The sequence below is a fragment of the Herbiconiux liukaitaii genome (assembly GCF_041927495.1).
Taxonomy (GTDB): Bacteria; Actinomycetota; Actinomycetes; order Actinomycetales; family Microbacteriaceae; genus Herbiconiux; species Herbiconiux liukaitaii.
The window spans coordinates 1-115,343 of the sequence record NZ_JBHFHG010000004.1; the positions used below are offsets into that span (position 1 = coordinate 1).

The 115,343-nt window shown below is 71.2% G+C and carries 93 protein-coding genes (1 of these 93 running past the window's edge); 53 read left to right on the plus strand and 40 right to left on the minus strand.

Annotated elements, in window-relative coordinates; translation table 11 throughout:
* The 16 genes from ACEXQC_RS07700 to ACEXQC_RS07775 form a co-directional block, all read left to right on the plus strand.
* On the plus strand, window positions 1-1,652 hold a 1,652-nt coding region (locus ACEXQC_RS07700; protein WP_374820150.1), incomplete at its 5' end, for a fibronectin type III domain-containing protein.
* A gap of 220 nt (window positions 1,653-1,872) precedes the next feature.
* Window positions 1,873-7,953 carry an Ig-like domain-containing protein gene (locus ACEXQC_RS07705; RefSeq protein WP_374820152.1) on the plus strand — a complete coding sequence of 2,027 codons (6,081 nt, stop codon included), beginning with the start codon at window positions 1,873-1,875 and terminating at the stop codon, window positions 7,951-7,953.
* A gap of 34 nt (window positions 7,954-7,987) precedes the next feature.
* Entirely contained in the window at window positions 7,988-8,962 is a 975-nt protein-coding gene (locus ACEXQC_RS07710; RefSeq protein ID WP_374820154.1) for an AAA family ATPase, read from the plus strand.
* Window positions 8,959-10,365, plus strand: coding sequence for a DUF58 domain-containing protein (locus tag ACEXQC_RS07715; RefSeq protein ID WP_374820156.1), 1,407 nt, complete (start codon window positions 8,959-8,961; stop codon window positions 10,363-10,365). Before ACEXQC_RS07710 ends, ACEXQC_RS07715 begins: the two co-directional genes overlap by 4 nt.
* On the plus strand, window positions 10,365-12,824 hold the full coding sequence (locus ACEXQC_RS07720) for a transglutaminase TgpA family protein (protein ID WP_374820158.1): 2,460 nt from the start codon (window positions 10,365-10,367) through the stop codon (window positions 12,822-12,824). The genes ACEXQC_RS07715 and ACEXQC_RS07720 overlap by 1 nt, the downstream gene beginning before the upstream one ends.
* Window positions 12,821-14,122, plus strand: coding sequence for an RDD family protein (locus ACEXQC_RS07725; RefSeq protein ID WP_374820159.1), 1,302 nt, complete (start codon window positions 12,821-12,823; stop codon window positions 14,120-14,122). Before ACEXQC_RS07720 ends, ACEXQC_RS07725 begins: the two co-directional genes overlap by 4 nt.
* On the plus strand, window positions 14,119-14,982 hold the full coding sequence (locus ACEXQC_RS07730) for a PP2C family protein-serine/threonine phosphatase (RefSeq protein WP_374820161.1): 864 nt from the start codon (window positions 14,119-14,121) through the stop codon (window positions 14,980-14,982). Before ACEXQC_RS07725 ends, ACEXQC_RS07730 begins: the two co-directional genes overlap by 4 nt.
* Window position 14,983: 1 nt before the next feature.
* Window positions 14,984-16,744 carry an FHA domain-containing protein gene (locus tag ACEXQC_RS07735; protein ID WP_374820163.1) on the plus strand — a complete coding sequence of 587 codons (1,761 nt, stop codon included), beginning with the start codon at window positions 14,984-14,986 and terminating at the stop codon, window positions 16,742-16,744.
* Window positions 16,741-18,393 (plus strand): protein kinase domain-containing protein, encoded by a 1,653-nt coding sequence (locus tag ACEXQC_RS07740; protein ID WP_374820165.1) that lies wholly within the window; start codon window positions 16,741-16,743, stop codon window positions 18,391-18,393. Before ACEXQC_RS07735 ends, ACEXQC_RS07740 begins: the two co-directional genes overlap by 4 nt.
* Window positions 18,390-19,139, plus strand: coding sequence for an FHA domain-containing protein (locus tag ACEXQC_RS07745; RefSeq protein ID WP_374821991.1), 750 nt, complete (start codon window positions 18,390-18,392; stop codon window positions 19,137-19,139). The genes ACEXQC_RS07740 and ACEXQC_RS07745 overlap by 4 nt, the downstream gene beginning before the upstream one ends.
* A gap of 9 nt (window positions 19,140-19,148) precedes the next feature.
* On the plus strand, window positions 19,149-23,630 hold the full coding sequence (locus ACEXQC_RS07750; RefSeq protein WP_374820167.1) for a type VII secretion EssC family protein: 4,482 nt from the start codon (window positions 19,149-19,151) through the stop codon (window positions 23,628-23,630).
* A gap of 142 nt (window positions 23,631-23,772) precedes the next feature.
* Window positions 23,773-24,039: a WXG100 family type VII secretion target gene (locus ACEXQC_RS07755; protein ID WP_374820169.1), complete on the plus strand. Its 267-nt coding sequence runs from the start codon at window positions 23,773-23,775 to the stop codon at window positions 24,037-24,039.
* 85 nt (window positions 24,040-24,124) lie between these two features.
* A complete protein-coding gene (locus ACEXQC_RS07760) occupies window positions 24,125-25,231 on the plus strand; it encodes a hypothetical protein (RefSeq protein ID WP_374820171.1) in 1,107 nt (368 codons plus the stop codon).
* A gap of 44 nt (window positions 25,232-25,275) precedes the next feature.
* Window positions 25,276-25,752 carry a hypothetical protein gene (locus ACEXQC_RS07765; protein WP_374820173.1) on the plus strand — a complete coding sequence of 159 codons (477 nt, stop codon included), beginning with the start codon at window positions 25,276-25,278 and terminating at the stop codon, window positions 25,750-25,752.
* A gap of 4 nt (window positions 25,753-25,756) precedes the next feature.
* On the plus strand, window positions 25,757-26,254 hold the full coding sequence (locus ACEXQC_RS07770) for a hypothetical protein (RefSeq protein WP_374820175.1): 498 nt from the start codon (window positions 25,757-25,759) through the stop codon (window positions 26,252-26,254).
* A 196-nt stretch (window positions 26,255-26,450) separates the two neighbouring features.
* Window positions 26,451-28,181 (plus strand): MDR family MFS transporter, encoded by a 1,731-nt coding sequence (locus tag ACEXQC_RS07775; RefSeq protein WP_374821994.1) that lies wholly within the window; start codon window positions 26,451-26,453, stop codon window positions 28,179-28,181.
* Window positions 28,182-28,209: 28 nt separating this feature from the next.
* Here the strand turns inward: ACEXQC_RS07775 and ACEXQC_RS07780 are convergent, their stop codons facing one another.
* Window positions 28,210-29,583: an LLM class flavin-dependent oxidoreductase gene (locus tag ACEXQC_RS07780; RefSeq protein WP_374821996.1), complete on the minus strand. Its 1,374-nt coding sequence runs from the start codon at window positions 29,581-29,583 to the stop codon at window positions 28,210-28,212.
* A 2-nt stretch (window positions 29,584-29,585) separates the two neighbouring features.
* Window positions 29,586-30,944 (minus strand): O-acetylhomoserine aminocarboxypropyltransferase/cysteine synthase family protein, encoded by a 1,359-nt coding sequence (locus ACEXQC_RS07785; protein WP_374820177.1) that lies wholly within the window; start codon window positions 30,942-30,944, stop codon window positions 29,586-29,588.
* A gap of 148 nt (window positions 30,945-31,092) precedes the next feature.
* Here ACEXQC_RS07785 and ACEXQC_RS07790 point away from each other — a divergent pair, with 148 nt between their 5' ends.
* Complete coding sequence (locus ACEXQC_RS07790) at window positions 31,093-32,538, plus strand: glycoside hydrolase family 1 protein (RefSeq protein WP_374820179.1); 1,446 nt, start codon at window positions 31,093-31,095, stop codon at window positions 32,536-32,538.
* 26 nt (window positions 32,539-32,564) lie between these two features.
* On the plus strand, window positions 32,565-33,575 hold the full coding sequence (locus ACEXQC_RS07795) for a LacI family DNA-binding transcriptional regulator (RefSeq protein WP_374821999.1): 1,011 nt from the start codon (window positions 32,565-32,567) through the stop codon (window positions 33,573-33,575).
* A 20-nt stretch (window positions 33,576-33,595) separates the two neighbouring features.
* Here the strand turns inward: ACEXQC_RS07795 and ACEXQC_RS07800 are convergent, their stop codons facing one another.
* The 7 genes from ACEXQC_RS07800 to ACEXQC_RS07830 all read right to left on the minus strand — a co-directional run bounded on the left by ACEXQC_RS07800 (window position 33,596) and on the right by ACEXQC_RS07830 (window position 40,157).
* Window positions 33,596-34,186, minus strand: a complete 591-nt coding sequence (locus ACEXQC_RS07800; protein ID WP_374820181.1) for a YdeI/OmpD-associated family protein — start codon at window positions 34,184-34,186, stop codon at window positions 33,596-33,598.
* Between the two features lie 17 nt (window positions 34,187-34,203).
* Window positions 34,204-35,238 (minus strand): iron-siderophore ABC transporter substrate-binding protein, encoded by a 1,035-nt coding sequence (locus tag ACEXQC_RS07805; protein ID WP_374820182.1) that lies wholly within the window; start codon window positions 35,236-35,238, stop codon window positions 34,204-34,206.
* Between the two features lie 64 nt (window positions 35,239-35,302).
* Window positions 35,303-36,106 (minus strand): ABC transporter ATP-binding protein, encoded by an 804-nt coding sequence (locus ACEXQC_RS07810; RefSeq protein WP_374820184.1) that lies wholly within the window; start codon window positions 36,104-36,106, stop codon window positions 35,303-35,305.
* Window positions 36,103-37,224 carry a FecCD family ABC transporter permease gene (locus tag ACEXQC_RS07815; RefSeq protein WP_374820186.1) on the minus strand — a complete coding sequence of 374 codons (1,122 nt, stop codon included), beginning with the start codon at window positions 37,222-37,224 and terminating at the stop codon, window positions 36,103-36,105. The genes ACEXQC_RS07810 and ACEXQC_RS07815 overlap by 4 nt, the downstream gene beginning before the upstream one ends.
* Complete coding sequence (locus ACEXQC_RS07820; protein ID WP_374820188.1) at window positions 37,221-38,255, minus strand: FecCD family ABC transporter permease; 1,035 nt, start codon at window positions 38,253-38,255, stop codon at window positions 37,221-37,223. The genes ACEXQC_RS07815 and ACEXQC_RS07820 overlap by 4 nt, the downstream gene beginning before the upstream one ends.
* A complete protein-coding gene (locus ACEXQC_RS07825; RefSeq protein ID WP_374820190.1) occupies window positions 38,252-39,223 on the minus strand; it encodes a siderophore-interacting protein in 972 nt (323 codons plus the stop codon). The genes ACEXQC_RS07820 and ACEXQC_RS07825 overlap by 4 nt, the downstream gene beginning before the upstream one ends.
* A gap of 7 nt (window positions 39,224-39,230) precedes the next feature.
* Window positions 39,231-40,157 (minus strand): DNA-methyltransferase, encoded by a 927-nt coding sequence (locus ACEXQC_RS07830; protein WP_374820192.1) that lies wholly within the window; start codon window positions 40,155-40,157, stop codon window positions 39,231-39,233.
* Window positions 40,158-40,205: 48 nt separating this feature from the next.
* Between ACEXQC_RS07830 and ACEXQC_RS07835 the strand changes: the two genes are divergently transcribed.
* Complete coding sequence (locus ACEXQC_RS07835; protein ID WP_374820193.1) at window positions 40,206-40,493, plus strand: GNAT family N-acetyltransferase; 288 nt, start codon at window positions 40,206-40,208, stop codon at window positions 40,491-40,493.
* 35 nt (window positions 40,494-40,528) lie between these two features.
* Window positions 40,529-41,569: a TIGR03617 family F420-dependent LLM class oxidoreductase gene (locus ACEXQC_RS07840; RefSeq protein ID WP_374820195.1), complete on the plus strand. Its 1,041-nt coding sequence runs from the start codon at window positions 40,529-40,531 to the stop codon at window positions 41,567-41,569.
* A gap of 38 nt (window positions 41,570-41,607) precedes the next feature.
* Here ACEXQC_RS07840 and ACEXQC_RS07845 read toward each other — a convergent pair whose 3' ends face one another.
* From ACEXQC_RS07845 to ACEXQC_RS07860, 4 genes are read right to left on the minus strand one after another with little or no spacing between them, the layout of a single operon-like run.
* On the minus strand, window positions 41,608-42,126 hold the full coding sequence (locus tag ACEXQC_RS07845; RefSeq protein ID WP_374820197.1) for a heme-binding protein: 519 nt from the start codon (window positions 42,124-42,126) through the stop codon (window positions 41,608-41,610).
* Window positions 42,123-43,172, minus strand: a complete 1,050-nt coding sequence (gene lplAB / locus ACEXQC_RS07850; RefSeq protein ID WP_374820199.1) for a lipoate-protein ligase LplAB — start codon at window positions 43,170-43,172, stop codon at window positions 42,123-42,125. The genes ACEXQC_RS07845 and lplAB overlap by 4 nt, the downstream gene beginning before the upstream one ends.
* Before the next feature lie 26 nt (window positions 43,173-43,198).
* Window positions 43,199-43,882, minus strand: a complete 684-nt coding sequence (locus tag ACEXQC_RS07855; RefSeq protein ID WP_374820200.1) for a response regulator — start codon at window positions 43,880-43,882, stop codon at window positions 43,199-43,201.
* A complete protein-coding gene (locus tag ACEXQC_RS07860) occupies window positions 43,879-45,690 on the minus strand; it encodes a sensor histidine kinase (protein WP_374820202.1) in 1,812 nt (603 codons plus the stop codon). Before ACEXQC_RS07860 ends, ACEXQC_RS07855 begins: the two co-directional genes overlap by 4 nt.
* Window positions 45,691-45,897: 207 nt before the next feature.
* On the opposite strand from ACEXQC_RS07860, the gene ACEXQC_RS07865 reads away from it, so the two are divergent.
* The 3 genes from ACEXQC_RS07865 to ACEXQC_RS07875 all read left to right on the plus strand — a co-directional run bounded on the left by ACEXQC_RS07865 (window position 45,898) and on the right by ACEXQC_RS07875 (window position 50,836).
* Window positions 45,898-47,337, plus strand: a complete 1,440-nt coding sequence (locus tag ACEXQC_RS07865) for a CitMHS family transporter (protein ID WP_374822002.1) — start codon at window positions 45,898-45,900, stop codon at window positions 47,335-47,337.
* Window positions 47,338-47,396: 59 nt separating this feature from the next.
* Window positions 47,397-48,143, plus strand: coding sequence for an HAD family hydrolase (locus tag ACEXQC_RS07870; RefSeq protein WP_374820203.1), 747 nt, complete (start codon window positions 47,397-47,399; stop codon window positions 48,141-48,143).
* A 101-nt stretch (window positions 48,144-48,244) separates the two neighbouring features.
* On the plus strand, window positions 48,245-50,836 hold the full coding sequence (locus ACEXQC_RS07875) for a glycoside hydrolase family 65 protein (protein ID WP_374820205.1): 2,592 nt from the start codon (window positions 48,245-48,247) through the stop codon (window positions 50,834-50,836).
* On the opposite strand, the gene ACEXQC_RS07880 is transcribed toward ACEXQC_RS07875, so the two are convergent.
* Window positions 50,833-52,149 (minus strand): alpha/beta hydrolase-fold protein, encoded by a 1,317-nt coding sequence (locus tag ACEXQC_RS07880; protein ID WP_374820206.1) that lies wholly within the window; start codon window positions 52,147-52,149, stop codon window positions 50,833-50,835. The two genes, ACEXQC_RS07875 and ACEXQC_RS07880, sit on opposite strands and share 4 nt — an antisense overlap.
* Window positions 52,149-53,120: an alpha/beta fold hydrolase gene (locus ACEXQC_RS07885; protein ID WP_374820208.1), complete on the minus strand. Its 972-nt coding sequence runs from the start codon at window positions 53,118-53,120 to the stop codon at window positions 52,149-52,151. The genes ACEXQC_RS07880 and ACEXQC_RS07885 overlap by 1 nt, the downstream gene beginning before the upstream one ends.
* Before the next feature lie 99 nt (window positions 53,121-53,219).
* Here ACEXQC_RS07885 and ACEXQC_RS07890 point away from each other — a divergent pair, with 99 nt between their 5' ends.
* Entirely contained in the window at window positions 53,220-55,193 is a 1,974-nt protein-coding gene (locus ACEXQC_RS07890; RefSeq protein WP_374820210.1) for a cell wall-binding repeat-containing protein, read from the plus strand.
* A gap of 81 nt (window positions 55,194-55,274) precedes the next feature.
* On the opposite strand, the gene ACEXQC_RS07895 is transcribed toward ACEXQC_RS07890, so the two are convergent.
* Genes ACEXQC_RS07895 through ACEXQC_RS07905 form a run of 3 tightly spaced genes read right to left on the minus strand, consistent with a single transcriptional unit; the run spans window position 55,275 to window position 58,743 of the window.
* A complete protein-coding gene (locus ACEXQC_RS07895; RefSeq protein WP_374820212.1) occupies window positions 55,275-56,120 on the minus strand; it encodes a transglutaminase family protein in 846 nt (281 codons plus the stop codon).
* Entirely contained in the window at window positions 56,117-57,049 is a 933-nt protein-coding gene (locus ACEXQC_RS07900; protein ID WP_374822004.1) for an alpha-E domain-containing protein, read from the minus strand. The genes ACEXQC_RS07895 and ACEXQC_RS07900 overlap by 4 nt, the downstream gene beginning before the upstream one ends.
* Before the next feature lie 5 nt (window positions 57,050-57,054).
* Window positions 57,055-58,743: a circularly permuted type 2 ATP-grasp protein gene (locus ACEXQC_RS07905; RefSeq protein ID WP_374820214.1), complete on the minus strand. Its 1,689-nt coding sequence runs from the start codon at window positions 58,741-58,743 to the stop codon at window positions 57,055-57,057.
* 136 nt (window positions 58,744-58,879) lie between these two features.
* On the opposite strand from ACEXQC_RS07905, the gene ACEXQC_RS07910 reads away from it, so the two are divergent.
* From ACEXQC_RS07910 to ACEXQC_RS07925, 4 genes are all read left to right on the plus strand, one after another.
* Window positions 58,880-60,076 (plus strand): sensor histidine kinase, encoded by a 1,197-nt coding sequence (locus tag ACEXQC_RS07910; RefSeq protein WP_374820216.1) that lies wholly within the window; start codon window positions 58,880-58,882, stop codon window positions 60,074-60,076.
* Window positions 60,064-60,720 carry a response regulator transcription factor gene (locus tag ACEXQC_RS07915; protein WP_374820218.1) on the plus strand — a complete coding sequence of 219 codons (657 nt, stop codon included), beginning with the start codon at window positions 60,064-60,066 and terminating at the stop codon, window positions 60,718-60,720. The genes ACEXQC_RS07910 and ACEXQC_RS07915 overlap by 13 nt, the downstream gene beginning before the upstream one ends.
* Window positions 60,721-60,804: 84 nt before the next feature.
* Entirely contained in the window at window positions 60,805-61,638 is an 834-nt protein-coding gene (locus tag ACEXQC_RS07920) for a DUF4097 family beta strand repeat-containing protein (protein WP_374820219.1), read from the plus strand.
* 28 nt (window positions 61,639-61,666) lie between these two features.
* A complete protein-coding gene (locus ACEXQC_RS07925; protein ID WP_374820221.1) occupies window positions 61,667-62,560 on the plus strand; it encodes an EamA family transporter in 894 nt (297 codons plus the stop codon).
* Here ACEXQC_RS07925 and xylA read toward each other — a convergent pair whose 3' ends face one another.
* The gene (xylA, locus tag ACEXQC_RS07930) at window positions 62,561-63,751 is read right to left on the minus strand and encodes a xylose isomerase (protein ID WP_374820223.1); all 1,191 of its coding nucleotides are present in this window, start codon (window positions 63,749-63,751) and stop codon (window positions 62,561-62,563) included.
* A 275-nt stretch (window positions 63,752-64,026) separates the two neighbouring features.
* Here xylA and chvE point away from each other — a divergent pair, with 275 nt between their 5' ends.
* From chvE to ACEXQC_RS07955, 5 genes are all read left to right on the plus strand, one after another.
* Window positions 64,027-65,154, plus strand: coding sequence for a multiple monosaccharide ABC transporter substrate-binding protein (gene chvE, locus ACEXQC_RS07935; protein ID WP_374820225.1), 1,128 nt, complete (start codon window positions 64,027-64,029; stop codon window positions 65,152-65,154).
* Between the two features lie 103 nt (window positions 65,155-65,257).
* Window positions 65,258-66,787, plus strand: a complete 1,530-nt coding sequence (gene mmsA, locus ACEXQC_RS07940; RefSeq protein ID WP_374820227.1) for a multiple monosaccharide ABC transporter ATP-binding protein — start codon at window positions 65,258-65,260, stop codon at window positions 66,785-66,787.
* A gap of 5 nt (window positions 66,788-66,792) precedes the next feature.
* Window positions 66,793-68,013: a multiple monosaccharide ABC transporter permease gene (gene mmsB / locus ACEXQC_RS07945; protein ID WP_374820229.1), complete on the plus strand. Its 1,221-nt coding sequence runs from the start codon at window positions 66,793-66,795 to the stop codon at window positions 68,011-68,013.
* 85 nt (window positions 68,014-68,098) lie between these two features.
* The gene (locus ACEXQC_RS07950; RefSeq protein ID WP_374820231.1) at window positions 68,099-69,313 is read left to right on the plus strand and encodes an ROK family protein; all 1,215 of its coding nucleotides are present in this window, start codon (window positions 68,099-68,101) and stop codon (window positions 69,311-69,313) included.
* Between the two features lie 65 nt (window positions 69,314-69,378).
* Entirely contained in the window at window positions 69,379-70,062 is a 684-nt protein-coding gene (locus tag ACEXQC_RS07955; RefSeq protein ID WP_374820233.1) for an endonuclease/exonuclease/phosphatase family protein, read from the plus strand.
* 9 nt (window positions 70,063-70,071) lie between these two features.
* On the opposite strand, the gene ACEXQC_RS07960 is transcribed toward ACEXQC_RS07955, so the two are convergent.
* The gene (locus ACEXQC_RS07960) at window positions 70,072-70,662 is read right to left on the minus strand and encodes a DUF1707 domain-containing protein (RefSeq protein WP_374820235.1); all 591 of its coding nucleotides are present in this window, start codon (window positions 70,660-70,662) and stop codon (window positions 70,072-70,074) included.
* Window positions 70,663-70,772: 110 nt separating this feature from the next.
* Between ACEXQC_RS07960 and ACEXQC_RS07965 the strand changes: the two genes are divergently transcribed.
* The 3 genes from ACEXQC_RS07965 (at window position 70,773) to ACEXQC_RS07975 (ending at window position 73,772) form a co-directional block, all read left to right on the plus strand.
* Window positions 70,773-71,540: a FadR/GntR family transcriptional regulator gene (locus tag ACEXQC_RS07965; protein ID WP_374820236.1), complete on the plus strand. Its 768-nt coding sequence runs from the start codon at window positions 70,773-70,775 to the stop codon at window positions 71,538-71,540.
* Between the two features lie 87 nt (window positions 71,541-71,627).
* Window positions 71,628-72,899 (plus strand): alpha-hydroxy acid oxidase, encoded by a 1,272-nt coding sequence (locus tag ACEXQC_RS07970; protein WP_374820238.1) that lies wholly within the window; start codon window positions 71,628-71,630, stop codon window positions 72,897-72,899.
* 93 nt (window positions 72,900-72,992) lie between these two features.
* On the plus strand, window positions 72,993-73,772 hold the full coding sequence (locus ACEXQC_RS07975) for a hypothetical protein (protein WP_374820240.1): 780 nt from the start codon (window positions 72,993-72,995) through the stop codon (window positions 73,770-73,772).
* 152 nt (window positions 73,773-73,924) lie between these two features.
* On the opposite strand, the gene rpe is transcribed toward ACEXQC_RS07975, so the two are convergent.
* Both rpe and ACEXQC_RS07985 read right to left on the minus strand, forming a co-directional pair.
* Window positions 73,925-74,599, minus strand: a complete 675-nt coding sequence (rpe, locus tag ACEXQC_RS07980; protein ID WP_374820242.1) for a ribulose-phosphate 3-epimerase — start codon at window positions 74,597-74,599, stop codon at window positions 73,925-73,927.
* 267 nt (window positions 74,600-74,866) lie between these two features.
* Complete coding sequence (locus ACEXQC_RS07985; protein WP_374820244.1) at window positions 74,867-75,931, minus strand: carbohydrate kinase family protein; 1,065 nt, start codon at window positions 75,929-75,931, stop codon at window positions 74,867-74,869.
* A 207-nt stretch (window positions 75,932-76,138) separates the two neighbouring features.
* Between ACEXQC_RS07985 and ACEXQC_RS07990 the strand changes: the two genes are divergently transcribed.
* Together ACEXQC_RS07990 and ACEXQC_RS07995 are read left to right on the plus strand one after the other, a co-directional pair.
* Window positions 76,139-76,405 (plus strand): DivIVA domain-containing protein, encoded by a 267-nt coding sequence (locus ACEXQC_RS07990; RefSeq protein WP_374820246.1) that lies wholly within the window; start codon window positions 76,139-76,141, stop codon window positions 76,403-76,405.
* A 255-nt stretch (window positions 76,406-76,660) separates the two neighbouring features.
* Window positions 76,661-77,506 (plus strand): DUF3097 domain-containing protein, encoded by an 846-nt coding sequence (locus ACEXQC_RS07995; protein WP_374820248.1) that lies wholly within the window; start codon window positions 76,661-76,663, stop codon window positions 77,504-77,506.
* A gap of 24 nt (window positions 77,507-77,530) precedes the next feature.
* Here the strand turns inward: ACEXQC_RS07995 and ACEXQC_RS08000 are convergent, their stop codons facing one another.
* Complete coding sequence (locus ACEXQC_RS08000; RefSeq protein WP_374820250.1) at window positions 77,531-78,907, minus strand: MFS transporter; 1,377 nt, start codon at window positions 78,905-78,907, stop codon at window positions 77,531-77,533.
* A 27-nt stretch (window positions 78,908-78,934) separates the two neighbouring features.
* On the opposite strand from ACEXQC_RS08000, the gene ACEXQC_RS08005 reads away from it, so the two are divergent.
* Both ACEXQC_RS08005 and ACEXQC_RS08010 read left to right on the plus strand, forming a co-directional pair.
* The gene (locus tag ACEXQC_RS08005) at window positions 78,935-79,957 is read left to right on the plus strand and encodes a FadR/GntR family transcriptional regulator (RefSeq protein ID WP_374820252.1); all 1,023 of its coding nucleotides are present in this window, start codon (window positions 78,935-78,937) and stop codon (window positions 79,955-79,957) included.
* 9 nt (window positions 79,958-79,966) lie between these two features.
* Complete coding sequence (locus ACEXQC_RS08010; protein ID WP_374820254.1) at window positions 79,967-80,890, plus strand: DMT family transporter; 924 nt, start codon at window positions 79,967-79,969, stop codon at window positions 80,888-80,890.
* A 16-nt stretch (window positions 80,891-80,906) separates the two neighbouring features.
* Here the strand turns inward: ACEXQC_RS08010 and ACEXQC_RS08015 are convergent, their stop codons facing one another.
* A complete protein-coding gene (locus ACEXQC_RS08015) occupies window positions 80,907-81,584 on the minus strand; it encodes a GntR family transcriptional regulator (RefSeq protein WP_374820256.1) in 678 nt (225 codons plus the stop codon).
* Window positions 81,585-81,757: 173 nt separating this feature from the next.
* Between ACEXQC_RS08015 and ACEXQC_RS08020 the strand changes: the two genes are divergently transcribed.
* Window positions 81,758-82,186: an Lrp/AsnC family transcriptional regulator gene (locus tag ACEXQC_RS08020; RefSeq protein WP_374820258.1), complete on the plus strand. Its 429-nt coding sequence runs from the start codon at window positions 81,758-81,760 to the stop codon at window positions 82,184-82,186.
* Window positions 82,183-82,578 (plus strand): GntR family transcriptional regulator, encoded by a 396-nt coding sequence (locus ACEXQC_RS08025; protein WP_374820260.1) that lies wholly within the window; start codon window positions 82,183-82,185, stop codon window positions 82,576-82,578. Before ACEXQC_RS08020 ends, ACEXQC_RS08025 begins: the two co-directional genes overlap by 4 nt.
* A gap of 181 nt (window positions 82,579-82,759) precedes the next feature.
* Here ACEXQC_RS08025 and ACEXQC_RS08030 read toward each other — a convergent pair whose 3' ends face one another.
* The gene (locus ACEXQC_RS08030) at window positions 82,760-86,593 is read right to left on the minus strand and encodes a proline dehydrogenase family protein (protein ID WP_374820261.1); all 3,834 of its coding nucleotides are present in this window, start codon (window positions 86,591-86,593) and stop codon (window positions 82,760-82,762) included.
* Between the two features lie 42 nt (window positions 86,594-86,635).
* Here ACEXQC_RS08030 and ACEXQC_RS08035 point away from each other — a divergent pair, with 42 nt between their 5' ends.
* Window positions 86,636-88,348, plus strand: coding sequence for a phytoene desaturase family protein (locus ACEXQC_RS08035; protein ID WP_374820263.1), 1,713 nt, complete (start codon window positions 86,636-86,638; stop codon window positions 88,346-88,348).
* A gap of 73 nt (window positions 88,349-88,421) precedes the next feature.
* On the opposite strand, the gene ACEXQC_RS08040 is transcribed toward ACEXQC_RS08035, so the two are convergent.
* Window positions 88,422-88,970 carry an acyl-CoA thioesterase gene (locus ACEXQC_RS08040; protein ID WP_374820265.1) on the minus strand — a complete coding sequence of 183 codons (549 nt, stop codon included), beginning with the start codon at window positions 88,968-88,970 and terminating at the stop codon, window positions 88,422-88,424.
* Window positions 88,971-89,054: 84 nt separating this feature from the next.
* Here ACEXQC_RS08040 and trhO point away from each other — a divergent pair, with 84 nt between their 5' ends.
* Window positions 89,055-90,005, plus strand: a complete 951-nt coding sequence (trhO, locus tag ACEXQC_RS08045; RefSeq protein ID WP_374820267.1) for an oxygen-dependent tRNA uridine(34) hydroxylase TrhO — start codon at window positions 89,055-89,057, stop codon at window positions 90,003-90,005.
* Window positions 90,006-90,027: 22 nt separating this feature from the next.
* On the plus strand, window positions 90,028-90,888 hold the full coding sequence (locus tag ACEXQC_RS08050) for an isocitrate lyase/PEP mutase family protein (protein ID WP_374820269.1): 861 nt from the start codon (window positions 90,028-90,030) through the stop codon (window positions 90,886-90,888).
* A 14-nt stretch (window positions 90,889-90,902) separates the two neighbouring features.
* On the opposite strand, the gene ACEXQC_RS08055 is transcribed toward ACEXQC_RS08050, so the two are convergent.
* Window positions 90,903-92,348 (minus strand): LssY C-terminal domain-containing protein, encoded by a 1,446-nt coding sequence (locus tag ACEXQC_RS08055; RefSeq protein ID WP_374820271.1) that lies wholly within the window; start codon window positions 92,346-92,348, stop codon window positions 90,903-90,905.
* Window positions 92,349-92,515: 167 nt separating this feature from the next.
* On the opposite strand from ACEXQC_RS08055, the gene ACEXQC_RS08060 reads away from it, so the two are divergent.
* The 3 genes from ACEXQC_RS08060 (at window position 92,516) to ACEXQC_RS08070 (ending at window position 95,261) form a co-directional block, all read left to right on the plus strand.
* Window positions 92,516-93,385 carry an ATP-binding cassette domain-containing protein gene (locus tag ACEXQC_RS08060; RefSeq protein ID WP_374820273.1) on the plus strand — a complete coding sequence of 290 codons (870 nt, stop codon included), beginning with the start codon at window positions 92,516-92,518 and terminating at the stop codon, window positions 93,383-93,385.
* Window positions 93,382-94,191, plus strand: a complete 810-nt coding sequence (locus tag ACEXQC_RS08065; protein WP_374820275.1) for an ABC transporter permease — start codon at window positions 93,382-93,384, stop codon at window positions 94,189-94,191. Before ACEXQC_RS08060 ends, ACEXQC_RS08065 begins: the two co-directional genes overlap by 4 nt.
* A gap of 62 nt (window positions 94,192-94,253) precedes the next feature.
* Window positions 94,254-95,261: an MDR family oxidoreductase gene (locus tag ACEXQC_RS08070; RefSeq protein WP_374820277.1), complete on the plus strand. Its 1,008-nt coding sequence runs from the start codon at window positions 94,254-94,256 to the stop codon at window positions 95,259-95,261.
* A 57-nt stretch (window positions 95,262-95,318) separates the two neighbouring features.
* On the opposite strand, the gene ACEXQC_RS08075 is transcribed toward ACEXQC_RS08070, so the two are convergent.
* The 12 genes from ACEXQC_RS08075 to ACEXQC_RS08130 form a co-directional block, all read right to left on the minus strand.
* Complete coding sequence (locus tag ACEXQC_RS08075; protein WP_374820279.1) at window positions 95,319-95,693, minus strand: hypothetical protein; 375 nt, start codon at window positions 95,691-95,693, stop codon at window positions 95,319-95,321.
* A 93-nt stretch (window positions 95,694-95,786) separates the two neighbouring features.
* Window positions 95,787-97,184, minus strand: coding sequence for a glutamate-1-semialdehyde 2,1-aminomutase (gene hemL / locus ACEXQC_RS08080; RefSeq protein WP_374820280.1), 1,398 nt, complete (start codon window positions 97,182-97,184; stop codon window positions 95,787-95,789).
* A complete protein-coding gene (gene hemB, locus ACEXQC_RS08085) occupies window positions 97,181-98,179 on the minus strand; it encodes a porphobilinogen synthase (protein WP_374820282.1) in 999 nt (332 codons plus the stop codon). The genes hemL and hemB overlap by 4 nt, the downstream gene beginning before the upstream one ends.
* A gap of 50 nt (window positions 98,180-98,229) precedes the next feature.
* Window positions 98,230-99,060 (minus strand): uroporphyrinogen-III synthase, encoded by an 831-nt coding sequence (locus ACEXQC_RS08090; RefSeq protein WP_374820283.1) that lies wholly within the window; start codon window positions 99,058-99,060, stop codon window positions 98,230-98,232.
* Window positions 99,057-100,013: a hydroxymethylbilane synthase gene (hemC, locus tag ACEXQC_RS08095; protein ID WP_374820285.1), complete on the minus strand. Its 957-nt coding sequence runs from the start codon at window positions 100,011-100,013 to the stop codon at window positions 99,057-99,059. Before hemC ends, ACEXQC_RS08090 begins: the two co-directional genes overlap by 4 nt.
* 17 nt (window positions 100,014-100,030) lie before the next feature.
* Complete coding sequence (locus ACEXQC_RS08100; protein WP_374822007.1) at window positions 100,031-101,221, minus strand: ferrochelatase; 1,191 nt, start codon at window positions 101,219-101,221, stop codon at window positions 100,031-100,033.
* 74 nt (window positions 101,222-101,295) lie between these two features.
* Window positions 101,296-102,048, minus strand: a complete 753-nt coding sequence (gene hemQ, locus ACEXQC_RS08105; RefSeq protein ID WP_374820287.1) for a hydrogen peroxide-dependent heme synthase — start codon at window positions 102,046-102,048, stop codon at window positions 101,296-101,298.
* A gap of 63 nt (window positions 102,049-102,111) precedes the next feature.
* Window positions 102,112-102,411 carry a DUF3618 domain-containing protein gene (locus tag ACEXQC_RS08110; protein WP_374820289.1) on the minus strand — a complete coding sequence of 100 codons (300 nt, stop codon included), beginning with the start codon at window positions 102,409-102,411 and terminating at the stop codon, window positions 102,112-102,114.
* Window positions 102,408-102,815: a phage holin family protein gene (locus tag ACEXQC_RS08115; protein WP_374820291.1), complete on the minus strand. Its 408-nt coding sequence runs from the start codon at window positions 102,813-102,815 to the stop codon at window positions 102,408-102,410. The genes ACEXQC_RS08110 and ACEXQC_RS08115 overlap by 4 nt, the downstream gene beginning before the upstream one ends.
* Window positions 102,816-102,837: 22 nt before the next feature.
* Window positions 102,838-103,284, minus strand: a complete 447-nt coding sequence (locus tag ACEXQC_RS08120) for a YtxH domain-containing protein (RefSeq protein WP_374820293.1) — start codon at window positions 103,282-103,284, stop codon at window positions 102,838-102,840.
* A 105-nt stretch (window positions 103,285-103,389) separates the two neighbouring features.
* Window positions 103,390-104,970: a protoporphyrinogen/coproporphyrinogen oxidase gene (locus tag ACEXQC_RS08125; protein WP_374820295.1), complete on the minus strand. Its 1,581-nt coding sequence runs from the start codon at window positions 104,968-104,970 to the stop codon at window positions 103,390-103,392.
* A 143-nt stretch (window positions 104,971-105,113) separates the two neighbouring features.
* Complete coding sequence (locus ACEXQC_RS08130; RefSeq protein WP_374820297.1) at window positions 105,114-106,319, minus strand: uroporphyrinogen decarboxylase; 1,206 nt, start codon at window positions 106,317-106,319, stop codon at window positions 105,114-105,116.
* A gap of 315 nt (window positions 106,320-106,634) precedes the next feature.
* On the opposite strand from ACEXQC_RS08130, the gene ACEXQC_RS08135 reads away from it, so the two are divergent.
* From ACEXQC_RS08135 to ACEXQC_RS08145, 3 genes are all read left to right on the plus strand, one after another.
* Window positions 106,635-109,247, plus strand: a complete 2,613-nt coding sequence (locus ACEXQC_RS08135; protein ID WP_374820299.1) for a polyadenylate binding domain-containing protein — start codon at window positions 106,635-106,637, stop codon at window positions 109,245-109,247.
* Window positions 109,248-109,338: 91 nt separating this feature from the next.
* Window positions 109,339-110,721 carry a glutamyl-tRNA reductase gene (locus ACEXQC_RS08140; protein ID WP_374820301.1) on the plus strand — a complete coding sequence of 461 codons (1,383 nt, stop codon included), beginning with the start codon at window positions 109,339-109,341 and terminating at the stop codon, window positions 110,719-110,721.
* Window positions 110,722-110,847: 126 nt separating this feature from the next.
* The gene (locus ACEXQC_RS08145) at window positions 110,848-111,267 is read left to right on the plus strand and encodes an NUDIX hydrolase (RefSeq protein WP_374820303.1); all 420 of its coding nucleotides are present in this window, start codon (window positions 110,848-110,850) and stop codon (window positions 111,265-111,267) included.
* Window positions 111,268-111,388: 121 nt separating this feature from the next.
* Here ACEXQC_RS08145 and ACEXQC_RS08150 read toward each other — a convergent pair whose 3' ends face one another.
* Entirely contained in the window at window positions 111,389-112,633 is a 1,245-nt protein-coding gene (locus tag ACEXQC_RS08150; RefSeq protein ID WP_374820305.1) for an aminotransferase class V-fold PLP-dependent enzyme, read from the minus strand.
* Window positions 112,634-112,727: 94 nt separating this feature from the next.
* Here ACEXQC_RS08150 and ACEXQC_RS08155 point away from each other — a divergent pair, with 94 nt between their 5' ends.
* Window positions 112,728-113,852 (plus strand): LysR family transcriptional regulator, encoded by a 1,125-nt coding sequence (locus tag ACEXQC_RS08155; protein ID WP_374820307.1) that lies wholly within the window; start codon window positions 112,728-112,730, stop codon window positions 113,850-113,852.
* A 298-nt stretch (window positions 113,853-114,150) separates the two neighbouring features.
* Window positions 114,151-115,343, plus strand: the 5' portion of a protein-coding gene (locus ACEXQC_RS08160; protein ID WP_374820309.1) for an asparaginase domain-containing protein. It continues 472 nt past the right edge of the window; only the first 1,193 of its 1,665 coding nucleotides appear in the window; its start codon is at window positions 114,151-114,153; its stop codon lies beyond the right edge, outside the window.

A 115,343-nucleotide genomic window follows, 5' to 3' on the forward strand; every position in this document is an offset into this window, starting at 1 on the left:
CGACCCCGACGGTGACGAGCATCCAGGACCGCACGGTCGTGCTCTCCTGGACCCCACCGGTCAACAACGGCGCCGAGATCACCGGCTACACCGTGACCAGCCAGAACGGCTTCACCCAGCAGTGCGCCTCCACCACGTGCACCCTCAGCGGCCTCACCAACGACGTCGAGTACTACTTCACCGTGACCGCCACCAACTCCGTCGGCACCTCCGACCCCTCACCCTCCTCCGGCCCGGCACGCCCCGACGCCCGCCCCGACCAGCCGCAGCCCCCGACCCTCGTGTTCGGCGACGAGAGCCTCGCCGTGACCTGGGTCACACCCCCCACCCCCGGTTCGGCCGTGCAGTCCTTCAACCTCGAGATCTCCCCCGCGCCCGACCGCGGAGCAGCCTCCCGCTACAACGTCACCGGCAACACCCTCACCTGGGAGGGCCTCGCCAACGGCACCGCCTACCAAGTGCGCGTGCAAGCCGTCAACCGCGCCCCCGAACCCAGCGAATTCAGCGCCTGGTCCGCCTTCGAGATCCCCGCCCGCGCCCCCGACGCACCAGGCGCCCCGACCACCACGCCCGCCACCCCGGTCGGCAGCCAGGCGCAGATCAGCGTCTCGTGGGCAGCTCCGGCCGCCAACGGAGACCCGATCGGCTACTACACGCTCGAGACCCTCCGCGGTGGAGCGGTCGTGAACTCGCAGCAGGTCACGGGCACAAGCGCGAACGTCTCGGTCGAGGTCAACGAGACCGACTACTCCTTCCGGGTCTCAGGCCACAACAAGGCCGGCGACGGTGCGTTCAGTGCCGAGTCGGCAGGGCGCCGCGCCGCCATCCCACCCTCGGCGCCCACGGGCGTCTCGGCCTCGCCCACCGGCGCGAGCGGCACCCTCGCGGTGGCCTTCACCGCCGGGGCCACCAACGGCAGTCGCGCGGGCGAGGTGAGCTACCGCTACCGCGTCAACCAGACCGGCGCCACGGGCAGCATCCCCGAGGGCGGCGGCCAGATCGGCGGCCTCGGCAACGGCACCGACTACACGATCGACGTCTGGGGCGTCTCGACCGTCGAGGGCGTGCAGCCGGGTGCGAGCGCCACCTCGAACCCCGCCAACCCCTACGGCCCGCTCGGACAGCCCGTCGTGAACGCGACCGGCAACGCCAAATCGGTCACGCTCAGCTGGTCTCCCCCCGCCGGCAACGGACGGGCCCAGTCGTTCGAGGTGATCATCGACGGCAACGTCGTCTCGAACGAGGGGGCCGGCTCCAGGGAGGTGGGGGATGCCTACAACGAGCGTCACACCATCCAGGTCAACGTCACTGATGCAGCGGGCCAGACCTCGTCGAACACGGACTTCGCCGACAGCGGCAACCCACCCCAGCCCAAGGTGTTCGTCTCCCGCGGCCGTGCCTGCAGCAGCGCGGATGTGGGTTCCGGCTCCGTGAAGAACTGCTACCGCCTCTACATCACCACCGAGGACTGGACCGGCAGCGGCAACGTCACTTGCCAATGGCAGGATGGCGCGTACAACGAGTCCGTGCCGCGGAACGGCGGCAAGGAGACCCTCTGGTGGTCGGAAGACACTCCGGGAACCGCATACAACCTCGAAAGTCAGGCGGCCAAGATCACGTGTGACGGAGTGCAGGCGCAAGCTCGTCGATGAGGCGGCCCCGGCGCACATGAACGTGTGCTGACAATGGGGAGAACTCCCCCTAGTCAGAGGGCCATCCGGTTTTGGTGGGGTCCGACAACCGTGCTTGAATAACCCTCGTGCGGGGCACACCTCACCCGAAGGGGTGCGCCGACGATCCACGGAGCCCCACCCGGACGATCCCGCTCAGCCTTACCCTCACCACTTGCTTGATCCGACGATTCGAGGACCCGTGAGGCTGTTCGAGGCCATTCGACGACGCAAGGCGACCAGCGCATCCGTCGCCGTCGTCGTGGGTCTGTCGGTCGCGGTCGCCACCATGGCCTTCGTCTACGAGGGCGTGGAGACAGCCGATGTGGAGCTCAACGACGGCGGCGTGTGGGTCACGAAGCCCTCCGGCCTGCTGCTCGGCCACCTCAACTACCCCGCTCAGGTGATCGACGGTGGCCTCCGCACCGGCTCGACCGAGTTCGATGTGCTGCAGCAGGGCAGCACCGTGCTTCTCCTCGACAGCTCAGGCGCCACCCTCACTCCTGTGAACCCCATGACCGTCGCGCTCGAGACGCCCGTCAACCTCCCCCCGGAGTCGTCGGTCTCGCTCGGCGGTCCGACGGTCTCGCTGCTCGACCGCGAGACCGGATCCCTCTACGCGAGCCCCGCCTCCCAGGCCGGCTCGTTCGTGATCGATCCCGAGGAGCCGCTGGCCTCGCTCGGCGCCGGATCGGCTGTCGTGACCGACGTCGACGGCAACATCCACGCGCTCTCCTCCTCCGAGAACGCCATCCTCACCTTCGCGCTCGACGAGACCGGCGCACTGCCCGAGGAGCCCGTGGCGGCGGCACTGCCGGAGATCGACGAGGGCACACCGCTCGCACTCACCGCCGTGGGCGACCAGCCCGTGCTCTTCGATTCCTCCTCCGGCACCGTGCACCTTCCCGGCGGCATCGAGGCCGACATCCCCGAGGCCGAGGGCGGCGTGCTGCAGGATGCGGGCCCCGCCTCGAGCGACGTGCTCATCGCCTCCGCCACGGCCCTCATCCGCCAGCCGCTCGACGGCGGTGAGGCCACCATCGTGCAGACCACGGGTGAGCCGGGCGAGCCCGCGGCACCGGCGTTCCTCAACGGATGCGCGTATGCGGCCTGGGCCGGATCCGGAGACTACCTGCGCGACTGCTCCGGCGACGCCAACGACATCGAGCAGAAGATCGACGGCCTCGCCGCCAACGCCGACCTGCGGTTCCGCGTGAACCGCGACGTCATCGTGCTCAACGACCTCTCGACCGGAGTCGTGTACCTGGTGAACCAGGACATGAAGAAGGTCGACAACTGGGACGACATCGCGCCCCCTCCCGAAGAGTCCGACTCCGAGGAGGAGGAGGACTCCACCGAGGAAGAGCTCCAGGTGCTCCTCCCGGACCGCACCGAGGAGAACACCCCGCCCGAGGCCGTCGACGACGACTTCGGTGTGCGCGCCGGCCGCACCGTGATCCTCCCCGTGCTCGACAACGACATCGACCCCGACGGCGACGTGCTCACCGCCACCCTCGACGGCGGCCAACCCGTGATCGGCGAGGTGCAGCGCATCCTCAACGGAGCCGCCCTCCAGATCGTGGTCTCCGCCGACGCCGAGGGCACCGGCCGCTTCAGCTACACGGCCGACGACGGCCGCGGCGGCACCGACACCGCGGTCGTGTCGCTGACCGTGCGGCCGGAGAGCCAGAACACCCAGCCCGACCAGAAGCGCGTCTCCGATGTGCTCACCGAGGTGGGCGCGACCGTGCGGCACAACATCCTGCCCGACATGATCGACCCCGACGGCGACGACCTCTACGTGGTGGGCGCCTCCACCGGCACCGAGGACCAGGTGCAGTACCGGCCCGACGGCGAGATCACGTTCACGAGCATCAACACCGACACCGGTCCGAAGGACGTCACCGTCATCGTGTCCGACGGCCGGAGCGAATCCGAGAGCACCATCCGCTTCCAGGCGCGCGACGCCGGATCCCTCGCGCCCACCACGAACATCGACCTCGTGGTGACCTCGGTGGGCGAGCGCGTGACCGTCGCCCCGCTCGAGAACGACCTCAGCCCCTCCGGCGCCCCTCTGCGACTGGCGAAGGTGAACGAGACGCCCGGCGGGGTCATCGAGGCTGACTACACCACCGGCATCTTCGATTTCACGGCCGCCAACGCGGGCCAGTACTACGTGCAGTACCTCATCTCCGACGGCCCCAAGACGGCCGAGGGGCTCGTGCGCATCGACGTGGTGGTGCCCGACGACACCGAGGCGACCCCCATCCCCGTGCGCGACACGGCGCAGCTGCCGACCGGGCGCTCCACCCTGGTCAACGTGCTCGCCAACGACACCGACCCCGACGGCGGCATCCTCGCCGTGCAGTCCGTGCAGGTCCCCACCGACGTGCCGGTCACGGTCGAGGTGCTCGAGCACGAGATCCTGCGCATCACCGATCGCGGTCTGGTGAGCCCGATCACCATCAACTACACCGTCTCCAACGGAGCGGCCTCCGCCCGCGGCGAGGTGTTCATCACCCCGATCCCCGCTCCCGAGCAGCTCCTGCCTCCGGTGTCGGTGGACGACAGCGTGACCGTGCGCGCCGGTGACGTGGCCACCATCCCCGTGCTGGCCAACGACTACCACCCGAACGGCGACACCATCACCCTGTCGCCGACACTCATCGAGCCCGTGCTCGACCCCCTCGACGGCGAGATCTTCGTGGCCGAGGACGTCGTGCGCTTCAAGGCCGGCACCGAGGCCAAGACCGTCTACGCCACCTACGAGGTCGTCGACTCGCAGGGCCAGAAGGACGCCGGCTACATCACGATCCGCATCGTGGCCCCGGATGCGGGCACGAACTCACCTCCCCGGCCCGAGGACGTGACCATCCGCGCCCTCCAGGGCACGAGCGTGCGCATCCCCGTCTCGCTCGACGGCATCGACCCCGACGGCGACTCGGTACGCCTCATCGGGCAGGACTCGGCTCCCGCGAAGGGGCGGATCACCGAGGTGGGCGAGGCCTGGCTCGTCTACGAGGCCTACCCGTCGTCGGTCGGCACCGACACCTTCACCTACGAGGTGCGCGACAAGCTGGGGGCCTCGGCCACGGCGACCGCGCTCGTCGGGATCATCCCCGCGAGCGAATCGAACCAGCCGCCGTTCGCCGTCAAGGATCTCGCCGCCGCCCGGCCGGGCCGCACCCTCGCGGTCGACGTCATGTCGAACGACACCGATCCCGACGGCGATCCCATCGCCATCCGCGAGAACGGGCTCGAGGTGCCCGAGGGCATCGAGGCCTCCGTGGTGGGCGGCCGGGTCATGGTGACGGCGCCGACGCAACCGGGCGACTACACGATCCTGTACACGATCGTCGACCGCTGGGGTGCGACCGGCGTCGGCAGCCTCCTGCTGTCGGTGAGCCCGGATGCGCCTCTCGCGAGTCCGATCGCGCGCGACGACTCGATCCCCACCTCCGACGCCCTCGACCGGCCCTACGTGGACATGGACGTGCGGGCCAACGACGACGACCCCGACGGCATCATCGAGGAGCTGACCGTCTCGGTGCCGGCCACCGCGCCGAACGCCACGGCCTCGGCCATCGGCGACGGCCTCGTGCGGGTGGAGCTGCTGCCCATCTCGCAGATCATCACCTACACGGTCACCGACCAGGACGGCCAGAGCGCCTCGGCGTTCGTCTACGTGCCCGGCATCGACGAGATGGGTCCGGTGCTCCGACCCGGCATCGAGCCGATCCTCGTGAACGACGGCGAGACCGCCACCGTGGAGCTCGAGGACTACGTGCTCGTGGCCGCGGGCAAGACCGCCCGCATCACCGAGGCCGCCACCGTGCGCGCGGCCATGTCGAACGGCGCAGAGCTCCTGGTCGACGAGAACACCCTGAGCTACACCCCGAAGGAGCGCTACGACGGTCCGGACGCCCTCAGCTTCGAGGTGACCGACGGCACCGGCCCCGACGACCCCGCGGGCAAGAAGTCGATGATCGTCATCCCCATCGAGGTCGCCTCCGACTACAACACGCCCCCCACCTTCGTGGGCGCCTCCGTCGACGTGGCCGCCGGCGACGGCGAGGGCACCGTCGACCTGCGCGCCAACTCGCAGGACCCGGACGAGGGAGAGCTCGAGGCACTCACCTTCGAGCTCGCGGGCACCGACGGAGAGGGCGTCTCCGCCCGTATCGACGGCGCGACCCTCGTGGTGACCGCTGCGGCCGACGCACCCCGCACCGCCTCCGCGGTGCAGATCGACGTCTCCGACGGAGTGAACCTTCCCGTGCGCGGCACCGTCACGGTCAACGTGCTCTCCACCACGCGCAACCCGCCCTCGGCCACGGACGACGTCGTGCCGCAGGCCAACCAGGGCGAGACCGTCTCGGTGCCCGTGCTCGCGAACGACTACAACCCGTTCCCCGAGACCCCCCTGACGATCACCGAGACCGTCGTGGAGACGGGCAACGGCACAGCGTCGGCCTCCGGATCCGAGGTCTCCGTCACCCCGGCCGCGGACTTCGTGGGCACCATGGTGGTGCGGTACACCGTGCAGGACGCGACGGGTGACGCCGAGAGGGCCGCGGAAGGCCGCATCCGCCTCACCGTGCAGGGCCGCCCCGGCACACCGGCGACCCCGACGGTGACGAGCATCCAGGACCGCACGGTCGTGCTCTCCTGGACCCCACCGGTCAACAACGGCGCCGAGATCACCGGCTACACCGTGACCAGCCAGAACGGCTTCACCCAGCAGTGCGCCTCCACCACGTGCACCCTCAGCGGCCTCACCAACGACGTCGAGTACTACTTCACCGTGACCGCCACCAACTCCGTCGGCACCTCCGACCCCTCACCCTCCTCCGGCCCGGCACGCCCCGACGCCCGCCCCGACCAGCCGCAGCCCCCGACCCTCGTGTTCGGCGACGAGAGCCTCGCCGTGACCTGGGTCACACCCCCCACCCCCGGTTCGGCCGTGCAGTCCTTCAACCTCGAGATCTCCCCCGCGCCCGACCGCGGAGCAGCCTCCCGCTACAACGTCACCGGCAACACCCTCACCTGGGAGGGCCTCGCCAACGGCACCGCCTACCAAGTGCGCGTGCAAGCCGTCAACCGCGCCCCCGAACCCAGCGAGTTCAGCGCCTGGTCCGCCTTCGAGATCCCCGCCCGCGCCCCCGACGCACCAGGCGCCCCCACCACGTCGCGTGTGGACTCCGTCGGTGACCAGACGCAGATGAACGTCGCCTGGGCCGCGCCCGCCGCCAACGGCGACGCGATCAGCAAGTACATCGTGACCCTCAACACGGGAGAGGTGCGCGAGGTCGGTGGCGAGTCCACCTCGCTCACGATCGCCGTGGCGAACTCGGAGACCGATTACACGTTCACCGTCGCGGGCGTGAACAAGGCGGGTCGAGGAGCGGACTCCCCACCGTCGAGCCCGCGCCGGGCCTTCACGCCACCCGGCGCGCCGACTCTGGCCTCGGCGGTGGCGGGTGACAACACCATCACGATCAGCTGGTCGCCCGGCGCCACGAACGGCGCACGCGCGGGTGAGACGGTGTACCAGTACGACATCGGGCGCGGATGGGAGAACATCCCGGCCGACAACGTGCTGAACGCACCGAACAACGGAACATACTCGGTCGTGCTCCAGGCCGTGTCGTCGGCCGACGGCTCCACCTACCCGAGCCCGCGGAGCAACTCGATCGGCGGACTCACACCGGCGGGTGCGTACGGCACCCCGAACATCACCGCCAACGGAGGGGATCGATCGATCTCCTACTCGTGGGACGCACCGGCCCGCAACGGCCGCGACTACGTGCTCCAGACGAAGGTCGACGGCCAGGGCTGGGTCAACCGCGGCATGCAGTCCGGTCGCGACTCCGTGGCGGGCATGGGCTACAGCGAAGAGCGCGGCGTTTCGGTGCGCATGCTCGATGCGGCGGGCGCCGTGATCCCCGGCACCGAGAAGAGCACCTCCGCCAGGACCGATCCCGAGCCGATCAACACGACCGTGAGCGTCTCCAAGGGGCCACCGCAGACCATCGACACCTGCACGTCGTCCACCTGCCGCGGCGTGAACCTGTCGATCAACAGCGGTGCGCCCAACGCGACGTACACCATCAACTACCGTTCGGACCGCGACAGCCGCAACTGGCTGACCTACACGATCACCACCGACGGCAACGGCAACGCGTCCACCACCAGGGGAGTCTGGGGCTACCCGGGCAACCAGGTGTGGGCTGTGGCCTCCGGCCCCGACGGCACGTTCGAGTCGAATCGCGTGACCTGGTGACCCCCCTCCCGACCTCCCACGAAAAGGATCTTCGATGACCATGACCCCCGAGCAGGCGACCTGGTTCGCCGGCACCTTCGACCGCCTCGTGCAGAACGTCGGCCTGGCCGTCCTCGGCAAGGAGCACGTCATCCGCCTCACCCTGATGGCGATGATCTCCGAAGGCCACGTGCTGCTCGAGGACGCACCGGGAACGGGCAAGACAAGCCTCGCGAAGGCCATCGCCGCCACGGTGCAGGGCACCCATCAGCGCATCCAGTTCACCCCGGACCTGCTGCCCTCGGATGTCACGGGCGTGACGATCTACGACCAGGACACCCACAAGTTCGACTTCCACAAGGGCCCGATCTTCGCGTCGATCGTGCTGGCCGACGAGATCAACCGGGCGAGCCCCAAGACCCAGTCGGCGCTGCTCGAGGTCATGGAGGAGTCGCGCGTCTCGGTCGACGGCGTCGCCCACGAGGTGGGCCGCCCGTTCCTCGTGATCGCCACACAGAACCCCATCGAGCAGGCCGGCACCTACCGCCTCCCCGAGGCTCAGCTAGACCGCTTCCTCATCAAGACCACGATCGGCTACCCCGACCTCGCCTCGGCCGAGAAGATCCTCGCCGGCTCGGCCAACCGCAACCCGTCGTCGACCCTCACACCCGTGATCACCACGTCGGCCGTCGCCGACATGGCCGACCTCGCCTCCACTGTGCACGTCGACCCCGCCATCCTGCGCTACACCGCGCAGCTCGCCGAGGAGACCCGCTCGGCTCCCGAGTCGCGACTCGGCGTCTCGGTGCGCGGCGCCATGGCGCTCATCCGCGCCTCCAAGGTCTGGGCCGCCGCTCAGGGCCGGCACTACGTGCTGCCCGACGACATCCGCGACCTCGCGGGCCCGGTCTGGACCCACCGCTTCGTGCTCGATGCCGAGGCCGAGTTCTCCGGCGCCTCCGCCGAGGGCGTGCTGGCCCGTGTGCTCGCCGACGTGGCCGCACCCCAGTCGAGGCAACCCGCTGCATGAGTGAGGGGCGGGCAGCAGCGCGACGAGCGCAGGAGAGCCGACGAGGGCAGGGCCGTGAGGAGCGTGGGCGCGCCGAGCGGCGTTCGTCGCGCGCGCCAGGGCGCCTGCGCGGCGGCGCGACCGCCGTGGGCGGCTCCCGGCCCGTGATCTGGGTGCGCGAGACCGCCAGGCCGTGGCTCGTGCAGCACGTCGGCCCCGTGCTGCGCGCCGTCTGGCGTGTTCTCGGGCCCGTGATCACGACCGTCTCCGGCTTCGGCTGGTCGGTGCTCGCCGCCACGATCGCCTCGATCGTCGCCGGCTCGATCCTGGGCTGGCGCGAGCTGCTCATCGTGGGCTTCGTGCTGCTCGCGGCTCTCCTGATCGCCGTGGGCTTCGCCATCGGCCGCTCCGCCTACGCCGTGAAGCTCGACCTGGCGCTCAACCGCGTGGTGGTCGGCGAGCGCGCCGTGGGCCGCATCGCCGTGACCAACACCTCCACCCGCACGCTGCTGCCCGCCCGCATCGAGCTGCCCGTCGGCTCCTCGTTCGCGTCGTTCCACCTGCCCCGCCTCGCCCCGCAGGCCGAGCACGACGACCTCTTCGGGATCCCCACCCACCGCCGCTCGGTCATCTCCGTGGGGCCCGTGCGTTCGGTGCGGGGCGATCCGCTCGGCCTGCTGCGCCGGGAGATCCGCTGGACCGACCCGCGCGACCTCTTCGTGCACCCCAGGACGGTCTCGCTCGGCGGATCGTCCTCGGGCTTCCTGCGCGACCTCGAGGGCATCGAGAGCCGCGTGCTGAGCGACAACGACGTGTCGTTCCACGCCCTCCGCGAGTACGTGCCGGGCGATGACCGCCGGTACATCCACTGGAAGACCTCTGCGCGCACGGGCAAGCTCATGGTGCGCCAGTTCGAGGAGACGCGCCGCTCGCACCTCGCCATCGGCCTCTCGACCAACCGCTCCGACTACGGCGTGGCCGCGGGCGACGACGAGACCTTCTCCGGCGAGTTCGAGCTCGCCGTCTCGGTGTGCGGCTCGCTCGGTGTGCAGGCGCTGCGCGAGGAGTTCGACCTCACCGTGCTCACCCAGCGCGGCACGCTGCTCGCCGAGACCGGGCGGCGCCTGCTCGACGAGCTCTCGGCGGTGGAGCAGACGGATCGGCGCGAGTCGATCGTGCAGCTCGCCAAGACCGTCGGCTCCTCGGTGCCCGACGCCTCCGTGGCGTTCTTCGTGTTCGGCAGCACCGTGACCCCCGCCCAGCTTCAGGCCTCCTCGGTGCACGTTCCGCTCGGCGTGCGCGTGCTCGCCGTCTCGTGCCGCCCTGGTGCACGCCTCTCGCTGCGCCAGATCGGCGAGATGAGCCTGCTCACCGTGGGCGACCTCTCCGACTTCCCGCTCGCACTCCGGAGGGCGAACAGCTGATGACGAACCGACCCCTGAACCAGCCCGCCGGCCAGCCCATGAGCCGGCGATCGGACGATCGACCGAAGGCTCCCACGCCGCTCTTCCCGCCGCGCCCGGCCTCGGCCAGGCCCACCTGGTCGATGGCCATCGACGCCGCCGTCATCGCGGTGCTGCTCATCGTCTCCGTGCTCGGTTTCGGCCCCGCCTTCGGCGGAGTCGGCTACCTCGTGGCCGGAATCGGCGGCATCCTGCTCGGCATCGGCATCGGGTTCGCCGGATGGCGGCTGTCGTGGAACATCATCATCGTGACCGCCGTCACCATGGTGGTCTACCTGCTCTTCGCCGGTCCGCTCGCCGCCCCAGGCACCACGATCTTCGGCGTCGTGCCCACCTTCGAGACCATCCGCACCATCGTGCTCGGCGTCGTGTTCTCGTGGAAGGACGTGCTCACCCTCGTGACGCCCGTCGGCGAGTTCGACGGCACCCTCGTGGTGCCCTTCCTCACCTCGCTCGTCATGGCCGTGCTCGCCACGAGCTTCGCGCTGCGCCTCAAGCGGGCACCTGCGCCCTGGGCGCTCCTGCCCGCCGTCGCGCTCTTCGTGACGGCCATCGCCTTCGGCACCCGCGAGGCCGCGTTCCCCGCCCTGCAGGGTCTCGTCTTCGCGGGCCTCGCCCTCACCTGGGCGGCCTGGCGGCGCCAGGAGGCGCGCTCGAACGTCGCGATGGGCACCTCGGCCGCCGGCATGGCCGGTGTGGAGGGCTCCACCAGCGTCGATGCCGAGACCGCCAAGAAGCTGCGCAACACGCGTCTCGCCCTCGGCGCCGGCCTCGTGGTGACGGCCCTCGGCCTGGGCTTCGTGACCGGCGGCATCCTCGTGCCCGCCTCGGCGCGCGAGGTCATCCGCGACCAGATCGAGCCCCCGCTCGACCTGCACGACTACGCGAGCCCGCTCGTGGGCTACCGCACCTACGTGCGCGACTTCAAGGAGGAGTCGCTCTTCACGGTCAAGGGCCTGCCGGACGACGCGCGCATCCGCCTCGCGACCCTCGACAACTACGACGGCATCGTCTACAACGTGGCCGGTGACGGCTCGGGCGGATCGGGCACCTTCGTGCGGGTGAGCAACGAGATCGCGAACGACGTGCAGGGCGAGCCGGCCGAGCTCGAGTTCACCATGACGGGCCTCGACGGCGTGTGGCTGCCCGATGCGGGCTACCTCGACTCGTTCACCTTCACGGGAGACCGCGCCGAGAGCCTCAAGAGCACCCTGCACTACAACGCCGCCACCGGTGTGGCCCTCAACACCGAGGGCGTGACCGAGGGCGACACCTACGCCATGGACGCCGTGCTGCCCCCCACCTTCAACGACGAGCAGCTCTCGAGCCGCGACATCGACGACGTCACGATGCCGCGCGCCACGGGAGTGCCCGACGTGGTGGCCTCGCTCGCCTCCGAGTACCTCGGGGATGCGGAGACACCCATCGAGCAGGTGCGCAACATCGCCTCGAACCTCAGCCAGAACGGCTTCTTCAGCCACGGCCTCGAGGGCGAGGCCGTCTCGCGGGCCGGCCACGGCGCCGAGCGCATCGCCTCGCTCCTCGACGCCGAGCAGATGATCGGCGACGACGAGCAGTACGCCGTGGCGATGGCCCTCATGGTGCGCTCGATGGGCATGCCCGCCCGCGTGGTGATGGGCTTCTACCCCGACGACTACACGGGTGAGGACTCGACCTACGAGATCACGGGCGACCAGCTGCACGCCTGGGTGGAGGTGCCCTTCGAGGGCGCGGGCTGGGTGCGCTTCGACCCCACGCCGCCCGAGGACCAGGTGCCGCTCGAGGAGGCTCCCCAGCCGAAGTCCGATCCCAAGGCCCAGGTGCTGCAGCCGCCGCCCCCGCCGCAGGAGCCCGCGGAGCTGCCGCCGGACATCCGCACCGAGGACACCGACCAGGAGGAGGTGCAGGAGGAGGGCTTCGACTTCCTGCCCGTCTTCCTCGTCGCGGGCAGCCTGCTCGCGCTGCTCATCGTGATCTTCACCCCGCTGCTCGTGATCGTGCTGCTCAAGCTCCGCCGCCGCAAGAAGCGCCGGCTGGCCGAGCGGCCCGCCGACCGGGTGAGCGGCGGCTGGGACGAGATCGTCGACAGGGCCGGGGATCTCGGCACTCCCGTGCCGAGCGGGGCGACGAGGCGCGACAACGCCTCCGCCCTCGCCACCGCGTATCCGGAGGCCGGTGTGGTGGCGGTCGCCACCCGGGCCGACGGCAGCGTCTTCGGGCCGGGCGACCCCTCCGAGGAGGAGGTCGAGCAGTACTGGACCGAGGTCGACTCCGTGGTGGCCACCATGCGCAAGTCGCGCTCGGCGTGGAAGAGATTCCTCGCCGCGTGGTCGGTGCGATCGTTCTTCCGGCGGCACCGCCGGGGGCGCGCCTTGCCTGTAGACCGCCCACTGCCCGAGGACCGAGGAGGTCGATCATGACGGATGCCACGTCGTACCCGTGCGTGCAGTGCGGCTCGCCCGTGCCCCGCAGCGCCCAGTTCTGCCTGGTCTGCGGCACCCCCTCGTCGATGCGCAGCCAGTCGGCCGCCCTCGGCCAGGTGCCCGGTCAAGCGGCCATGGTGGACTCCAGCGGTCGGCCGATGGACGGCTGGCGACCGGAGCCGGCCGCGCCTCCCATCCGCTACGGCGACATCATCCCGAGCGGGTTCGGGCGGCGTCTCGTGGCGTTCCTGCTCGACGGCGTGTTCGGCACCGCGCTCTGGCTGATCATCACTCTGCCGCTCACCGCGCTCGGCATCATCCAGGTGGAGACCGACGGCAGCACCTTCTCGGCCAACGGGCTGAGCGCCGTGCTGCTGCTCCTGCCCGCTCTGCTCTACCCGGTCGCGAACCTGCTGCTGCAGGCGTTCGCCGGCTTCTCGCTCGGCAAGCTCATCATGGGCCTCAGGATCGTGAACGTGGCGAAGCTCGGCAAGCCCGGGATCGGCTGGATGCTGCTCCGCAACCTCGTGGTGGCGGCGGGAGCCCTCGTGTTCGCCGTCGGCCAGTACGTCGTGTACCTCTCGCCCCTCTGGGACGGCGAGAAGCGCATGCGCGGATGGCAGGACAAGGTGGCACGCACCTGGGTGATCGACATCAAGGCCGGGCCCAATCCGCTCAAGGCCCGCCCCGGGCAGCTGCTGCTCGACGACGGCGCCTACACGTCACCGGCCGAACGGGAGCCCGCCGCGGCACCGGCGGCCCCCGCCCCCGCCCCCTCGGCCGCCGCCCCCGCGCTGCCCGAGGTCGACTACGCGCCGCGCGCCGCTGCGCCGCTGCCTCCCCTCGCCGAGCCGATCGCCTCGGTGCCCGGCTTCGCCCCCGCCATCACGCCGGCGCAGGCCGCGGCCGACGACTTCGAGAGCACCCGGCTCACCGACTCCGTGCGGCCGCCCTCGACCTCGGGCGTGACGGTCTTCCGGCTCGACACCGGCGAGGTCGTGCCGATCATCCGGCACGGCGCCCTCGGCCGCGACCCCGTGGCGCCGGGCGGCGACCCGAGCGACGTGCTCATCGCCCTCAGCGGAGACACCCTCTCGGTGTCGAAGACCCACCTCGAGTTCGGCGTCGACTCCGGCGCGGTCTGGGTGAGCGACCGCGGCTCCACCAACGGCTCCGCCCTCGTGCGGGCCGACGGCGTGGAGTACCCGCTGGAGCCGGGCGAACGGCTCACCGTCGTGCCGGGCGACCGCGTGCGGGTGGGCACGAGGCTCTTCTCGGTGGAGACTGGAGCATGACAGATCCTGCATCCGGACAGGGCGTGCCCACGGCCGAGCTGAGACTCGAGGTGGGCAGTTCGACCCACACCGGCCTGCGGCGGCGCGCCAATGAGGACTCCTACCTGGCCGTCTCCCCCGTCTTCCTCGTGGCCGACGGCATGGGCGGGCACGAGGCGGGCGAGGTGGCCAGCGCCCTCGCGGTCGACGCCTTCGCCGCGCTCACCGGGCCCGCCTTCCTGGCCCCGACCGACATCCGCACCGCCTTCAGGAGCGCTCACGCCGCGATCGCGTCGCTCGCCTCTTCCGGCAAGCGCCGCGCCGGCACCACGGTCTCCGGCGTCGCCGTGGCCGAGAACGACGGCAGCGCCTACTGGCTCGTCTTCAACCTCGGCGACTCCCGCACCTACCGGCTCGCCGCGGGCGAGCTCGAGCAGATCAGTGTCGACCACTCGGTGGTGCAGGAGCTGCTCGACGTGGGCGAGCTCGACCGCGCCTCGGCCGCCACGCACCCCGGCCGCAACGTCATCACCCGCGCGCTCGGCGCCGGCGGGGAGTTCGAACCCGACTACTGGCTCGTGCCGGTGGAGGCGGGCGACCGCATGCTGGTCTGCTCCGACGGCGTCTCCGGCGAGCTCGACGACGAGCTCATCGGCCGCATCCTGCAGAGCGAGCAGTCGGCCCAGGATGCGGCGACCCGGCTCGTGCACGAGGGCATCCTGCGCGGCGGGCGCGACAACCTCACGGCCGTGGTGATCGACGCCTGGGACCGCGAGACGGCCGATCGCAGGCAGTCGAACCGGCACGACGATCACCAGACAGAGGGGCGCAGTGAGGACACCATCCCCCGCGGCCCCGTCGAAGTCGGCGGAAGGAACTGACATGAGCACCCTGCACTACGCATCAGGCACCTGGCGAGCGGTCGTGGCCCCCCGGGGCGTTGCCGTGCTGCCCGCGAACGTCGACGGCGCCATGCTCGACCGCATCTGGGCCGCGCTGCAGGCCGGCGACGGTCTCGGCGCGGTGCTCGAGTCGCTCACGGGGGCCTTCGGCACGAGCCTCAGCGCGATCCCGCCGTTCGCCGTGGTGACGGTGGCTGATGCGGAGGCGGATGCGGGTTCGGATCCGGATGCGGAGGCGGGCGCGTCGGGAGCCGGGCGCGAGGTGCGGCTCGCCGTGCGGGGTGAGCTGTCGATCGAGGTCGTGGAGGGCGCGAGCACCGAGTCGGCCGTGTCGTTCACGGTGTCGGGTGCCGAGGTCACCACGTGGAGCGAGCGCGTGGTCGCCGCCGGGCGGAGCCTCGTGGTGCGCACAGCGGAGGCCGCGCAGGGCGGGCTGAACGAGGGGTCGGCCGACGGGCCCCGGGCGCAGCGCTTCGGCATCGCCGATGGTGTCGTGCTGGTCTCGCTCGTGGAGCTCGACCTCGTGGGATCGGGTCTGGATCCGGAATCGGGTTCGGAGAACGATTCCGAGAACCATTCGGAGAACGACTCGGAGAACGACTCGGACGCGGCGACCTCGGTGATGCCCGTGCAGGCCTCCGTGCCCCCTGCCGCGGTCGTGCCGACGGCCGTGCAGTTCGAGAAGGTCGAGGCGACCCCGGTCGAAGACACCGTCGCAGAGCCCGAGGTGGTCGGCGCTCCCCCCGTGGTCGAGCGCTCCGCCCCTGCGGAGGAGCCCACCGAGGAGCCCACCCCTGCCGAGGAACCCGCCCCGGCGGAGGAGCTCAGCCCCGTGGAGGAGCTCGAGCACACGCGCGACGAACTGCCCGACGACGCCTACGACCACCTGTGGGGCGAGACCGTCGTGAAGTCGGTCGAGGATGCCGCCGTGCGCGAGGTCGACGACGACTCCGACGACGAGCCCTCCTCCTCCGCCGCGCAGCCCACGCCGGCCCCCGAACCGGTGGCGATCGCCCCGGAGCCCGTGGTCGCGCCCGCGCCCGCCGCTCTGCCCTCCGCCGCGCCGCCGCCCGTGCCGAGCTCCGGCCTCATCGACAGCGTGCCGAACTTCGGCGGCGTCGGTGCCGCCTCGGGCAGCGCGAGCATCACCGGCAGCACCGTGCCCCCGATGGCCCGGGCCACCCCGGCAGCGTCACCGGCCCCGGCACCGGCACCGGCACCGGCACCGGCAGCGGCAGCGGCAGCGGCAGCGGCCCACGCCACCGCAGCGCCCGCATCCGCGGCTCCTGCCGCCGATTCGCCCGACGACCACGACGGCCTCACCGTCACCGTCTCCGAGCTCGAGGCCATGCGCCGGCTCGACGAGGCAGGAGGCGAGGCCGCCGCGCTCCCCACCTCGGCCCTCGGCCGCATCGTGCTCTCCACGGGCGAGACGTATGCGCTCGACCGCCCCATCATCATCGGCCGCCGGCCCCGCGCCAACCGCGTGCAGGTCGATCAGGTGCCCGTGCTCATCACGGTCGCGAGCCCCGAGCAGGACATCTCGCGCAACCACCTCGAGATCCGGCTCGAGGGCAGGCACGTGCTCGTGGTCGACCTCGCCACCACCAACGGCTCCGTGCTGCACCGGGAGGGCACCCCGCCGCTCCGCCTCGGCCCCGACGAACCCGTGCTCGTGCTCTCGAACGACATCGTCGACATCGGCGACGGCGTCACGGTCGCGTTCGAGGAGATACCGTGAGCGCGCGCCGCCCGCCCTCCGCTCCCCCGGAGATCCCCGGGTTCAGCTACGTGCAGCTGCTCGGCTCCGGTGGCTTCGCCGACGTGTTCCTCTACGAGCAGCGCATGCCGCGCCGTCGGGTGGCCATCAAGGTGCTGCTCGCGGAGTCGCTCACCGAGGGCGCGCGCGAGAGCTTCGACGCCGAGGCCAACCTCATGGCGCAGCTCTCCACGCATCCGTCGATCGTCACGATCTACCAGGCCGACATCGCCGAGGACGGCCGGCCGTACCTCGCCATGGAGTACTGCCCGAAGCCCAACCTCGGCGCGCGCTACCGGCGCGAGCGCATCGGCGTGGCCGAGGCCCTGCGCATCGGCATCCAGGTGGCGGGCGCGGTCGAGACCTCGCACCGCGCCGGCATCCTGCACCGCGACATCAAGCCCGCCAACATCCTCGTGACCGAGTACAACCGCCCCGCTCTCACCGACTTCGGCATCTCGGTGGCGCTCGTGGGCGGCGGCGAGCAGGAGTCCGTTGGCATGTCGATCCCGTGGTCTCCCCCCGAGGTCTTCGGCTCCGCTCCCGCGAGCGGCGCCGCCGCCGACATCTACTCGCTCGGCGCCACCGTGTACACCATCCTCGCGGGCCGCTCGCCGTTCGAGGTGCCCGGCGGCTCGAACTCCGGGCTCGACCTCATCGCCCGCATCCAGGGCTCCCCGCTCACCAGGACCGGGCGGCCGGATGTGCCGCCGAGCCTCGAAGAGGTGCTCGCCACGGCCATGGCCAAGCGCGAGAACGCCCGCTACGGCAGTGCCCTCGAGTTCGCGCGAGCCCTGCAGAAGGTGCAGCTCGAGTTGAGCATGTCGGTCACTCCCACCGACGTGCTCGACGAGCAGGTCGACACCGACGAGGTGGAGGAGGAGGACGAGGGGCACACCCGCATCCGCGGCATGGTCTCCATCGACCCCACGGGCCCCGCTCCCACCCGAGGCCACCGCACCCGGCCCGCCACCGCAGCACCCGCGCGCCCGGGCTCGGCACCGCCTCCGGCGGCCACCCCCTACCGTCCGGTGCAGGATGCGGCTCCGGCCGCCCCCTACGCGGCTCCCGTCTTCTCCCAGGTGGGGCAGACCGGCGGCCAGCGGGTCGATGCCCGCGGCCCGGCCATCGACGAGCCGCTGCTCGAGACCACGATGCACCGGCCGGCCGCCGGCCCCGCCGTCGAGGAGGCGGCACCGACGAAGCGTCGGGCCCTCCCCTACATCCTCGGCGCCGCCGTGCTCGTGGTGCTCGTCGGCATCGGCGGCATCGTCTTCGCCGTGAGCGGGGCCACGAGCCCCGCCCAGGAGGCCATCGTGGAGTCCGACGAGCCCGTCGACCAGATCGACGTGGGCAAGACCACGGTCGAATCGCCCACCGAGGTGCGCGGCACCATGACGGCCGACGGCGTGGAGTTCGTGTGGACGAACCCCCACCCCGAAGAAGGAGATGTCTACATCTGGCAGCTCCTCCGACCCGGCGAGGAGACCCCTCAGCTGCGCACCGACGAGCAGAAGGCCGTCGTTCCGACCTCCGAGATGTCGGAGGGCGAGACGTGCATCGATGTCTCGATCCTGCGCACCGACGGCCGCGCCTCCGAACCCTCGACAGCATGCACAGGAGCATCATGATCGACGAGACCACCGCACCACCCCCCACCCAGGCCCCTCGCTCCGACGCGAGCGTGGAGTTCTGCGGCGAATGGTTCCCGCTCAGCCACGACAAGGCCTTCGAGATCGGCCGCGAGGCCGACCTCGACATCGACGACAACCAGTACCTGCACCGACGGTTCCTGCAGATCTCGAACGTCGACGGCATGTGGTGGCTCTCGAACGTGGGCTCGCGCCTCAGCGCCACCGTCTCCGACGCGAGCCGCACCATGCAGGCCTGGCTCGCGCCCGGTGCGCGCATGCCGATCGTCTTCGGCCTCACCACCGTGGTCTTCACGGCCGGCCCCACGAGCTACGAGTTCACGGTGCACACCACCGCTCCCACCTTCTTCGACTCCTCGCCCGTGCCCACGGGCGGGGGCGCCACCACGGTGGGCGCCGTCACCTTCACGGCCTCGCAGAAGCTGCTCATCCTCGCCCTCGCCGAGCCCATGCTCAAGCGCGACGGCACGGGCACGAGCGAGATCCCCTCGTCGCAGCTCGCCGCCGACCGGCTCGGCTGGGCGCTCAGCCGGTTCAACCGCAAGCTCGACAACGTGTGCGACAAGCTCAGCCGCACCGGTGTGGAGGGCCTCCGCGGCGGCGTGGGCGCCCTCGCCACCAACCGCCGCGCGCGACTCGTGGAGTACGCCGTGCTCTCGCGCCTCGTGACGAAGGCGGATCTGCCCCTGCTCGACGAGCCCCACGACGACAACGACGACAGGTAACAGCACCGGATGCGCATCAAGGCAACACTGAGACGCCCAGGCGGCTCGAGCGACAACCTCCAGATCACCGCCGACGCCACCGCGAGCGTCTCCGACATCGCCGAGGCCATCTACCGGGCGGATCCGCAGCGCGCAGACACCCAGCGCACCGATCCCCTCTCCGCCGTGCCCGCCGATCTCACGCTGCAGGTCTTCGGCTCCACCGGCGGCGCTCGCGTGCTCGACCCGAGCTCGAACCTGCTCGAATCCGGCGTGCGCTCCGGTTCGGTGCTCGAGATCACCCAGCACAGCGCGAGCTTCGCGGCCCCCGGCCACAGCGGGCCGGTCGCCGCCACCCTGCGCGTGCTGAGCGGGCCGGATGCGGGGGCCGAGTTCTCGCTGCCGTTCGGCTCGAGCTACATCGGCCGCGAGCGCGGCATCGACGTGCGGCTCTCCGACGGCCTCATCTCGAAGCGCCACGCGCGCATCAACATCGGCGAGCACGTCGAGATCATCGACATGAAGTCGGCCAACGGCCTCGTGATGGGCGGCGAGCAGGTGGCGCGCACCACCCTCTCGTCGGCCGACGTGGTGGTGCTCGGCGACACGGCGATCTGCATCGTGCCCCAGCAGCGTCTGGGTGGCGCAGCCCCGTCGACCCCGGTGATCGAGTTCAACCGCTCCCCGCGCGTCGTGGCCCGCTACCCGGGCGCCGAGTTCCCGACACCCACCCCGCCCAAGCAGCCCCAGGCCATCCGCTTCCCGCTCGTGGCCCTCGCGGCCCCGCTGCTCATGGGCCCCATCCTCTTCCTCGCCACCGGATCGGCGCTCAGCCTCATCTTCATCGCGCTGAGCCCCATCATCATGATCGGCACCTGGGCCGACCACAAGATCCAGACCAGGCGGCAGCTGCGCGACGCCATCAAGCTCTTCAACGACCAGATCGACGCCTTCGTGAAGACGATGCACGAGAAGCAGCGCATCCAGCGCGCGGTGCGACTCACCGAGGCGCCCGCCGTGGCCGCCACGGTCGACGCGGTCACGCGCCTCGGCCAGCTGCTGTGGACGCATCGCCCCGAGCACACCGCGTTCCTCACCGCGCGCCTCGGCGTGGGCACGGGCCCGAGCCGCGACAAGATCACGCTCCCCAACTCCAACGAGGTGCTGCCGGAGTACTGGGCGCAGGTGGAGGAGATCGCCGACCGGTTCTCCCGCATCGACGGCGTGCCGATCGTGGTGGAGTTCCGCAAGGCGGGAGCCCTCGGCGTGGCCGGCAACGGCGACGCGAGGCACGCCGTGGCCCGCGGCATCGTGACGCAGCTGGCCGGGCTGCACTCCCCCGCCGAGCTCGTCGTCTGCGCCCTCGCCTCGCCCACCTCGCGTGCCACCTGGGAGTGGCTCGAGTGGCTGCCCCACACCACCTCACCGCACAGCCCGCTGGGGGGCGACCACCTCGCCGACAACCCCGGATCCGGCGCCGCCCTGCTCTCGCGCATCGAGGCGCTCATCGACTCCCGTGCCCCCGGTGCGCCGAGCCCGCGCGGCCCCATCGATCCGGAGCTCGACAAGGAGGAGCTCGCCCACCCGCGCACGCCCTCCGTGCTCGTGGTCATCGAGGACGACGTGCCGCTCGACCGCGGCCGCCTCACCCGGCTCGTGGAGCGCGGGGCGGATGCGAACGTGCACGTGCTCTGGTCGGCCCCCTCCATCGGCGACCTGCCTGCCGCGTGCCGCAGTTTCGTGAGCGTCGACGGCGAGGCGGCGGCCTCCAGCACCGCCGGGCAGGTGCGGCTCGGCGAGCACACCTTCCCGCTCGAGTGCGAGACCGTCGACGCCGAGACCGCGCACCGGCTCGCCCGCCAGCTCGCCCCTGTCGTCGACGTCGGCGCCCCCATCGACGACGACTCCGACCTGCCACGCTCGGTCTCGTACCTCTCGCTCGTGGGCTCCGAGCTCGCCGAGGTGCCCGAGGCCGTGATCGACCGCTGGCGCGAGAGCAACTCCATCGCCGACCGCTCCGGTGCCCCTCTCGTGCGGCGAAAGAAGGAGGGTTCGCTGCGGGCCCTCGTGGGCCACTCCGGCACCGAGCCGTTCTACCTCGACATCCGCAACCAGGGCCCGCACGCTCTCGTGGGCGGCACCACGGGTGCCGGCAAGAGCGAGTTCCTGCAGTCCTGGGTGCTCGGCATGGCGGCCGCGCACAGCCCGGACCGCGCCACCTTCCTCTTCGTGGACTACAAGGGCGGCGCGGCCTTCGCCGACTGCGTGGGGCTGCCGCACACCGTCGGCCTCGTCACCGACCTCTCACCCCACCTCGTGCGCCGCGCCCTCACGTCGCTCCGGGCCGAGCTGCGCTACCGCGAGCACCTGCTCAACCGCAAGAAGGCGAAGGACCTGGTCTCGCTCGAGAAGACCGGAGACCCCGACACCCCGCCGAGCCTGCTCATCGTGGTCGACGAGTTCGCCGCCCTCGTGCAGGAGGTGCCCGAGTTCGTCGACGGCGTCGTCGACGTGGCCCAGCGCGGCCGCTCGCTCGGCCTGCACCTCATCCTCGCCACGCAGCGCCCCGCCGGTGTCATCAAGGACAACCTGCGCGCCAACACCAACCTCCGCATCGCGCTCAGGATGGCCGACGCCGACGACTCCAGCGACATCCTGGGCGATCCGATGGCCGCCTACTTCGACCAGTCCATCCCCGGCCGCGGGGCCGCCAAGACCGGCCCCGGCCGACTCGCGTCGTTCCAGACCGGCTACGCGGGCGGCTGGACTACCAGCGAGGTGCCTCGGGCCAGGATCGACATGATCGAGATGGACTTCGGATCGGGCGCGAGCTGGGAGGTGCCCGAGATCGAGGCGCCCCTGCTGGCCGACCCGGGGCCGACCGACATCGCCCGGCTCGTCACGAGCATCCGGACCGCCGCCAAGATGGCCGACATCCCGGATCCGCGGAAGCCGTGGCTCGACGAGCTCGCGGCCGTCTACGACTTCTCGCTGCTGCCGAACCCCCGCACCGACGAGCAGCTGCTGCTCGGCGTGATCGACGACCCTGCCTCGCAGTCGCAGCCCACGGTGTTCTACGAGCCCGACCGCGACGGCAACATGGCCATCTACGGCACGGGAGGCTCGGGTAAGAGCGCCACGCTCCGCACCATCGCCGTCTCGGCCGCCGTGACGCCGCGCGGAGGCCCCGTGCACGTCTACGGTCTCGACTTCGGCTCGAGCGGCCTCACCATGCTCGAGGAGCTCCCGCACGTGGGCGCCATCATCTCGGGAGACGACGAGGAGCGCGTCATCCGGCTGCTGCGCATGCTGCGCGACATCGTCGACGACCGCTCCATCCGCTACTCCGCCGTGCGCGCCGGTTCCATCGGCGAGTACCGGCGCATCGCCGACGCCCCCGCTGAGCCGCGCATCCTCGTGCTCGTCGACGGCATCGGCGCGTTCCGCGAGCAGTACGAGTTCGGCGGCCACTCCGCGTGGTTCACGACCTTCTCGCAGATCGCCACCGACGGCCGCCAGCTCGGTGTGCACATCGTCGTGACGGGCGACCGGCCGAACTCCGTGCCCGCCTCGCTCGGCTCCACCATCCAGCGCCGGCTCATCCTGCGCCTCGCGAGCGAGGACGACTACGCGCTCGTGAACGCCCCGAAGGACACCCTCTCGGCCGTCTCGCCCCCCGGGCGCGGCGTCATGGAGGGCAACGAAGTGCAGATGGCCGTGCTCGGCGCCGACTCCAACGTGGCCGTGCAGGCGCGCGAGATCGCGAAGCTCGCCGAGGCCATGAGGCGCCAGGGCGTGGCCCCCGCGCAGCCGATCGAGCACCTCGCCGAGAGCGTGCCGCTCAGCACGCTGCCGGCCACCGTGTCCACCACAGGGGCTGGCGGTGCTCTGCAGCCCGTGATCGGGGTGCGCGACGACTCCCTGGGGCCGTTCGCCATCAAGGCCAGCGGTGCCATGCTGCTCGCCGGAACGGCGGGCAGCGGGCGCTCCACGGCCATCGCCACCATCGCGACCGCGCTCAGGCGGGCCGATCCCCGCATCCGTCTCGTGCACATCTCGCCGCGCAAGACCAACCTCACCCCCCTGCCCCTCTGGTCGATCTCGCTCAACGACCCCACGCAGATCGCGGCCTTCGCCGACGACGTCACGGCTCAGCTCGACGCCGAGACCCTGAAGCCGGGGCAGTTCGCCGTGTTCGTCGAGAACATCGGGGAGCTCAACGGCTCGCCCGCCGAGGCCGACGTCGACAGGCTCATCAAGCGCGCGCTGCGCGACGACGTGTTCGTGGTGGGCGAGAGCGAGTCGTCGACCTGGTCGTCGGCCTGGACCCTCGGCGGGTCGTTCAAGAACTCCAAGAGAGGGTTGCTGCTCGTGCCTGGCGACCTCGATGGCGACTCGCTGCTCGGCACGTCGCTCGGCCGCTTCAAGCGCTCGGATCTGCCGCCTGGCCGGGGATTCTTCGTGCAGGGCGGTCGGGTCACCAAGCTCCAGGTGGCGACCCGCGATGACTGATTCCAGGGTCGTGGAAGGGTCATGGGGACTTCTCCCCATCGCCTCGATCGACACCTGTCCGTAGTGTCTTCCTTGTGAGAACGACTCACAGGAAGTAGCGGAACCGGACAGCCCGGTACCGCGGAACGAAAAGGAGAGCATCATGGCCGTTTGGGGTCTCGACGTCGAGCAGGTTCGCTCGCTCAGCAAGCAGCTCAACACCCAGTCGCAGCAGGTTCAGCAGATCCTCACGACTCTTACCAGCGCCCTCCAGAGCGTGCAGTGGTCCGGTCCGGACGCGGAGAACTTCCGCAACGAGTGGAACTCCACTCACACCGCCGCTCTGAAGCAGGTCATCACCGCCCTCGAGGACGCCTCGCAGAAGGCCTCGAAGAACGCTTCCGACCAGGAGGCCACCTCCAACGCCTAGTTGGAACCGGGCGGGGGCCTTCACGGGCTCCCGCCCTCTCTTTTCTTTTCTCTATCTATCCGATCCGCACGCTTGAGAGGGTGTCATGGCTGGTGGTTTCTACGGGGCAGACGTCGAACAGCTCCGACAACTGGCGAAGAAGTTCGACAGTGCCGCTGAGAATCTGAACACGGTGACGTCGACGCTCACCACGAGCGTCAATCAGGCGCAGGCGTGGCAGGGTCCGGATGCATCGACTTTCCGTTCCGACTGGAACGGCACGCACACGGCGCAGCTCAAGGCTGCGGTGGCGGCTCTCACCTCGGGCAGCGATGCCCTCGTGAAGAACGCCGAGGAGCAGAACACGTCGTCCACCGACGGGGGGACCTTCGGTGGCGGGGGCGGCGCCGGAGGGGGCGGCGGCTCGGGATCGGGCGGCTCAGGCGGCTCCGGCGGGGGTGGCTCGAACGGCGGCGGCACCTCGGGTGGCGGCGGCGGAGGCGGCGGGGGCGGAGGAGCCGGTGACGGTTCCGATGACGACTCCGGCAGCTACGCCCACGGCTTCGAAGACGAGGGCTACGCCGATTCCGGTGTGACCTACGACGAGAACGGCAATCCGGATGCCAGGGCCGAGGCCGGCTGGCAATGGGGCACCGGAGCGGGTGCCAACGGCAGCTTCGGCGACGAGAACTTCGGCGGCGAGGGATCGGCCGACGTCTTCCTGGGTGTCGACTCCGACGCCGAGGCCGGAGCTGGCTGGAACGAAGACGGCGCCTACGCCGATGCGTCGGCAGAGGGCTTCGTGGGTGGCCGCGCCGAAGCCAACGGCTCGTTCTCGGCGGGTGACGGCATCCTCACGGGTGAAGGCAGCGTCGAGGCCATCGTGGGGGCCGAGGCCCAGGCCAACGCCGGTGCCACCATCGGCCTCGACGGCATCGGTGCGAACGCCGGTGTCGACGCCTTCGTGGGCGGTCGCCTCGGAGCGGATGCCGAGGCCTCCCTCGCCGACGGCGCCGTCACGGCCGGCGCAGGCGCCGAGGTGATGTACGGCATCGGCGGCCATGCCAACGTCGACGCCTCCATCACCATGGACGAGATCAGCGTCGGGTTCGATGTCGGGGCAGCGTGGGGCTTCGGTGCCGGCGTGAGCGCCGAGATCTCGATCAGCCCGAAGGACACCATCGACGCCGTCGGTGACTGGCTCGGTTTCTGACCCCTCTGATCGCATTCCCCTTCGAACTCTGAAAGGCTCGAACCATGTCGAACACCCTCAGCTTCCCGGGCGACTCCGCCCCCGCCCTCCCCTCCATCGGTCTCACGGTGCCGGATGACTGGAGCGCCCTCGCGGTCTCCGGTGCCGTGCTCGCCGCGGGAAAGCAGGTGGAGCCGGAGCACTTCCGCCCCAACATCGTCGTGGCGATCTCGCGGTTCGCAGCGGGCTACACGCTGCAGACCGCCATCGACGCCGTCGTGGCACGTGTCGAGTCCATCGAGGGTGTGCAGGAGCTCGGTCGCGACGCCCACGAGGTCCTCGGCCGTGAGGGCTTCCGCATGGAGTTCAGCTACCCGGATCCCCGGGTCGGCTCGCTCATGCAGGGCGTGCGGATCGCCATCGTCGAGAACGGCCCCGTCACCGACCTCGTGCAGATCACCGGCACCACCTCGGGGCAGCAGGCCACCGAGATGTGGGATGAGATCCGCGAGATCCAGTCCAGCGCGATCACCACGGCGTAAGGGCATGGCTCTCTCGTTCACCGATGCCCAGGCCCAGGTGCTCGCCCTCAACAGCGACGAGCTGCCTTTCGTCTACGAGGCGACGCCCTACGGCATCCGCGCCTCGTGGAAGTACGCCGACGTGAAGTGGGCCGCCATCACGGCGGCAGGCACCATCTCCGCCGAGTACGAGCTGAGGGTCACGCTCGACGCCGCGGAGGCGACGTGGACTTTCGACGAGACCGAGACCTCGAGTCGATCCGGGGTGCAGAGCACCGGCGACGGCGGCTTCGGCCTGTCGTTCGGCAGCTCGACGTTCAAGGGCAACCAGAAGAAGTCCTCCTTCCGATTCGGCGCCGGATCGGCCGCGAGCACGAGTGACCGCCAGGGCACCCACGAGGGCAACACCTACGGGTACTCGTTCACGACCGACGAGGTGAAGGATCCCCTCGTGGGCGCCCTCACGGCCGCCGGCTGGGAGCCCGCCCGCAAGGGCTTCTTCGGCACACTCTTCGGCGGCTGAGTAGTGCGACTCCCTCAACGGGTGTAACTTTGCAGTCTGCGCAATGTTTGGCGCAGGTTCCCATGTGCGCTCTCTGAGGATTGTCATGTCTCGTTCCGAATCGTCGTCCCGTTCCGTGAAGGGCGACAAGGTGCCGTCCAAGGGTGCCAAGGCCTCCGAAGCGAGGGCTCAGGCGCTCAAGGACGCCGGCGGCAAGATGACGCACCGCCAGATCCTCTTCATCATCTTCGGACTGATGGCGGGCATGTTCCTGGCCTCGCTCGACCAGACCATCGTGGGCACCTCGATGCGCACGATCGGCGACGACCTCGATGGCATCTCGCTGCAGGCGTGGGTGACCACGGGCTACCTCATCATGTCGACGATCTCGACGCCGCTCTACGGCAAGCTCTCCGACATCTTCGGCCGCCGCCCGCTCTACATCATCGCGATCGCGATCTTCCTCGTGGGCTCGCTGCTCGCCGGCATCGCCACGAACATGTACGAGCTCGCCATCTTCCGCGCCATCCAGGGCCTCGGTGCCGGTGGACTCATGTCACTCGCGCTCACCGTGATGGGCGACATCCTCGCCCCCCGCGAGCGGGCCAAGTACCAGGGCTACTTCCTCGCCACCTTCGGCATCTCGAGCGTGATCGGCCCGCTGCTCGGCGGCCTGCTCTCCGGCGCTCCCGAGATCCTCGGCATCACCGGCTGGCGCTGGATCTTCCTGCTCAACCTGCCCATCGGCGCCGTCGCCATGGTGATCGTGCTGCTCTTCCTGCACATCCCGCACACCAAGCGCGCCGTGCGGATCGACTGGTGGGGCGTGGCCGCCGTGGTGCTCACCGTGGTGCCCGTGCTGCTCGTGGCCGAGCAGGGCCGCGAGTGGGGCTGGGGATCGTGGGGCGCCATCCTCTGCTACGTGCTCGCGCCGATCGGCCTCATCCTCTTCCTGGTCGTCGAGAAGCGCATGGGCGACGACGCCATCATCCCGCTCAAGCTCTTCAAGTCGCCCACGTTCTCGATGGCCACGATCCTCGGCGTGCTCGTGGGCTTCGGCATGTTCGGCGCCATGATGACGCTGCCCAACTACCTGCAGATCGCCACCGGCGCCACGCCCACCGAGGCGGGCCTCATGATGATCCCGATGGTGCTCGGCCTCATGATCGCCTCGATCGTCTCGGGTCAGCTCATCTCGCGCACCGGCCGCTACCGCATGTTCCCCATCCTCGGCACGGGCCTGCTCGTGGTCGCGTTCTTCTACCTCACCTTCGTCTCGGCCGACAAGCCGGTCTGGTACGTGCTCATCGGCATGCTCGTGATCGGCCTCGGGCTCGGCCAGCTCATGCAGACCCTCACGATCGCGTCGCAGAACTCGGTGGGGCCGCGCGACATCGGTGTGGCCACCTCGGCGTCGACGTTCTTCCGCTCGATCGGTGGAACGCTCGGCACGGCCGTGGTGTTCTCGGTGCTGTTCTCGCGCCTCGGCACGACGCTCCCGGCCGCCTTCACCGACCCCGACATCCTGGCGGGCGCCCAGACGGCCGCCGCCGACCCCTCGGTGCAGGCGGATCCGGCCAACGCCGCCATCCTGCAGATCCTCACGAACGCGCAGAGCAACCCGGCCTCGGTCGGTGACGCCCTGAGCGGGGACACCTCGTTCCTCGTGGGCGCCGACCCGCGGCTCACGCTGCCGTTCGTCGACGCCTGGGCCAACGCCACGTCGACCGTGTTCTGGGTGTGCCTCGCCGTGGTGGCGGTGGCGTTCGTGCTGAGCTGGTTCCTCAAGGCCACGCCGCTCCGCGGCAAGTCGGCCCTCGAGGAGGCGGCAGACGCCGATGCCGCTGCGGCCCCCGCCGTGCAGGCGCAGCTGGCTGCGGACGAGATGGGCGCCATGGTGGCCCCCGACACGAGCTCCACGCCGGTGCAGCGCCCCGCAGACCGCTAGCCCGGCCGACCGCCAACCTCAGCGACCGCTAGAAGTCGCGGAGGTTGGCGCGCAGGCCGCCCGTGCCGTAGGTGGTGCGGAGGATGCCGCGGCGCCGCAGGATCGGCACGAGCTCGTCGAGCATGCGGTGGATGGTGACGGGGTGCAGGTCGCCCGAGAAGATGAAGCCGTCGTTCTCTGTCTCGTCGCCGATCTCCTGGATGAAGTCGGCGATCTCCTCCGCCGTGCCCACGTAGCCTGCGCGCTCGGAGATGCGCCCGAGCCGTGCCTTCGCGGTGAGCAGCTCGCGCAGCGTTGCGTCGGCGAACGAGTCGAAGCCGCCGAGCAGACCCTTGATCGAGCCGCGCGAGACGTGGTCGCCGAAGATCGCCGGATCGACCGGCCGATCGAGATCGAGCGCGGTGAGATCGGTCTCGAGATCGCTCGACTGGCCCGCGGCGATCTGCAGCAGAGCGGCGTCGTCCGGGTGCGCGGAGGCGTCGACGAGGCGCTGCGCCTCCTCGGGGCTCGAGACCACGATGGGCTTGAAGACGAAGAGGATGTCGATGTCGGCGGGGCTGCGACCGTGCGCGATCGCGGCCTCGTGCACACGGGCCCGGTAGGCGCGGATCGTCTCGACGTCGAGCGAGGCGAGCGCGAGCTGCACTTGCGAGTTGGTGCCCGCGAAGGAGAGGCCGCGCGGCGAGCCGCCTGGCGAGACCACGATCGGGTCGCCGGAGGAGGCCTCTGGCGAACGCGAGCCATCGGCGGCGCCCGACCCGCCCCCCAGCTCGGGGAACGGCAGCGCGTTGAGCGGCCCGTCGAACCGGTAGTGCTCGCCTCGGTGCTCGAAGGCGTCGAGCTTCGACCCGTCGGCGAAGTGTCCGGTCGCCGCGTCCTGCACGAGAGCGCCCTCGCCCCAGCTGTGCCACAGCCGCTGCACGGCCCCGAGCCACTCCTCGGCCCGGTCGTACGCCCCGTCGTGGTCGAGCGGCGGCACGCCGAAGTGGCGCGAGGAGCCGACATCCGTCACCACGTTGATGCCGAACCGGTGATCGCTCAGGTGCTGCAGCGTGGCGAACTGCCTGGCCGCCTGGTACGGCGCGTAGGCGAGCGGATTGACCGTGGGCGCGATGCCGATGTGCTGCGTGACGTCGAAGAGGTACGGCGCGAGCAGCAGCGGGTCGTGCTTGGGCCCGCCGTAGGCGCTCCGGATGCGCAGGTCGAGCGTGTCGGCGTTGCCGAGCGAGAGCGCATCCTCGATGATCACGAGGTCGAAGCCCGCCTGCTCGAGGGTGCGCACCGACTGCTGGTAGAGCTCGGGGCGGTGCCAGGGGTGGTTCCAGTCGTAGTACGGATGGCCCCAGCCGTGCGGGCCGAAGCCGCGCGAGAGGAACCAGCCGAAGTGCTGCGGGTGCGCCACCATCAGACGGCGACCCGGTCGGCAGGGCGCAGCACGGCGCCGGACGCCGCGAGCGCCTGCGCCAGGTCGGCGAGCAGGTCGTCGGCATCCTCGACCCCGATCGACAGGCGGATGAGCCCCGGCCAGATGCCGGCCTCGTCGAGCTGCTCCCTGCTGCGGTAGGCGTGCGTGGTGGAGGCCGGGTGGATGATGAGCGAGCGCACGTCGCCGAGGTGCGTCATGCGGGTGAAGAGCTCGACCGCGTCGATGAACCGCCTGGCCTCCTCCTCCCCGCCCTCGAGCGTGAACGAGAACACCGACCCCTGGCCGCGAGGCAGGTACCGCTCGGCGAGGGAGTGGTGGGCGCTCGACTCGAGCCCCGCGTGGTCGACCGAGGCGACGCCCGGCTGCTGGTCGAGCCAGCGGGCGATGGCGAGAGCGGTGGAGGACTGGCGGTCGACCCGCAGCGAGAGCGTCTCGATGCCCTGCTCGATGAGGAACGCGTTGAGCGGCGACGGCGTGGGCCCGAAGCGCGAGGCCACGACGTCGCGCGCGTAGACGGAGAAGGCGGCCGGCCCGAAGCGCTCGAGGTAGCTGCGGCCGCCCAGGGCGTGCGCCGGAGACGTGAGGTGGGGGAAGTGCGGCGCCCCGGATCCGTCGACGGCGCCCCAGTCGAATGCGTCGCCCGACACGATGGCCCCGCCGAGCACCGAGCCGTGCCCGGCCAGGAACTTGCTCGCCGAGTGCACCACCACGTCGGCGCCGTGCTCAAGCGGGCGCAGCAGGTAGGGCGTGGCGAAGGTGTTGTCGACGATGAGCGGGATGCCGTGCCTGTGCGCCACCTCGGCCACGAGAGCGAGATCGACGAGGTCGTTCTTGGGGTTCGGGATGGACTCGACGAAGAGCGCCCTGGTGGTGGGGCGGATGGCGAGCTCCCACGCGAGGGCGTCGTTGTGATCGGCCACGAACGAGGTCGAGATGCCGAGCCGACCGAGGTTGTCGACGAACAGTCCCCTCGAACCCTCGTAGATGCTGTTGGCCGAGACGAGGTGGTCGCCCGCCTGCAGCAGGGCGAGCACCGCCACCGACACCGCCGCCTGGCCGCTGCCCACGAGGATGGCCTCCCGCCCGCTCTCGAGGGCGGCGATGCGCCGCTCGACCGAGGCGTTCGTGGGGTTGCCGATGCGCGTGTAGGTGAAGCCGTCGTCGGCGCCGCCGAACCTGTCGCGGGCCTGGTCGAAGTCGTCGAAGACGAAGCCGGCACTGAGGTAGATGGGGGTGGCTCTGGCGTTCACGCCGCCTGGGCCGTCACTCGTGCGGCCGGCGTGCACCTGGCGCGTGGCGAAGCCGTGGGGCCGCCCTGAATCGTTCATGCCGGTCATCCGCCGCTCCTCCCGTGGTCGATGCACCAGAGTCGCACGTCGGCCCGTGGCGCAAGCCGTTTGCGAAGTTCTGTTACGAAATGCGGGGGCGCTACTCTAGGAGAGCGCTCTCACGAGCCGCGACCGCCACGCAAAGGAGCAGTGCACGATGACGACCTCATTCCCTCCCGGGTTCCTCTGGGGCTCCGCCACCGCCGCGGCCCAGATCGAGGGCGCCGCCTTCGACGATGGCAAGGAGGCCTCGATCTGGGACACCTTCTCGCGCCTGCCCGGCGCGGTGCTGAACGGCGACACCCCCGATGTGGCGGTCGACCACTACCACCGCATGCCCGCCGATGTGGCGCTCATGAAGCAGCTCGGGCTGCAGTCGTACCGCTTCTCCACGAGCTGGGCGCGCATCCGCCCCGGTGACCGCGACGTCAACCCCGCGGGGCTCGACTTCTACTCGCGCCTCGTCGACGAGCTGCTCGAGGCCGGCATCCTGCCCTGGCTCACGCTCTACCACTGGGACCTGCCGCAGGCGCTCGAGGAGAAGGGCGGCTGGGCGAACCGCGAGACGGCGTTCCGCTTCGCCGAGTACGCCGAGATCACCTACCAGGCGCTCGGCGACCGGGTGACGCACTGGACCACCTTCAACGAGCCGTTCTGCTCGTCGCTGCTCGGCTACGGCTCCGGTGTGCACGCACCAGGCCGGCAGGAGCCCGCCGCCGCCGTGGCCGCCGTGCATCACCAGCACCTCGCCCACGGCCTCGCCGTGCAGCGGCTGCGCGACCTGGGGGCGCCGCACCTCGGCATCACCCTGAACCTCACGAACGCCATCCCCGCCAACCCGTCGGACCCGGTGGATGCGGATGCCGCGCGCCGGCTCGACGCGCTCAACAACCGCATCTTCCTCGACCCGCTGCTGCGCGGGGAGTACCCCGCCGACATCCGCCACGACCTGGCCGAGTTCGGTCTCGACGACATCGGCGACGACGCCCTCGTGAAGCCGGGCGACCTGCAGATCATCGCGCAGCGCCTCGACTTCCTGGGCGTCAACCACTACCACGACGACATGGTGAGCGGTCACCCGCTGCCCGCGCCCGCCGACCCCTCCGTGGTGCCCATCGACCCGCACGCCGTGGCCGGCGGTCGCGCCGTGGGCTCGCCGTTCGTGGGCTCGGAGTTCATCACCTTCCCGCTGCGCGGACTGCCGCTCACGGGCATGGGCTGGGAGGTCAACCCGGCAGGTCTCCGCACGCTGCTCGTGCGCCTCGGCCGCGAGTACCCCAACCTGCCTCCGCTCTACGTCACCGAGAACGGGGCCGCCTACGACGACACCGTGTCGGATGGGCCGGAGGGCGAGGCCGTGCACGACGTGGAGCGTACGCAGTACATCCTCGACCACATCGACGCGGTGTCGGAGGCGCTGGCCGACGGCGCCGACGTGCGCGGCTACTTCGTGTGGTCGCTGCTCGACAACTACGAGTGGGCCTGGGGCTACGGCAAGCGCTTCGGCATCGTGCGGGTGGACTACGACACGCTCGTGCGCACTCCCAAGGACAGCGCGCTCGCCTACGCCGAGGTCATCGCCGGGTCCGCAGCCGCGTCGTGATCCCGAGCGGCAATCCCACACTCGAGATGGTGGCCGCCGCGGCCGGTGTCTCGCGCGCCACGGTCTCGCGCGTGGTCAACGGCAGCCTCTCGGTGACCCCGGAGGCGGCCGCGGCCGTGCACGCCGCCGTGGCGGAGCTCAACTACGTGCCCAACCGGGTGGCGCGCTCGCTCGCGAGCCGGCGCACCGACGTGATCGCGCTCATCGTGCCGGAGTCGACCTCCACGGTGTTCGCCGATCCGTTCTTCGCGCCCGTGGTGCGCGGCGTCGCGCGAGCTCTCGCCGACACCGACTTCACGCTCAACCTGCTCGTGGCCTCCGAGGCGCGGCCCGAGAAGACCCGGCGCTACCTGCTGGGCGGCAACGTCGACGGAGCGCTCGTGGTGTCGCACCACTCGGGCGACCACTCCTACCTCGGGCTCAGCGACTCCCTGCCGATCGTGTTCGGTGGGCGCCCGCTCAACCCCGAGCTGGCCTCGCGGCACTATGTCGACGTCGACAACCGCGCGGCGGCCCGTGCCGCCACCGAGCACCTGCTCGCGGCGGGGCGGCGGCGCGTGGCCACGATCGCGGGGCCGCAGGACATGCCGGCCGGCATCGACAGACTGGCCGGGTGGAGCGACGCCGTCGGGGCCGCCGGTGGGGACACCTCGCTCGCCGAGCACGGCGCCTTCACCCAGGAGTCGGGGGCAGAGGCCGCCACCCGGCTGCTCGACCGGGCAGGCGCATCCGCCCCCTCCGACGGCCCCTTCGACAGGCCCTTCGACGGACTCTTCGCGGCGAACGACCAGATGGCCGCCGGCGCCATCCAGGTGCTGCGGCAGCGCGGCTACGCGGTTCCGGCCGATGTGGCCGTGGTGGGCTTCGACGACGACGCGTTCGCCGCCACGCTCGACCCCCCGCTCACCACGGTCAGGCAGCCCGCGACCGAGCTCGGGGTGTCGATGACCGAGCTGCTCGTGCGCCTCATCAACGGCGACGAGGTGGCGCACCGCACCATCATCCCCACCGAGCTCATCCGCCGCGGAACGGCCTGAGCAGCAGTCACGCTGGATCGTCAGGGGGTGCCGCGCGGTCGCCACTGGGCTGCGCGCTCGTTCACCTCGGCGAGGCGTGCGGTCTCCTGCACGCGCCGCTCCCGGGTCTCGGGCCGCTTCGCCTGCACGATCCACTCCAGGATCCCCCGGCGGGCCGAGCGCGGGAACGCCTCCCAGTTGCTCCTCGCGTGCGGGAACGCGTCGAACGCGTCGGCGAGGTCGGCGGGCACGATGAGGTCCTCCACCTCGTCGAGCAGCGACCAGGCCCCGTTGGCGACGGCGGCGGAGATGGCCTCCTCGCCGGCAGGCAGCATGAGGCCATCGCGCCGCAGCGCCTCCACCCGCAGCTTGTTCGGCCGCGACCACGCGCTCGTGGGCTTGCGAGGCGTGAAGTAGAGCATGGTGCGCTCGTCGTCGAGCTTCTGCGGCTTGCTGTCGACCCAGCCCACCGCGAGCGCCTCGGAGACCGCGTCGTCGTAGCTCACGGCGGGGCGGCCGGTGGCCTTCTTCCACGAGACCAGCCACACCGACGGCTCGGTGCGGTGGTTCTCGACGAGCCACTCGCGCCACTCGGCGCGGGTCTCGGCGTGGAACCGACCGACCTGCGGCATCGCCCCGCCCCTCCCGGTTACTGCGTGGTGGTGCCGTCAGCGGTCGCTGCGGCGAGAGCGTCGACGAGCTGGTCGAGGCCCCACGGCAGCGAGAGCGCGGTGGGCGGCGAGACGGCGGCGATGTACTGCGCGCCCACGAGCTCGGCCACGTTGCCCGACGCGACGGCCGGGATGACCGAGGTCTGCGGCGCGGTGAGGAACGTGTCCGCCGCCTCCTGCGTGTCGGAGTACGCGAGCACCACGTCGGACTCGAGCTGGTCGAGCTGCTCGTAGCTGAGCGTGTAGAAGAACGTGGAGTCGCCATTGGCGAGCGCGTCGACCGACGGAGCGCTCTCGAAGCCGAGGTCGAGCATGAACTCCACCCGCGGGTCCTCCTTCTTGTAGACGTAGAAGGTGCCCGCGGAGTCGACGACCGCCGCGATGGTCTTGCCCTGGAACTCGGGGTGCTCGGCGGCCTTCTCGGCGAGCTGGTCGTCGATGCCGGCGAGCACCTCCTCAGCCTCCTCCGACTTGCCGAGGGCCTCGCCCACGATCGTCACGACGTCGCGCCACGGGGTGCTCCACGCCTGGTCCGGGTAGGCAACGGTGGGGGCGATCTGGCTGAGCGTCTCGTACTGCTCCTCGGTGATGCCCGAGTAGACGGCGAGGATGACATCCGGATCCGCGGCCGCGATGGCCTCGTAGGGCGGCTCATCGGCCGACTCGGGGAGCACGGTGGGCATCTCGGCGCCCGCGGCATCGACGGCCTCCGCCACCCACGGCAGCACGCCGTTCTCGTCGCCCGCGTAGGAGTCGAACGGGATGGCGACGGGGATGGTGCCGAGCGAGATGGCGGCGTCGGTGGAACCCCAGCCGAGCGTCACGACGTTCTGCGGGTCGGCGGGCACCACGGTCTCGCCGAAGGCGTGCTCGATGGTGACGGAGTCACCGGTCGAGGCGCCCGTGGTGCTCGAGGCGGAGTCGCCGGTGTCGGATCCGGAGGCGCAGCCGGTGAGCACGAGTGCTGCGGCGAGGGTGGATGCGGCGAGGGCAGCGAGACGGGGGCGGGGCACGTGTTCTCCAAGGGGGTTCGGGCTGGGTGGTGCGATAAGGGTTGCCTTACCTAATCATCGTAGGTCACGATGCCGCTCCATGGAAGCGCCCGCGGGGGACGACCATCGGGGACCCGCTCACCGGATCCGGGATCACGAGCGCGTCGAGCCCGAAGGCACTCCGCACGATCTCCGGCGAGATGACCTCGGCGGGAGGCCCCTCCGCCACGATCCGGCCGCCCGCCATCACCACGAGGTGGTCGGCGTACCTCGCTGCGAGGTTGAGGTCGTGCAGCACCATCACCACGGTCGTGCCGCGCTCGCGGTTCTGCTCGTGCAGGAGGTCGAGCACCTCGATCTGGTGGGTCACGTCGAGGAAGGTGGTGGGTTCGTCGAGCAGCAGGATGTCGGTCTCCTGCGCCAGGGCCATCGCGATCCACACGCGCTGCCGCTGGCCGCCGGAGAGCTCCTCCACGCGGCGTTCGGCGATCCCGAGGGTGTGGGTGGAGCGCAGGGCAGCGGCGACCGCGCGGTCGTCCTCCGCCGTCCACTGCCGGAACAGGCCCTGGCGCGGAAAGCGGCCGCGGCCCACGAGGTCGGCCACCGTGATGGCCTCCGGCGCCACGGGCTGCTGCGGCAGCAGGCCGAGCACGGTGGCGAGCTTCTTGCTCGGCAGCCGGTGCACGTCGGCGCCGTCGAGCGTCACGGCCCCCGACTCCGGCTTGAGCAGGCGCGCGAGCGACCGCAGCAGGGTCGACTTGCCGCACGCGTTCGGCCCCACGATCACGGTGGTGGCGCCGTCGGGCACCTCGAGGTGAAGCTTCTCGACGATCCGTCTGCCATCGTAGCCGAGGCTCAGATCCTCGGCGCGCAGCTCGTGCCTGGTCATGCTGCTCCTCTCATGCGGTTGCCGCGGGCCAGCAGCGCGAGCAGGATCGGGGCGCCCACGACCCCCGTGACGATGCCCACGGGCACCTGCAGCCCCGGCAGACCGTGCTGCGCCACGATGTCGGCGCCCGACACCACGACGGCCCCCACGAGGGCGCTCGTGACAAGGGCGGCGCCGCCGCGCGTTCCGCCGCCCAGCAGGCGCCGGGCGATGGGTGCCGAGACGAAGGCCACGAAGGCCACGGGCCCTGCCGCCGCGGTGGCCACGGCCGCGAGCCCCACCGCCACGAGGGTGAGCAGCAGCCGCGTGGGCACCACGCGCACCCCGAGCGCCGCGGCGGCCTCGTCGCCGAGCTGCAGCATCCTGAGCCTCGGGGCGAGCAGGGCGAGGCCGAGGGCGAGCACGACCCCCGCGATGGCCATGACGGCGATCTCCTCGGGCTGCACGGTGCCGAGGCTGCCCACGAGCCACACCAGGGCCGCCTGGGCGTCGCGCACGTCGGCTCGCGTGAGCAGGTAGCCGATCGCCGCTTGCGCGAGGAAGGCGAGGGCGATGCCGATGAGCACGAAGCGCGACCCGGCCATGCCGTGCCGGGAGGCGAGCACCGTGATGAGCGCCGCCACCAGCACGGCGCCCGCGAAGGCCGCGAACGACACGGCGAGGCCGCTCCAGCCGAGCAGCAGGATGGCGCCGACGGCCGCCGCGCTCGCGCCCTGCGAGATGCCGATGATGTCGGGGCTCGCGAGCGGGTTGCCGAGCAGGCTCTGGAACACGGCCCCCGCGAGCCCGAACGCCGCGCCCACGAGCACGGCCAGCACGAGTCGCGGCAGCCGCAGCCCGAGCACCACGAAGCGGTCGCCGCCCGAGCCCTGGCCCACGAGGGCCGCGAACACGTCGCCGGGAGGCAGCACGCGGTCGCCGAGCATGAGGGCGAGCACGGCGAACGTCACGAGCAGCACCACGAGCACCGCGGTCACGGCCACGAGCCGCCCTCCGCACACTCGGCGCACGGCCGCGAGCATGCGCCGGTCGTCGTCCCACTCCGCCCCGGCCTGCCCGCGCCGGCCGCCGTCGTCGGCGCCGGGATGCTCGCGCCGGCCGCCGTCGATGCCGGTCATCGGATGACCGCCCGGTCGCGGCGCACGAGCGCGATGAGCACCGGTGCGCCGATGATGGCCACCACGATGCCGGCCTCGAGCTCGGCGGGCTGCGCGATGAGACGGCCGAGGGTGTCGGCGAGCACGAGCAGCATGGCGCCGAGCGGCAGGGAGTAGATCGCGATCCACCGGAAGTCGGCCCCCACGAGACGCCGGGCGAGGTGCGGCACCACGAGCCCCACGAACACGAGCGGGCCCGCGAGCGAGGTGGCCGATCCGCAGAGCAGCACGATGGCGATGCCCGCGGCGGCCCTCGTGAGGCCCACACGCTGGCCGAGGCCGCGTGCCACGTCGTCGCCGAGGGCGAGCCCGTTCAGGCTGCGGCCGAGCAGCAGCGCCATGGCGGCGCCCACCACGAGGAACGGGGCGAGGGTCACCACGGTGCCCGCATCACGCGCCACGAGCGAGCCGACCGACCAGAACCGGTACTGCGAGAGGGTGTCGAGATCGCGCAGCAGCACGAGCGTGATGAGCGAGGTGAGCACGGCCGTGACGGCGGCGCCTGCGAGGGTGAGGCTGAGCGGCGTGGGCCCTGTGCGGCCGGAGGCCACCGCGTAGACGAGCACGGCCGCCGCGGAGGCGCCGAGGAAGGCGAACCAGATGTAGCCGGAGGGGCTCGTGACCCCGAAGGCGGAGATCGCCACGACCACCGCGAGCGAGGCGCCCGAGTTCACGCCGAGCAGCCCCGGGTCGGCGAGCGGATTGCGGGTGAGCCCCTGCATGAGGGTGCCCGCGAGACCGAGGGCCGCGCCCGCGACGAGGCCGATGACGGTGCGCGGCACCCGCAGGTCGAGCACCACCATCTGGTCCACGGAGGTGTCGGAGCCGCTGCCGCCGGTCGCGCGGCCGCCCAGCGCCTCGAGCACGCCGGCCAGGTCGATCGACCGCGATCCGAGGAACAGACTGATGCCCACCGCCACGAGCACACCCACCACGAGGCCGATCAGCCCGAGCACGCGAGCGAGCCGCCGCCCCTGGGCGGCTCCCTTCACTGCCCCTCGGCCTTGCCGAGCCGCCAGTAGCCCATGAACGCCACGCGGTGCCGATCCACCCCGATCTCGCTCACGAGCAGTCTGCGCAGCAGCTTGATGCACGCGGATTCGCCGGCCAGCCAGGCGTAGAAGCGCCCGGAGGCGTCGTCGGGCGAGTCCCACAGCATCTCGACGTCCACGTCGATGTCGGCGAGCTCCTGGGTGGTCGCGGACAGGGCGGGGGCGATGCGGTCACGGTGGGTCTCGACCCACTCGCGCACGGCGTCGGGCAGCCGCGGGGCCGCATCACGGGGCAGCCACGTGATCGTGGCGTCGGCCGCGGTCTCGACCTCCCACCGGTCGCCCGAGGTCGGCACCTCGAGGAAGGCCTGCGCCCGCGTGCCCGCCGGGAGCGACTCGAGGATGGCGCAGATGGCGGGCGCCGCCGTCTCATCGCCCGCGAGCAGGTAGTCCACGGCCTCGCCAGGGTGCCAGTCGAGGCCCTGCCGGTAGTCGAGGCTCAGGTCGTCCGGGCCCACGAGCACGATCTCGTCGCCCACGGCCGCCGAGGCGAGCCACGCCGCAGCGGGGCCGTCCGCGCCGTGCTCCGTCGTGTGCACCACGAAGTCGATGTCGAGCTCCACCGGCCGGTCCGAGGTCGCCGCCCGCAGAGCGCGCACGGTGTAGGTGCGGAACGGGTTGCGCTCGGCATCCGGCAGCTCGCGCCACGCCTGGTACCAGACCCCGGCGTCGAGGCTCCGCTCGTCGAACCAGAAGTCTCCGCCGTAGCTCCCGTCGGCGTGCGGCAGCACGAGCTTGACCCGCTGGTCGAGCCGCGCCGTGCCGAAGCGGTCGAACTCCGCGCCGGTGAACGTCACCCGTCGGAAGCTCGGACTCAGCTGCTCGATGCGCACCACCTCGGCCCGGAACGGGCGGTACGAGGGCCGGGCCGAACGCTCGGCGTTAGTGCGGGCAACATAGGTAAGCATAACCTAATTATGCACGACCCTCCTGAGGCTCCCCCAGATCCACGAATCGAGCGGTGGGCAGGCGGCGCCGGATGACGGCGAGGGCGTCGGGGCTCTGGTCGACGAGCACGAAGTTGCGGCCGAGGGCTCTGGCCACGGCTCCCGTGGTGCCGCTGCCGGCGAAGAAGTCGAGCACCCAGTCGCCTTCGCGCGACGACGCCTGCACGATGCGGCGCAGGATGCCCTCGGGCTTCTGGGTGGGGTAGCCGGTCTTCTCGCGGCCGGTCGGCGAGACGATCGTGTGCCACCAGACATCCGTGGGCAGCTTGCCCGCCGCGGCCTTCTCGGCCGTCACGAGCCCCGGCGCCATGTACGGCTCGCGGTCCACGGTGGTGGAGTCGAAGTAGTAGGCGGCCGGGTTCTTGACGTACACGAGGATCGTGTCGTGCTTCGTGGGCCAGCGGTTCTTCGACTTCGCCCCGTAGTCGTAGGCCCAGATGATCTCGTTGAGAAAGCTCTCGCGGCCGAACAGCGCGTCGAGCAGCACCTTGGCGTAGTGGGCCTCGCGGTAGTCGAGGTGCAGGTAGAGGGTTCCGTCGTCGGCGAGCAGTCGCCAGGCCTCCACGATGCGGGGCTCGAGGAACTCCCAGTAGTCGTCGAAGCGGTCGTCGTAGCTCAGCAGATCGCCCCGGATGCGGTCGTACTGCCTGCCCTGGAAGCCGATCACGCGGCCCGGCCGCTTCTCGCCGGGGTCCGCATCCGCTCGGGTGCGCGTCGAGGTGGTGGCCCGCCTGGTCTGCGTGCGCCCGGTGTTGAAGGGCGGATCGAGGTAGATCATCGTGAACGAGCCGTCGGGCAGCCCCGGCGTCACCTCGAGGTTGTCGGCGTGGAACACGATCCCCTCGCCGCGCGGATCGTCGCCGAACGCCTCGAGAGGCGAATCGACGACGGGCACTCCGCAATTCTGACAGTTCCGAGGGTGCGGGGTTATCCTCGGGGCACGATGAACACCGAGATCCGCAACGAACGCACCCAGAACCGCTACACGATCAGCCTCGACGATCAGGTGGCGGGTTTCGCCGACTACCGCATCGAGGGCGAACGCATCGTGTTCGTGCGCACCGAGGTCGACCCCCGCAAACGCAAGGCGGGCGTGGCCGGCGAGCTCGTGCAGCACGCGCTCGATGACGTGCGGGTGAACGGATCGCTCGCGGTCGTGCCCGACTGCTCGTTCGTGGCGCACTTCATCGACACGCACCCCGACTACCAGGAGCTCGTCGACCGCGGCTGAGCGAGGTGCGGCGGGATTGTGGTGGGATGGGTGCCATGCCCGATGAAGAGCTCCCCACCTCCCGTCCGTTCCTGATCGATGCCGGCGGCGACGTGGCCTCGAATCCGCTCGAATCCGAAGCCGAGGCCGTGCGCGCCGAGGCCGACGGCTACGACGGCGTGCTGGCCATCGAGCTCAAGCACGATCCCTTCGTGAGCCTCGCCCTCTCGGCGAGGGCCACCGAACGGGTGCGCCTCACGAGCGCCATCGCCGTGGCCTTCGCCCGCAACCCCATGAACACGGCGATGCTCGCCAACGACATCCAGCTCATCTCGGGCGGTCGCTTCGTGCTGGGCCTCGGCTCGCAGGTGAAGGCGCACATCGAGCGCCGCTTCGACATGCCGTGGTCGCACCCGGCCAGGCGCATGCGGGAGTACGTGCAGGCGGTGCGCGCCATCCAGCACGCCTTCGAGACCGGCGAACGGCTGAAGTTCGAGGGCGAGTTCTACTCGCACACCCTGCTGCCGCCGATGTTCAGCCCCGGGGCGAACCCGCACGGCGCGCCTCCCATCGTGGTGGCGGGTGTGGGCGAGCTCATGACCGAGGTCGTGGGCGAGGTGGCCGAGGGGCTGCTCGTGCATCCGCTCACCACGCGCCGCTACCTCGACGAGGTGACCCTGCCGGCCCTCGCCAAGGGGCGCGCCACGAGCGGGCGGTCGGATGCGGTGGAACTGAGCCTGCCCGCCTTCGTGGCGATCGGCGAGTCCCAGGAGTCGCTCGACGTGGCGGTGCGGGCCGTGCGCAAGCAGATCGCGTTCTACGGATCGACGCCGTCGTATCGGGGTGTGCTCGAGGTGAACGGGTGGGGGGAGCTCTACGAGCCGCTGCACGCGGGGTCTGTGCGGGGCGACTGGGAGGCGATGGCCGATCTGGTGCCGGATTCGATGCTGGCGGAGATCGCTGTCGTGGGGTCGCCGGCGGAGGTGGCTGCTGGGCTGCGGGCGCGGTTCGGTGGGGTCATCCAGCGGATCTCGTTCAATGCGCCGTACCCCGTCGACCCGTCCATCTGGAGCGAGCTGCGGCGAGAGCTCGCCTGAGTCTGCCCGGGGTGGTGGGTGGCTGCCGCCGGGTGAGGCTAGCGGCGGGTTGAGCCTTGGTAGGCGGCCAGGGCGTCGGCTGCTGTTTCGTGGTCCACGACGTCGGGCTCGCCTGAGGTGGTGATGGTACCCGCGAGGATGCCCTGCACGAAGAGGGGGATCGAGCCGCCGTGGGCCTTGAGCAGGGCGTGGTCGATGGTGGGGTCGTCGAGGGTCTCGAAGGGGGTGCCCGCTTCTTCGTGGCGGCGGCGCACGAGCAGGGAGGGTGCGCTGTAGCGGCGGGCGACGGCGGCCTTGCCTGCGAGCCACGGGTCGTTGTCGGGGCCGGTTCCGGTGAACTTGGCGCGGAAGACGAGGTCGGTGTCGTCACCGCTGCCGAGCACCACGTCGACCGCGAGCTCGAGGCCTCGCTCTCGGATGAGCATCGACGCGATCACACCGAGCTCGAAGGCGTCCTCGCGTGTGAACGACTCGACGTCGAAGGGCTGCACGGCCTCGAGCGAGGCCACTGTGTACGGCTGCATCGCGGCCTCGCGGGCCTTGCCTGCGGCGCTCACGGCACGCGTCCGATCCACTCGGGGGTCGCGAATTTGGTGCGCACCAGCTCCTCGGCCTTGGCGCGTTCCTCGGCGGTGATCTCGGAGGGCGTCGATCCGTAGAGCCCCGTGAAGGTGGTCTTGAGGCTGTCGATGATCTCGGCGCGGGGCAGGCCGGTCTGGCTGCGCAGCGGATCCACACGTTTGGCCGCCGACTTGGTGCCCTTGTCGCTCATCTTCTCGCGGCCGATGCGCAGCACTTGGACCATCTTCTCGCCGTCCATGTCGTAGCTGAGCGTGGCGTGGTGCAGCACCGCGCCGTTGCCGAGCCGCTTCTGCGCGGCCCCGCCGATCTTGCCCTTGGCGGAGGTGATGTCGTTGAGCGGCTGGTAGAACGCCTCGATGCCGAGCGACTTGAGGGCCGTGATGACCCACTCGTCGAGGAACGCGTAGGAGTCGGCGAACGACATGCCCTGCACGAGGGAGGCCGGCGCGTAGATGGAGTACGTGACCACGGAGTTCGCATCCATGAACATCGCGCCGCCGCCGGAGATGCGGCGCACCACCTCGAAGCCGTACTTCGCGGCGTTCTCGGGGTCGACCTCGTTCTTGACCGACTGGAAGCTGCCGATCACGACGGCCGGCTCGTTCCACTCCCAGATGCGCAGCGTGGGCTTGCGACGGCCCTCGCCCACCTCGATGGCGAGCACCTCGTCGAGCGCGAGCTGCATCTGCGGGCTCTCGGCGCCGGTGTGGATGAGCTGCCACTCGTAGGCGTCGAAGCTCGTGGCCTTGGCCACGGCACGGCGCACCGCCACGGCGACGGCCTCGGCGGTGAAGCCGAGCAGCACGGCGCCATCGGGCAGCGCGCTCTTGACGGCGGCCGTGATGGTGGCGGCGTCGCTGTCGACGGGCAGGCCCTCCACGGCTTCGTCGATGAGGGGCAGCGCGTCGTCGGGCTCGAGGAAGAAGTCGCCCGCGAGCCGGAACCCGCTGATCAGCCCGCCCTGCTCCTCGAGATCGACGACCACCAGCTTGCCGCCGGGAACCTTGTACTCACCGTGCATGAACGCCTCCTAGGCCTCCCCCAACTCTACTTCGGGCCCGCGGTGCGGTAGCGGTGCTCGGGGCGACCCGTGGCGCCGTACTGCAGCTCGATGGCGAGCTGCCCCTCGTGCGCGAGCGCCGAGAGGTAGCGCTGGGCGGTGGCCCGCGAGATGCCCACGCGTTCGGCCACCACGGGGGCCGAGAGCGCGGTTCCGGATGCGGCGAGCGCCTCGAGCACAGCCGTCTCGGTGGGCGAGCGGCGGGCTCCCGCACCTGTGGCCCCGGCCCCGCCGCCCGCGCCGTGCAGCACGCGGCGGGCGCGGTCGACGGTGGCCTGGTCGAGCTCGGGCTGGGCGTCGAGCAGGTTGCGGTAGCGCGTGTAGGCGCGCAGCTGCTCGGCGAGCTCGTCGTCGGCGAAGGGCTTGACGAGGTAGGCGAAGGCCCCGCGCTGGAACGCCCGGCGCACGGCCGTGGCCGTCACGGCGGCCGAGAGCACGATGGAGTCGACGTCGATGGCCCGCACGAGGTCGAGGCCCGAGCCGTCCGGCAGGTAGATGTCGGCGAGCACGAGGTCGGGCCGCTCGGCCTCCACGAGGGTGCGCGCCTCGGCCACGGTGCCCGCGGTGCCCACCACGGCGAAGCCGTCGACCCCCTCCACGATGCGGGTGTGCAGCTTCGCCACCCGGAAGTCGTCGTCGACCACCACCACCCGGAATCTCTCGGCACTCACGATCCGTCCTCCCTCTCGAACTGCCCGTCGAGGCGCGCGCAGAACACGGCGCCGTGCGGAGTGCCCGACGTGGTGCGGGTGTCGCCCGTGCCGGCCATGGCGAGCCAGAGCTCACCGCCGTTGCGTCTGGCCACCTCGGCCGAGAGGCGCAGGCCGATCCCGTGGCCGTGCACGGCGTCGGTGGCGGCGTCGGGGTCGGTGCCTGCGTCGGCGCCCACGTCGGTGCCGGAGGTCGGACCGCTCGCGCCCTCCGTGGGTGCGAGGGGGTCGTGGTGCACGCCGTCGCCGGAGTCCATCACCGAGAGGTGCAGCTCGTCGCCGTGGCGCAGCGCCTCCACCTCCACCCAGCGCGGGGTGCGCGCCGAGGCGACGGCCGCCGAGATGCCGTTGTCCACGAGGTTGCCGAGCACCGTCGTCACGTCCTCGGGATGCCGGAGCGACCCCACGACGTCCGCATCCGGCCCCACGCGCAGCAGCACTCCCCGACGCTCCGCCTCGATCGCCTTCGCCCCGAGGTACGCCTGCAGGTACGGCTCCCGGATGCGCCCCGCCCCCTCGAGCGGAGTGCGCACGGGCCCGTGGTCGCCCACCTCGGCGAGGTACTCGAGCGCCTCGTCGAGGTCGCCGGCACGCACGAGCCCCGTCACCACGTGGATGCGATTGGCGAACTCGTGCCGCTGCTCCCGCAGCGCGCTCGCGAGCGTGCCCACCGCGGTGAGCCGCCGCGAGAGGTCCTCCACGTCGGTCACGTCGCGCACGATCACGACCCGCCCGAGCAGCCGCCCCTCCCGCCGCACCTCGTGCGCATCCACGAACAGCATCCGCGCCCCCACCACCACAGCCCCCTCCCCGGCACCCGCCTCACGTGAGTCGCGCCTAAGTGCCCCCATTCCGCCACTTTCGCCCGGAATGACGACACTTAGGCGCGACTCATCTGAGGTGGGGGCGGCTCGGGCGGCTCGGATGCGGGCGAGCACGGCCGGGTGGGGCACGGCGTCGTCGAGGGGGCGGCCCACGGGATCCGTGAGCCCCAGCAGCAGGGCCGCGCGGTCGTTGCACACCGTGACCACGTCGTCGGTCGAGAGCCCGAGCACCCCATCGTCGACGCCCTGCAGCACGGCCTGCTGGTCGTGAACGAGCGCCAGCAGCTCCTCGGGCTCGAGCCCGAGCGTCTTCCGCCGCAGCCGTCGCGCGATGAACGCCGCGAGCAGCGCTCCCACGCCGAGCGCCAGAACGGTCGAGAGGGCCACGGGCACGGCATCCGTGAGCACCGTCGACCACACCTCGGTCGGCGGCAGCCCCACCGAGACCTCCCCCACCACCGTTCCACGTGAAACCATCCCGTAGATCGGCACCTTCGCGCGCGCCGAGTCGCCGAGAGTGCCCCGCTCCCAGCTCACGACCTCCTCGCCGCGCAGGGCGGCATCGGGGCTCGTCGACACCGGATCGCCGATCTCATCGGGGTTCGGATGCGCGAGCCGCCGCCCGGTGTCGTCGGTGATCACCACGAACAGCGCGCCCGTGCGCGCCTCGACCTCGCGCGCGTAGTCGTCGAGGTCGGAGGCCACGAGCTCCGCATCGGTGGAGGCGACCGCCCGCCGGGACTCCTCCTCGGCGGCCTCCCGCACGCGCGGCGTCTCGGCCACGGTCTGCGCCACCCGCAGCGCCGACTCCTGGGTCTGCTGCACGAGTCGCGCCACGGCGGTCGCGGCGAAGAGCGCCGTGGTGATGAGCGACACGAGGATCATCGCGAGCACGATCGACCGGTTCACCTGCTGCGTGAACCGCGCACCCCGCATCCTCGCCATCCCCGCATGCTAGCCCCGCGCATCCGGAACCCACTGAGCAGAATGCGCAGAACGCGCTCAATGCTCCATACGCGCCCAATGAGCACTACCGCGCGCCGCCGCGCGCCGTCTCCCTAAGGTGACGGGACCGGTCGCCACCGCCCACACCCGGCGGGCAAGACGGAACAGACGAAGGAGTCTCACGTGCTCGTCCTACTCGGATTCGGAATGGTCGCCACCTTCATGGTGCTGATCATGACCAAGCGGATGACCCCGGTCCTCGCGCTCATCATCGTGCCCACCATCTTCGGCCTCTTCGCCGGCGCCGGTCTCGGCATCGGCGACATGGCCCTCGAGGCGATCGGCGGTCTCGCCCCCACGGCGGCGCTGCTCATGTTCGCCATCATCTACTTCGGTCTCATGATCGACGTGGGCCTCTTCGACCCGCTCGTGCGCATCATCCTGAAGGTCGTCGGCCACGACCCCGTCAAGGTCGTCGTGGGCACCGCCATCCTCGCCGCCGTGATCTCGCTCGACGGCGACGGATCGACCACCTTCATCGTGGTCACGAGCGCGCTGCTGCCCATCTACCTGCGGCTCGGCCTCAGCCCTGTCGTGCTCACGTGCATCGCGGGCCTCGCCAACGGCACCATGAACATCCTGCCGTGGGGCGGCCCCACCGCTCGCGCCGCCGCCGCGCTCGACCTCTCCCCCACCGACGTGTTCGTGCCCATGATCCCCTCGATGCTCGTGGGCCTCGCCATCATCTTCGTGTTCTCGTGGCACCTCGGCCTCATGGAGCGCAAGCGCCTAGGCACCATCGACCTCCCCGAGGAGGAGGAGAGCGGCACCCGCCCGGCCGGCGGCCGCCTGTTCCGCCGCGCCGCCCCGGCCGGCACCGGCACCCGCACCGACCCCCGCGGCTCCGGCAGCCGTGCCGCCGCCGGCACCCAGGTGCGCCGCATCTCCACCACCTCGCTCAAGGCCATCGTCAACCCCGCCGACACCGCCATGGCCGACACCATGCTCGACCCGCAGCGCGCCACGCTCCGCCCCAAGCTGTTCTGGTTCAACCTCGTGCTCACGGTCGCCGTCATGGTGCTGCTCGTCGCCGATGTGCTGCCGCTCGCCTACGTCTTCATGGCCGGCAGCGCCATCGCCATCATCGTCAACTTCCCCCGAGTCTCCGAGCAGGCCGAGCGGATCGTGGCCCACGCTCCCTCCATCGTGGGCGTCGTCTCGATGGTCCTCGCCGCCGGCGTGCTCATCGGTGTGCTCGAGGGCACCGGCATGGTGGACGCCATGGCGGCCTGGGTGGCGGGCTCCATCCCGCCCGAGCTCGGAGCGTTCTCGGCGGTCATCACGGGCCTGCTCAGCATCCCGATGACCTTCTTCCTCTCCAACGACGCGTTCTACTTCGGCATCCTCCCCGTGCTCGCCGAGAGCGCCTCGGCGTTCGGCATCGACCCCGTCGACATGGCGCGCGCCTCCATCACCGGCCAGGTCGTGCACATGCAGAGCCCGCTCGTGCCCGCCATCCTGCTGCTCGTGTCGCTCGCCGGTGTGAACCTCGGCGACCACCACAAGAAGGTGCTGTGGCGCGCGGTCGTGGTGGCCCTCGCCATGCTCCTCGTCGGCGTTCTCATCGGTGCCATCGGCATCGGTTGAGGCACTGCCCGAAACGCCCCGATAACACGCCGTTCACGACCACCCCGTAACGTGGAGCCATGACCGAGACCGTCACCCGAGACGCCACCCGCCTGAAGACCGCCCGTGCCCTGCTGTTCGACCTCGACGGCGTGCTCACGCCGACCGTCGACGTGCACATGAGGGCCTGGTCGCGGCTCTTCACCGAGTTCCTCGGCGAGCGCGGTGCCGAGCCGTACAGCGACGACGACTACTACCTCTACATCGACGGCAAGCCGCGCGTCGACGGGGTGCGCTCGCTGCTCGCCTCGCGCGGCATCACGCTCCCGGAGGGCACTCAGGACGACGTGGCGGGCGACACGACCGTCTGGGCACTCGGCAACTGCAAGAACGACGTGTTCGAGGCCGAGCTGGTCGAGAACGGCGTGGAGGCCTACCCCGGCTCCCTCCTCTTCCTCGCCGCCGCTCTCGATGCGGGCTACGCGGTGGCCGTGGTCTCGTCGTCGCGCAACGCGCAGCCCGTGCTCGTGCGGGCCGGCATCCGCGACCGCTTCGAGGTGATCGTCGACGGCGTGCTCGCCGCCGCCGAGGGCATCGCCGGCAAGCCGTCGCCCGACACCTACCTGCGGGCCGCCGAGCTGCTCGGCCTCACCGCCGAGGAGTGCGTCGTGGTGGAGGATGCGCACTCGGGTGTGCAGGCCGGCCACGACGGCGGCTTCGGTCTCGTGGTGGGCGTCGACCGCGGCGTGGGCGCCCAGGGGCTGCTCGACTCCGGCGCCGACATCGTGGTGGACGACCTGGCCGAGCTGGTGCCCGCGCTCCGCTGACACGCACCACCCGCGCGCCTGGAGATCCGCTGCAGGGCCGCACCCGCCGCCTCCGCTAGCATCGATCGACCCGTCACGCTGCCCTCCCCAGAAAGCCCGCGATGAACCCCATCAGCTCCGACCCGCTCGACCGCTCGCAGTTCCCCATCGACGAGTGGGCTCTCACCGAAGCCCAGTTCGACACCGCCACCCAGGGTCGCTCCGAGACGCTCTTCGCCGTGGGCAACGGCTACCTCGGCATGCGCGGCAACTTCGAGGAGGGCCACAAGGCCTACGCCGAGGGCACGTTCATCAACGGGTTCCACGACACGTGGCAGATCCGGCACGCCGAGGAGGCCTACGGCTTCGCCCGCGTGGGCCAGACCATCGTCAACGCGCCAGACGCCCGCGTCATCCGTCTCTACGTCGACGACGAGCCCTTCGTGGTGGCCGACGCCGACGTCATCGAGTACTCGCGCCGCCTCGACTTCCGCACCGGCGTGCTCGAGCGCGTCGTGGAGTGGCGCACGCCCTCCGGCAAGCGCGTGCTCATCCGCTCGCGCCGTCTGGTCTCGTTCACCGACCGCCACCTCGCGGTCATCGACTACGAGGTCACGATGCTCGACTCGGATGCGTCGCTGCTCATCTCGAGCCAGATCCTCAACCGTCAGGATCGGGTCGACGAGTACACGGCCGCCGCGAACGGCGGATCGAACGGCCAGATCGCCGACCCGCGCAAGGCCTCGGGCTTCAGCGACCGGGTGCTGCTCCCCCGCGTGAAGACCGTGCACGAGGGCCGCTACGTGCTCGGCTACCGCACGGCGCACTCCGACATGACGCTCGCGGTCGCCGCCGAGCACCACCTCGAGACCGACAACGACTGGGACGAGTCGGCGCAGATCGACGACGACATCGCCAAGCAGGTCTACCGCATCCGCGCCAAGGCCGGTCAGCGTGTGCGCCTCACCAAGACGATCGCGTACCACACCTCCTCCACGGTGCCCACGAGCGAGCTCGCCGACCGCTGCAACCGCACGCTCGACCGCATCCGCGAAGAGCCGCTCGAGGCCGTCTTCGCCCGCCAGGCCGAGTGGCTCGACGACTTCTGGCACCGCTCCGACGTGGTGATCGAGGGTCACCCGGATGTGCAGCAGGCGGTGCGCTGGGATCTCTACCAGCTCGCGCAGTCGACGGCCCGCACCGACGGCGGCGGCATCGCCGCTAAGGGTGTCTCGGGCTCGGGCTACGGCGGCCACTACTTCTGGGACACCGAGATCTACGTGCTCCCCTTCCTCACCTACACCTCGCCGCAGGTGGCTCGGAACGCCCTGCGCTTCCGCCAGGGCATGCTGCCCGCCGCCCGCGACCGCGCGGTCGAGCTCAACCAGCGCGGTGCCCTGTTCCCGTGGCGCACCATCAACGGCCTCGAGTCCTCCGCCTACTACGCGGCGGGCACGGCGCAGTACCACATCGACGCCGACATCTCGCATGCGCTCTCGCAGTACGTCTCGGCCACCGGCGACGTCGATTTCCTCTCCCGCGGAGCCATCGACATCCTCGTCGAGACGGCGCGCATGTGGGCCGACCTAGGCTTCTGGCGCGGGCGCGGGAGCCACTCCGAGACGGTCACGTCGTCGTTCCACATCCACGGCGTCACGGGGCCCGACGAGTACACGACCGTGGTGAACGACAACCTCTTCACCAACGTCATGGCCCGCGCCAACCTGCGCGCCGCCGTGCGCCAGACCCGCGCCCTGCAGGCCAACGACCCCACAGCGTTCGAGGCCCTCGTGAAGCGCCTCGACCTCGAGCTCGACGAGGTGGAGGAGTGGTCGCAGGCCGCCGAGGCCATGCACATCCTCTTCGACGCCGATCTCGGCATCCACCCGCAGGATGCGCAGTTCCTCGAGAAGGAGCTGTGGGATCTCGACAACACGCCCGCCTCCAAGCGGCCCCTGCTACTGCACTTCCACCCGCTCGTGATCTACCGCTTCCAGGTCATCAAGCAGGCCGACGTGGTGCTCGCACTGTTCCTGCAGGGCGACGAGTTCACGACCGCCGAGAAGCGCGCCGACTTCGAGTACTACGACGCGCTCACCACGGGCGACTCCACCCTCTCCGCGTCGACGCAGTCGATCATCGCGGCCGAGGTCGGCTACCGCGAGCTCGCGCTCGGCTACTTCCTCGCGGCGCTCTACGTGGATCTCGGCGACCTGCACAACAACACCGCCGACGGCATCCACGTTGCCTCCACGGGAGGTGTCTGGAGCGCCCTCGCGTTCGGCTTCGGCGGCATGCGCGACTACCTCGGCAAGTTCACCTTCGACCCTCGGCTGCCGGAGGAGTGGGACTCGCTCGTCTTCCACGTCACGATCCTCGGCCGCCTGCTCGAGGTCGATCTGCGGCAGGACCGCATGACCTTCACCATCAAGGCGTCGTCGCCCACCCCCGTCTCGCCGCAGGCCCCCGACTCGCCGTCGGTGGCCGACTCGCCCGCGCCGCTCGAATTGTGGGTGCGCGGCGAGCGCATCCTCGTGGCTCCGGATGCGCCGGTGACGGTCGCCCTCGCCGACGACAGGCCCACCATCGAGGGAGCACCCACGACCTCCGACATCGAGGGCACTGTGCGGGCCGACGGCTCGGTCATCACGGCCTCGATGCCCACGATCGTCTCCCCTGCCGACGACACGGAGGGCCTCGTCGGCATGGACTAGCCGGCGGAGAGGCCGAGGCGGGGGTAGAGGATCTCGAAGCCCTTCTCGAAGCCGCCCTGCAGCGCGTCGGCCACGTGGCCGGCGCCCGGGATGACGTAGTAGGTCGTCTTCCAGCCCGCGGCCTGGGCCGCCTCGGAGGCAGCTTGGGCCTCGGGCTCGAAGGTGGGGTCGTTGCCGCCCACGGTGAACACCGCCACGGTGTCGGGGTAGGCGTGCGCGCCCGACTGGAGGATGGTCACGGGCTTCTGCGCCTCGAAGGCCGCCGCGTCGCCACCGAACAGGTTCGCGGTGACCTGGTCGGGCTCCTCGGATCCCGGGTAGAGCTCGCCCGAGATGTCGAGCACGTTGCCGAAGAGCTCGGGGTACTTGGCCCCGTACTTGAAGGCGCAGCCGCCGCCGTTGGAGTAGCCGGCGATCGTCCAGTGCGCGGGATCCTGCAGAATGCGCAGGTTGGCCTTCGCCCAGTTCACGACGTCGACCGTGATGAAGGTCTCGGCGTTGCCGAGCGCGGCCGTGTCGGAGCAGACGGGGTCGATGTCCTCGGCCCCGAGCTGGTCGGCCACGATGACGATCGGAGCGAGACCGGCGTTCTTCGCGGCGTACTCGTCGAGCACCTGCGCCACGTACTGCGGATCGGGGTTGCCCGGCTGGCCCATCATGAGGATCATGAGCGGCAGGTCGGGCGCATCCTCCACCTGGGCAGCGGGCGGCAGGTAGATGCCGGCGGGGCGCGACGAGAAGCCCGAGGCCGTGGCCGGGATGACCTGAGTGCCCTGCTTGCCGGCCGTCGGCATGTCGGCCGGGGGCTGCCAGGTCTCGTAGAGCGGCTGCGCGGGGGTGCCGTCGCCGTTCGGATCGGGGCTCGGCCCCGCCGTCGGCTTGTTGATATCGATCGGATGCTCGACCGTGATGCCGAAGAGCGTGGCGAGCGTGGGGTTGAGGCCGAAGTAGGCGTTGACGCCGAGGGTGCCCGCCGCGGCGAACAGCACGATGCCCACGATCGCGATCGCCTTGCGCCGGGCGCGCGAGTGCCGGAGGTTCACAATGGCGAGGCCGATGGCGGCGAACGTGGCGATCGCCCAGGCATCCGTCTGCACCGTGAGCGGCACCCCGAACACATTCAGCGCCTCCACGATCCAGATGGTCGCGAAGGCCACGAGGGCTCCGGCGAAGAGGCCGATGAGCGCGGTGAGCACCCAGCGCAGGCGCGGGGGGCGGGCGAGCAGGTAGACGAAGGCGGCGGCCGCCAGCACCCAGACGGTCCAGGGCACGGGCCCGTCGATGATGCGGGTGTCGAGGATCGCGTCGAACATCAGGCGGTTGCGCCGGTGGCGCCTGGTGCGCCTGAACCGGGCTCGGCGGCGGGGCCGGTCGTGCCCGCGATGCGGGTGTCGAGCCACGCGACGAGGTCGGCGACCACCTCGTCGCGGTTGGTCTCGTTGAAGACCTCGTGGCGCGCATCCTCGTACACCGTGAGCGTGACGTCGCTGAGCTTCGAACGCTCGCGGTAGGCGTCGCGCAGCTTGGCAGCGCTCTTCGGGCCGCCGAGGGTGTCGTCGGAGCCGACGAGGATGAGCAGGGGGACGTCGGCGTCGAGGCGTCGGGCCGGGCGGCCGAACAGGCGGAGCGCATCCGCCAGTCCGAAGAGCTTGAGCACCTCGGCGGGGAACATGAGCTGGTCGTCGGCGGCGCGCTGCTGGGCGGCCGGGTCGCGGCTCAGCCACTCGAAGCCGTTGCCCGCGCCGCCGTCGGTGGGGCGGTGCTTGCGGGTGAGGTCACCGCCGTCCATCGATCCGGGCAGGCGGTAGGCCGTGCCCGAGAGCACGATGCCGGCGTAGTGCCTGAGTGCGGGGGTGTTCACGAGCTTCTGCACCATGAGGGAACCCCAGCTGTGGCCGAGCAGCACGAGCGGCACCCCGGGGTGCTCGCGGGCGATCTGCACGCCGAGCTGGCGGATGTCGTCGACCGTCGCCCGCAGCCCTCCTGGCCCGAGGCGGCCCATGCGGCTGCGGTCGCCGCCGTGCTGGGCGAGGCCGGTGGCGCCGTGGCCGCGCTGGTCGGCGGCGTACACGCTGTAGCCGGCGGCGTTGAGATCGTGCGCGAGGGGTGCGTAGCGCGCACCGTGCTCGCCCACACCGTGAGAGATCTGCACGACGGCCTTCGGGTGCGGCACCGTCCAGCCGTGGTAGGTGATCTCCACGCCCACCTCGTCCACGAACACCGCCGTGAAGTGCGCCGCCTGCGCCCCGCCCTCCGGCGCCACCCGCCCGTCGTCCTCAGCCATACGTGCATCCTTGCACGCGGTCGCCTGTGGAATCCGGAGTTCCCCACCCCCCTTCCGGGAGCCCTCCCCTTCGCCCCGTTAATGAGCTACCCTCACTTCATGCCTCGCACTCGTCGTTCTCTTCGTTCGCCCCTCGCCCGCGCTCTCACCGCAGCTGTCGGGGCGGCCGCCGCCGCGGCGGTCGTCGGCACGCTCGTCGTCGCTCCCACCTCGCCTGCCGCCCAGGCCGTGGCTCCCCGGGTCGTGACCCTCGAGGCGCTCCGCACGGTCGCACCGGGCAACTCATCCGCCATCAGCGGCATGGCCATCGACAGCACCACGAACCGCGGCTACGTCATCGACCACGTGCACGAGACCATCGAGGCCTACGACCTCACGGGCGACCGCTTCGGCAAGATCGCCACGATCGCCCTGCCCAACGCGGTGACTCTGGCGGTCGACGAAGCCGGGCATCGCCTGTACGTGGGGCTGGCGGCGGCGAACGTGGCGGTGATCGACGTCGATCCCGACTCCTCGACGGTCAACACGGTGGTGAAGACGCTCGCCCTGGCCACCTCAGGTCAGGAGGTCGTGGCCGGAGCGGGTGACGAGGTGATCGTCGGCAATGCCTCCACCAGCTCCCTGGCCTTCGTGAACGCGGTCACCGGCTCGGTGCGTACCGTCGCTTTGCCGTCGGGTGCCTCCGACATCGAGGTCGACCGCTCCACCGGTGTCGTCTACGTCACCACGTCGTCGGTGACGAGCGTCACGGTCGTGCAGCCGGACGGATCCACAGGGAGCTGGCCGGTCGCGGAGTTCCCCCGTCACATCGCCGTGGGCGCCGGTCGCATCTTCGTCACCACCGAGGGCATGAGCGGCGAAGGCCATCTGGAAACGCTCGACAGCTCAGACGGAACGACCCTTGCACCTACTATCACCCTGCCCGCGATCGCCAGAGACCTCGCGATCGACAGAGCGTCGGGGCTCGTGATGGCCGCGCACAGCACGGCCCGGGTGCCGAACCTCACGGTCTACGACGCGGGCACGCTCGCCGAGGTGGCCAGGCAGTCGGGCGCGCCGCTGAGCTCCGTGAGTGTGAACACCGCGACGCAGCGGTTCTTCACGAGCGAAACCAACGCGAGCGATCCCGCGCACGTCACGATGATGAGGGCCGACTCCACGCCGGTGCGTGGCGTCGACCGCATCGGCGGCGCCGATCGGTACGAGGTCTCCGCCGCGGTGTCGGCCGACACCTTCTCGCCGGGGGTGGCTGTCGCGTACGTCGCCTCCGGTGCCGTGTTCCCCGATGCTCTGTCGGGGTCTGCCGCCGCTGGCCTGCGTGATGCCCCCGTGCTGCTCGTCACGCGCGATTCGGTGCCGGCCACTGTCGCGGCCGAGCTCGACCGGCTGCGTCCGCGCAGCATCGTGGTGCTGGGTGGGCCGGCCACCATCTCGGCAGCGGTCGAGACCGCTCTCGCTGCCTTCGCGCCCGCAGTCACCCGGGTCTCCGGCGCGGATCGCTACGAGGTGTCAGCCGAGCTCTCACGAGAGACCTTCTCGCCGAAGCCACCTGTGGTCTACCTCGCGTCCGGCCTGGTGTTCCCCGACGCGCTCTCCGGCTCGGCCGCCGCCGGCTTCGAGCAGGGGCCCGTGCTCCTCACCACCCGCGACCGCATCCCCGCCGCCGTCGCAGCGGAGCTCGACCGGCTGGAGCCCGATCGCATCGTGGTGCTGGGTGGCACGGCCACGGTGGCCGACTCCGTGCTCGCCGAGGCAGCAGGTCGGGCTCCCGTGAGCCGCGTGGCGGGTGCCGACAGGTTCGAGGTGTCGGCACGTGTCTCGGCCGAGACGTTCCCCGCCGAGACCGAGACGGTCTACGTGGCGTCGGGGGCGGTGTTCCCCGACGCCCTCTCCGGCTCGGCGGCGGCTATCGCGAACGGCGCGCCCGTGCTGCTCGTCCAGAACGACGCCATCCCACCCTCCGTGAAGGCCGAGCTCGAACGCATCCGCCCCACCCGCATCGTGGTCCTCGGCGGCCCCGCCACCATCTCCCCCACCCTCGAAGCAGCCCTCGAGTCCTACTTGACCCCCTGACATCGTGAACCCGCCGCCCGTCCGAACGAACGAACGAGCGAGCGAGCGAGCGGGCGGGCGAGCGAGCGAGCGAGCCGCGGGTCAGGACTCGCGGGTTATCTCCACGGTGACGAAGAGCTGGGAGCCGAAGGGGCCCGCGTAGACGCCACGCAGAGGGGCGACGTCGTTGTAGTCGCGGCCGCGGCCTACGATGACGTGCCGCTCCCCGATGTCGATGAGGTTGGTGGGGTCGAAGCCCCGCCAGTCGCCGCAGAACCACTCCACCCAGGCGTGCGACTCCCCGGCGATCGTCTCACCGATGGCCGCGTCCGGCTTGGGGTGGAGGTAGCCCGAGACGTACCGGGCCGGGATCCCCACCGCCCGCAGCGCGCCGAGCGCGATGTGCGTGATGTCCTGGCACACCCCGCGCTTGTCGAGCCACGCATCGCGCGCCTTCGACTGCACTCCCGTGACGCCCTGCACGTACTCCACCCGCCGACCCACCTCGGTGCAGATCTCGAGTGCGGCATCGCACGGGCTCACGTGCTTCGACGCGATCGACTCCGCGAGCTCGATGAGGTCGGCGGAGGGCTCAGTCAGTCGCGTCTGCTTGGCCTGCTCCACGTACGACGTCGAGGTGGCGGCCGAGTTGGCGAGCAGCTCCCAGTCCACGGGGTGCGGAGCGTGCCCGCGATTGCGCACCTCCACGAGCGAGGTCGCGGTGAGCGACAGCTCCTTGTGCGGCGTCAGCACCTCGAACGACGACACCCGGGTGCCCCAGTAGTCCACGTAGTTGTGCGACGACGACACGGGCGCGATGTCGAGCGAGGAGTGCAGCACGAACTGCCCCTCGGAGGAGACGGGCAGCATGCGCGCCTCGTTGTAGGAGGCCTGCACCTCGCCCTCGTAGCGATAGCCGGTGACGTGCCGGATGCGCAACCGGTTCATACGCTCTCTCCGATCCAGCTGGGTGCGGTGTTGGTGGGGAAGTAGCGCTGCCGCACGGCCTCGGAGGCCGCGCTCGTCGCATCCTGCACCCTGTCCATGTAGCGCGGCAGCTCCTGCAGGATGTCGGAGATGGGCCGGTACTCCAGCTGCGAGCGGATCTGGCCGAGCAGGCGCTGCGAGTTGTCGGAGACCCCGATCCGCTCACTGCGCGGGCCGAGATCGCGGAGGCACTGCTCCGCGCGGGAGACCGAGTAGAGGATGGAGCGCGGGAACAGCCGGTCGAGCAGCAGGAACTCGGCGGCGTTGCGCGCCGACGGCACCCCGCGATACGTGCGCAGGTACGCCTCGTAGGCCCCGCACGAGCGGAGGATCGTGGTCCACGACGGTCCCGACGCCTCGGTGAGCGAGCGCGTGGCGAGCAGCCGCGCCGTCATGTCGGCCCGCTCGATGGAACGGCCGAGGGTGAAGAAGTGCCAGGCCTCGTCGCGCGAGGCGGAGGAGTCCATGATGCCCACGGCGAGCGCCGACCGGTCGCGTACCCAGCCGAAGAACTCGTGCGTCTTCTCGCCCGGGATCTTGCGCGGCATCTTGGCGCGCGTGGTGTTGAGGCACTCCCACAGCTCGGTCGAGACGATCTCGCGGGCTCGCCGCGCGTTCTCGCGGGCCGCGCCGAGCGAGTAGGCGATGGAGGCGGGATGCGTGCGGTCGACCGCGAGGGTGGCGAGCACGTCGGCGCGGGTGAGCGATCGCTCGTCGTCGGGCACGTCGGATCCCATGACGCTCAGCAGCGACCGGCAGGCGAGGTTCTCCTCGATCCACGGATCCTCGAGCAGCAGCTGCAGGTGCACGTCGAGGATGCGGGCGGTGCCGTCGGCCCGCTCGATGTACCGCCCGATCCAGAACAGCGACTCCGCGATGCGCGACAGCATGGCCATCAGGCGACCTCCCCTTCACGAACGTCCGCGCCGGCGCCGGCACCGGCACCGGTCTGCTGCTGCTGCTGCTGCTGCGCCTGATCCTGATTCCGCGGCCGATCCTCCGGCGAGTGATCCGGCTGGTGCCCGATGATCGGGATCGCCTGCGTCACCGCCGCCTGCTCGTGCACGAGACCCTGGATGTTGTGCCCGTCGCTCGACGACGAGAGCGGATCGAGCCCCACCACCCACGTGTCCTTCGATCCACCGCCCTGCGAGCTGTTGACCACGAGCTGCCCCTCGGGCAGCGCCACCCGGGTGAGCCCGCCGGGCAGCACCCACACGTCGTTGCCGTCGTTCACGGCGAAGGGCCGCAGGTCGGCGTGCCGCGGCCGCATCCCCTCCTCCACGAGGGTCGGGATGGTCGAGAGCTGCACCACGGGCTGCGCGATCCAGCCGCGCGGATCGGCGATGAGCCGGCCGCGCAGTGTCTCGAGCTCCTTGGGCGAGGCGTCGGGCCCCACCACGAGCCCCTTGCCGCCCGAGCCGTCGACGGGCTTGACCACGAGCTCGTCGAGCCGGTCGAGCACCTCCTCGAGGGCTCCAGGATCCTCGAGCCGCCAGGTGTCGACGTTCGGGATGATGGGCTTCTCGCCGAGGTAGTACTCGATGAGGTCGGGCATGTAGGTGTAGACGAGCTTGTCGTCGGCCACACCGTTGCCCACCGCGTTGGCGATCGTGACGTTGCCGAGCCGGGCCGCGAGCAGCAGACCGGGAGAGCCGAGCATGGAGTCGGCCCTGAACTGCAGCGGGTCGATGAACTCGTCGTCGACCCGGCGGTAGATCACGTCGACGCGCGTGGGGCCAGCCGTGGTGCGCATCCACACCCGCCCGCCCGAGCAGAAGAGGTCGCGGCCCTCCACGAGCTCCACCCCCATCAGACGTGCGAGCAGCGTGTGCTCGAAGTAGGCGGAGTTGTAGACGCCGGGCGTGAGCACCACCACGGTGGGGTCGTCGACCCCGGTGGGGGCCGAGGCGCGCAGGGCCTGCAGGAGCTTGTTGGGGTAGTCGCCCACGGGCCGCACGCGCATGGAGACGAAGAGCTCTGGCAGGGTCTGCGCCATGACCCGGCGGTTCGAGATGACGTAGGAGACGCCCGAGGGCACACGCACGTTGTCCTCGAGCACACGCCAGGCGCCGTTCTCGTCGCGGATGAGGTCGATGCCGGAGACCTGGATGCGCACGTTGTTGGGCGACACGATGCCCGCGGCCTCGCGGTGGAAGTGGTTCGACGAGCTGATGAGGCCGGCCGGGATGACGCCGTCGCGCACGGCGGCCTGCGATCCGTAGATGTCGGCCAGGAAGGCCTCGAGCGCCACGACGCGCTGCTTGATGCCGGCCTCCACGTCGACCCACTCGCTCTGCGCGATCACACGGGGAACCGCGTCGAGCGGGAACGGCCGCTCCTCGCCGGCGAAGTCGAAGGTCACGCCCTGGGCGAGGTACGAGCTGGCGAGCGCGTCGGTGCGACCGCGCAGCTCCTCCTGCGTCATCTTCGCGAGGGCGTTGTAGATGTCCTTGTAGGCGGCGCGCGCCTCGACCGGGTCGAGCGACTTCGGTTCGGGGAACATCTCGTCCCAGGGCTGGGCCCCCGAGCGGCGGGAGCGGGGCAGGAGCGTGGCGCCGTAGCCGTCGAACAGGTCAACCATGCACGCGAGCCTACTGGGCGGGTGTTGCGAGGGTGTTTCGGCGCTCGGCAGGCTCGGCGAGGGGGGATAACCCCCGCCCGGATCGGCCGGGCACCCCCATCGACCGGCCCGAGAGCCGCCCCATACGGTGGGAGCTGTGCAACGCAGACTCCTCTTCCTCTGGTCCTCGGCCGCCGATCTCGCCCTCGACGGCATCCTCGGCACCCTCTGGTTCACGCTCCTCATCACGCTGCTCCCGACCGGCCTCGGGCTCATCCCCGTGTTCGGCGTGGGCATCGTGCTGCTCTGGCTCGCGGTCCGCCTGGCGGAGGGCGTGCGCCTCGTGGAGCGCCGGCGCGCCGAGGCGCTGTACGGCGTCGTCATCACCCCTCCCCCGCCTTCCCGACGCAGTGCGAACAGCGGATTCGCGGGCTGGCTCGGCCAGGTGCTCCTCGACACCTTCTCCCCGGTGCTGTGGAAGGGACTGCTGCACAACCTCAGCAGCCTCGTGCTCGGCCTCCTGTTCTGGGTGCTGCTGCAGTCCGCGGTCGACCTGCTCGTGAGTCTGCGGCGCGAGGGCATCGCACCGCTCCTCGTGGTGCTCGCCGCGGTCGTCGCCCTCGCCGTCGTGGTGATCTTCACCTACGGTGCCGGCCTGCTCGACCGCGAGCTCAGCAGGGCCCTGCTCGGCGCGAGCCGCACAGCAGCCCTCGAGCAGCGCGTCGACGTGCTGCAGGGCGCCAGGCAGGGTGCCGTCGACGCCGCCGCCACCGAGCGGCAGCGCATCGAGCGCGACCTGCACGACGGCGTGCAGCCCCGCCTGGTCTCTGTGGCCATGACGCTCGGCATGGCCAGAGCCAAGTTCGACTCCGATCCCACCGGCGCCCGCGCCCTCCTCGACGAGGCGCACCGCGAGACGAAGGAATCCATCACCGACCTCCGCCACCTCGCCCGCGGCATCCACCCCGCCGTGCTCGCCGACCGGGGGCTCGACGCCGCGCTCTCGGCCGTCGCCGAGCACTGCACGGTGCCCACGAGCGTGCGCGTCGACCTGCCCACCCGCCCGTCGAAGGAGACGGAGGCCATGCTCTACTTCACCGTCTCCGAGGCGCTCACCAACGTGAGCAAGCACTCGAGGGCCACCGGATGCTCGGTGAGCGTCACGCAGACACCGCAGGGTGTGCAGGCGGTCGTCTTCGACAACGGCGTGGGAGGTGCCGCCCTCGGCCACGGCGGCGGTGTCGGTCTCGCCGGCATGAGCGACCGGGTGCGCGCCGCCGGCGGCACCCTCACCGTGCAGAGCCCTGCCGGTGGACCGACCGTTCTCACCGTGGAGGCACCGTGCGCATTCTGATCGCCGAGGACTCGGTGCTGCTCCGGGCAGGGCTCGAACGACTGCTCGCAGATGCCGGGCACGAGATCGTGGGGTCGGTGGCCACGGCCGAGGACCTCCTCAGAACGGCGGCCGCCGAGCGGCCCGAGCTCGCGATCGTCGACGTGCGGATGCCGCCCACCTTCACCGACGAGGGCATCCGTGCGGCCGTGCTGCTGCGGGCAGAGCCCCATCCGCTGCCCGTGCTCGTGCTCTCGCAGTACGTGGAGGAGCGCTACGCCGCCGAGCTCATCGCCGGCAACTCCTCGGGTCTCGGCTACCTGCTCAAGGATCGGGTGGCCGACATCGACGAGTTCCTCGCCGCGGTCGCCGACGTGGGCGCGGGCGGCACCGCGCTCGACCCGGAGGTGGTGGCGCAGATCGTCATCCGCTCCAGGCGCTCCCGCGAGCTCGACACCCTCACCGCCCGTGAGCGCGAGGCACTGCAGCTCATGGCCGAGGGGCGCTCGAACAGCGCGATCGCCGGCCGCATGCACGTGACGGAGGGAGCCGTGGAGAAGTTCATCTCGTCGATCTTCGCCAAGCTCGGCCTGCCCTCGGCCGAGAGCGGCAACCGCAGGGTGCTCGCGGTGCTCAAGCACCTCGGCACCGACGCCAGACCCTGACCCGCGCTTCCTCACCCCCAGCCCCCCACCTCCAGCCCCCACCTCCAGACGACGTCGACCGATCACCACCACCAAGGAAGCGACATGACCGACAAGACCATCACCCCCGACTCGCCCCGACCCCGCTCAGGCGGTCCACTCCGCACCGGCCTGCTCGCCACCGGATCGGCCCTCGTGGCCGGCGCGCTCGTGCTCGGCGGGGTGCAGATCGCCCAGGCGTCGACCGGAGGCGACGAATCCGGCCTCTACACGGCCGACGGCGACTTCTCGAACCTCGAGATCGACACGAGCGCCGCGGATGTCTCGGTGCGCTACGGCGACGTGGAGGAGGCGCAGCTCGACTTCGACGCGGCGGACTCGCCCCTGCGCTTCGAGCAGGAGCAGCGCGGGGACACCCTGCGCGTGAGCGTGAAGGACAGGGGCTGGTGGGGGTTCGGCCTCTTCTCCGGCTTCGACACCGCGACCCTCGACATCGTGCTGCCCGAGTCGCTCGCCCCCGTGGGGCTCGACATCGACTCCTCGGCGGGCGAGGTGCTCGCCGACGGCGATTTCGCCGCGGTGACCCTGGACAGCTCGGCCGGCGACATCGACCTCTCGGGGTCGGCCGCGTCGCTCCGGTCGCACACCTCCGCCGGCAGCATCACCGGCACCGGGCTCCGGGTCAGCGGCGAGGTGGTCTCGGAGAGCTCCGCGGGCGACGTGCGGCTCGAGTTCGCCACGCTGCCCTCGGCCATCCGGCTCGAGAGCTCGGCGGGCGATGTGCGTGTGGCGCTGCCCGAGGGCGAGTACGAGATCCGCACCGACACGTCGGTGGGCAGCGTGACCCAGGGTCTCGCGAGCACGCCGGGGGCCGCTCGGGTGTACTCGTTCGAATCGAGCGTGGGCGGCATCACCCTCGAGCGGTCGACGGCGCGCTGACCTCCGAACGGGGTGGCAGACTCGGGAGGTGACGACCGAGGCTGCACCCCCCGCCCTTCCGGGGTCGCCCCGGCGCACGGCGGTGGGGGCGGTCACCCAGCTCGGCACGAGCGTGAGCGTGAACCTCGGGTCGGCGCTCGCGGGGCTCGTGATCCCGGTGGTGGGCGTGTTCGTGGTGGTGGCGGTGCGGCAGCTCGTGATGGCCGCCGTGGTGCTGCCGATCTACCGGCCCACGCGCGCGCACCTCACGTTCCGGCGGCTGTGGCCGGCACTGCTGCTGGGAGTGGCGATGGCCGTGATGAACCTCAGCTTCTACGAGGCGGTGCACCTGCTGGGGCTCGGCATCGCGGCCACCATCGAGTTCCTGGGGCCGCTCGCCGTGGCGCTCGTGGCCTCGCGACGTGTGATCGATGTGGTCTGCGCGCTCGTGGCCGGGGCCGGGGTGTTCGTGCTCACCGGATTCGACGGCACCATGAACGTGTGGGGTGTCGTGCTCGCGCTCGTGGCGGCGGGCGCCTGGGCCGCGTACATCCTGCTCACGAGGCGGGTGGCACTGCGCCTCCCCGGGCTCGAAGGGCTCACGGTGGCCACGATCGTGAGCCTCGCGCTGCTGCTCCCGTTCGCCGTCATCACGCTCGACGTCTCGCAGATCGACTGGCGCGTGCTCGGCATCCTCGTGGGTGTCGGCCTGCTCTCGTCGGCCATCCCCTACAGCCTCGACACCTTCGTGCTCCGCCGCATCACGCCTCGCCTCTACGCCATCATCACGGCGTCGGGCCCGGTGGTCGCGGCCCTCTTCGGCGTCCTCATCCTCGGCGAGCACCTCACCCCCGTGGAGGTGCTCGCCATCGTGATCGTCTGCGGGGCGGCCGCCACTGCGATAGCCACGCAGCGCGACCGCCCTCGCCCGACTGTTCCCTAGCTAGCGCGCGCCCATGAGGTGCTCGAGGGCCAGCTGCTGCAGCTTGACGAAGCCGAAGCCCTTGCCGTCGAAGTACTCGTCGGCCTTGAAGTCCTCGTAGGCGGAGGAGTCGGCGAGGAAGTCGTCGTACGACTCACCGGCGTTGAGGGTCGGCTCCGACAGCTCGGGCACACGCGAGGCGGCGAGCGCCTCCTGCACCTCGGGGTCGGCGCGGAAGGCCGCGGCGCGCTCCTTGAGCAGGAGGTAGGTGCGCATGTTCGCGGCGGCGGAGGTCCACACGCCGCTCTCGTCCTCGGTGCGCGAGGGCTTGTAGTCGAAGTGGCGGGGTCCGTCGTAGGAGGGGCCGCCGTTCGGACCGCCGTTCTCGAGCAGGTCCACGAGGGCGAAGGCGTTCTGCAGGTCTCCGTGGCCGAACACGAGGTCCTGGTCGTACTTGATGCCCCGCTGCCCGTTGAGGTCGATGTGGTAGAGCTTGCCCTGGTAGAGCGCCTGGGCGATGCCGGCCGCGAAGTTGAGGCCCGCCATCTGCTCGTGGCCCACCTCGGGGTTGACGCCCACGAGCTCGGGGCGCTCGAGGGTCTCGATGAACGCGAGTGCGTGGCCGAGCGTGGGCAGCAGGATGTCGCCGCGGGGCTCGTTGGGCTTGGGCTCGATCGCGAAGCGGATGTCGTAGCCCTTGTCGGTGACGTAGTCGCCGAGCAGGTTGACGGCCTCGCGGTAGCGCTCGAGAGCCGAGCGGATGTCCTTCGCGGCGTCGTACTCGGCGCCCTCGCGGCCGCCCCACATCACGAACGTCTTGGCACCGAGCTCAGCGGCGAGGTCGATGTTGCGCAGCACCTTGCGCAGTGCGAAGCGACGCACGGCGCGGTCGTTCGAGGTGAAGCCGCCGTCCTTGAAGACAGGAGCGGAGAAGAGGTTGGTGGTGACCATCGGCACGATGACGCCGGTGGAGTCGAGCGCGCCCTTGAGGCGGTCGATCTGCGTCTGGCGCTCGGCATCCGTCGACCCGAAGGCGAACAGGTCGTCGTCGTGGAAGGTGAGTCCGTAGGCACCGAGCTCGGAGAGCTTCTCGACGGCGTGCACCACGTCGAGGGGGGCGCGGGTGGGGCCACCGAACGGGTCTGCGCCGTTGTAGCCGACGGTCCAGAGACCGAAGGAGAACTTGTCTTCGCGGGTGGGGGTCAGCGACATGAGGTCACTCCAGTTCAACGTCTTTGGTGAGCGGCTCGGAGCTCGAGCGCACGAAATAGTTATCTCTCACAACATATTCGCTGAGCCCCCCGGATGTCAAAGATCACGATTCGGCCACGAACAAATCCCGCCCGATAATTTCTTTGCTTTCGCATGATCCCTGGTATATGTTTCGGGAGTCAACAAAGCCGCACCAGGAGTAGTTGACGCGTTACAAGGGAGTAATAGCGCACAGCTGTGATCCCCTTCCAAGGATGAAAGGGACTGACACCACCATGTCAATGACGAAGAAACTGATGGCTCTCGCCGTCGCCGGCGGCCTCGCGGCCAGCCTTGCCGCCTGCTCCTCAGGCGGATCGAGCGACTCGAGCACGAGTGGCGCAGCAGAAGCCTCCGGCGATTGCAACGTGGGCATCTCGATGCCGACGCGTTCGCTCGAGCGCTGGATCAACGACGGTGAGGGCCTGCAGAAGCAGCTCACCGACGCCGGCTGCACCGTCGACCTGCAGTACGCAGACAACAAGACCGAGCAGCAGATCTCGCAGATCCAGAACCAGGTCGCTGGAGGCGCGAAGATCCTCGTCGTCGCCGCCATCGACGGTGAGACCCTCGGCCCGGTGCTCTCCGACGCGAAGGGGCAGGACGTCACCGTCATCGCCTACGACCGTCTGATCAACGGCACCCCCGACGTCGACTACTACGCGACGTTCGACAACTACAAGGTCGGCCAGCTGCAGGGCGAGTTCATCGTCGATGCACTCGACCTCGAGAACGCCGCAGGGCCGTTCAACTTCGAGCCCTTCGCCGGCAGCCCCGACGACAACAACGCCGGCTTCTTCTTCCAGGGCGCCTGGGATGTCCTGGAGCCCTACGTGGAGTCGGGCAAGCTCGTCATCCCCTCGGGCAAGGACCCGTCGGGCACCGACGGCTGGAAGTCGATCGGTATCCTCGGCTGGGGCTCGGACGACGCACAGGCCGAGATGGACAACCGTCTCAGCTCGTTCTACTCCGGTGGCGAGAAGGTCGACGTCGTCCTCTCCCCCAACGACAGCCTGGCCCTCGGCATCGAGGCCTCGCTCAAGTCGGCCGGCTACGCCCCCGGCGCTGACTACCCCGTCATCACCGGACAGGACGCCGACAAGGCCAACGTCCAGGCCATCCTCAACGACGAGCAGTCGATGACCGTCTGGAAGGACACCCGCGAGCTGGGTGACCGCGTCTTCCAGATGATCCAGTCGATCACCGCCGGTGAAGAGGTCGAGGTCAACGACGAGGAGACCTACGACAACGGCGAGAAGGTCGTCCCGTCGTACCTGCTCGACCCGGTGGTCGTCGTGAAGGACGATGTGCAGACCCTGCTCATCGACTCCGGCTTCCTCCAGGCTTCGGACGTCGGTCTCTAAACAGCACCGAACCGGTCGGCGGCGGCCTCTTCCAAGGGGCCGCCGCCGATCATCCTGTTCCACCCCCATCCACCCCTCACCACCCGAAAGAGAGCTTGCGACAATGAGCAACGCGATTCTGTGGATGCGGGACATCACCAAGGACTTCAACGGAGTGAAGGCGCTCGACGGCGTCTCGATCGTCGTGGAGCGCGGTGAGGTCCACGCGATCTGCGGGGAAAACGGAGCCGGGAAGTCGACCCTCATGAAGGTCCTCTCCGGCGTGTACCCGCACGGTTCGTTCGGCGGTTCGATCGAGTTCGAAGGCCACCCCACCGCGTACAAGTCGATCAACGACAGCGAGCACGACGGCATCGTGATCATCCACCAGGAGCTCGCCCTCAGCCCGTACCTCTCCATCGCCGAGAACATCTTCCTCGGCAACGAGAACTCCAAGCGCGGCATCATCGACTGGAACAAGACCAACCGCGAAGCGGCCACGCTGCTCGCACGGGTGGGGCTCAACGAGAACCCCGCGACCCCCGTGCTCGAGCTCGGCGTCGGCAAGCAGCAGCTGGTCGAGATCGCGAAGGCGCTCTCGAAGCGGGTGAAGCTGCTCATCCTCGACGAGCCCACCGCAGCGCTCAACGACGACGACTCCGAGCACCTCCTCACGCTCATCAACCACCTGCGCGAGCAGGGCATCACGTGCATCATCATCAGCCACAAGCTGAAGGAGATCCGCAAGATCGCCGACACCGTCACGATCATCCGCGATGGCAAGACGATCGAGTCCTTCAGCATGAAGGAGGACGACGCCTCCGAGTCGCGCATCATCCGCTCGATGGTCGGCCGTCCGCTGGACAACCAGTTCCCCCCGCGCACGCCGAACATCGGCGAGGAGTACTTCCGGGTCGAGAACTGGAACGCCTACCACCCCGTCGACACCGAGCGGAAGGTCGTCGATGACGCCTCCTTCACGGTCAAGGCCGGTGAGATCGTCGGCTTCGCCGGACTGATGGGCGCCGGGCGCACCGAGCTCGCCATGAGCATCTTCGGCCGCTCCTACGGCATCAACATCTCCGGCAAGGTCTTCAAGGCCGGCAAGGAGATCCAGACCCGTTCGGTCAGCGAGGCCATCAGCAACGGTCTCGCCTACGCCACCGAGGACCGCAAGAAGTACGGGCTCAACCTCATCGCCGACATCGCCGAGAACATCTCGGCGGCGGGTCTCGACAAGCTCTCCAAGGGCGGGGTCGTCGACCGCAACCAGGAGACCAAGGTGGCCGAGGGCTACCGCGAGTCGATGAACATCAAGACGCCCTCGGTGGCGGCCATCGTGGGCAAGCTCTCGGGCGGCAACCAGCAGAAGGTCGTGCTCTCGAAGTGGATGTTCACGGGCCCCGACGTGCTGATCCTCGATGAGCCCACTCGCGGCATCGACGTCGGCGCCAAGTACGAGATCTACGGCATCATCAACGAGCTCGCAGCTCAGGGCAAGGCGGTCATCGTGATCTCCTCCGAGCTGCCGGAGCTGATCGGTCTCTCCGACCGCATCTACACCATCTCAGAAGGCCGGATCACCGGCGAGGTCGCGCGTGAAGACGCGACCCAGGAAACACTCATGCACTACATGACCGCGGGAAGGGACTGACCCCGATGAGCAACACGGCCACCCAAGCACCGAGCGAGCCCACGGGCAAAGCTCCGGTCAAATCCCCGCGCAAGCTGCGCATCGATCTGCGTCAGTACGGCATCCTCGCCGCCCTCGCGATCATCATCGTGCTGTTCCAGGTGCTCACCAACGGGCGCCTCCTCATGCCCGGCAACATCAACAACCTGATCCAGCAGAACTCCTACGTGCTGATCCTCGCGATCGGCATGGTGATCGTGATCATCGCCGGCCACATCGACCTGTCCGTCGGATCGGTGGTGGCGCTCGTGGGAGCCGTCGCCGCCCTCTCGATGAACAGCTGGGGCCTGCCGTGGTGGGCCGCCGTCATCATCGCCCTCGTGGTGGGAGCCGTGATCGGCGCCTGGCAGGGCTTCTGGGTGGCGTTCGTGGGCATACCCGCCTTCATCGTGACCCTCGCGGGCATGCTGATCTTCCGCGGCCTCACCCTCGTGCTGCTCACCGGCGGCACCATCTCGGGTCTGCCGGACGAGTTCACGGCCATCGGCGCCGGCTGGGTGCCGCCCTTCCTCGGGGAGATCCTCGACGGTCGCGACGCGCTGACCCTCGTTCTCGGTCTGCTCGCCTCCGCGGGCTTCGTGATCCAGCAGGTGCGCACGCGCTCCACGCTCAAGAAGCTCGACCTCCCCCGCGAGCCCTTCGTCTCGACCGTCGTCAAGTGCGCCATCCTCGTGATCGCCATCATGGCGCTGTCGTGGCAGCTGAGCGGATACTCGGGCACCCCGATCATCCTCATCATCCTGGCCGTGCTGATCCTGCTCTACACGTTCATCCTCAACCGCTCGGTGTTCGGCCGTCACGTCTACGCGATGGGCGGCAACCTGTTCGCCGCGCAGATGAGCGGTGTGAAGACCAAGTGGATCAACTTCGCGATCTTCGTGAACATGGGTGTGCTCGCCGGCCTCGCCGGTGTCGTCGCCACCGCCCGCGCCGGCTCAGCCGTCGCGAGCGCCGGTCAGAACTACGAGCTCGACGCGATCGCCGCCGTCTTCATCGGTGGCGCGGCCGTGCAGGGCGGCGTCGGAACCGTCGTGGGCGCCGTCATCGGTGGTCTCGTGATGGGTGTGCTCAACATGGGCCTCTCCATCCTCTCGGTCGACGCGGCCTGGCAGCAGGCCATCAAGGGCCTCGTGCTGCTGCTCGCCGTGGCCTTCGACATCATCAACAAGAGGCGCTCGGGCCGCTGAAGCTAAGCTCGGGTGCGGTCCGCTCACAGCGACCGCACCCGAGCCGGCCGGTCCCCCGCTCGCCCTGAACCGCCAAGGAGGCGCCGTGTCCACCATCGGCACCTCACGCCCCGTTTCGGCGGGCGTCGGCAACAGCAACGATCAGACTCGTCGGCACAACCTGTCGACCATCCTCACCACCCTGCACCACGGCGGCGCCCAGACCCGCGCGGATCTGACCCGCAAGCTCGGGCTCAACCGCTCCACCATCGCCGCCCTCGTGGGCGAGCTCGTGGAGCTCGACCTCGCCTACGAGACGGCCCGCACCGAGCACGGCACCGTCGGGCGGCCGAGCCCGTACGTGCATCCCAATGACCGGGTCGCCGCCATCGCGCTCAACCCCGACACGGATGCCATCATCATCGGCCTCGTGGGGCTCGGCGGCGTGGTGCACAAGCGCATCCGCTACGAGACCGACGGTCTGCCGACCGTGCGCGAGACCGTGAACATCGTGAAGGCCGTCGTCGACGGCATGCGCGGCGAGCTCGAGAGCACCTTCCGCATCGCGGGCATCGGCATCGCCGTGCCGGGTCTCGTGCGGGTCGACACCGGAGTGGTGGCGCTCGCGCCGCACCTCGACTGGCACGACGAGCCGCTCGCCGAGCTCATCTCGGAGGCGCTCGGCTACCCGGCCGTCGCCGCGAACGACGCCAACGTGGGTGTGATCGCCGAGAGCATCTACGGGGCCGGTCGCGGGGTCTCGGACCTCGTCTACATCAACGGCAGCCCCAGCGGCATCGGCGGCGGAGTGCTCGTGGGCGGCGTGCCCCTCCGCGGCTCGAGCGGGTACGGCGCCGAGCTCGGCCACACCCTCGTGACCCGCGATGGGCTGCTGTGCCACTGCGGTCGCTGCGGCTGCCTCGAGACCGAGGTGCAGCTCGATCGCATCCTCGCGGTGATCGGCCGCGACACCATCGACGCCGACGAGCTCGACCAGGTGCTCGCCACGAACACGGATCCGGCGCTCGAGGCCGAGATCGTGCGGCAGATCGACGTGCTGAGCCAGGGGATCGCCAACTTCATCAGCGTCTTCAACCCGGAGCGCGTGCTGCTCGGAGGGTTCCTCGGATCGCTCATGGCGGCGTACCCCGAGCGGATCCAGCAGGGTGTCAGGGATGCCTCGTTCGGCGAGCTGGCCGCGGGTCTCACCATCGAGCGGGCGCAGCTGCGATCGCGGCTGCTGATCGTGGGCGCTGCCGAGTTCGCCTTCGAGGCGCTGCTCGCCGACCCGGCCGGAACCGCACCCGCGCTCATCGCCTGAACGTTCATCCGGCGCACATCCCCGGCACAGCTTCACCGGGGCGGCGACGTGTCACAATGTCGACCATGGGACGCGAGTTGAACATCCTGAGTTACAACCTGCGCAAGCATCACGCGAGCGGTGAGCTGGTCGATCTGGCCCGCATCTACGACCTCGACGTGATGTGCCTGCAGGAGTGCGACACCGAGGACATGCCCGACCGCATCGACCATCTCGTGCTGGCCGACTCCACCAAGACCAACCGACTCGGTCTCGCGCTCTACTACCGCGAGGACCGCTTCGATCTCACGAGCACACGCGTGTTCGCGCTGCGCAAGTCGATGCACGACCGCGTGATGGCGCCCGCGCACGAGCGGCTGCTGGCCGCCAAGCTGCACGACAGGATCATCGACAGGGAGATCCTCGTGGGCTCGTTCCACGCGGCTCCGCTCACGGCCACCAACTCCCTTCGGCGCAAGCAGATCGCTGCCGCCCACGATGCGCTGCGCGTGATGGGGCCGTCGCTGCCCACGATCATGCTCGGTGACTTCAACTACCCGTGGTTCCGGGCGAACCTGTCGGAGCGCATGGAGGAGGCGGGCTACCTGCTCTCGTTCAGCGACAAGCCCACCTACGCGCGCTACAAGTACTTCAAGGGGCACTTCGACTTCGTGACCTCGGCGCACACCCGCATCGACTCGATCGACACCTTGCCGCAGGGCGAGAGCGACCACCTGCCCATCCTGGTGCGGGCGGGCGTCGACGTCTGAGCTCGAGGGCTAGTAGCGGTCTCGGTCTCTGTCTCGGCGGCCTGCGGGGCCGTAGACGATGATGCCCACGATGGGCACCGCGAGCCAGAACACCCAGGCCCAGCTCCAGCCGTGCGGGGTGAAGAAGCCGAGGATCAGGAAGATCACGAGCACGATGAACGGTGTGACGCTCACGGCGACGACTCCCGCCGTGCCGCCGAGAGGGCGGGGGCGGGAGTAGGCGTCGCGCGGGTCGTCGCGGTCGTCGCCTCGCGGGTCGCCGCGGTAGTCGCTGCGCACATCGTCGCGCGGCTTCGTGGGGGAGGCGGCGGACTGCGCGGGGGAGGCGGCTGCCGCGGCCGGCGGGCCGAAGTCGGGGTCGGGCGCCGATCCGACCGAGGAGGCGACGACGCTCTCCTCGGTGGGGTCGGGCAGGTCGGCGAAGAGGGGTGCGAGGTCGCCGCGCGTCACGGCCGCGCGGGCCGCCGTGGAGCGCTCGGTGTACTCGTCGGCGGTGAGTCGGCCGTCGGAGTGGGCCCTCGCGAGCTGCAGCACCGCCTTCTCACGATCGTCGTTGCTGAGGCGGATGCCCGCCTTCGCGGCGTCGCTGTAGTCGGTCATGGTGACACTCTGCCGTATCGCGCCCGAATCCGACATCCGTCGATCGGTGGAGTCGGCTGGGCCGGGCTGGTACTGTGGTCGGACCACATGGTCTGACCACAGGAGGTTCGATGGCTGCCGGCTCGGATGGCGCGGCTCGTGCGTGGGAGCAGGTGCTCGCACGCGTGGAGGGCGACCTCGTGGAGGGGCGGCTGCAGCCCGGCGACCACCTGCCGCCCGAGCGCGCCCTCGCCGCCGAGCTCGGGGTCGGCCGGTCGAGTGTGCGCGAGGGCCTGCGGGTGCTCGAGGTGCTGGGGCTCATCAGCACGAGCACCGGATCGGGTCCGCAGTCGGGGGCCGTGATCGTGGCGCGGCCCACGGGCGGCCTGGCCTCCCTCATCCGGCTGCAGGTGGCCGCGCAGGGCTTCGCGGTGCCCGACGTGGTGAAGACGCGCGTGGTGCTCGAGTCGGCCGTGGCCGTGGAGCTGGCCGAGGCGGTGCGGGGCGGGGGGTCGCCAGAGCTCGCGGTGGCGCTCGAGCTGCTCGACGCGATGGAGCGCGACGACGCTGTGCTCGGGCGGGACGAGTTCCTCTCGCTCGACCAGGCGTTCCATCGCGCTCTCGCGGCCGCCTCCGGCAACGAGGTGCTCGCCACGATGATGGCGGGGCTCCGCGACTCCATCGAGGCCTACGTGCGACTCGGTGCGGCCGGGCTCGACGACTGGCCCGCCACCGCGCGGCGCCTGCGTGCCGAGCACCGCGCCGTGGTGGCCGCCATCCAGGCCGGCGATCCCTCCGAGGCCGGCCGGCGCATCCGCCTGCACATCGAGACCTACCACGCCGAGACACTCGCCACCGGCGACGCCGCGGCCGGGCGCCCTCCGGAGCATCCTCTCTAGCCGGCCGCCATCCGCAGCCAGCCCAGCCGGCCCAGCCATCCGCCATCCGCAAGCCACCGACCCCCACCCCGACCACCAGGAGAACCCATGGTTCAGCGCAGAATCCCGAAGATCAAAGACCTCGCCCCGCTCATGCAGTTCAAGGCACCGCAGCTCAACGCGAAGAAGCGGCGCCTCGACGCCGCGCTCACCATCGCCGACCTGCGCACCATCGCCAAGCGCCGCACCCCCAAGGCCGCCTTCGACTACACGGAGGGTGCCGCCGAGGCCGAGATCAGCCTCACGAGGGCACGCCAGGCGTTCGAGGACATCCAGTTCAACCCCTCGATCCTCCGCGATGTCTCCACCGTCTCGACCGGCTGGGACGTGCTCGGCGCTCCCGTCTCGCTGCCGTTCGGCATCGCCCCCACGGGCTTCACCCGCATGATGCAGACCGAGGGCGAGATCGCCGGAGCGGGTGCCGCGGGGGCCGCGGGCATCCCGTTCTCCCTGTCGACCATGGGCACCACGGCCATCGAAGACGTCAAGAAGGCCAACCCCGCGGGGCGCAACTGGTTCCAGCTCTACATGTGGAAGGACCGTCCGCGCTCGATGGCCCTCGTGGAGCGCGCTGCGGCGGCCGGCTTCGACACCCTGCTCGTCACGGTCGACGTGCCGGTGGCGGGTGCTCGCCTGCGCGACAAGCGCAACGGGTTCTCCATCCCGCCGCAGCTGACGGTCGGCACCGTGGTCAACGCCATCCCACGACCCGAGTGGTGGATCAACTTCCTCACCACCGAGCCCCTCGCGTTCGCCTCGCTCGACCGCTGGTCGGGCACGGTGGGCGAGCTGCTCGACTCGATGTTCGACCCGACCGTGACCTTCGACGACCTGGCGTGGATCCGGGATCAGTGGCCAGGCAAGGTCGTGGTGAAGGGTGTGCAGAGCCTCGGCGACGCCGCCCGGCTCGCCGACATGGGGGTCGACGGCATCACGCTCTCGAACCACGGAGGGCGCCAGCTCGACCGCGCACCCATCCCCTTCCACCTGCTGCCGGATGTCTCGCGCGAGTTCGGCAAGGACATGGAGATCCACCTCGACACGGGCATCATGTCGGGTGCCGACATCGTGGCGTCTGTGGCGCTCGGGGCGCGGTTCACGCTCGTGGGGCGCGCGTACCTGTATGGGCTCATGGCGGGTGGGCGCGAGGGCGTCGACCGCATGATCGCCATCCTCGGGGATCAGGTGGCGCGCACCATGCGGCTGCTGGGCGTGAACTCGCTCGAGGAGCTGAACCCCTCGCACGTCACGCAGCTCGAGCGGTTGGCGCCGCGGGCTGTGGCACCGGATGCGGTGGCGGTGGCGGATTCACTGAGCTGAGCGGACCCAAGCCGAGCTGACATATCGTCGCCTTCTGGGTACGCTGGGGTGATGATTCCTCAGCACGCGGGTCGTCGGGCGAGGCGGGCGGCGTTGGGTTCCACCCTTGTCGCCTCGCTGCTCGGGCTGGTCGGGCTGCTGGCGGGCTGCGCCGCACCGCATGCCGCGGACGGTCAGCGCGTGGCCGAGTGGGTGGAGTCGCAGGAGCACGTGCTGAGCGCGTCGTCGTGGGTGTCGGATGACCCGTGGAACAAGGCCCTCACGATCGACATGGTGCTCGAGCCCGATATCTCGGACGCAGATCTGCTCGCCGTCACGGAGGCCGCCGAGCGGCGGGGTCGGGAGGCCGGGTGGGAGCATCCGCTCATCGGCGGAACCCTCGGCGAGGGTCTCAGCTACTCGAATCTGGGCGGGCGGCCGACCCTCGAGATCTTCCTGGCCCTCCGGCACGACACGTCGTTCTCGGTCTTCAGCGCGCGAGGCGACGGCGACTGCGGCGGGATCTTCTGCATGGTGGCGACGTCGGCCGATCCGGCTGATCTGCTGAAGGCCGTCGAGCGGATGCTGGCCACCGCCGACGACGTGGGCGGTGTGCAGTCGAACCTCGACTTCACGGCGAGCAGCCCCGATGGGAGCATCCTCGTCTCCGCGCAGCCGGATGCGCCCGTCGACGAGGCGGTGGCGCTGCTCGAGCGACTCGACGAGCGGTTCGAGATCCTCTCCGCCGACGCGCGATCGATCCAGCCGGTCGGCGACATCCCGCCGTCGCAGCTGCTGCACGTGGTGGTGGCCGACCTCACCGTGGTCGCGCAGGTGGAAGCACTGGCAGCAACCCAGACCGCCGTGGAGGTACGAGCCCGCCCTGCCCCGTAGGAGCGAAGCGTGCGGGCCAGGGCGCGGCAGTTAGGCGCGTGGACCACGCGAGGTGGGAGTGGCTGGCCCGTTCACCGCACTGGCGCCGCGGGCGTTCGGCGCTCGAGCGCTTCAGGGGTCGTTGGGTGGCTCGTTCCCCACGACTCGGGCGGCTAGTGGGAGTGGGTGGTGGCCGAGGCGACCGCCGTGGCGCGGAGGAGGTCGATCTGGGCCGCGGCGTTCTCGGCGCGGAAGACGCTCGAGCCCGCCACGAAGGTGTCGGCCCCGTGCTCGGAGGCGATGGCGATGGTGCGCTCGTCGATGCCGCCGTCGACCTGCAGCCACACGTCGAGGCCCGCGGCGTCGACCGCCGCACGCAGCTCGCGGAGTTTCGGCATCGTCTCGGGCATGAAGGCCTGGCCGCCGAACCCCGGCTCGACGGTCATGACGAGCACCATGTCGACCTCGCCGAGGAGCTCGAGGTAGGTGGAGGCGTCGGTGCCGGGCTTGAGAGCCAGCCCCGCGCGGGCCCCTGCGGCGCGGATGCGGCGGGCCACGCCCACCGGGTCATCCGTCGCCTCGGCATGGAAGGTGACCGATGCGGCGCCCGCCTCGGCGTAGTCGGGGGCCCAGCGCCACGGGTCGTCGATCATGAGGTGCACGTCGAGGGGCAGCTCGGTGACCTTCACGATGCTCTCGACCACGGGCATGCCGAGGGTGAGGTTGGGCACGAAGTGGTAGTCCATCACGTCGACGTGCACCAGGTCGGCGGTGCGGATGCGGTTCAGCTCGCTCTCGAGGTTGGCGAAGTCGGCGGCGAGGATGCTGGGGTGGATTCGAACGGACACGCTCCGACTCTACCGAGCGGCCGGTGCCGATCCCCTGAGCCGACGCGGGCGCGGGCGCGGTGGGGCGGGCTAGCTGAACTCGGCGAGGTGGGGTGGGGCCAGGTGGGGTGGGGGCGAGGTGGGGTGGGGGCGAGGTGGGGTGGGGGGCGAGGTGGGGTGGGGCCAGGTGGGGTGGGGGGCGAGGTGGGGTCAGTGCACTTCGGCGAGGATGGGCGGGGTCGGCTGGGTGGGCGGGGTCGGCTGGGTGGGCGGGGTCGGCTGGGTGGGTCAGCTGACTTCGGCGAGGGTGGGCGGGTTGGCGCCGGCGCGGGAGACGGTGATCGCGGCGCAGCGCACGGCGAAGTCGCCGAGGCGCGTGATGGTCTCCGCGTCGAGGGCCGCTCCACCGATGGCCGAGCGGGCCGCGGACGGGTCGCGCGACGCATCCGGTGCGGTTGTTTCCTCGTCGAGGAGGGCGGCCACTCCCAGGAGGAGCGCGCTCATGAAGGAGTCGCCGGCGCCGATGGTGTCGACCACGTCGACGCGGCGGCCCGGCACGGCGACCCGGTCGGCGGCCGTGGCGAGCACGGCGCCCTCGCCCCCGCGGGTGACCGCCACGAGGATGGGGCCGAGCGCGAGGATGCGGTCGATTGCCTCGTCGACGGTGGCGCCTGGGTAGAGCCACTCGGCGTCTTCATCGCTGAGCTTGAGCACGGTGGTGAGCGCGGCGACCTCCTCGAAGCGGGCGAACGCCGCGGCGTGGTCGGTGACAATCGAGGGCCGCATGTTGGGGTCGAACGCGATGAGAGGGATGCCAGGTCGGGATTCGCCGGACGCGGGGTCTCCGGACGCGGGATCGCCAGACGCGGGATCGCTAGACGCGAGGGCGCCGGACTCGCGGGCGCCGGACGCGGGGGCCGCGGATCCGCGGGCGGTGGCGGCGCGCAGGAGGTCGACCACCGTGGTGCCGCCCGGCTCGAGGAACACGCCCAGCGAACCCACGTGCACGAGGGCGGCCTCGGGCAGGTGCAGCTCGTGCGGTGCAGGCAACGACCAGCGGAGGTCGAAGGTGTAGTCGGCCGATCCGTCGTCCCGGAGACGCGCGGTGGCCGACGACGTGGGCTCGTGCCGGAACGACGAGGGGTGGATCTCGACCCCGGCATCGAGCACGTGCTGCGCCACCGAGCGGCCGCGCTCGTCGTCGCCGAGCGCCGTCACGAGCGTGACCGGCCGACCCAGCCGCGCGAGACCGTACGCGATGTTGAGCGGCGAACCGCCCGGGTGCTCGACGGTCTGCGCCCCCAGCACCACGTCGACGAGCGACTCCCCGATCACGACGATCCTCGCGGTCATCCACGCCTCCCTGGGTGCTCCGACTGACTCGCCACAGTCTATTGACGCCCCCGCCCACCGAAGCGCCCTCCTGAGTCGCGCCTAAGTGTCCCCATTCCCGGCATTTCGGGCGCCATGACGACACTTGGGCGCGACTCACGGCGTGGGGTGAGCGGGGTGCGGGTCGGGGCGCCGACCCCCACCCGGAGTCGTGGCAGAGTGGTGCGCATGGTCAGTTCCGCAGAGGTCTCGTCGAAGAGGTTCAGTGTCACGAGGTTCCGGGAGGGCTACGACCGGGGTGACGTCGAGAAGTTCCTCGCGAAGGCCGCCGCCGCGCTCGCACCGGGGAGCCCGGCGGGCAGCCTCACCACGAAGGACGTGCGCGACGCCCGGTTCCGCCCCACCCGCTTCCACGAGGGCTTCGACCAGGACGAGGTCGACGACTTCCTCGACCGCATCTCCGCCGCCCTCGAGAAGGCCGCCCCTCCGGCCTGACGCACGCTCGACGCGCGCCCGACAGCCGCTCGACGCACGCCCTGCACCCGCTTGACCCACGCCTGGCACACTCCCGACGCACGCCCATCGAGCGCTCCCGACAGCCGCTCGAACCACGCCTGACGCAGGCTCGACACCGGCCTGACGCACGTCCGACGCACGCGCGACAGCCGCTCGAACCACGCCTGGGCACAGGATGCGGACACCCGCGCAGGCCTCCGCGAGAGCGGCCGGGCAGGCACGTAGGGTGGTGCGGTGCGCGATGACTACGACCGGTACGGCAGCGATGTGCTCGCCGACTTCAACCGCCGGGCGAAGCCGGCCGAGCTGCCGAAGGTGGAGGCCGAGTTCGACCTCGTGGTGGAGGAGGTCGCGAGCGACTTCTGCGGCAGCGTGACCCGGGTGGAGGGCCGCACGGTCGAGCTCGAGGACAGGCACGGAGCCAGGCGCATCTTCCCGCTCGGCGCGGGGTTCCTGCTCGAGGGGCGGCCGGTGCAGCTCGTGCATCCGAAAGTCGCCTCGACCGGGCCGAAGCGCACCGCATCCGGCAGCGTCGCAGCCCCCCTCGAGCGCGCTCGCGTGGCCCGCCCCAGCCGCATCTATGTGGAGGGCAGGCACGACGCCGAGCTCGTGGAGAAGGTCTGGGGCGACGACCTGCGGGCCGAGGGCGTGGTGGTCGAGTACCTCGAGGGCGTCGACGACCTCGACGCGATCGTGCGCGAGTTCGCCCCCACGCGCGAGCGCCGCATCGGTGTGCTCGTCGACCACCTCGTGAAGGGGTCGAAGGAGAGCCGCATCGCCGAGGCCGTGGCGCGCGGGCCGTTCGGGGCGCACGTGCTCGTGGTGGGGCATCCGTTCGTCGACATCTGGCAGGGCGTCACGCCGAAGGCCCTCGGCATCCGGGCCTGGCCCACGGTGCCGCGCAGCATCGAATGGAAGCACGGCATCTGCGAGGCGTTCGGCTGGCCGCACGCGGAGCAGGCCGACATCGCGCGGGCGTGGAAGCGCATCCTGTCGCGGGTGAACACCTACACCGACCTCGAGCCGGTGCTGCTGGGTCGGGTGGAGCACCTCATCGACTTCGTCACCGAGCCGCAGTAGGTTCTGGCGCCGCGGCGGGTGGCGCTACCGGGCCGCGGTCGGTTTCACTTCGCGGGGCGGGGTGGATCGCTCGGCGGCCAGCTCCTCGAGGGGGCGCGGCCGGCAGGCCACGAAGCCGCTCACCACGAGCACCCCGATGCTCACGTAGAGCAGCGCGTACGCCCCCTCCCACACCCCGGTCGCGCTGTAGATGAGGCCGATGCAGAGCGGACCCACGCACGCCACCGCGTAGCCGATGCCCTGCATCGCGCCCGAGAGCATCGACGATCCGGCGGGCGTGCGGGTGCGCGCGTTCACGAGGGTGAGGGTCATGGGGAAGGTGCTCACGCCCAGGCCGAGCGCCACCACCCACGCCACGGCACCCTCGAGCGGCGCCACGAGCAGGCCGGTGTAGCCGATCGCGAGCAGCACCGCGCACACGAGCACCACGGGGAACGGATTGCGCATCCGGATGGTGAGCGGCGGGATCACGAACGCGGCGCCGAGACCGAAGATCGAGAACAGGGCGAGAAGGGAGCCGCCGAGGGCCGGGTCGGCACCGGCGTCGACGAAGATGCTGGGCAGCCAGGTGATGACGACGTAGGTGTTGAGCGCGGTCATGCCGAACATGAGCACGAGGGCCCAGAGCAGGGGGGTGCGCCAGGCGCCGGCGATGCGGCCGGCGGGTACGCCGGGGGTGCTCGGGATGCTGGGGGTGCTCGGGGTGGCCGGGCTGCTCGGGGTCGGCCCGCCGGCATGCGACGGCACGGTCTTGGGATGCTGCGTACCTGAGGTGACGCCCGAGGCATCCGTCGCCGGTCGGCGTCTGGCGCGCAGCACCACGGCCAGCCACAGCACGCACGCCACGGCGGTGAGCACGGCCCACACGCCGATCGCGAACCGCCATCCGGTCGCCATGGCCACGGGCACCGCGATGAGCGGCGCCACGAACTGCCCGAGCTGCAGCAGCGAGAGGTAGAGCGAGCTCACCGACTTGAGCCGATCGGGGAAGTACTTCTTGACGATCGGCACGATGAGCACGTTCGAGGCGCCGATGCCCGCGAAGGCCACGATGGTCGACGCGACGAGCAGTGCGGCGTTCGGGGCGAAGGCGCGCAGCAGGATGCCGAGGGTCGTGAGCAGGGTCGCCACCGCGATCGTGGTCTCGAGTCCTGCCCGCCTCGCCACGAGGGGGGTGAGCAGGCCGAAGACGGCGAAGGAGGCGGTGACGATCGTGCCGAACACCCCGAAGAGGGCGGCGCCGAAGCCGAGATCCGCGCCGATGCGCTCGAGCAGCGGGCTGAAGCCGGTGACCGCCGTGCGGAGGTTGACGGCGGTGGCGATGATGGCGAGGAGCACGAGCGCGAGCCCGACCCCCTGACGCGGCGCGGCTGAGGCGGCGAGGCGAACGGCGGTGTCCATGACGAGTCCAATAGGTAGGATGATGGGATGAATCGTGTTCAGCCTACCCCGTTCGGCGAAGCGGGCGGTGGTGGGCCGATCAGCCCCACTGGCGCTGCTTTCTCGGGTGGGCGCCGTCGGCTCGGGGTGACGGATCATGTCACGGAGCTCTTCCACGAGGAGATCCGGTCGGGGCGGTGGCCCGTCGGCGAGCGGATCCCGGTGGAGAGCGCGCTCGTGGAGTGGACGGGCGCGGGGCGCAACGCGGTGCGCGAGGCGGTGCAGTCGCTCGTGCAGTCGGGGCTCGTGCGCCGGGAGCAGGGGCGGGGCACGTTCGTGATCGCGCGCTCCCAGCTCGCGCAGACCCTCACCCGCCGCATCTCCCGAGGCGACCGCCGCGACGGTCTCGAGCTGCGCCACGCCATCGACAGCTCCGCGGCCGCCCTCGCGGCGGAGCGTCGCACGCCCGCCGACGTCGCCACCCTCCGAGCCCTCCTCGCCGACCGCGCCGCCTCCTGGGCGCCCCTGCCGAGCCCCGCCGCACCCGACGCCGCCGCTTCCGCGGCCGCGCCCGCCCCCGGCACCGCCACGGCGCCTCGCGCCGCCCACTCCGCGAAGTCGGCATCCGCATCCGCCCGCGCGACGCCCGTCGCATCCGCCCACGCCACCGCATCCGCAGGGGGCGGCGTCGACGTCGCGCGGCGGGTGCAGGCCGACCTCGCATTGCATCGAGCCATCGTGGATGCCACGCACAATCCGCTCTACGTCGAGCTCTACGAGGGGCTCGCCGGGGTCTTCGAGGAGGTGCTGCTCGCGGATGTCGAGCACGACACCGATCCCCACGCCGAGCACCACTCCCGCCTCGTCGAGGCGATCGTCGCCGGCGACCCCGAGGCCGCCCGCCGCGCGATCGCCACCCTCCTCGACCCGCTCATCGAGGGCGAGGCCGCCCCCTCACCCCATCCGACGACCACCTCCCTTCGTGGGGCGACCCCCTCCTCCCACCACCCCGCGAACGCCACCTCCGCCCATCCGGCGACCTCTTCCTCGCCCCACCCGCCGATGCCGTAGCCTCGAGCGATGACCGCTCGCCGTCGCACCGTCGTGGCGGCGGTGTCGCTCGTGGCGGCCACGATCTTCTGGGCCGGCAACTACGTCGTGGGAGCCGCGGCCGTCGAGACGATCGACCCGGTCAGCTTGGTGCTGCTGCGCTGGCTCATCGCCGTGGGCCCGCTGCTGCTGATCGCGCAGCTCGTGGAGCGTCCACGCTGGCGGGTGGTGCTCCGATCCTGGCCCCGACTCCTGCTGCTCGCCGGCCTCGGACTGCTGGGCTACAACCTCCTGCTCTACAGCGCACTGCAGTTCACCGACGCGTTCGATGCCTCGCTCATCACGGCCTTCAATCCGGCGCTCATCGTCATCGCGGCCGCGGTGTTCCTGCGCGAGAGGCTCACGGCCACGGGTGTCGCCGGCATCCTGCTGGCCCTCGTGGGGGTGCTCGTGGTGCTGAGCGATGGCGATCCCGCTGCCCTCCTGCGCACGGGCTTCGGCGCGGGCGACCTCCTGATGCTGGGCGCCCTCGTGGCCTGGACGGGCTACACGATCGTGGGGCGGCGCACCACCGGCATCCCGCCCATCACGTCGACGGCGGTGCAGGCGGTGTTCACGATCGCGGTGCTCGTGCCGGTCTCGCTCGTGCTCGGCGGGCCGACTCTGCCCGCGACACCCGGCGTGTGGGCGGCGCTCGTGTTCATCGGCGTGTTCCCCTCGGTGCTCTCGTACCTGCTGTGGAATCGGGCGCTCACCGAGATCCCGCCCGCCCGCGCCGGGGTGTTCCTCAACCTCATCACGGTGTTCACGGCGGCCTTCACCATCCTCGCCGGCCACCCCTTCACGCCGGCCCAGCTCATCGGCGGCCTCATCGTCATCGCAGGAGTGGCCCTCGCCAACGAGCGCGCCTTCCGCACCCCCCGCCCCGCGCCCGCGCCCCCTCCCGCGCAGTGAAGGGCGAGGGCGGGGGTTACTCGTCGCCGAGGAGGATGGCTGCGGCGGCGATCATGTCGAGCATGCGCTGGCGCATGTGGCCGATGTGCTCCTTGACGGCGGGCTCGATGGCGTCGTAGTCCTTGTTGATCATGGCCTCGGAGAGCACGTAATGCTCGCGCGAGCACTCCTGCAGGCGGTGCTGCAGCGAGGCGGCGCGCAGCCAGAAGCGCTGGATGCGGCGGCGGGTCTCCTTGACGGTCTCGGCCACGAGCGCGTTGCCCGCGATCGAGTTGCAGAGCCGGTGGAAGAGCATGTCGGCGTTCGACCACGCGGCGCGATCGTCCGAGGCCGCAGCAGCGGCCATGTTCTGCACGTGCTTGCGCAGCGCGGCCACGTCGTCGTCGGTGAGCTTCGAGGCGGCCTTGCGGCAGATGTAGGAGTCGAGCACCTCGAGCAGGTCGCACGCATCGTTGACCTCGGTGGCGGTGAGCTGCGAGACGGTGAAGCGCGCGTTGTCGGTGCGCTTGACCAGCCCCTCCTTCTCCAGACGCTGCAGGGCTTCGCGCACCGGGGTGCGGCTGATGCCGAGCTGGGTGGCGATGCGGTTCTCCGAGAGCGGCGAGCCCGAGCGCAGGCGGAAACCCGTGATCTCGGCGAGCAGCCACTCGTAGGCGTCGTCGACGCGGGAGCCCGCTTCGGTCGCAAGAGCCATAGGTCACCGTCCTTCGGTATCAAATATAACTCCGAAGGCAGGACGTGCCGTCGGCCCCCCGGGTGCGAGGGCTTCGAGCAGCGGATGGGGGGTTTCGTCGATCCGCCGTTCGTCGAAGACCGATCCGTGCGAGTGCCCCTCCGTCACGCAACGATCTCGCGTAGCATCGCGGCATGGACGCCTTGGACCACCGCATCATCGACCTGCTCAAGATCAACTCCCGGAGCGGATACGGGGACATCGGCCAGGTCGTCGGGCTCTCCGCCTCGGCCGTCAAGCGCCGCATCGACCGGCTGGTGGCGGACGACATCATCACGGGGTTCACCATCCAGCTCAATCCGGCGCTCGACGGCACGGTGACCGAGGCCTACGTCGAGCTGTTCTGCCGCGGGACTGTGGCGCCGGCGGAGCTCAAGCGCATTCTTTCGGGGGTGCCGGAGGTCGTCGACGCGGGAACGGTCACGGGCAGCGCCGATGCGATCGTGCACATCCGCTCGCGCGACATCCCGAGCCTCGAGGATGCGCTCGAGCGTGTGCGCATCGCCCCGAACGTCGACCACACCCGCAGCGCCATCGTGCTCTCGAACCTCATCCGCCGATGAGCGCCGCCGGCGGGGGCGGGCTCGGGATCGGGCTGCGGGTGGATGCGGCCTCGGGGGTGGCGCCGTTCGAGCAGTTGCGCGCGGGCATCCGCGACGCCGTGGCGTCAGGTGCTCTGGTGGCCGGCGCGCGACTGCCGACCGTGCGGGCGCTGGCCGGCGAGCTCGGACTGGCCGCCAACACCGTGGCTCGCGCGTACCGCGAGCTCGAGACCGACGGCATCATCGAGACCCGCGGTCGGCTGGGGTCGTACGTCTCGGCCACCGGTGATCCCGCCCAGCAGGAGGCCCAGCTCGCCGCCCGCGCCTACGCCGACCGCACCGCGTCCCTCGGTGTCGCCCCCTCCGACGCCCTCGCCCTCGCGGCGGCCGCCCTGGGCCTCCCCCGCCCCTAACCCACCGAGTCGCACGAACGAGCCCTCACCCCCACCGCAAGACCCTTCCCCGCGACCCCGCGCGGATCGAATGTCGGCTGCCGGGGCACGAAGCGACGCGGGGTAGCGGAAAGGTGGCCTCCCGCTCACGGGAAGGCTCTTCTGTACGACCCCGCGGCGCGAGCGCGAGTGCGACTTCGGGTCAGGGCGTCGGGAGGGGCAGTGCTCCTTCGAGGAGGGGGGTGGGGGTGCCGAAGCGGTGGTTCGTGGCGCTGATCGACTGCTCGAGCAGGAAAGGCAGCAGCTCGAGTCGGCCTGCCCGGGTGACGTCGCCCGCGAAGATCGCCACGTCGGTCGATCCGTCGAGCGCCGTCGCCAGTGCCACGGCGTCTCCCCCGATCAACCGGATCCTCGGCACTACGCCGATGTACTCGCGCGCACGCCCCAGCCAGGCCTCATCCTTCTCGATCGTGACGCGGATGCGGCGCTCCTTCAGCAGAGCCCGCAACGGTCGCGGCAACTTTGCCGACGAGCTCACCACCACGGTGGCCCGCGCCAGCGTCGCGGCCGCGAGCACCCGCAGCAGCTCGTGCAGCGGCCGACCCTCGGAGAGCCGGATGACCGTGTGCGCCGGCAGGTACCGCAGCACGTTGCGCTCCACCCCGAGATCCGACACGTCGCGCGCCGCGAACACCGTCTGCCACGCCTCCTGGTCGCTCTTCGCGCCCCGCCGTGCCGCGTCGAAGTCGTTCCACTCGAGCCCGCCGGTCGCCGACTCCAGCAACTGGGCCACTCGCGGATCCAGCCCGGCAAGACTCACGCCATCGCCGGCCTCGCCCGGCTCCGAACGCCACGACCCCAGGTGCACCAGGTAGTTCGGCCCACCGGCCTTCGCTCCCGCGCCGACCGACGACTTCTTCCAGCCCCCGAACGGCTGACGGCGCACGATGGCCCCGGTGATGCCGCGGTTGACGTAGAGGTTGCCGGCCTCGACGGTGGCGAGCCACTGCTCGATCTCGGAGGGGTCGAGCGAGTGGATGCCGGCCGTGAGTCCGAACGGCACCGCGTTCTGCAGCTCCACGGCCTTCTCGAGCGAGGGCGCGTGCAGGATGCCGAGCACGGGTCCGAAGTACTCCGTGAGGTGGAAGGCGGATCCGGGCAGCACCCCCTCCTTCACCCCCGGCGACCACGAGCGCCCGGTCTCGTCGAGCGCCCTGGGCTCCACGAGCCACCGCTCACCGGCCCCGAGCGTGGTGAGCGTCCCGAGGAGCGCACCCGCGGCCGGCTCGATGAGCGGGCCCACCTGCACCGCGGGGTCGTCGGGGTAGCCCACGCGCAGCGAGCGCACGGCATCGACGAGCTGTCGCGCGAACCGCTTGGACTGGGCCACCGACCCCACCAGGATCACGAGGCTCGCAGCCGAGCACTTCTGGCCGGCGTGGCCGAAGGCGCTCTTCACGATGTCGGCGACCGCGAGGTCGAGATCGGCACTCGGCGTCACCACGATCGCGTTCTTGCCGCTCGTCTCGGCCAGCAGCGGGAGTTCGGGCCGCCATGACCGGAACAGTTCAGCAGTGTCGGTGGAGCCGGTGAGGATGACGCGGTCGACCCGCGCATCCGAGATCAACGACCGGCTGAGCTCGCCCTCCTCCACGTCGAGCAGCATCAGCAGATCCCTCGGGATGCCCGACTCCCACAGCGCCTCCACCATGACCGCAGCGGATCGCCTCGCCTGCGGGGCCGGCTTGACGATGACCGCACTGCCCGCGGCGAGCGCCGCCAGCACGCCGCCGGCGGGGATGGCCACGGGGAAGTTCCAGGGCGGGGCCACAACCGTGAGCCGCGACGGCACGAACTCCGCGCCGTCGACCGCGTCGAGCTCCACGGCGCACTGGGCGTAGTAGCGGGCGAAGTCGACGGCTTCGCTGACCTCGGGATCGCCCTGGTCGATGGTCTTGCCGGTCTCGCTCGCCATCACCTCGATGAGGCGGTCGCGGTTGGCCTCGAGGGCGTAGCCGGCACGTCGCACGTACCCGGCGCGATCGACCGCCGAGCGCGCACCCCAGGCCTCACCCGCAGCGACGGCCGTCTCGACGAGCTCGTCGAGGGTCTGCTCGTCGGTGACTGCGACCTCGGCGATGGTCTCGGAACCGAGCGTGGAACCCGGGATGCGCCCCAGGATGCGTCGCGCCCAGGCCCGATTGGCGGCGAGCGACGGATCGGTGTCGGGAGCGTTGGCGAACTCCGCCGGTGCCGGCTCGAGCTCCGCGAGCGACCGATCCTGCCGCCGGTTCGGAAGAGGGACGGCCGACGTGCCTTCAGCGTCCGCCCCGCTGTCGGCATCCGGTTCCCCACCGGTACCCGCATCACCCTCGAACTCGGGCTGCACCTCTGCCAGCGACGCGAGGAAGCGGTCGCGCTCGCGGTCGAAGGCCGACGGATCGACACCGAGGTCGAACGCCGACGACAGGAAGTTGGCCTCGCTCGCGTTCTCCTCGAGCCGCCGCACGAGGTAGCCGATGGCCGCATCGAACTCGGCGGGTTCCACCACGGGTGTGTAGAGGAGCAGCGAACCCACCGTCGCGCGCACGGCGTCGACCTGAGCAGGCGCCATACCGAGCAGCATCTCGACGTCGACCGCGTCGGTGACTCCGCGATCCGAGGCGAGCAGCCACGCCCAGGCGAGATCGAACAGGTTGTGGCCGGCCACACCGATGCGCACGGCGTCGGTGTGCTCGGGCCGGAGGGCCCACTCGAGCACACGCTTGTAGTTGGCGTCGGTCTGCTGCTTGCTGCCGTAGGTGGCTAGGGGCCAGTCGTGCAGAGCCGCCTCGACGCGCTCCATGGCGAGGTTGGCACCCTTGACGACGCGCACCTTGATGGGGGCGCCGCCCCGTGCGCGGCGCTCGGCCGCCCAGGAGTGCAGGCCCTGGAGCGCTCCGAGCGCATCGGGCAGGTAGGCCTGGAGCACGATGCCCGCCTCGAGATCGAGCAGCTCGGGCTCCTCCATGATGCGCTGGAACACCGCGATGGTGAGATCGAGATCGCGGTACTCCTCCATGTCGAGGTTCACGAACTTGCGGCCCTCCCGCACCGGTGCGCCGAGGTCGCCCAGCGCCCCTCTGCGCGCCGCGATGCGGAAGAGCGGGATGAGCGACTGCGCCACCCGCTCGACGGTCTCGTCGAACGCCCACATCGAGAGTCCGCTCGTCACCGAGGAGACCTTGACCGAGACGTAGTCGACGTCGTCGCGCTGCAGCAGCCGCTTGGTGCCCTCGAGCCGGTTCGCGGCCTCGCGGTCGCCGAGCACGGCCTCGCCGAGGAGGTTGATGTTGAGCCGAGTGCCCTCGGCGCGGAGCGCCGCCACCGCTGGGCCGAACTTGGCCGGTCGCGCATCGACGATCAGGTGCCCCACCATCTGGCGCAGGGCCTTTCGGGCGATCGGCACCACCACTGAGGGGAGGGCTTCGCCCATCGCTCCACCTGTGGTGACGGCGGCGCGGAGGGGCCGAGGGAGGAACTGCGGAACGTTCTTGGCGAGCTGCGCCAGGTTCTTGGCCGCGACCGCCTGATCCTCCGGCCGGGCCACACCGTCGACGAATCCCATCACGAACGCGAGACCAGCCGGGTCGTCGAGCACCCCGGCCAGCCGAGCCGCCGCAGCATCGACCGGCGCCTCGCGCGAAGCCTCAACCCACTGCCGCGCCAGCCCGACCGCCCGCGCCCCGAGCCCCTCGCCCCCGGCCGCACCCTCGGCCTCGTCCGCCACACCCGGCTCAGCATCCCCAGCGGCCACGGCCTCTTCAACGTGGGTGGCCTCGGAATCGAGATCATCCTCCGCATCGACATCACCCTCGGCGTCGGCACCGCTGGCGGCTCCCTCAGTGGGCGTCGGCTTCACGCCGGCTTCAGCCTCCGCACCGGGCTCGGCCTCCGTGCCGGGCGCGGCGTCGGCGTCGGCACCGGGCGCGGCCTCCGCACCCGCGGCGGGGAGGGTCTCGGTGCCGGGCTCGGGCTGCACAACGGGGTCGGTCATGGTTCGACCTTAGATCGTGGCCCCCGCCATTAGGCTCAAGCCATGCAGCCTGTGGAGGACTTCGACATCGTGGTCGTCGGTGGAGGACACAACGGCCTCGTTGCAGCCGCCTACCTCGCCCAGGCCGGCCGCTCGGTGTGCGTGCTCGAACGGCTCGACGAGCTCGGCGGAGCCGCCGTCTCCTCGTATGCCTTCGAGGGAATGGATGCGCGGCTCTCCCGCTACTCCTACCTCGTGAGCCTCCTCCCGACGAGGATCATCGACGAGCTCGGCCTCGACATCACCCTCCGACGCCGCCGCTACTCCTCCTACACACCGCTCCCCGGCACCGACCTCGGTCTCCTCATCGACAACGACGATGCCGACTCCACCCGCGCATCCTTCACCGCCGTGGGCGCCGAGGCCGACGCCGCCGCCTTCGACCGGTTCTCGAACGACCTCGGCCGGCTCGCTGCGGCCTTCTGGCCGGGGCTCACCGAACCGCTCATGACGCACTCGGAAGCCCGCCGCCGGCTCGGCGACGACGCGCTCTGGCACGCCTTCATCGAACGCCCGCTCGGCGAGGTCATCCGCGAGCGGTTCTCGAGCGACGTGGTGCGGGGCGTCGTGGCCACCGACGCCCTCATCGGCACCTTCGCCTCGCTCGACGACGAGCAGCTCGCGCAGAACATCTGCTTCCTCTACCACGTGATCGGCGGCGGGACCGGGGATTGGGATGTGCCGGTCGGCGGCATGGGCGCGGTCACGGGTGAGCTCGCCCGGGCGGCCCGCACAGCCGGAGCCGTGCTGCGCACCGGCGCCGAGGTGGTATCGATCGACCCCGATGGCCTCGTGGTCTACCGGACCGCAGAGGACGGGTCCGATCCGCTCGAAGAGCACCATAACGACCCCCACAGCGAGCACCCTGGTGCGAACCGAGCCGAGAACCGGACGGACGACCGCACCGACAACCGGCAGCGCCGCGGGACGGAGCACCGCATCCGCGCCACCCGCATCCTTGCCAATGTCGCCCCCGCCGTTCTCGAGCGGCTCCTCGGCACCACCGACGAGCGCGCCGCCACAGGGCGCACCCCCGACGAGCGCCCCCCAGAGCCCACCGCCGCCCCCGAAGGCGCCCAGGTCAAGGTCAACCTCCTCCTCTCCCGCCTCCCGCGCCTGCGCGACGGCTCCGTCCCGCCCGAGGCGGCCTTCGGCGGAACCTTCCACATCAACGAGCTCGCCACCCAGCTCGAGACAGCCCACGCCGAGGCCGCTGCGGGTCGCATCCCGAACCCGCTCCCCGCCGAGATCTACTGCCACTCGCTCACCGACCCGAGCATCCTCTCGCCCGAGCTGCAGCAGCAGGGCGCACACACCCTCACCGTCTTCGGCCTGCACACCCCGCACCGCCTCGCCGCGAGCGCCGCCGACCTGCAGCGTGCCGTTCTCGACTCGCTCGACAGCGTGCTCGCCGAGCCGATCGAGAGCCTCCTGCTCACGGATGCGCGGGGCCGGCCGTGCATCGAGACCAAGACCACCGCCAACCTCGAGAGCACGCTCGGGCTCCCCGGCGGGCACATCTTCCACGGCCCGCTCAGCTGGCCGTTCGTCGACGACGACGCCCCGCTGGCGACCCCCGCCGAGCGCTGGGGTGTGGCCACGCGGCATGCGCGCATCCTGCTCTGCGGATCGGGTTCGCGGCGAGGTGGCGCCGTCTCAGGCCTCGGCGGTCACAGCGCTGCCATGGCCGTGCTCGAGGACGACCTCGACGCCTGACCCCCGCCACCCCAGCACCGCCAACACCTGCCGCCAGCGCCCCGGGCCGGGTCGGCGGACTTCGTTCCTTCCGTCAGCTCCACTCGCTCGGCGTCGGGGTCTTGCGCGTCGGCAGCTCCGACGCGGCGCCCCACTCCCGCACCCACTCCGGCATCCGCCCATCCTCAGGCGCATCCCCCGCGAGCGACCGCATCTCCTCGACCCCCACCACACCGCCGGAGCGCTTCAAGAACCGCGCCCGCACGTACGCCCGCGCGCAGATCTCCCCGCCCACCACGAACCGCTGCTCCACATAACAGGCCTTCGCGTCGAAGCCGAGCAGCCGCGTCTCCACCGTGAACCGCTGCCACAGCTCGAGCGACCGCCGGAAGCTGATCGTCTCGGCCACCACCACCGGGTACCACCCGCGCTGCGTGAAGACCTTGTAGAGCCCGCTGCGCTGCATGAGGTCCACGCGCGCGAGGTCGAGCACCGAGAGGTAGACGCCGTTGTTCATGTGGCGCAGCAGGTCGAGGTCGGTGGGCAGCACCCGGAACGGCGTCGAGGCCACGTCCCACGCCCCGATCGGTGAGCGGAAGCGGCCGAGGAGGGTCTGGAGCAGGGTCCTGAAGAAGAAGTGCACGCACCGATCGTAGGGATCTTGCGCCGATCTGCCCAGATCGCTGTCACATCTCTACAAAGACGATGCGGCGACTACAATCGCCTGGTGGCCGTTCCGAAGATCATCCTCTACTACGTCTTCGCGCCGCTCCCCGACCCGGAGGCGGTGCGGCTGTGGCAGCGCGACCTCGCGGAATCGCTCGGTCTGCGGGGCCGCATCGTGCTCTCGCGCGATGGCCTGAACGGCACCCTCGGCGGCGAGCTCGACGCCGTCAAGCGCTACGTGCGAAAGTCGCGCGAGTTCGCCCCGTTCCGCGAGCTCGATGTGAAGTGGAGCGAGGGAACCGGCCTCGAGCCCGAGCCCGCATCCAAGCACACCGTCTATCGCGCGAGCACCGACTTCCCCCGTCTGAGCGTCAAGGTGCGCGACGAGATCGTGAGCTTCGGCGCCCCCGGCGAGCTCCGCGTCGGGGAGGGCGGGGTGCAGGGCGGCGGCGTCAAGCTCGACCCGACGGCACTGCACGCCCTCGTCGACGAGCGTGCAGCTGCAGGCGAGGAGGTCGTCTTCTTCGACGGACGCAACGCCTTCGAAGCCTCCATCGGGCGCTTCAAGAACGCCGTCGTGCTCGAGGTCGAGACCACACGCGACTTCGTGGCCGAACTCGACAGCGGTCGCTACGACCACCTCAAGTCGCAGCCGGTGGTGACCTACTGCACGGGCGGCATCCGCTGCGAGGTTCTCTCGTCGCTCATGGTCGCGCGCGGCTTCACCGAGGTGTACCAGCTCGACGGAGGTGTCGTGCGCTACGGCGAGACGTTCGGCGACAAGGGCCTCTGGGAGGGCTCGCTCTACGTCTTCGACAAGCGCGGATCGATCACCTTCTCCCCCGACGCCGTGGTGCTCGGCGAGTGCATCACCTGCGGCACTCCGACCTCGCACCTCCAGAACTGCGCAGACCCCTCCTGCCGCACCCAGCTCCTCCTCTGCGACTCCTGCACAACCGCCGCCTCCGCGGATTCCGTCCACACTTCTCCGGTCTGCCCCGCCCACGCCTGATCCACGGCCGTAGGCTCTGGCCATGAGTGAGAACGACAGCTACGACGCCTATGATCCGCGGGTGGCGCACCCGAGCCACGAGCTCGTGCACGACAGAGCCGATGCCCTGCTCGCGCTGCATCACGCTCCCGAGATCCTCACGCTCGTGAACGTGTGGGATGTGGCGAGCGCGCAGGTGGTCGCCGACCTGCCCGAGACCAAGGCGCTGGCGACCGCGAGCCACGCGATCGCCGCGTCGTACGGCTACGAAGACGGCGAGCGTATTCCGGCGGAGCTCATGATCGAGGCGGTCGGCCGCATCGCCCTGGCCACGTCTCTGCCCGTGACCGCCGACCTCGAGGCCGGCTACGGCGACCCCGCCGAGACGGTGCGCCGGGCCATCGGGGTGGGGGTGGTGGGGGCGAACATCGAAGACGGCCTGCGCCCGCACATCGAGTCGGTGGAGAACGTGGCCGAGGTCATGAAGGCCGCCGAGCAGGAGGGTGTGCGCTTCGTGCTCAACGCCCGAACCGACGCGCTGCTCGCGGCCGGGCTGCAGCCGCCTTCGGCGCCGGGGGCGGATGCGGATGCCTGGGAGGCGGCGGTGGAGGATGCGATCGAGCGGGGCCGGGCCTACCTCGACGCCGGGGCGGCCTGCGTGTTCGTGCCCGGCACGGTCGACGAGCACACCGCCACCCGTTTGGTGGAGGGGATCGGGCACCTGCGGGTGAGCCTGCTCGGCTGGCCCGGCGGGCCGTCGGCCGCGCGGTACGAGCAGCTGGGCATCGCGCGCGTCTCCTATGGCCCGTGGCCGCAGCGCGTTGCCCTCGCCGCCCTGCAGGAATCGGCGCTCGCGCTCTACGCGGGAGGAGGGCTGCCCGGGGCCACCCCCACGATCAGCTGAGAGGCGGGACGCGCTCAGGCGGAGGCGCGCACGGCTCGGCGCTCGGCTCGGGCCGACCGCCGCTCGAGCGCCCGACGGTGCGAGAACCGCCGCGCATCCGTGCCCGAGAGCGCGAGCAGCACGAGCACGTCGAAGGAGAGCCCCACGAGGTTCGTCTCGAGCGTGATCTGCGGCCCGCCGTTCACGAAGTCGAGCGCCGTGATGAGGATGGCGATCGAACTGAGTCCCATCGCCGTGAACCGAGCCCAGTTGTGCCCGTGATAGATCAGGAACGCCAGCACCGAGTAGAGAGCAGCGATGAGGAGGGCGATGGCGACGAACACAGCAGCCACCACCGAGGTGAGGTAGCGGGTGTCGTCGGGTGTGAGAGCTCCCGTGATGCCACGGAAGTCGAGCTCCCCGTCACCGATCGAGAACGCTACCACCACGGCCGCCGCGAGCGCCGCGAGTACGCGGAACCCCATGAGCAGCACCCCGAGGTAGAGCGAAGCGGGGCGCCGCGCGCTCGAGATCGGCTGCTCCGAGAACACCGCGGCCGGGGTGGGTGCCACGGGCCGCTCGGACGCCGGGAGCAGCTCGTCGAGCCCGCCGGGCGCATCCGGATCCGGGACCTCGACGGCACGCAGATCGACCACGGGCAGGTCGCCGTCGGTCACGATGGCGTCGCCCCCGCCGTTGACGTGGTGGTACCCGGTCGAGAAGTTGCGGATGAGCTCGACCGACGCCTCGGGGTTGGCGGCCGCCAGCGTCGACACGATGTGGTCGCGCTCCTTGTCGGTCTCCTTGTCGATGCGGTGCGTCACCTGCAGCGTGAAGAACGAGATGCCGATGCTGCGGTCGTAGGTGCCCGCCGCGAGCCAGTCGGCCTCGTGCCCGCCTGGCAGCAGCCATCCGGGTGGGCAGCGCCAGAACCGCACGTGGTGCCGCTTGGAGGGATTGCCGGAGACCTCCTGCTGGTAGGTGAAGTCCTGCAGGTTGCCGAACAGATAGAGCCGCGAGACGGGAGCACCAGGGTAGCTGCGGCGGAGGAGGGTGCCGCGCACGGTGCGGAGCGCCGAGGTGAGCCCCATGTCGTCGGTGTGGTGCCACCCGGCGGCGAGCATCGCCTTGTGCACCTGCTCCTCCGACCCCCGGAGCGCCACGTTCACCGGATCGCCGAGCAGCCCCTCGCGCGTCTTCGCCCGGCCGATGAAGTAGTCAGGCACGTAGAAGAGGGTGAGGATGCTGTGCACGCGAGGCAGCAGCAGATAGGCCACCACGAGCCAGAACACGAGGAGGAACCAGAGCTGCCCCCACCCCTTGGCGAACGACTCCGTGGCCACGAGGAAGGCGAGCCAGCCGATCGAGATGGTGCCGAAGAAGAAGAACAGACTGTCGACCACGAGGCCCACGGAGCCGCGCAGGGTGCGTCGACGGATGTGGTCGACGAGGCCGGCGTCGTCGAGGTCCTCATCCGCCATCCCGTAGATCCTTCCGTCAGAGGGATTCTCGCAGGATTGCATGAATGCTGTGACAACCCGAAGGCCCCACCCCTAGGCTGGATGGACGGCCGCGACCTTCGAGGCCGCCCTCGGACACCGACAGGACCACATCGATGCCCACTGGCGTTCCCATCGAATTCTCCGGATTGACGAAGACGTTCGGCCAGGTGAGCGCGGTCAAGGACCTCACGTTCACCGTGGAGCCGGGTCAGGTCACCGGCTTCCTCGGCCCGAACGGCGCAGGCAAGACCACGTCGCTCCGCATGCTCCTCGGCCTCGTGCGCCCCACCTCGGGAGACGCCACCTTCGGCGGCACCGCCTACGCCAAGCTCGACTCGCCGCTCGAGACCGTCGGCGCCTCCCTCGAGGCCGCGAGCTTCCACCCGGGCCGGAGCGCGCGCAACCACCTCGCCGTCTACGCGCAGGCCGCCGGTCTGGCCAAGACCACTCCGGATGCCGCGCTCGAGAAGGTGGGACTGAGCGCCTACGGCGACCGCAGGGTCGGCGGCTACTCCCTGGGCATGCGGCAGCGCCTCGGCCTGGCCTTCGCCCTGCTGGGCGACCCCGGCGTGCTCGTGCTCGACGAGCCCATCAACGGCCTCGACCCCGAGGGCATCAAGTGGATCAGGCTGCTGCTCCGCTCGATGGCCGCGGAGGGCCGCACGGTGCTCATCAGCTCGCACCTGCTCAGCGAGGTGCAGCAGACCGTCGACGAGGTCATCATCATCTCGCACGGCACCCTCGTGCACCGCGGCGAGCTCTCGAGCCTCGACACCTCCGACACGAAGCAGGTGCAGGTGAACGCCGACGACCGCGATCGACTCTCCGCCGTGCTCGTGGAGGCCGGCTACCAGGTCTCCAACCTCCGCTCGGGGGTGCTCGTCGAGAACGCCGAGGCCTCCGTGGTGGGCCGGCTCGCCTTCGAGGCGGGCATCCCGGTCACCGCGCTCTCGCAGAAACGGACGGGCCTCGAAGAGAGCTTCCTGAGTCTCGTGGGCGAGGAGGGAGCGCTGTGAGCGCCGGATACGTGGGGGCCGTTCGCTCCGAGTTCACGAAGGTGCGCACCACCCGGCTGTGGTGGGTGCTCGCGATCATCATGGCCGTCTACGTCGGGCTGTGCGCAGGCGGCATGGCCGGCATCCTCGGTGGCCTGGGCAGCACCGCGAACGGACCGATCATCCCCGACGGCGAGCTCCCGCCGCTCGTCTACAGCTTCGCCACCTCGATCGGCTACGTGTTCCCCGTGCTCTTCGGTGCCCTCGCGGTCACGAGCGAGTTCCGGTTCCAGTCGCTCACCCCCACCTTCCTCGCCAACCCGCGGCGCGGCGTCGTCCTGGGCGCGAAGGCGACCACTCTGCTGATCGTCGGCGCCCTGTTCGGCGTCATCGCCCTGCTCGCCTCGATCGGCGTCGGGGCGTCGCTCCTGGCCGTGTTCGGCATCGATCCGCTGCTCGCCGAGCCGACGACCTGGGCCTTCGTGGGCCGCTCCATCCTCGCCATGGCGCTCTGGTCGGCCATCGGCGTGGGCCTCGGCGTGCTCGTGCCGAGCCAGGTGGCCGCCATCGTGATCGTGCTGGCCTTCACGCAGTTCGTCGAACCGCTGCTGCGGCTCGCGGCGAGCTTCACCGACTGGTCGGCCCAGGTGGCGCAGTTCCTGCCCGGATCGGCGAGCGATGCGCTCGTCGGCGCGAGCATCTACAACGCCATGGGGGCGGCATCGGCGGGGCTCGACTGGTGGCAGGGCGGGCTCGTGCTCGTGGCCTACGCCGCCATCACCACGGGGATCGGGTTCGCCACGAGCTGGCGACGCGACGTCTCCTGACAGACGGCACGCCCGCCCGTGACCGGCATCCGCACCGCTGACACCAAGCACTAGGAGCACTCATGAGCACCCCACCCACCCGAGCGTTCGTCGTGACCGAGAAGGGCGCCCGGGCACGGCTCCTCGAGATCGATGCCGAGGAGTTCTTCGAGGGCACGGGCGGCGACGAGGCAGTGGACCTCGACGTGCTCTTCTCGAGCATCAACTTCAAAGACGGACTCGCGCTGCTCGGGCGCCCCGGCGTGGTGCGCGAATGGCCGCTCGTGCCCGGCATCGACATCGTGGGGCGGGTCACGTCGAGCGCCTCACCCCGGTTCGCTCCCGGCGACGTGGTGCTGCTGAACGGCGACGGCATCGGCGAGGCCAGGCACGGCGGTCTCGCCACGAGGGCGAGGGTGCGGCCGGATGCGCTCATCCCACTTCCCGACGCCCTCACCCCCGAGCGGGCGGCGGCCGTGGGCACCGCGGGGTTCACCGCCATGCTCGCGGTGCTCGCTCTCGACGACGCCGGGGTGACGCCAGACGTCGGCCCCGTGCTCGTGACGGGCGCGGCGGGTGGAGTCGGATCGGTGGCCGTCTCGCTGCTCGCAGGTCGCGGCTTCGAGGTGGTCGCCTCCACCGGGCGGGTCTCCACCCAGAGCGACTACCTGCGCGCACTCGGGGCCTCGCGGATCGTCGACCGCGCGGAGCTCGGCGAGCAGGGCAAGCCGCTGCAGAGCCAGCAGTGGGCGGGAGCCGTCGACTCGGTCGGCAGCCACACGCTCGCGAACGTGCTCGCGCAGACCCGCTACGGCGGAACGGTCGTGGCCTGCGGGCTCGCCCAGGGGCCCGACCTGCCGGCATCCGTGATGCCCTTCATCCTGCGTTCGGTCACCCTCACGGGCGCCAACTCCGTGGAGGCGCCGCTCGCGCTGAGGGAGCGCGCGTGGGCTGCGCTCGCGGAGGAGCTCGATGCCGGCGCACTCGATTCGATGACCGAGACGATCGGCCTGGATGGCGTGCTCGACATCGCCGAGCGCATCCTCGAGGGCGATGTGCGCGGGCGCACCGTGGTCGACGTCGCCCGCTGACAAGCAGCAGCGGAAGAAGCAGAAGCAGCGCCAGAGTCGGCAACCGCGACGCCCGCCTCAGTCGATGATCTTCGTGCCCTCCAGGGGCGGCAGCCGCAGCGCCCGCAGCAGCTGCACCGAGTGCGAGGTCGTGACGATGATGCGGGAGAACTCCTCGTCTTCGAGATCGATCACCACCGAAGTGCGCGTGCCCTTGACGAGCAGGAAGTCCTTGCCGTCGTGGAACTTCCACGTGCCCACCGCCAGCGTGAGCGGAACCGCCACACCCGGAGCCCGGATGCCCCGCACCCACACCCACGGGTCGTCGGTGAGAGCCGCGGAACGGATGCTCTCGAGCGGCACCACGATGTCGGTGCGGCGGAACGAGAGCATCTTCTCGGCACGCGTCAGACGGATCTCGAGGCGATCGGTGTGGACGAAGAGAACGGCCATGCCTCTATCCTGCCGTGGCCGACCTGGGGAACGGCACGATTCCCCCAGAGCGATATATAACGATTCGGGAATCCAACCCCGCGGCCCCCACGATCAGGCGGGAGGCGTGGCCGCGGCAGCCGCTCGAGCCGCCCCCGGGAGAGCCGAGAGGATGCGGTCGATGGCCGCGTCGTCGTGGGCGGCGGAGACGAACCAGGCCTCGTAGACCGAGGGTGGCAGGGAGACCCCCGCCTCGAGCATGGCGTGGAAGAACGGCCCGTAACGGTAGCCCTGCTGCGCCTGCACCTCGGCGTAGTCGCGCGGGGCGACGGCACTGCCGAAGGTGAAGCTGAAGAGGTTGCCCGCGCGCTGCACGCTGTGCGCGACACCGGCCTCGGCGAGCGCCTCGGAGGTGGCGGTCGAGACCGTGCGGGCGGTCTCGTCGAGGGCTCGGTAGACGGCGGCGTCGGCGAGCCGCAGGGTCGTGAGCCCCGCGGCGACGGCGATCGGATTGCCCGAGAGCGTTCCGGCCTGGTAGACGGGGCCGAGCGGCGCAAGGCGGTCCATCACGTCGGCCCGTCCGCCGAGGGCGGCGAGCGGCATGCCGCCGCCGATGACCTTGCCGAAGGCGACCAGGTCCGGCACGTAGGCGGGCACATGGCGCGAGTCGGGCGCATCCTGATGCAGCTCGGCCACGGGGGCACCCGCGTTCTCGAGGCCCCACCAGCCGGCCGGCCCCACCCGGAAGCCCGTGAGCACCTCGTCGACGATGAGCAGCGCGCCATGGGCGTGGGCGATGTCGGCCAGCGCGGCGTTGAAGCCCTCGGCCGGGGGCACGACACCCATGTTGGCGGGCGCGGCCTCCACGATGATCGCGGCGATCTCGTCGCCGCGCAGCCGGAACACCTCGCGCACGGCGGCGAGGTCGTTGTACGGCACCACCACGGTGAGCGCCGCGGTGGCGGCGGGCACACCGGCGGAGGCAGGCAGTCCCAGCGTGGCGAGCCCGGAGCCGGCCTCGGCCAGCAGCGAGTCGGAGTGCCCGTGGTAGTGCCCGGCGAACTTCACGAGCACGTCGCGGCCCGTGAAGCCGCGCGCGAGGCGGATGGCGGTCATCGTGGCCTCGGTGCCGGTGGAGACGAGCCGGAGCTTCTCCACGGGGTGCACGCCGCCCGCCTGCACGCGCTCGCGCACGAGCTCGGCGAGGTCGGTCTCCGCCGGGGTCGTGGCGCCGAAGCTGAGCCCGCGCGAGGCGGCCTGCTGCACGGCGGTGACGACCTCGGGATGCGCGTGCCCCAGGATGGCCGGGCCCCACGAGCTCACCAGATCGACGTACTCCACACCCTCCGAGTCGGTCACGTACGGGCCGCGGGCCGAGACGAGGAAACGTGGCACCCCGCCCACCGAGCGGAACGCCCGCACCGGGGAGTTCACTCCCCCGGGAATGGACTGCTGGGCCCGCTCGAACTCGGCGGCGTTGGTGGTGCCGGTGCTGGGTGCAGTGGTGGTCATCGGAGGCCCTTCAGGCTGCGGGCGACCTCGACCGCCCAGTAGGTGAGTACGACGTCGGCACCGGCGCGGCGGATGCTCGTGAGGGATTCGAGGATGGCGCGTTCGCGGTCGATCCAGCCGTGCGCGGCGGCGGCCTCGATCATCGCGTACTCCCCCGAGACCTGGTAGGCCCACGTGGGCACCGAGACGGCGGCGGAGACCTCGGCCACGAGGTCGAGGTAGCTCAGCGCCGGCTTGACCATCACCACGTCCGCCCCCTCGGCCACGTCGAGCAGCGCCTCGCGCACACCCTCCCGGCCGTTGGCGGGGTCGAGCTGGTAGGTCTTGCGGTCGCCGCGGAGCGTGGATCCGACCGCCTCCCGGAACGGGCCGTAGAACGCCGAGGCGTACTTGGCGGCGTAGGCGAGCAGCGCGACGTGCTCGAAGCCGTCGGAGTCGAGGGCCGACCGCACCGCGGCGACCTGGCCGTCCATCATGCCGGAGAGGCCGAGCAGTGCCGATCCCGCCCTCGCCTGCTCGAGCGCCATGTCGCGGTAGCGCTCGAGGGTCGCGTCGTTGTCGACCGAGCCGTCGTGCGCCAGCACCCCGCAGTGCCCGTGGTCGGTGAACTCGTCGAGGCACAGGTCGGTCTGCACCACGAGGGCCTCGCCCACCTCGGCCGCCACCACCCGGGTGGCCGCGTTGAGCACACCGTCGGGATCCGTGGCCGCCGAGCCCTGGGCATCCTTGGCCGAGTCGGCGGGCACACCGAAGAGCATCACGCCGCCGAGGCCGACCTCCGCCGCCTCCGTCACAGCCGCCTTGAGGCTGTCGAAGGTGTGCTGCACCACTCCCGGCATCGACTGCAACGGCATGGGCTCCACGATGTCGTCGCGCACGAAGAGCGGCAGCACGAGCTGGGCGGGATCGATGCGGGTCTCGGCCACCAGCCGCCGCATGGCAGGCGAGCTGCGGAGCCGGCGAGGGCGAACGGCGGGGAAGGATCCTTGTTCCATGCCTCCAGCCTACGTCGGCCCCCTGCGAGGAGGCCGCCGCGGAGGTGCCGCTACTCGGCGGGGTGCTGCTGACCGAAGTCGTCGGTCTCGGCGTCGGGATCGGCTGCCCGGCGGGCGTTCGCCACCTCGATGACCGAGTTGATGAGCGACTCGGCCGAACGGCCCTTGGCGATCACGTCGACACGCAGACCGTAGGCCCTCGCGTCTTCGGCCGTGCGGGGGCCGATCGCGGCCACGAGCGTCGACTCCGGCACAGGGCCGAGCTGCCGCTGCACCTGCTCGGCCACCGATCCGGAGGTCACGAACACGGCGTCGATGGAGCCCTCGGCCACGTCGGTGCGGATCTGCGGATCGACCTCGACCCCGATGGTGCGGTAGGCCACGACCGACTCGACCGTGTGCCCGCGCTTGATGAGCCCCTCGGTGAGCACGGGCTTGGCGATGTCGCTGCGCAGGGTGAGCACGCGCAGCTCGGGCCCGAACTGCTCGAAGCGCTTGAGCTCGCGCAGCAGGCCCTTGGCCGAGTTGTCCTCCGGCGGCACGAGGTCGACCTTGTAGCCCGCCGCGGTGAGGGCGGCCGCCGTGGTCTCGCCGACAGCGGCGATGTGGGTGGATGCGGGCACCACGGCCTGGTGGGCGATGAGCACGTCGACCGTGGTGGCGCTCGTCATGGTGAGCCAGTCGAAACGGCCCTCCGCGAGGGCGGCGAGAGCACGATCGAGTGTCTCGGCGTCTTCGGTGGGGGCGAAGTTGATCATGGGCGCGACGATGGGTTTGGCCCCCACGGCGCGCAGGTCGGCGGCCACGCCGTGGCCCCACGGGCCACCACGGGGAACGAGGATGCGCCAGCCGCCGAGCGGCCGCTTCGACCAGGCGGTCAATTCGTCTCCCCTGTGCCGTCATCAGCCGTGCCGGAATCCGCAGCGGCGCCCGGGGTGAGCGGTGCGATCTCGGCTGCACCGTCTTCGAGCAGCTGGGCGGCGACCGCCTGACCGAGGAGCTCGGCCACGAGGTGGTCGTCGCCGAGCAGCTCTGCACTGCGCTCGCAGCCCAGTTCGACGGCGCCGTCGGCCTGGTACACGGTGGCGGAGAGCTCGAGCAGATCGCCCACGACGGTCGCGGTGGCACCGATCGGAGCGGCGCAGCCGGCCTCGAGGGCAGCGAGAACGGAGCGCTCGGCCAGCACGGCGGTGCGCGTGGCCTGGTGCTCGATGCTCATCAGTTCGGGAATGCTGTCGCCCTCTCGGATCTCGATCGCGAGTGCGCCCTGACCTGGCGCGGTCGGCCAGATGTCGAGCGCGAACAGTTCGGATGCTGCGTCTAGCCTACCCAGCCTTCCGAGCCCGGCCGACGCGAGCACCACGGCGTCGAGATCGCCCTCGCGCACACGGCCGAGACGGGTGTCGACGTTGCCCCGGATGTCGACGACCTCGAGGTCGGGTCGGAGCGACAGCAGCTGGGCCACGCGGCGAGGCGATCCGGTGCCCACCCTGGCGCCCTCCGGCAGCTCGTCGAGGGTCAGCCCATCACGGCTGCAGAGCGCATCGCGCGGATCCTCCCTCACCGGCACCGCGCCGATGGCGAGCCCCTCATAGGGAGCGGTCGGCAGATCCTTCAAGGAGTGCACGATGAGATCGCACTCCCCCGCCAGCAGTGCTTCACGCAGTGCGCTGGCGAACACCCCGGTGCCGCCGAGGCTCGAGAGCGACTCGGTGGAGCGGTCGCCCTCGGAGGCGATGATGACGATCTCGACGTCGAGACCCGTCGCCTCCTGCAGGGCGGTGACGACGTGACCGGTCTGGGCCCGGGCGAGCGCGCTTCCCCGGGTGGCCACCCGAAGCGCCCGCGAGCTCACGGCGCGATTCCGGAGACAGCCGGTTTGAAGCCCAGTCGCACGTTCTCGCAGCATCCGGGGCGGCACACGTCGAACCACGGTCCGAGCTCCGTCACCGCGGGTCGAGCCGCCTTGGCCGTGCCGTTGACCCGCTCGAGCACGAGGTCGATGAGACCGGTGACGTAGGCGGGGTCGATGCCGGGGGTCGGCGTGCGCACGCCGTACAGGCCGTGCTCCTCGCAGCTCGTGAGAGCCTCGTTGTCGAGATCCCAGAGCACCTCCATGTGGTCGCTCACGAAGCCGAGGGGCACGATCACGACGGCGCGGATGCCCCGGGCGGGCAGCTCGGCGATGGCGTCGTTGATGTCGGGCTCGAGCCACGGCTGGGTGGGCGGGCCGGAGCGGGACTGGTAGACGAGCTGCCACGAGACGGAGGGCCCTTCCGACCCCGCGCCCGATCCGCCCGTGCCGCCACCGGCCGCCGCCATCATGACCACCTCGGCCACGGCCTGGTGCTGAGCCGCGTAGGCGCCGCCCGCTCCGAAACCGAGCGCCGGCGGGCCGGAGCGGTCCGCATCCGCCGTGGGGATGGAGTGCGTGGTGAAGAGCACCTCCACCTCGCGCGACAGGTCGATGCCCTCGAGACGAGCTTCGATGTCGGCGAGAGCATCGCGCACACCGTCGATGAAGGGGCGCACGAAGCCGGGGTGGTCGAAGAACTGGCGCACCTTGTCGATCGTGATGCGGTCGCCGAGACCCGTCTCGTCGAGCGCCATCGCGAAGTCCTCGCGGTACTGGCGGCAGCTGGAGTACGAGCTGTAGGCGCTCGTGGCGACGGCGATGAGGGAGCGGAAGCCCCGCTCGTCCGCCTCCACGAGGGCCTCGCGCAGGTAGGGATCCCAGTTGCGGTTGCCCCAGAGCACGGGGAGGTCGATGCCGCGGGCGGCGAGCTCGGCCTCGAGGGCCGCCTTCAGCGCGCGGTTCTGCGCGTTGATGGGGCTGATGCCGCCGTAGGCCCGGTAGTGGTGGGCCACCTCTTCGAGCCGCTCATCCGGGATGCCCCGACCGCGCGTGACGTTGCGGAGGAACGGGATGACGTCGTCCTGACCCTCCGGCCCGCCGAACGAGGCGAGCAGGATGGCGTCGTAGGCCGTGGGCTCCGAGACGTGCTCGGGGCCGTGCAGGGCCGCGGCACTCGCGTGCAGCACGCGGATGGTGCCGGATGATCCCTCGGTTGATTCCGCGGTCGATCCCTCGTCGCCCTGGACGGGCATGTTCTCGCTCACTGGAGCACCTCCACGATCTCGGCGACCTCGATGCGGCGCCCTGTGTAGAAGGGCACCTCCTCACGCACGTGCAGTCGTGCATCCGTCGCCCTCAGGTGCCGCATGAGGTCGACCAGGTTGAGCAGGTCGTCGTCTTCGAGCGCGAGGATCCACTCGTAGTCGCCGAGGGCGAACGACGCCACGGTGTTCGTGAGCACCGAGCGGTACTGCGAGCCCTGGCGGCCGTGCTCGGCGAGCATGCGACGGCGCTCCTCCTCGGGGAGGATGTACCACTCGTAGGAGCGCACGAACGGGTAGACGGTGAGCCAGGCGGCCGGCTCCTTGCCACGCATGAACGCGGGGAGGTGGTTCGACGAGAACTCGGCGTCGCGGTGCACGCCCATGGCGTTCCAGGTGGGGAGCAGGGTGACGAAGAGGCCCGTGCGGCGCAGCTGGCGGAGCGCCCACTGCAGGGTCTCGGGCACGCTGCCGTGCAGCCAGACCATGATGTCGGAGTCGGATCGGAGACCGGAGACGTCGTAGATGCCCCTCACCATCACGTCTTCGGCCTCGATCATGGCGATCGCGGCGTCGACCTCCTCGAGGGCGCCGGGCACGTCGTGGCCGTCGATCGCGAGCGGCTGCTCGGGGTTGCGGCGGAAGACCGCCCAGAGCGTGTAGCCCACCACGGGGACGGCCTCTGAGGCGTCGATGTCGCGCGCGGGGGTGGTGTCGGTTTCGGTTCGAGCGACTGTCGGGTCGTCAGTCATGATCCTCTTCGTTTCGGTGCTGTGCGGTGCTCTGCTGTGGTGCGTGATGCGGTGGTGCGAGTGCTACTTGGAGCTCGCTGAGCGGTAGCCCACCACTCCGGCGGTCACGACGAGCGCGGCGGCCCCCGCCACCACGGCGGCGAACGCCACGGGGTTGGCCGCCCTGAAGCGGTTGACGCTGCTCTTCAGCCGGTGGGCCGCGTGGCGGGCCTGCTTGGGAACGTTGAGCTTGAACTCGATGGCGTCGAGGGTGGCCCTCAGGTCGGCTCGGGTCTTCTCGATGTCGGCGTGGAGGTCGGCGCTGCTGCGCTTCTCGGGGGATGCTCCGTCACCGGGCTTCGAGACGGCGGTGCTGCCACTCATGACTGACCGAGCCCTTTCACGGTGTTGATGTCCTTCTTGATGCTCGTGAGCGCTTCCTCCGGCACAGGCGGCAGACCCTTCTTCACCGACGACATGCCGATGAGGGCCAGGATGCCGGCGAGCAGCAGCAGGGCGACGCCCACGATGAGCGCGGCGAGCCAGGCGGGCAGCGCGGTGGCGATGCCGAGCACCGCAGCGGCGATGAGTGTGGCCAGGGCGAAGAAGGCGAAGAGCGCGGCCGCCACGAAGAGGCCGATCCCGATGCCGAGCTTGGCCAGGCGGGCGGTCAGTTCGCGCTTGAGGTTCTCGAGCTCGTCCTTCAGCAGCTGGATGACGAGGGTGGGGAGCTCGGCGAACAGGCTGACGAGCGAGCGGCGAGCGCGCTTGTCGCGTTCTTCGGTCACGGGGTTGACTCCGGTTTCTGGATTACTCGCCCGAAGCGGACGACTCGGGCGCGGACGGGGTGGCGTCTGTGGACTCGGTGCCGCCCGGCTTGATGGGGGCCTTCGCTGCGGTGGCCTTGGCAGCCGCGGTCTTCGCCGCCGATGCCTTCGCCGTGGTGGCCGCGGTGCTCGAGCGGGTGACGGATGCCTTCGCTGCGGGTCGGCTGCTCGACTGCTTGGGGTCGGTCATGGGCTCGCGGCCGATGAGCGAGGCGAGGGCGGTGCGGGCCTTGCGGGAGAGCTGGGCCTTCGCCACATCCACCCTCGTGCCGGCGAACTCCTGCACCTTCTCGACACCCGCCTGCACGGTGGGAGTGGCCCAGACCTTCTCGGCACCTGCCTTGATCTGCTCGTACCTCTCCCGGCCGGCACGGGCACCCAGGACGTACCCTGTGGCCAGGCCGACGACGAACACGATCTTTCCGCGCATGTGATCTCCGATCGAGGACTTCAAGGTCTCCTTCAGCGTAGTCCTCTCCCCTTGAGGCCGCATGACGTCGATGCCCGGGCTCGGGCTCACTCCTCCCGCTCCGGCTCAGTCCTCTCGGTCGAGGCGCCGGGCGCCGCGCAGCTCGGCCGCGAGGCCGGAGGCGGTGGTGCGGGCGTGCTCGACGGTCGCGGCCAGGCCCGTGCCCGAGACCCAGGCGCCCACCACGTCGAGGCCGGGCACCTCGGCCACGGCGGCGAGGGCCTGGCGCACGCGGGCCTTGTGGCCCACGGTGGCGAAGGCGAGCGAGTCGTTCCAGGTCGTGACGGCGAAATCCACCACGTCGGACTCGGCGAGGGCCACCCCGAGCAGGGTGCTCGCGTCGCGCAGAGCGGTCGCGAGGTCGACGTGCGGCGCGCCTCCCTCGCCCTGTGCTGCCTTCGCACCCGCGCCTCCGACGGCGGGGGCCGGGCGGCGGCCGTAGGAGAGGCGCAGCACGTGCCGGTGCGCGGGAAGGCGCTCGGCGAGCCAGGCCCACTTGGCGCTCGAGTGGGTGAGCGCCTTGGCCGCGACCCCCGGGGTGCCGGCGGAGACGAGCACGCCGCTGCCCCGCGGGTGCGCGTCGAGGCGGGCGTCGTCGATCACGAGGGTGGCGAGGGTGACGGATGCCGGCTCCGGCCACTCCGCTGGCCCGGGAAGGGCTGCGGTGGCGCCGGCGGCGGCTGATCCGACCCCCGCCTGAGCCAGCAGCGCGAGCCCGGCCCGGAAGTCGGTGGCCACCACGACGGCCCGAGCACGCACCGTCTCGGGCGCCGGCGCATCCGCACCCGCATCGGCGGCGGCGGTCGGCTCGAGGTGCAGCGTGTAGGTCGCGTCGTCGTCGCCTCGTTCGAGGTGCGTCACGCGGGTCGACGTGCGGAAGGTCACCCCGTAGAAGCGGGCGTCGGCCTCGAGGGCCTCGACGAGGTGGTAGACGCCGCCCGCGATCCCCTGCACCTGCGACCCGGCCGGAGCCTGCTCGCGCAACGCCATCACGGCCCCGGAGAGCGAGCCCTGCGTGGTCATCGCCTGCGTGAGGCCGGGGGCGACGGTGCGCACGTCGACGACAGAGGGATCCGCACTGTGCACCCCGGCCACCACCGGCGTCACGAGGCGGTCGAGCACCTTCGCGCCCATGCGGCGGCGCACGATGTCGCCGAGGTCGTGCTCGGGGCGCACGCGGAGGAGGGGCATGAGGCGGTCGAGGTAGGCGCGCAGCGAACCGCCCCAGCCGATGATGCGGCGCACGTCGTCGGCCAGGGGAACGCCCGGGATGCCGAGCACTCCCGCGGCGGGCAGCGGAGCGGATCCGCCCTCCCACGCCACCCAGGCGCCGGCCGGTGCGGGGGTCACGATGTCGTCGCCGAGGCCGAGCTCGGTGGCGAGGGCGGCGACCGTGCCCTTGCGGGTGGCGAAGCTCTCGGCGCCGGAGTCGAGCTGCACCCCGCCGAGCTCGTGCCTGGCCACGAAGCCGCCGAGGGCCGCGCGCTGCTCCACCACGGTCACCGCGAGCCCGAGGTGCGCGAGCTGCCGCGCCATCACGAGCCCGGCGACCCCACCCCCGGCGACCACCACATCCACGTGGTCACCCGCCTGAATCACGGCATCAGCCCCGGGTGCGGGAGCCACGTCCGCAGAACCGACACCCATGGCGCCACCCGCAGAACCGGTTGCGCCCGTTTCGCCACTAGCGGCACCGGCTGCGCCCACTGCGCCCTTCCCCACCCCCGCGCCGGAACCACCTACGACGGCGGGATCACCGGCGGCGGCGTCCGGTACTTCCGGTGTGTCGGTCACGCCGCGTCCTGGTCGTGGTGGTCGGGGGTCTGCGCGTGCACGAGCTCCACGATGCGGGTGAGCACGGTGGGGTCGGTCTCGGGTGGCACGCCGTGGCCGAGGTTGAGCACGTGCGCTCGGGCGGCCCGTCCGCGCCGCAGCACGTCGAGCACGTGCGCCTCGAGCACGGGCCACGGTGCAGCGAGCAGTGCGGGGTCGATGTTGCCCTGCACGGTCACGCCGCCCCCGAGCCGCCGCGCCGCCTCGTCGAGCGGGATCCGCCAGTCGACCCCCACCGCGTCCACCCGCAGGCCCCCGCGCGAGCCGCCAGCGGCGCTGGCCGTGCCGGCACCCGATCCCGCCACTGCACCGCCACCCGCGCGCGCATCCGCATCCGCATCCGCGTCGGTGCCGGCATCCGTGCGGCCGACGTCGCGCATTTCGCGGAGCACCTCGCCGCTGCCTACGCCGAAGTGCACGACGGGCACCTCGAGGTCGCGGATCGCGTCGAGCGCTCGGGCGGAGTACGGCGCCACCCGGGAGACGTAGTCGGCCTTCGAGAGCGACCCCACCCAGGAGTCGAAGAGCTGCGCGGCGCTCGTGCCGGCGAGCACCTGGGCGCGCAGGAAGGCGCCGGTGACGTCGGCGGCCCAGGTGAGCAGGCCGTGCCAGGCCTCGGGGTCGGAGTACATGAGGGTGCGGGCGCGGATGTGGTCCTTGGAGGGGCCGCCCTCCACGAGGTACGCGGCGAGGGTGAAAGGAGCGCCGGCGAAACCGATGAGCGGGGTGCTGCCGAGTGCTGCGACCGTGAGCGCCACACCCTGCTCGATGGCGGAGAAGTCGGCGCCGGCGGGCGAGGGCAGCGCCTGCACATCGGCGAGCGTGCGCACCGGATGCGCGAGCACCGGACCGCGCCCCGGCTCGATCTCGACGTCGACGCCCGCGAGCTTGAGCGGGATGACGATGTCGCTGAAGAAGATGCCGGCGTCGACCCCGTGCCTGCGCACCGGCTGCAGCGTGATCTCGCTCGCCATGGCGGGGTCGAGGCACGAGTCGAGCATGCGGGTGCCCACGCGCAGCTCGCGGTACTCCGGCAGCGATCGACCGGCCTGGCGCATGAACCACACGGGGGTGCGGTCGCCGCGGGTGCCGCGGTAGGTGGTGACGAGGGCCGAGCCGCTCGTCCGGCCGTCTTCGAGGGGGTGGTTCGCGGGCAGAGTCACCGCCTCATCCTACGGAACGGCCGTGCACGCACCCTGGGCGCACGGGGCGCGCACGCACCCTGGGCCCACTGGGCACGCACGCACCCTGGGCCCACTGGGCCTCCACCCACCTCGCACGCACCCACCACCCCACCACCCACCCCGGTGAGTCGCGGCTAAGTGTCGTCATTCGCCCCCGATCGGCGACTTTGGCGACACTTAGCCGCGACTCACGGATCGCGGGGTGGGGGGCGCGTGCTTCGTGGGTGCACCGGGCGTGGGAGGCAGGCGCTCACCCCGCCACGCGTGGTAGACAGGGGGAAACGGGGAGGCGCTATGACCAGCGACAACAACGAGTACGACGACGATCTCGACATGACGCGCAGCCGCGCAGACCTCCCGAAGCCGCCGGTGGCGACCCCGCCGGCCGCCGGCCCCGAAGTGCCCCACGACGCCGCGACGCCCGAGGCCGCTACGCCCGACTCCGCGACGCCCGACTCCGCGTCGGCTGACGACGTGCCGTTCGACGGCGCGACGCCCGACAACGCGCCCCCGCCCCTCGTGACCCCCGACGACGTGCCCCGCAACGACGCGCCGCCCTCCGATCCCACCCCGTCCGACGCCACCCCGTCGGACGCGCCCCCTTACGACCTCACCGCGTCCGACGCCATCTCGTCCGACGTGCCCCCCTACGACCCCACCGCGTCCGACGCCATCCCGTCCGACGCGCCCCCATCCGACTCCACCCCGTTCGATGCGGCCCCGGCGGAGTCCACGCCGTTCGATGCGGCACCGGCTGACGCGAGCCCGGAAGGCGCTGCGGATGACGTGGCGCCCTGGGCGGCACCGTCAGACGACGCCGCTGCGAACGCGGATGGCTCGGCAACGGCAGTCGGTGGCCGTGACGCTCCCACCGAGGCAGTCTTCTCCGACGCGCCGGTCACCGACGGCGTCGAGCCCACGACCCCCTCCACCACCGCAGAGGACGTCGCCCACGACGCCTCCGCCACCACCCCGCTCACCGCTTCGGACGGCGCAGACCCCGATACCTCCGCAGACGCTCCGGCCACCGGTGACGTCACCCCGGATGCGCCCGGGGATGTCGCTTTGGCCGGCGGAGTGGCCACGGCCGCCGCTGCCGCCCACCCGGGCGACTCGGCACCGACGGAGCAGTACCCGGGTCAGCCCTCGCCCACCGAGCGCTTCCCCGAGCAGCCCACCCAGCAGTACCCCAGCCAGCCGCCCCAGGGCCAGTACCCGGGCCAGCCGAACCAGCCTGCGCCGACGCAGCAGTACCCCGGCCAGCCGGGCCAGAACGCACCCACCCAGCAGAACCCCGGCCAGCCCGGGCAGCCGGCGCCCACGCAGCAGTACCCGGGTCAGCCCGGGCAGAACGCTCCAACCCAGCAGTACCCCGGGCAGAACGCCCCCACCCAGCAGTACCCCGGGCAGCCCGGGCAGACCCCCCCCACTCAGCAGTACCCGGGACAGCCCGGGCAGAACGCGCCCACTCAGCAGTACCCCGGTCAGCCGGGCCAGAACGCGCCCACGCAGCAGTACCCCGGGCAGCCCGGGCAGAACGCCCCCACGCAGCAGTACCCGGGGCAGCAGGGACAGCCGGGGCAGCCGTACGGATCCGCTCCGCAGCAGCCCGGCCAGCCCGGCAGGCACCCCGGCTACCCGAAGCAGCAGCCCGGCGGCGCACCCGCCTACTCCGGAGCCCCCGCCTACCCGCAGCAGCAGCCCGGCCAGCAGGCCCGCCACCCCGGCTACCCGGTGAACCCCACCGGCCCAGGCGCGCCCGGCGGCAACAACCCCGGCGGCCCGGGCGGCCCCGGCGGCAACAACCCAGGTGGCCCCGGCGGCCCAGGCGGCCCCGGCGCCCCCGGCGGCCCCACCCCTCCCCGCAAGCGCGGCCTCAGCACCGGCGCCCTCATCGGCATCATCCTCGGCGCCCTGGCGATCGTCGTCATCATCGTGGTCATCATCGCCGCGGTGCTCATCAACGGCATCGCACGAGGCAGCAGCTCCGGAGAAGGCGGAACCGGAACGGGAACCGGAGAGGAAGGCACAGCCGGAGCCACCCCCGGCGAGGTCGTCACCGCCTACCTCACCGCCCTCGCCGACGCCGACGCGGAGACGGCCTCGAGCCTGCTCGCCGAGCTCCCCGACGATGACACCCTCCTCACCGACGATGTGCTCGCCAAGTCCAACGAGCTCGGCCCCATCACCGACATCGAGATCATCACCGAGTCCGAGACCACCGGATCCGCCGATGTGCTCGCCGGCTACTCCATCGGCGGCGTGCCCGTGCAGGTCGACTTCTCCGTGCTCGACTACGACGACGACGGCAGCTGGGAGATCGTCGGCGGCCTCGGCTACCTGCCCGTCAGCAAGTTCGCGGGCCTCGGCCTCACCGTCAACGGCCAGGCCGTGGAGGGCGAGGAGCTCGAGGTCTTCCCCGGCACCTACGCCCTGGGCACGACCCTGCCGAACTTCTCCATCTCGGGCGAGACCACGGTGACGGTCACGGATCCCTTCTCCTCCGCCGACCTGGCGGGCACCGAGCCGACGCTCTCCGAATCCGGGCTGCAGAGCTTCCGGGCCCTGGTGCGCGCCTCGGTGGAGCAGTGCATCGCCTCCACCACCCTCGCCGCCGGCTGCGGCCTCGAGATCCCCGGCACGCTCGACGACGGCACGGTGCTCACCGACGGCACGGTCAAGCGCACCCTCACCGCCGACACGAGCGCCACCCTGGACTCGCTCGAGGCCACGCTCAGCTACGACAACCCCACGCTCGCCCAGGGCGACTACATCGGTTCGATCGAGGTCGAGGCGACCTGCACCCAGGCCGGCCAGACCGGCACCTGCAGCCTCTTCCTCGGCCCGTCGCTCGGCAGCCCGTCGGTCGACATGAGCGTCGGCGGCTCCGAGGTCATCTGGGACTGACGGATGCCCGCCCGCTCGCGCCCCACAGGTGCGGGCGGGCGGATCCCCCTCCCCCGTCAGGGCACATGTTTAACGGGCGTACAATAATCAGGTGCTCATCTGCCTGACCGCGAACCACCGGAACGCGAGCTTCGATCTCCTCGAGAAGCTGTCGGTGGGTACCGCGGAGGTCGCCAAGCGCCTCGTGGCCGAGAGCGATTTCGTGCAGGGTGCCGTGGTGCTGGCCACCTGCAACCGCTTCGAGGCCTACCTCGACATCGACGAGCCGCTCACCGCCGGGGTCTCCCTCGCCGTCGAGCAGGCCGCCGAGGAGTTCAGCGGCGCATCCGGCACCGATGTCGACGAGCTGCGCGACAGCCTCACCGTGCTGTGCGGCGACACCGTGGCCGATCACCTGTTCTCCGTCTCCTCCGGCCTCGAGTCGGTGGTGGTGGGTGAGGACGAGATCGCCGGCCAGGTCAAGCGCGCCCTCAGCACCGCGCGCATCGAGGGCACCACCTCGTCGGACCTCGAGCGCCTCTTCCAGCGCGCCGCCCACACCTCCCGCGGCGTCAAGACCAAGACCGGGCTCGGTGGCGCCGGCCGTTCGCTCGCCCGCCTGGCCCTCGACCTCGCCGAGAGCCGCGTCACCGACTGGGCGCTCACCCGCGTGCTGCTCGTCGGCACGGGTCAGTACGCCAGGGTCACGCTCGCCAACCTGCGCGAGCGCGGGGTCACCGACATCCGCGTCTACTCGCCCTCCGGCCGCGCCGTGGTGTTCGCCGCCAAGCAGGGGCTCGAGCCCGTGGCCGCCGACGGCTACCTCGACGCCGTGGCCACCGCCGACGTCATCATCACGTGCTCCACCGCCGAGACCGTCGTGCTCGACGCCTCGCACCTCACGGCCGCCTCCGCGCTGCCCGGTGCGTTCGAGCGCCGGCTCGTGATCGACCTGGGGCTCCCCCGCAACGTCGATCCCTCCGTCTCGGGTCTGCACGGCGCCGAGCTGCTCGACCTCGAGACCATCAGCCTGCACGCGCCGCTCGACGAGCTCAATGCCGAATCGGATGCGCGAGCGCTCGTGGACCAGGCCGCCGCCGAGTACCGCGCCGGCAAGGCCGAGGCCGCCGTCACCCCCGCCGTGGTGTCGCTGCGAGCCCACCTCTTCGACCTGCTCGACGCCGAGATCGACCGCTCCCGCGGGCGGGCCGGCGCGTTCGGAGCCTCGCCTGACGTCACTCTCACCGCCGCCGAGGCCGCGGAGCAGACCGAGCGGGCGCTGCGGCATCTCGTGGGCGTCATCCTGCACTCGCCGTCGGTGCGCGCTCGCGAGCTCGCCCGCGACGGCCGGGCCGACGAGGTGTTCGCCGCGGTCGAGACCCTCTTCGGGCTCGGTTCGGAGGCCGCCCAGCGCTCGGCCCTGCAGACGGCCGCCGATGCCGCCGCCGCAGACGCCCCCGTGCCGCTCGACGACTACCGCCGCGCCGGCGCGTAGCGCGCACCGCTTCTCCTGCCGCCACCCGCTCCGCCCGCTCCCCCACTCCGACTTGGCACAGGATGCGTCGGGTCGGCGAGAATGGGCGCATTGCAGGTGGAGGGGATGCCGACGTGAGGGGCTTCGATGCGCGGTGACGATCTGAGACTGCCGCCGATCCAGGTGGCCGCTGTCGCGCTCATCCGCGACCGCCGCCTGCTCATGGTGACGGCCCGCGCCCGCGACGTGCACTACATGCCGGGCGGCAAGATCGATGCGGGCGAGACCGCCGCCCAGGCCGCCGTGCGCGAGGCGCGCGAGGAGATCGGCGTCGAGCTCGACCCCTCGAGCGTGGTGCCCTTGTTCACGGTGTCGACGCAGGCGCACGGCGAGCCGGAGGGTCGGCTCGTGCACATGCAGGTCTTCGCGGGGTCGACCCCGGATGCGCCGGGCGCCTCGGGCGAGATCGACGCCCTGCACTGGGTCACCTCGGCAGACTCCCACCGCTGCCCGCCCGCGGGCGCCGAGACGCTCCGCCGCCTCGTAGCCCTCCACCTCATCGACTGACGCGGACGCCCCACCGACCGCGGCCGGCCACCGCGGCTTGACCGTGGTGCACCGCGATTGGCCGACTGGCCACGTCTTGTGTCGAGTCGCGCGAAGTGTGAAGCGGGGCGCGGGTCGGCGGTCAGGCGGCGAGAGCCGCGACGGCCGCGCAGACCGCGTCGACGTCGGCGAGGTCGTTCCACACGTGGAAGGCCACCCGCACCCGCCCCGCGCGGGCCGACGCCGCGATGCCGGCCGCGGTGAGCGCCGCCATCGCCCGGCCGTCCGCATCCGGCCAGGTCGCGATCGCGCTCCCCACCGAGTCCACCCCGAGCCGCCTGCACAGCTCGTCGGCGAGCCCCACGCAGTGCTCGCGCACCGCGGCGAGGTCGGCCGAGGCGAAGAGCTCGATGGCGGGGGCCGTTCCGAGCCAGGCCTGCCACGCCGGCGACACGTCGAAGCGCCGTGCCCCCGCGGCGAGCCGCATGCCGGGGCCGTAGCACGAGCCCCACACGTCGTCACCCGCGTACCAGCCCGCCTGCACGGGCGTGAGCCGGGCCGCGAACTCCGGCCGCAGCGTGAGGAAGCTCGTGCCGCGCGGTGCGCACAGCCACTTGTAGGCGTGGCACACGGTGGCGTCGAACCGGGCGGCGTCGACGGGCATCCACCCGCAGGCCTGCGTGGTGTCGCAGAAGGTCGCGGCTCCGTGCTGCGCCGCCGCCGCGACGATCGCCTCGGCATCCGCCACCCGCCCCGTGGCCGATTGCACGAGCGAGAACGAGACGAGCGTGGTGGACGGGCGGATGGCGCCGGCCAGCTCGGCGAGCGGCACGCAGCGCACGGTGAGCCGCCCGAGCTGCTGCTGCACGAGGAACGGGAACACCATCGAGCTGAAGTCGCCCTCGACCGCGAGCACCTCGGAGCCCTCCGGCAGCGACGCGGCCACCATCGCCGCCTGCACCGACACCTGCGACCCCACCGCCACGTCGTCGACGGGCATCCCCACCAGGCGGGCGAACGCCGCCCGCGCCTCTTCGACGGCGACCCCGTACCGCGCGGGCTCTGGATGCCCACCCGCCCAGTCCCCGAGATCGGCGGCGAGCGCCGCGACCGTCTCCCGCGGTGGCACCCCGATCATGCACGCGGCGAGATACCCGGGCCGCACCCCGAAATGCCCCCGCAACTCCGCCACCGAACCTGGCCCCGCCGCCCCACTCGCCACGGCGGACGCGCCGGACGCGCCACCCGCCGGCCCCGCCGCGCCACTCGCCACGCCGAACGCGCCACCCGCCGACCCCGCCGCCGTACTCGCCACGCCGGACGCGCCGCCCTCCGGCCCCGCCAGCCCCGCCGCGCCCGTCGAAAGCCCCATCTCGGTTGCACTCATGACCCCATGGTCTCGCTCGCGGCATCCATTGGACAATGGCCAGTCGGCCATGGGCTTCATAACATCGCGTGATGCATCCGCTACGCTCCTGCCCATGACCCTCACCCCGCTGCCGAGCGCGTTCGACCTCGACTCGCAGACACTCCGCGCGCTGGCGGCCGTGGCCGAGTACGGCTCGATCACGCGAGCCGCCGCGGTGCTCGGCTCGAGCCAGCCCGCCCTGAGCCAGCAGATCAAGCGCACGGAGGCGCGGCTCGGCATGCCCCTGGTCACGCGCGTCGGGCGCGGCATCCGACTCACGGAGGCCGGGCTCGTGATCGCCCGCCACGCCGAGACCGTGCTGGCCGCGCTCGAGTCGGCCGCCGACGAGCTCGCCGACCTCTCGGGCCTGCGCACCGGCCGCGTGCGCCTCTCGGCGTTCCCGTCGGCGTCGTCGACGATCGTGCCGAGGCTCATCCGCGAGATGGGCGAGGGCCACCCCGGCGTGCACTTCACCTACCTCGAGGCCGAGCCGCCCGAGGCCATCGCCGCCGTGCGCGACGGGGCGAGTGACGTGGCCATCGCCTTCCGCCACCCCGCCGACCGCAACGACCCCTTCGCGGCCGGCGCCGAGGGCCTCGAAGTGCACGAGCTCGCCCGCGACGAACTCCTCGTGCTGGCCCCGTGCGGCCACCCGTCCCTCGCCGCAGCCAAGGCCGACGCCGCCCACGCAACCGCCCCCGCACCCGCAGCCGCGGGAAGTGCGGGAAGTGCAGGCCGCGCGGCAGGCGCCGGCGGCGTAGCAGGTGGGGGCGGTGCGGGTGCCGGCGGCGGGCGCCCACGCATCCACGCCCCCGCACCGCTACACGCCCCCATCCCGATCCCGGCCCCGATCGACCTGGCCGCCCTGCGCGACGAGAACTGGATCGCCGGTTGCCCCCGCTGCCGCGCCCACCTGCTCGACTCCTGCGCCCGCAGCGGCTTCGCGCCCGCCATCGCCTTCGAGACCGACAACTTCGTGGCGGTCATGAGCATGGTGGCGGAGGGTCTCGGCGTCGCCCTCCTGCCCGCGCTCACCATCACGGCCTCGCCACTGCCCGCCGGGGTGGCGGCCGCGCCCACCACGGGCGGCGACCACCGCCTCATCGTGGCGGTCACCCGCCCGGGCGCCGACCGCATGCCGGCGGTCGCCGAGACCCTCCGCATCCTCCGCCGCCTCACCGCCAGAACCCCCGCCTGACCCCAGCGGGCCCACCCCCGCATCCACCAGCCCCACTGCCCAACCCACCCCCCTGACCCTCGCGGGCCCATCCCGGCAGCCATCAGCCCCGCCGTTCCACCGCCCCACCGCGCGTCGCCCACCCACCGGCCGCCCCTCCGCCACGCGCAGGCCACACCCACCCCTCGCGCAGCGGCCCCAGGCGGCGCAGCGACCGCGGAGGCCCGGGATCTCGCGCATCGGGCGGCCCGGCGGTGGCGAAGCGCGGTGCTCACACGGCGGCAACGAGGGCGAAACAGTGTGCTCCTACGCTCGCACCATGGCCCGCCCCCGCATCGTGATCTTCTCCGGCCCCCGCGCCACCATCCAGAACAGCCCGGCGCTCCGCACGAGCCAGTCGGTGCGCCGCGCCCGCGGTCTCGCCGGCGCCGACGCGGCCGCCCCCGAGTCCCTCCGCGCCCAGCGCCTCGCGGCCCCCGTGACCGCCTACGTCGAGGCCTACTCCGCCCACCCGCTCGAGCACGACTCCGCCGAGCTCTACGGCCCGGTCGACGGCTGGCTGCACCCCGAGACCGGCGAGTTCCAGAAGGAGCAGATCGAGGGCGGCACCCCGGTCTACGCCGTCACCCTCGATCCCGCCGACGGCCCGCATCCGCTGCCCTACGCCGCCACGCAGGCGAACGGCGAGCCCTGGAACGGCCCCTTCGACGACAACGGCACCGCTCGCCAGCTCTTCTACCCGGATGCCTCGCGCATCGTCGCCGAGATCGACCGCTTCGGCCTGGACGGCTACGGCGGCAACAACCTCATGTCGAGCCTCGCCGACTTCGACTACGTGCGCGCGGCCCCCTCCGGCGGCTACACCAAGGGCCAGCCCGCCGCCGAGCGCACCGACACCCCCACCCCCGCCGGCCACCGCGGCGAGCCCGGCGACCTCGAACCGGAGGTGCTCGGCGAGCACTTCTTCCCCTACATGCCGATGCGCCAGGAGCCCGCCCTCCCCACCCTCGCGGCACTCACCAACATCGTCGCCGACACCCTCAAGGCCGGCGACTACGACGGCGCCATCTGGCTCGAGGGCAGCCCCACCACCGAGGAGACCGTCTACTGGTTCAACCTCCTCATCCCCACCACCCGCCCGCTCATCGGCAACTGCTCGCAGTACGGGCACGGCGTGTTCGGCAACGACGGCGACCAGAACCTCGTGCAGTCGGCCACCTACATCACCTCGAAGGTGTGGGCGGATGCCGAGGGCCACGACCGCGTGGGCGCCGTCATGATCCAGAACGGGCAGGTCTTCACCTCGCGCGAGGTGCAGAAGGCGGATGCGCGCCCCGGCGGCTACATCGCGTACGGCGGGCACGGCGGCATCGTGGGCAACACCGTGGAGGAGCCCGTGCTCTCGTTCGTGCCGGTCGCCCGGCACACGCACACCTCCGAGCTCACGCTCGACGCGCTGCCGACGGCCGTCACGGGCATCCACGGCGAGCCCGTCGAGACCCTCACCGAGGC

What these genes read in the sequence shown, in the direction of transcription:
- ACEXQC_RS07970 (WP_374820238.1), top strand. Translation starts at nt 71,628, where the DNA reads ATGGTTCAGCGCAGAATCCCGAAGATCAAAGACCTCGCCCCGCTCATG.
- ACEXQC_RS08055 (WP_374820271.1), bottom strand. Translation starts at nt 92,348, where the DNA reads ATGGCGGATGAGGACCTCGACGACGCCGGCCTCGTCGACCACATCCGT.
- ACEXQC_RS08155 (WP_374820307.1), top strand. Translation starts at nt 112,728, where the DNA reads ATGACCCTCACCCCGCTGCCGAGCGCGTTCGACCTCGACTCGCAGACA.
- chvE (WP_374820225.1), top strand. Translation starts at nt 64,027, where the DNA reads ATGTCAATGACGAAGAAACTGATGGCTCTCGCCGTCGCCGGCGGCCTC.
- ACEXQC_RS07920 (WP_374820219.1), top strand. Translation starts at nt 60,805, where the DNA reads ATGACCGACAAGACCATCACCCCCGACTCGCCCCGACCCCGCTCAGGC.
- ACEXQC_RS07735 (WP_374820163.1), top strand. Translation starts at nt 14,984, where the DNA reads ATGAGCACCCTGCACTACGCATCAGGCACCTGGCGAGCGGTCGTGGCC.
- hemB (WP_374820282.1), bottom strand. Translation starts at nt 98,179, where the DNA reads ATGGAACAAGGATCCTTCCCCGCCGTTCGCCCTCGCCGGCTCCGCAGC.
- ACEXQC_RS07745 (WP_374821991.1), top strand. Translation starts at nt 18,390, where the DNA reads ATGATCGACGAGACCACCGCACCACCCCCCACCCAGGCCCCTCGCTCC.
- ACEXQC_RS07965 (WP_374820236.1), top strand. Translation starts at nt 70,773, where the DNA reads ATGGCTGCCGGCTCGGATGGCGCGGCTCGTGCGTGGGAGCAGGTGCTC.
- ACEXQC_RS08075 (WP_374820279.1), bottom strand. Translation starts at nt 95,693, where the DNA reads ATGGCCGTTCTCTTCGTCCACACCGATCGCCTCGAGATCCGTCTGACG.
- ACEXQC_RS08150 (WP_374820305.1), bottom strand. Translation starts at nt 112,633, where the DNA reads ATGAGTGCAACCGAGATGGGGCTTTCGACGGGCGCGGCGGGGCTGGCG.
- ACEXQC_RS07900 (WP_374822004.1), bottom strand. Translation starts at nt 57,049, where the DNA reads ATGCTGTCGCGCATCGCGGAGTCGCTGTTCTGGATCGGGCGGTACATC.
- ACEXQC_RS07835 (WP_374820193.1), top strand. Translation starts at nt 40,206, where the DNA reads ATGAACACCGAGATCCGCAACGAACGCACCCAGAACCGCTACACGATC.
- ACEXQC_RS07815 (WP_374820186.1), bottom strand. Translation starts at nt 37,224, where the DNA reads ATGACCGGCATCGACGGCGGCCGGCGCGAGCATCCCGGCGCCGACGAC.
- ACEXQC_RS08015 (WP_374820256.1), bottom strand. Translation starts at nt 81,584, where the DNA reads ATGGCTCTTGCGACCGAAGCGGGCTCCCGCGTCGACGACGCCTACGAG.
- ACEXQC_RS07775 (WP_374821994.1), top strand. Translation starts at nt 26,451, where the DNA reads ATGACGCACCGCCAGATCCTCTTCATCATCTTCGGACTGATGGCGGGC.
- ACEXQC_RS07990 (WP_374820246.1), top strand. Translation starts at nt 76,139, where the DNA reads ATGGTCAGTTCCGCAGAGGTCTCGTCGAAGAGGTTCAGTGTCACGAGG.
- ACEXQC_RS07720 (WP_374820158.1), top strand. Translation starts at nt 10,365, where the DNA reads ATGACGAACCGACCCCTGAACCAGCCCGCCGGCCAGCCCATGAGCCGG.
- ACEXQC_RS07770 (WP_374820175.1), top strand. Translation starts at nt 25,757, where the DNA reads ATGGCTCTCTCGTTCACCGATGCCCAGGCCCAGGTGCTCGCCCTCAAC.
- ACEXQC_RS08125 (WP_374820295.1), bottom strand. Translation starts at nt 104,970, where the DNA reads ATGGGTGTCGGTTCTGCGGACGTGGCTCCCGCACCCGGGGCTGATGCC.
- ACEXQC_RS07795 (WP_374821999.1), top strand. Translation starts at nt 32,565, where the DNA reads ATGGTGGCCGCCGCGGCCGGTGTCTCGCGCGCCACGGTCTCGCGCGTG.
- ACEXQC_RS07985 (WP_374820244.1), bottom strand. Translation starts at nt 75,931, where the DNA reads ATGACCGCGAGGATCGTCGTGATCGGGGAGTCGCTCGTCGACGTGGTG.
- ACEXQC_RS07885 (WP_374820208.1), bottom strand. Translation starts at nt 53,120, where the DNA reads ATGGCTGAGGACGACGGGCGGGTGGCGCCGGAGGGCGGGGCGCAGGCG.
- xylA (WP_374820223.1), bottom strand. Translation starts at nt 63,751, where the DNA reads ATGTCGCTGACCCCCACCCGCGAAGACAAGTTCTCCTTCGGTCTCTGG.
- ACEXQC_RS08050 (WP_374820269.1), top strand. Translation starts at nt 90,028, where the DNA reads ATGAGTGAGAACGACAGCTACGACGCCTATGATCCGCGGGTGGCGCAC.
- ACEXQC_RS07760 (WP_374820171.1), top strand. Translation starts at nt 24,125, where the DNA reads ATGGCTGGTGGTTTCTACGGGGCAGACGTCGAACAGCTCCGACAACTG.
- hemL (WP_374820280.1), bottom strand. Translation starts at nt 97,184, where the DNA reads ATGACCACCACTGCACCCAGCACCGGCACCACCAACGCCGCCGAGTTC.
- ACEXQC_RS07840 (WP_374820195.1), top strand. Translation starts at nt 40,529, where the DNA reads ATGCCCGATGAAGAGCTCCCCACCTCCCGTCCGTTCCTGATCGATGCC.
- ACEXQC_RS07895 (WP_374820212.1), bottom strand. Translation starts at nt 56,120, where the DNA reads ATGAACCGGTTGCGCATCCGGCACGTCACCGGCTATCGCTACGAGGGC.
- ACEXQC_RS07755 (WP_374820169.1), top strand. Translation starts at nt 23,773, where the DNA reads ATGGCCGTTTGGGGTCTCGACGTCGAGCAGGTTCGCTCGCTCAGCAAG.
- ACEXQC_RS08110 (WP_374820289.1), bottom strand. Translation starts at nt 102,411, where the DNA reads ATGAGTGGCAGCACCGCCGTCTCGAAGCCCGGTGACGGAGCATCCCCC.
- ACEXQC_RS07890 (WP_374820210.1), top strand. Translation starts at nt 53,220, where the DNA reads ATGCCTCGCACTCGTCGTTCTCTTCGTTCGCCCCTCGCCCGCGCTCTC.
- ACEXQC_RS07715 (WP_374820156.1), top strand. Translation starts at nt 8,959, where the DNA reads ATGAGTGAGGGGCGGGCAGCAGCGCGACGAGCGCAGGAGAGCCGACGA.
- ACEXQC_RS08035 (WP_374820263.1), top strand. Translation starts at nt 86,636, where the DNA reads ATGCAGCCTGTGGAGGACTTCGACATCGTGGTCGTCGGTGGAGGACAC.
- ACEXQC_RS07790 (WP_374820179.1), top strand. Translation starts at nt 31,093, where the DNA reads ATGACGACCTCATTCCCTCCCGGGTTCCTCTGGGGCTCCGCCACCGCC.
- ACEXQC_RS07730 (WP_374820161.1), top strand. Translation starts at nt 14,119, where the DNA reads ATGACAGATCCTGCATCCGGACAGGGCGTGCCCACGGCCGAGCTGAGA.
- ACEXQC_RS08010 (WP_374820254.1), top strand. Translation starts at nt 79,967, where the DNA reads ATGACCGCTCGCCGTCGCACCGTCGTGGCGGCGGTGTCGCTCGTGGCG.
- ACEXQC_RS07960 (WP_374820235.1), bottom strand. Translation starts at nt 70,662, where the DNA reads ATGACCGACTACAGCGACGCCGCGAAGGCGGGCATCCGCCTCAGCAAC.
- ACEXQC_RS08120 (WP_374820293.1), bottom strand. Translation starts at nt 103,284, where the DNA reads ATGCGCGGAAAGATCGTGTTCGTCGTCGGCCTGGCCACAGGGTACGTC.
- ACEXQC_RS07785 (WP_374820177.1), bottom strand. Translation starts at nt 30,944, where the DNA reads ATGACCGGCATGAACGATTCAGGGCGGCCCCACGGCTTCGCCACGCGC.
- ACEXQC_RS07725 (WP_374820159.1), top strand. Translation starts at nt 12,821, where the DNA reads ATGACGGATGCCACGTCGTACCCGTGCGTGCAGTGCGGCTCGCCCGTG.
- ACEXQC_RS07710 (WP_374820154.1), top strand. Translation starts at nt 7,988, where the DNA reads ATGACCATGACCCCCGAGCAGGCGACCTGGTTCGCCGGCACCTTCGAC.
- ACEXQC_RS07955 (WP_374820233.1), top strand. Translation starts at nt 69,379, where the DNA reads ATGGGACGCGAGTTGAACATCCTGAGTTACAACCTGCGCAAGCATCAC.
- ACEXQC_RS08135 (WP_374820299.1), top strand. Translation starts at nt 106,635, where the DNA reads ATGACCAGCGACAACAACGAGTACGACGACGATCTCGACATGACGCGC.
- ACEXQC_RS07865 (WP_374822002.1), top strand. Translation starts at nt 45,898, where the DNA reads ATGGTCGCCACCTTCATGGTGCTGATCATGACCAAGCGGATGACCCCG.
- ACEXQC_RS07750 (WP_374820167.1), top strand. Translation starts at nt 19,149, where the DNA reads ATGCGCATCAAGGCAACACTGAGACGCCCAGGCGGCTCGAGCGACAAC.
- ACEXQC_RS07880 (WP_374820206.1), bottom strand. Translation starts at nt 52,149, where the DNA reads ATGTTCGACGCGATCCTCGACACCCGCATCATCGACGGGCCCGTGCCC.
- ACEXQC_RS08020 (WP_374820258.1), top strand. Translation starts at nt 81,758, where the DNA reads ATGGACGCCTTGGACCACCGCATCATCGACCTGCTCAAGATCAACTCC.
- ACEXQC_RS07875 (WP_374820205.1), top strand. Translation starts at nt 48,245, where the DNA reads ATGAACCCCATCAGCTCCGACCCGCTCGACCGCTCGCAGTTCCCCATC.
- ACEXQC_RS08025 (WP_374820260.1), top strand. Translation starts at nt 82,183, where the DNA reads ATGAGCGCCGCCGGCGGGGGCGGGCTCGGGATCGGGCTGCGGGTGGAT.
- ACEXQC_RS07810 (WP_374820184.1), bottom strand. Translation starts at nt 36,106, where the DNA reads ATGACCAGGCACGAGCTGCGCGCCGAGGATCTGAGCCTCGGCTACGAT.
- ACEXQC_RS07870 (WP_374820203.1), top strand. Translation starts at nt 47,397, where the DNA reads ATGACCGAGACCGTCACCCGAGACGCCACCCGCCTGAAGACCGCCCGT.
- ACEXQC_RS07765 (WP_374820173.1), top strand. Translation starts at nt 25,276, where the DNA reads ATGTCGAACACCCTCAGCTTCCCGGGCGACTCCGCCCCCGCCCTCCCC.
- ACEXQC_RS08030 (WP_374820261.1), bottom strand. Translation starts at nt 86,593, where the DNA reads ATGACCGACCCCGTTGTGCAGCCCGAGCCCGGCACCGAGACCCTCCCC.
- hemQ (WP_374820287.1), bottom strand. Translation starts at nt 102,048, where the DNA reads ATGACTGACGACCCGACAGTCGCTCGAACCGAAACCGACACCACCCCC.
- lplAB (WP_374820199.1), bottom strand. Translation starts at nt 43,172, where the DNA reads ATGCACGGTGAGTACAAGGTTCCCGGCGGCAAGCTGGTGGTCGTCGAT.
- ACEXQC_RS07825 (WP_374820190.1), bottom strand. Translation starts at nt 39,223, where the DNA reads ATGCTTACCTATGTTGCCCGCACTAACGCCGAGCGTTCGGCCCGGCCC.
- ACEXQC_RS07860 (WP_374820202.1), bottom strand. Translation starts at nt 45,690, where the DNA reads ATGGCGAGGATGCGGGGTGCGCGGTTCACGCAGCAGGTGAACCGGTCG.
- ACEXQC_RS08070 (WP_374820277.1), top strand. Translation starts at nt 94,254, where the DNA reads ATGAGCACCCCACCCACCCGAGCGTTCGTCGTGACCGAGAAGGGCGCC.
- mmsA (WP_374820227.1), top strand. Translation starts at nt 65,258, where the DNA reads ATGAGCAACGCGATTCTGTGGATGCGGGACATCACCAAGGACTTCAAC.
- ACEXQC_RS07800 (WP_374820181.1), bottom strand. Translation starts at nt 34,186, where the DNA reads ATGCCGCAGGTCGGTCGGTTCCACGCCGAGACCCGCGCCGAGTGGCGC.
- ACEXQC_RS07905 (WP_374820214.1), bottom strand. Translation starts at nt 58,743, where the DNA reads ATGGTTGACCTGTTCGACGGCTACGGCGCCACGCTCCTGCCCCGCTCC.
- ACEXQC_RS08145 (WP_374820303.1), top strand. Translation starts at nt 110,848, where the DNA reads ATGCGCGGTGACGATCTGAGACTGCCGCCGATCCAGGTGGCCGCTGTC.
- mmsB (WP_374820229.1), top strand. Translation starts at nt 66,793, where the DNA reads ATGAGCAACACGGCCACCCAAGCACCGAGCGAGCCCACGGGCAAAGCT.
- ACEXQC_RS08005 (WP_374820252.1), top strand. Translation starts at nt 78,935, where the DNA reads ATGAATCGTGTTCAGCCTACCCCGTTCGGCGAAGCGGGCGGTGGTGGG.
- ACEXQC_RS08000 (WP_374820250.1), bottom strand. Translation starts at nt 78,907, where the DNA reads ATGGACACCGCCGTTCGCCTCGCCGCCTCAGCCGCGCCGCGTCAGGGG.